At 72.1% G+C, this 115343-nt stretch carries 104 protein-coding genes (1 of these 104 running past the window's edge); 50 read left to right on the top strand and 54 right to left on the bottom strand.

Annotated features, from left to right (window positions below; genetic code table 11):
- Positions 1-35: 35 nt before the first annotated feature.
- Positions 36-1367 (bottom strand): aspartate aminotransferase family protein, encoded by a 1332-nt coding sequence (locus Pen02_RS38810; RefSeq protein ID WP_203871204.1) that lies wholly within the window; start codon positions 1365-1367, stop codon positions 36-38.
- 138 nt (positions 1368-1505) lie between these two features.
- Here Pen02_RS38810 and Pen02_RS38815 point away from each other — a divergent pair, with 138 nt between their 5' ends.
- Entirely contained in the window at positions 1506-2855 is a 1350-nt protein-coding gene (locus Pen02_RS38815; RefSeq protein WP_203871299.1) for a MurL-like N-terminal domain-containing, read from the top strand.
- A gap of 16 nt (positions 2856-2871) precedes the next feature.
- On the opposite strand, the gene Pen02_RS38820 is transcribed toward Pen02_RS38815, so the two are convergent.
- From Pen02_RS38820 to Pen02_RS38845, 6 genes are all read right to left on the bottom strand, one after another.
- A complete protein-coding gene (locus Pen02_RS38820) occupies positions 2872-4563 on the bottom strand; it encodes a PucR family transcriptional regulator (protein ID WP_203871205.1) in 1692 nt (563 codons plus the stop codon).
- Between the two features lie 44 nt (positions 4564-4607).
- Positions 4608-6059, bottom strand: a complete 1452-nt coding sequence (gene argG, locus Pen02_RS38825) for an argininosuccinate synthase (RefSeq protein WP_203871206.1) — start codon at positions 6057-6059, stop codon at positions 4608-4610.
- Positions 6060-6121: 62 nt separating this feature from the next.
- The gene (locus Pen02_RS38830; RefSeq protein ID WP_372445762.1) at positions 6122-6973 is read right to left on the bottom strand and encodes a TrmH family RNA methyltransferase; all 852 of its coding nucleotides are present in this window, start codon (positions 6971-6973) and stop codon (positions 6122-6124) included.
- Positions 6974-7052: 79 nt separating this feature from the next.
- Positions 7053-7952 (bottom strand): hypothetical protein, encoded by a 900-nt coding sequence (locus tag Pen02_RS38835; RefSeq protein WP_203871208.1) that lies wholly within the window; start codon positions 7950-7952, stop codon positions 7053-7055.
- A gap of 176 nt (positions 7953-8128) precedes the next feature.
- A complete protein-coding gene (locus tag Pen02_RS38840) occupies positions 8129-9241 on the bottom strand; it encodes an SPFH domain-containing protein (protein WP_203871209.1) in 1113 nt (370 codons plus the stop codon).
- A 7-nt stretch (positions 9242-9248) separates the two neighbouring features.
- Positions 9249-9719, bottom strand: a complete 471-nt coding sequence (locus Pen02_RS38845) for an NfeD family protein (RefSeq protein WP_203871210.1) — start codon at positions 9717-9719, stop codon at positions 9249-9251.
- Between the two features lie 187 nt (positions 9720-9906).
- Between Pen02_RS38845 and Pen02_RS38850 the strand changes: the two genes are divergently transcribed.
- Positions 9907-11271: a serine hydrolase domain-containing protein gene (locus Pen02_RS38850; protein ID WP_203871300.1), complete on the top strand. Its 1365-nt coding sequence runs from the start codon at positions 9907-9909 to the stop codon at positions 11269-11271.
- 23 nt (positions 11272-11294) lie between these two features.
- Here the strand turns inward: Pen02_RS38850 and Pen02_RS38855 are convergent, their stop codons facing one another.
- Positions 11295-12116, bottom strand: coding sequence for a DUF3097 domain-containing protein (locus Pen02_RS38855; protein ID WP_203871211.1), 822 nt, complete (start codon positions 12114-12116; stop codon positions 11295-11297).
- 100 nt (positions 12117-12216) lie between these two features.
- Between Pen02_RS38855 and Pen02_RS38860 the strand changes: the two genes are divergently transcribed.
- Positions 12217-13008: an Rv1486c family protein gene (locus Pen02_RS38860; protein WP_203871212.1), complete on the top strand. Its 792-nt coding sequence runs from the start codon at positions 12217-12219 to the stop codon at positions 13006-13008.
- 161 nt (positions 13009-13169) lie between these two features.
- Positions 13170-14681 (top strand): ArnT family glycosyltransferase, encoded by a 1512-nt coding sequence (locus Pen02_RS38865; protein ID WP_203871213.1) that lies wholly within the window; start codon positions 13170-13172, stop codon positions 14679-14681.
- A gap of 68 nt (positions 14682-14749) precedes the next feature.
- On the opposite strand, the gene Pen02_RS38870 is transcribed toward Pen02_RS38865, so the two are convergent.
- From Pen02_RS38870 to fabG, 4 genes are all read right to left on the bottom strand, one after another.
- Positions 14750-15529 carry an HAD-IIA family hydrolase gene (locus Pen02_RS38870; protein WP_203871214.1) on the bottom strand — a complete coding sequence of 260 codons (780 nt, stop codon included), beginning with the start codon at positions 15527-15529 and terminating at the stop codon, positions 14750-14752.
- 59 nt (positions 15530-15588) lie between these two features.
- Entirely contained in the window at positions 15589-16617 is a 1029-nt protein-coding gene (locus Pen02_RS38875; RefSeq protein ID WP_203871215.1) for a ferrochelatase, read from the bottom strand.
- Between the two features lie 101 nt (positions 16618-16718).
- A complete protein-coding gene (gene fabI / locus Pen02_RS38880; RefSeq protein ID WP_203871216.1) occupies positions 16719-17492 on the bottom strand; it encodes an enoyl-ACP reductase FabI in 774 nt (257 codons plus the stop codon).
- A 115-nt stretch (positions 17493-17607) separates the two neighbouring features.
- The gene (fabG, locus tag Pen02_RS38885) at positions 17608-18312 is read right to left on the bottom strand and encodes a 3-oxoacyl-ACP reductase FabG (RefSeq protein WP_203871217.1); all 705 of its coding nucleotides are present in this window, start codon (positions 18310-18312) and stop codon (positions 17608-17610) included.
- Positions 18313-18470: 158 nt separating this feature from the next.
- Here fabG and Pen02_RS38890 point away from each other — a divergent pair, with 158 nt between their 5' ends.
- The 4 genes from Pen02_RS38890 to Pen02_RS38905 all read left to right on the top strand — a co-directional run bounded on the left by Pen02_RS38890 (position 18471) and on the right by Pen02_RS38905 (position 22922).
- Positions 18471-19796 (top strand): sensor histidine kinase, encoded by a 1326-nt coding sequence (locus Pen02_RS38890; RefSeq protein ID WP_203871218.1) that lies wholly within the window; start codon positions 18471-18473, stop codon positions 19794-19796.
- On the top strand, positions 19793-20458 hold the full coding sequence (locus Pen02_RS38895; protein WP_203871219.1) for a response regulator: 666 nt from the start codon (positions 19793-19795) through the stop codon (positions 20456-20458). The genes Pen02_RS38890 and Pen02_RS38895 overlap by 4 nt, the downstream gene beginning before the upstream one ends.
- A gap of 179 nt (positions 20459-20637) precedes the next feature.
- Complete coding sequence (locus Pen02_RS38900) at positions 20638-21672, top strand: alpha/beta hydrolase (protein WP_203871220.1); 1035 nt, start codon at positions 20638-20640, stop codon at positions 21670-21672.
- Positions 21669-22922, top strand: coding sequence for an acyltransferase family protein (locus Pen02_RS38905; RefSeq protein WP_203871221.1), 1254 nt, complete (start codon positions 21669-21671; stop codon positions 22920-22922). Before Pen02_RS38900 ends, Pen02_RS38905 begins: the two co-directional genes overlap by 4 nt.
- Before the next feature lie 653 nt (positions 22923-23575).
- On the opposite strand, the gene Pen02_RS38910 is transcribed toward Pen02_RS38905, so the two are convergent.
- From Pen02_RS38910 to Pen02_RS38920, 3 genes are read right to left on the bottom strand one after another with little or no spacing between them, the layout of a single operon-like run.
- The gene (locus Pen02_RS38910; protein ID WP_203871222.1) at positions 23576-24526 is read right to left on the bottom strand and encodes a VWA domain-containing protein; all 951 of its coding nucleotides are present in this window, start codon (positions 24524-24526) and stop codon (positions 23576-23578) included.
- Positions 24523-25479: a DUF58 domain-containing protein gene (locus Pen02_RS38915; protein WP_203871223.1), complete on the bottom strand. Its 957-nt coding sequence runs from the start codon at positions 25477-25479 to the stop codon at positions 24523-24525. Before Pen02_RS38915 ends, Pen02_RS38910 begins: the two co-directional genes overlap by 4 nt.
- On the bottom strand, positions 25476-26627 hold the full coding sequence (locus tag Pen02_RS38920) for an AAA family ATPase (RefSeq protein WP_203871224.1): 1152 nt from the start codon (positions 26625-26627) through the stop codon (positions 25476-25478). Before Pen02_RS38920 ends, Pen02_RS38915 begins: the two co-directional genes overlap by 4 nt.
- Before the next feature lie 326 nt (positions 26628-26953).
- Here Pen02_RS38920 and Pen02_RS38925 point away from each other — a divergent pair, with 326 nt between their 5' ends.
- Genes Pen02_RS38925 through Pen02_RS38935 form a run of 3 tightly spaced genes read left to right on the top strand, consistent with a single transcriptional unit; the run spans position 26954 to position 29165 of the window.
- On the top strand, positions 26954-27208 hold the full coding sequence (locus Pen02_RS38925) for a hypothetical protein (RefSeq protein WP_239141977.1): 255 nt from the start codon (positions 26954-26956) through the stop codon (positions 27206-27208).
- Positions 27205-27774: a PH domain-containing protein gene (locus Pen02_RS38930; RefSeq protein ID WP_203871225.1), complete on the top strand. Its 570-nt coding sequence runs from the start codon at positions 27205-27207 to the stop codon at positions 27772-27774. Before Pen02_RS38925 ends, Pen02_RS38930 begins: the two co-directional genes overlap by 4 nt.
- Complete coding sequence (locus Pen02_RS38935; RefSeq protein ID WP_203871226.1) at positions 27771-29165, top strand: PH domain-containing protein; 1395 nt, start codon at positions 27771-27773, stop codon at positions 29163-29165. Before Pen02_RS38930 ends, Pen02_RS38935 begins: the two co-directional genes overlap by 4 nt.
- On the opposite strand, the gene Pen02_RS38940 is transcribed toward Pen02_RS38935, so the two are convergent.
- Entirely contained in the window at positions 29149-30231 is a 1083-nt protein-coding gene (locus Pen02_RS38940; RefSeq protein ID WP_203871227.1) for a phosphatase PAP2 family protein, read from the bottom strand. The two genes, Pen02_RS38935 and Pen02_RS38940, sit on opposite strands and share 17 nt — an antisense overlap.
- Positions 30232-30366: 135 nt before the next feature.
- Between Pen02_RS38940 and Pen02_RS38945 the strand changes: the two genes are divergently transcribed.
- The 3 genes from Pen02_RS38945 to Pen02_RS38955 are packed head-to-tail and all read left to right on the top strand — an operon-like array spanning position 30367 to position 33927.
- Positions 30367-30921: a PadR family transcriptional regulator gene (locus Pen02_RS38945; protein WP_203871228.1), complete on the top strand. Its 555-nt coding sequence runs from the start codon at positions 30367-30369 to the stop codon at positions 30919-30921.
- Positions 30918-31595, top strand: a complete 678-nt coding sequence (locus Pen02_RS38950; protein WP_203871229.1) for an ABC transporter ATP-binding protein — start codon at positions 30918-30920, stop codon at positions 31593-31595. The genes Pen02_RS38945 and Pen02_RS38950 overlap by 4 nt, the downstream gene beginning before the upstream one ends.
- 40 nt (positions 31596-31635) lie before the next feature.
- The gene (locus Pen02_RS38955; RefSeq protein WP_203871230.1) at positions 31636-33927 is read left to right on the top strand and encodes an FtsX-like permease family protein; all 2292 of its coding nucleotides are present in this window, start codon (positions 31636-31638) and stop codon (positions 33925-33927) included.
- 284 nt (positions 33928-34211) lie between these two features.
- Here Pen02_RS38955 and Pen02_RS38960 read toward each other — a convergent pair whose 3' ends face one another.
- The gene (locus tag Pen02_RS38960; protein WP_203871231.1) at positions 34212-34619 is read right to left on the bottom strand and encodes a hypothetical protein; all 408 of its coding nucleotides are present in this window, start codon (positions 34617-34619) and stop codon (positions 34212-34214) included.
- A gap of 103 nt (positions 34620-34722) precedes the next feature.
- Here Pen02_RS38960 and Pen02_RS38965 point away from each other — a divergent pair, with 103 nt between their 5' ends.
- The 4 genes from Pen02_RS38965 to Pen02_RS38980 all read left to right on the top strand — a co-directional run bounded on the left by Pen02_RS38965 (position 34723) and on the right by Pen02_RS38980 (position 37019).
- Positions 34723-34968 carry a GntR family transcriptional regulator gene (locus tag Pen02_RS38965; RefSeq protein ID WP_203871232.1) on the top strand — a complete coding sequence of 82 codons (246 nt, stop codon included), beginning with the start codon at positions 34723-34725 and terminating at the stop codon, positions 34966-34968.
- Between the two features lie 283 nt (positions 34969-35251).
- Positions 35252-35623, top strand: a complete 372-nt coding sequence (locus tag Pen02_RS38970) for a thioesterase family protein (RefSeq protein WP_203871302.1) — start codon at positions 35252-35254, stop codon at positions 35621-35623.
- 8 nt (positions 35624-35631) lie between these two features.
- Entirely contained in the window at positions 35632-36462 is an 831-nt protein-coding gene (locus Pen02_RS38975; RefSeq protein WP_203871303.1) for an MBL fold metallo-hydrolase, read from the top strand.
- Positions 36463-36515: 53 nt separating this feature from the next.
- Positions 36516-37019, top strand: a complete 504-nt coding sequence (locus tag Pen02_RS38980) for an ATP-binding protein (RefSeq protein WP_239141978.1) — start codon at positions 36516-36518, stop codon at positions 37017-37019.
- A 57-nt stretch (positions 37020-37076) separates the two neighbouring features.
- Here Pen02_RS38980 and Pen02_RS38985 read toward each other — a convergent pair whose 3' ends face one another.
- Positions 37077-38015: a carbohydrate kinase family protein gene (locus Pen02_RS38985; RefSeq protein ID WP_203871233.1), complete on the bottom strand. Its 939-nt coding sequence runs from the start codon at positions 38013-38015 to the stop codon at positions 37077-37079.
- 117 nt (positions 38016-38132) lie between these two features.
- Between Pen02_RS38985 and Pen02_RS38990 the strand changes: the two genes are divergently transcribed.
- Both Pen02_RS38990 and Pen02_RS38995 read left to right on the top strand, forming a co-directional pair.
- Positions 38133-38507, top strand: coding sequence for a nuclear transport factor 2 family protein (locus tag Pen02_RS38990; protein ID WP_203871234.1), 375 nt, complete (start codon positions 38133-38135; stop codon positions 38505-38507).
- 403 nt (positions 38508-38910) lie between these two features.
- Complete coding sequence (locus Pen02_RS38995) at positions 38911-40008, top strand: lytic polysaccharide monooxygenase (protein WP_372445758.1); 1098 nt, start codon at positions 38911-38913, stop codon at positions 40006-40008.
- A 76-nt stretch (positions 40009-40084) separates the two neighbouring features.
- Here the strand turns inward: Pen02_RS38995 and asnB are convergent, their stop codons facing one another.
- Positions 40085-42043, bottom strand: coding sequence for an asparagine synthase (glutamine-hydrolyzing) (asnB, locus tag Pen02_RS39000; protein ID WP_203871235.1), 1959 nt, complete (start codon positions 42041-42043; stop codon positions 40085-40087).
- Between the two features lie 217 nt (positions 42044-42260).
- On the opposite strand from asnB, the gene Pen02_RS39005 reads away from it, so the two are divergent.
- The 3 genes from Pen02_RS39005 to Pen02_RS39015 all read left to right on the top strand — a co-directional run bounded on the left by Pen02_RS39005 (position 42261) and on the right by Pen02_RS39015 (position 46168).
- Complete coding sequence (locus Pen02_RS39005) at positions 42261-43778, top strand: aminopeptidase P family protein (RefSeq protein ID WP_203871236.1); 1518 nt, start codon at positions 42261-42263, stop codon at positions 43776-43778.
- A gap of 153 nt (positions 43779-43931) precedes the next feature.
- Positions 43932-45665, top strand: coding sequence for a RyR domain-containing protein (locus Pen02_RS39010; RefSeq protein WP_203871237.1), 1734 nt, complete (start codon positions 43932-43934; stop codon positions 45663-45665).
- A 20-nt stretch (positions 45666-45685) separates the two neighbouring features.
- Complete coding sequence (locus Pen02_RS39015) at positions 45686-46168, top strand: hypothetical protein (protein WP_203871238.1); 483 nt, start codon at positions 45686-45688, stop codon at positions 46166-46168.
- Between the two features lie 138 nt (positions 46169-46306).
- Here Pen02_RS39015 and Pen02_RS39020 read toward each other — a convergent pair whose 3' ends face one another.
- Positions 46307-47347 carry an ArsR/SmtB family transcription factor gene (locus tag Pen02_RS39020; protein ID WP_203871239.1) on the bottom strand — a complete coding sequence of 347 codons (1041 nt, stop codon included), beginning with the start codon at positions 47345-47347 and terminating at the stop codon, positions 46307-46309.
- A 287-nt stretch (positions 47348-47634) separates the two neighbouring features.
- Between Pen02_RS39020 and Pen02_RS39025 the strand changes: the two genes are divergently transcribed.
- The gene (locus Pen02_RS39025; RefSeq protein WP_203871240.1) at positions 47635-49269 is read left to right on the top strand and encodes a peptide ABC transporter substrate-binding protein; all 1635 of its coding nucleotides are present in this window, start codon (positions 47635-47637) and stop codon (positions 49267-49269) included.
- Positions 49270-49376: 107 nt separating this feature from the next.
- Here the strand turns inward: Pen02_RS39025 and Pen02_RS39030 are convergent, their stop codons facing one another.
- The 3 genes from Pen02_RS39030 to Pen02_RS39040 all read right to left on the bottom strand — a co-directional run bounded on the left by Pen02_RS39030 (position 49377) and on the right by Pen02_RS39040 (position 52209).
- Entirely contained in the window at positions 49377-50699 is a 1323-nt protein-coding gene (locus Pen02_RS39030; protein WP_203871241.1) for a hypothetical protein, read from the bottom strand.
- 11 nt (positions 50700-50710) lie between these two features.
- A complete protein-coding gene (locus tag Pen02_RS39035; protein WP_203871242.1) occupies positions 50711-51244 on the bottom strand; it encodes a SigE family RNA polymerase sigma factor in 534 nt (177 codons plus the stop codon).
- 128 nt (positions 51245-51372) lie between these two features.
- The gene (locus Pen02_RS39040) at positions 51373-52209 is read right to left on the bottom strand and encodes a hypothetical protein (protein ID WP_203871243.1); all 837 of its coding nucleotides are present in this window, start codon (positions 52207-52209) and stop codon (positions 51373-51375) included.
- Between the two features lie 141 nt (positions 52210-52350).
- On the opposite strand from Pen02_RS39040, the gene Pen02_RS39045 reads away from it, so the two are divergent.
- The 3 genes from Pen02_RS39045 (at position 52351) to Pen02_RS39055 (ending at position 54460) form a co-directional block, all read left to right on the top strand.
- Positions 52351-52815 carry a hypothetical protein gene (locus tag Pen02_RS39045; protein ID WP_239141979.1) on the top strand — a complete coding sequence of 155 codons (465 nt, stop codon included), beginning with the start codon at positions 52351-52353 and terminating at the stop codon, positions 52813-52815.
- 91 nt (positions 52816-52906) lie between these two features.
- On the top strand, positions 52907-53917 hold the full coding sequence (locus Pen02_RS39050; protein ID WP_203871244.1) for a phosphotransferase: 1011 nt from the start codon (positions 52907-52909) through the stop codon (positions 53915-53917).
- A 24-nt stretch (positions 53918-53941) separates the two neighbouring features.
- Entirely contained in the window at positions 53942-54460 is a 519-nt protein-coding gene (locus Pen02_RS39055; RefSeq protein ID WP_203871245.1) for a nucleoside deaminase, read from the top strand.
- A 21-nt stretch (positions 54461-54481) separates the two neighbouring features.
- Here Pen02_RS39055 and Pen02_RS39060 read toward each other — a convergent pair whose 3' ends face one another.
- Positions 54482-54787, bottom strand: coding sequence for a hypothetical protein (locus Pen02_RS39060; RefSeq protein ID WP_239141980.1), 306 nt, complete (start codon positions 54785-54787; stop codon positions 54482-54484).
- A gap of 385 nt (positions 54788-55172) precedes the next feature.
- Here Pen02_RS39060 and Pen02_RS39065 point away from each other — a divergent pair, with 385 nt between their 5' ends.
- Complete coding sequence (locus Pen02_RS39065) at positions 55173-56594, top strand: helix-turn-helix domain-containing protein (protein ID WP_203871246.1); 1422 nt, start codon at positions 55173-55175, stop codon at positions 56592-56594.
- A 4-nt stretch (positions 56595-56598) separates the two neighbouring features.
- On the opposite strand, the gene Pen02_RS39070 is transcribed toward Pen02_RS39065, so the two are convergent.
- The gene (locus tag Pen02_RS39070) at positions 56599-57165 is read right to left on the bottom strand and encodes an NUDIX hydrolase (RefSeq protein WP_203871308.1); all 567 of its coding nucleotides are present in this window, start codon (positions 57163-57165) and stop codon (positions 56599-56601) included.
- 108 nt (positions 57166-57273) lie between these two features.
- Between Pen02_RS39070 and Pen02_RS39075 the strand changes: the two genes are divergently transcribed.
- Positions 57274-57744 (top strand): SgcJ/EcaC family oxidoreductase, encoded by a 471-nt coding sequence (locus tag Pen02_RS39075; RefSeq protein ID WP_203871247.1) that lies wholly within the window; start codon positions 57274-57276, stop codon positions 57742-57744.
- A 96-nt stretch (positions 57745-57840) separates the two neighbouring features.
- On the opposite strand, the gene pulA is transcribed toward Pen02_RS39075, so the two are convergent.
- Complete coding sequence (gene pulA, locus Pen02_RS39080) at positions 57841-63417, bottom strand: pullulanase-type alpha-1,6-glucosidase (RefSeq protein ID WP_203871248.1); 5577 nt, start codon at positions 63415-63417, stop codon at positions 57841-57843.
- Between the two features lie 55 nt (positions 63418-63472).
- Complete coding sequence (locus tag Pen02_RS39085; protein ID WP_203871249.1) at positions 63473-64369, bottom strand: dihydrodipicolinate synthase family protein; 897 nt, start codon at positions 64367-64369, stop codon at positions 63473-63475.
- A 71-nt stretch (positions 64370-64440) separates the two neighbouring features.
- Between Pen02_RS39085 and Pen02_RS39090 the strand changes: the two genes are divergently transcribed.
- Both Pen02_RS39090 and Pen02_RS39095 read left to right on the top strand, forming a co-directional pair.
- Positions 64441-65364, top strand: coding sequence for a LysR family transcriptional regulator (locus tag Pen02_RS39090; protein ID WP_203871250.1), 924 nt, complete (start codon positions 64441-64443; stop codon positions 65362-65364).
- Positions 65365-65595: 231 nt separating this feature from the next.
- A complete protein-coding gene (locus Pen02_RS39095; RefSeq protein ID WP_239141981.1) occupies positions 65596-66069 on the top strand; it encodes an ankyrin repeat domain-containing protein in 474 nt (157 codons plus the stop codon).
- Here the strand turns inward: Pen02_RS39095 and Pen02_RS39100 are convergent.
- Both Pen02_RS39100 and Pen02_RS39105 read right to left on the bottom strand, forming a co-directional pair.
- Positions 66066-66761, bottom strand: coding sequence for a cellulose-binding protein (locus Pen02_RS39100; protein WP_203871251.1), 696 nt, complete (start codon positions 66759-66761; stop codon positions 66066-66068). The genes Pen02_RS39095 and Pen02_RS39100 overlap by 4 nt on opposite strands.
- Complete coding sequence (locus Pen02_RS39105; RefSeq protein ID WP_239141982.1) at positions 66758-67438, bottom strand: hypothetical protein; 681 nt, start codon at positions 67436-67438, stop codon at positions 66758-66760. The genes Pen02_RS39100 and Pen02_RS39105 overlap by 4 nt, the downstream gene beginning before the upstream one ends.
- Positions 67439-67456: 18 nt before the next feature.
- On the opposite strand from Pen02_RS39105, the gene Pen02_RS39110 reads away from it, so the two are divergent.
- The 5 genes from Pen02_RS39110 (at position 67457) to Pen02_RS39130 (ending at position 74887) form a co-directional block, all read left to right on the top strand.
- Positions 67457-67669 (top strand): hypothetical protein, encoded by a 213-nt coding sequence (locus Pen02_RS39110; protein WP_203871320.1) that lies wholly within the window; start codon positions 67457-67459, stop codon positions 67667-67669.
- 56 nt (positions 67670-67725) lie between these two features.
- Positions 67726-69339, top strand: coding sequence for a PfkB family carbohydrate kinase (locus tag Pen02_RS39115; protein ID WP_203871252.1), 1614 nt, complete (start codon positions 67726-67728; stop codon positions 69337-69339).
- A 70-nt stretch (positions 69340-69409) separates the two neighbouring features.
- A complete protein-coding gene (locus Pen02_RS39120) occupies positions 69410-70933 on the top strand; it encodes a PfkB family carbohydrate kinase (protein ID WP_203871253.1) in 1524 nt (507 codons plus the stop codon).
- Between the two features lie 216 nt (positions 70934-71149).
- On the top strand, positions 71150-73954 hold the full coding sequence (locus Pen02_RS39125; RefSeq protein ID WP_203871254.1) for an aconitate hydratase: 2805 nt from the start codon (positions 71150-71152) through the stop codon (positions 73952-73954).
- 72 nt (positions 73955-74026) lie between these two features.
- The gene (locus Pen02_RS39130; RefSeq protein WP_239141983.1) at positions 74027-74887 is read left to right on the top strand and encodes a TIGR03089 family protein; all 861 of its coding nucleotides are present in this window, start codon (positions 74027-74029) and stop codon (positions 74885-74887) included.
- A gap of 72 nt (positions 74888-74959) precedes the next feature.
- Here Pen02_RS39130 and Pen02_RS39135 read toward each other — a convergent pair whose 3' ends face one another.
- The 4 genes from Pen02_RS39135 to Pen02_RS39150 all read right to left on the bottom strand — a co-directional run bounded on the left by Pen02_RS39135 (position 74960) and on the right by Pen02_RS39150 (position 79535).
- Positions 74960-75916 (bottom strand): nucleoside-diphosphate kinase, encoded by a 957-nt coding sequence (locus Pen02_RS39135; RefSeq protein WP_203871255.1) that lies wholly within the window; start codon positions 75914-75916, stop codon positions 74960-74962.
- A 6-nt stretch (positions 75917-75922) separates the two neighbouring features.
- On the bottom strand, positions 75923-76552 hold the full coding sequence (locus Pen02_RS39140) for a hypothetical protein (protein ID WP_203871256.1): 630 nt from the start codon (positions 76550-76552) through the stop codon (positions 75923-75925).
- Positions 76553-76876: 324 nt separating this feature from the next.
- Positions 76877-77911 (bottom strand): pectate lyase family protein, encoded by a 1035-nt coding sequence (locus tag Pen02_RS39145; RefSeq protein ID WP_203871257.1) that lies wholly within the window; start codon positions 77909-77911, stop codon positions 76877-76879.
- Positions 77912-77915: 4 nt separating this feature from the next.
- Entirely contained in the window at positions 77916-79535 is a 1620-nt protein-coding gene (locus Pen02_RS39150; protein ID WP_203871258.1) for a pectate lyase family protein, read from the bottom strand.
- Between the two features lie 572 nt (positions 79536-80107).
- Between Pen02_RS39150 and Pen02_RS39155 the strand changes: the two genes are divergently transcribed.
- Positions 80108-80353: a DUF2630 family protein gene (locus Pen02_RS39155; RefSeq protein WP_203871259.1), complete on the top strand. Its 246-nt coding sequence runs from the start codon at positions 80108-80110 to the stop codon at positions 80351-80353.
- A 40-nt stretch (positions 80354-80393) separates the two neighbouring features.
- Here Pen02_RS39155 and Pen02_RS39160 read toward each other — a convergent pair whose 3' ends face one another.
- The 3 genes from Pen02_RS39160 to Pen02_RS39170 all read right to left on the bottom strand — a co-directional run bounded on the left by Pen02_RS39160 (position 80394) and on the right by Pen02_RS39170 (position 83283).
- Complete coding sequence (locus Pen02_RS39160; protein ID WP_372445760.1) at positions 80394-81347, bottom strand: serine protein kinase RIO; 954 nt, start codon at positions 81345-81347, stop codon at positions 80394-80396.
- A 335-nt stretch (positions 81348-81682) separates the two neighbouring features.
- Entirely contained in the window at positions 81683-82327 is a 645-nt protein-coding gene (locus Pen02_RS39165) for an HAD family hydrolase (protein WP_203871260.1), read from the bottom strand.
- An 83-nt stretch (positions 82328-82410) separates the two neighbouring features.
- Positions 82411-83283, bottom strand: a complete 873-nt coding sequence (locus Pen02_RS39170) for a carbon-nitrogen hydrolase family protein (protein ID WP_203871261.1) — start codon at positions 83281-83283, stop codon at positions 82411-82413.
- Between the two features lie 72 nt (positions 83284-83355).
- On the opposite strand from Pen02_RS39170, the gene Pen02_RS39175 reads away from it, so the two are divergent.
- The 7 genes from Pen02_RS39175 (at position 83356) to mug (ending at position 89236) form a co-directional block, all read left to right on the top strand.
- The gene (locus tag Pen02_RS39175) at positions 83356-84153 is read left to right on the top strand and encodes a thioesterase family protein (RefSeq protein WP_203871262.1); all 798 of its coding nucleotides are present in this window, start codon (positions 83356-83358) and stop codon (positions 84151-84153) included.
- 221 nt (positions 84154-84374) lie between these two features.
- Positions 84375-84953, top strand: a complete 579-nt coding sequence (locus Pen02_RS39180; RefSeq protein ID WP_203871263.1) for a TetR/AcrR family transcriptional regulator — start codon at positions 84375-84377, stop codon at positions 84951-84953.
- 223 nt (positions 84954-85176) lie between these two features.
- Positions 85177-86118 (top strand): TIGR04222 domain-containing membrane protein, encoded by a 942-nt coding sequence (locus Pen02_RS39185; protein ID WP_203871264.1) that lies wholly within the window; start codon positions 85177-85179, stop codon positions 86116-86118.
- Positions 86119-86162: 44 nt separating this feature from the next.
- Complete coding sequence (locus Pen02_RS39190) at positions 86163-86978, top strand: MbnB/TglH/ChrH family RiPP precursor modification enzyme (protein WP_203871265.1); 816 nt, start codon at positions 86163-86165, stop codon at positions 86976-86978.
- A 1-nt stretch (position 86979) separates the two neighbouring features.
- The gene (locus Pen02_RS39195) at positions 86980-87522 is read left to right on the top strand and encodes an SCO6045 C-terminal-like domain-containing protein (protein ID WP_239141984.1); all 543 of its coding nucleotides are present in this window, start codon (positions 86980-86982) and stop codon (positions 87520-87522) included.
- A gap of 10 nt (positions 87523-87532) precedes the next feature.
- Positions 87533-88294, top strand: coding sequence for an SDR family oxidoreductase (locus Pen02_RS39200; protein WP_203871266.1), 762 nt, complete (start codon positions 87533-87535; stop codon positions 88292-88294).
- A gap of 273 nt (positions 88295-88567) precedes the next feature.
- On the top strand, positions 88568-89236 hold the full coding sequence (gene mug / locus Pen02_RS39205) for a G/U mismatch-specific DNA glycosylase (RefSeq protein WP_203871267.1): 669 nt from the start codon (positions 88568-88570) through the stop codon (positions 89234-89236).
- Here the strand turns inward: mug and Pen02_RS39210 are convergent.
- The 4 genes from Pen02_RS39210 to Pen02_RS39225 all read right to left on the bottom strand — a co-directional run bounded on the left by Pen02_RS39210 (position 89221) and on the right by Pen02_RS39225 (position 94655).
- Positions 89221-91176, bottom strand: a complete 1956-nt coding sequence (locus Pen02_RS39210; RefSeq protein WP_203871268.1) for an ABC transporter ATP-binding protein — start codon at positions 91174-91176, stop codon at positions 89221-89223. The two genes, mug and Pen02_RS39210, sit on opposite strands and share 16 nt — an antisense overlap.
- 175 nt (positions 91177-91351) lie before the next feature.
- Positions 91352-92116 carry an enoyl-CoA hydratase/isomerase family protein gene (locus Pen02_RS39215; RefSeq protein ID WP_203871269.1) on the bottom strand — a complete coding sequence of 255 codons (765 nt, stop codon included), beginning with the start codon at positions 92114-92116 and terminating at the stop codon, positions 91352-91354.
- Positions 92117-92162: 46 nt separating this feature from the next.
- Complete coding sequence (locus tag Pen02_RS39220; protein ID WP_007462679.1) at positions 92163-92390, bottom strand: helix-turn-helix domain-containing protein; 228 nt, start codon at positions 92388-92390, stop codon at positions 92163-92165.
- A gap of 657 nt (positions 92391-93047) precedes the next feature.
- Complete coding sequence (locus tag Pen02_RS39225) at positions 93048-94655, bottom strand: ABC-F family ATP-binding cassette domain-containing protein (RefSeq protein ID WP_203871270.1); 1608 nt, start codon at positions 94653-94655, stop codon at positions 93048-93050.
- 225 nt (positions 94656-94880) lie between these two features.
- Between Pen02_RS39225 and ypfJ the strand changes: the two genes are divergently transcribed.
- The gene (ypfJ, locus tag Pen02_RS39230; protein ID WP_203871271.1) at positions 94881-95795 is read left to right on the top strand and encodes a KPN_02809 family neutral zinc metallopeptidase; all 915 of its coding nucleotides are present in this window, start codon (positions 94881-94883) and stop codon (positions 95793-95795) included.
- Positions 95796-95816: 21 nt separating this feature from the next.
- Here the strand turns inward: ypfJ and Pen02_RS39235 are convergent, their stop codons facing one another.
- Together Pen02_RS39235 and Pen02_RS39240 are read right to left on the bottom strand one after the other, a co-directional pair.
- Positions 95817-96476: an acVLRF1 family peptidyl-tRNA hydrolase gene (locus Pen02_RS39235; RefSeq protein WP_275413664.1), complete on the bottom strand. Its 660-nt coding sequence runs from the start codon at positions 96474-96476 to the stop codon at positions 95817-95819.
- Between the two features lie 65 nt (positions 96477-96541).
- The gene (locus Pen02_RS39240) at positions 96542-97168 is read right to left on the bottom strand and encodes a LysE family transporter (protein WP_203871272.1); all 627 of its coding nucleotides are present in this window, start codon (positions 97166-97168) and stop codon (positions 96542-96544) included.
- A gap of 261 nt (positions 97169-97429) precedes the next feature.
- Between Pen02_RS39240 and Pen02_RS39245 the strand changes: the two genes are divergently transcribed.
- Positions 97430-100684: a penicillin acylase family protein gene (locus Pen02_RS39245; protein WP_203871273.1), complete on the top strand. Its 3255-nt coding sequence runs from the start codon at positions 97430-97432 to the stop codon at positions 100682-100684.
- 1 nt (position 100685) lies between these two features.
- Here Pen02_RS39245 and Pen02_RS39250 read toward each other — a convergent pair whose 3' ends face one another.
- From Pen02_RS39250 to Pen02_RS39290, 9 genes are all read right to left on the bottom strand, one after another.
- Positions 100686-101222 carry an alpha/beta fold hydrolase gene (locus Pen02_RS39250; protein WP_203871274.1) on the bottom strand — a complete coding sequence of 179 codons (537 nt, stop codon included), beginning with the start codon at positions 101220-101222 and terminating at the stop codon, positions 100686-100688.
- Between the two features lie 103 nt (positions 101223-101325).
- On the bottom strand, positions 101326-101721 hold the full coding sequence (locus Pen02_RS39255; RefSeq protein WP_203871275.1) for a metal-sulfur cluster assembly factor: 396 nt from the start codon (positions 101719-101721) through the stop codon (positions 101326-101328).
- Positions 101718-102206: a Fe-S cluster assembly sulfur transfer protein SufU gene (gene sufU / locus Pen02_RS39260; RefSeq protein WP_203871276.1), complete on the bottom strand. Its 489-nt coding sequence runs from the start codon at positions 102204-102206 to the stop codon at positions 101718-101720. The genes Pen02_RS39255 and sufU overlap by 4 nt, the downstream gene beginning before the upstream one ends.
- Entirely contained in the window at positions 102206-103510 is a 1305-nt protein-coding gene (locus Pen02_RS39265; protein ID WP_203871277.1) for a cysteine desulfurase, read from the bottom strand. The genes sufU and Pen02_RS39265 overlap by 1 nt, the downstream gene beginning before the upstream one ends.
- A 23-nt stretch (positions 103511-103533) precedes the next feature.
- Positions 103534-104307: a Fe-S cluster assembly ATPase SufC gene (gene sufC / locus Pen02_RS39270; protein WP_203871278.1), complete on the bottom strand. Its 774-nt coding sequence runs from the start codon at positions 104305-104307 to the stop codon at positions 103534-103536.
- Entirely contained in the window at positions 104304-104633 is a 330-nt protein-coding gene (locus tag Pen02_RS39275; protein ID WP_203871279.1) for a non-heme iron oxygenase ferredoxin subunit, read from the bottom strand. Before Pen02_RS39275 ends, sufC begins: the two co-directional genes overlap by 4 nt.
- Positions 104633-105817, bottom strand: a complete 1185-nt coding sequence (gene sufD / locus Pen02_RS39280) for a Fe-S cluster assembly protein SufD (RefSeq protein WP_203871280.1) — start codon at positions 105815-105817, stop codon at positions 104633-104635. The genes Pen02_RS39275 and sufD overlap by 1 nt, the downstream gene beginning before the upstream one ends.
- Before the next feature lie 54 nt (positions 105818-105871).
- Complete coding sequence (gene sufB, locus Pen02_RS39285) at positions 105872-107302, bottom strand: Fe-S cluster assembly protein SufB (RefSeq protein ID WP_203871281.1); 1431 nt, start codon at positions 107300-107302, stop codon at positions 105872-105874.
- Positions 107299-108063 (bottom strand): helix-turn-helix transcriptional regulator, encoded by a 765-nt coding sequence (locus Pen02_RS39290; protein ID WP_372445761.1) that lies wholly within the window; start codon positions 108061-108063, stop codon positions 107299-107301. Before Pen02_RS39290 ends, sufB begins: the two co-directional genes overlap by 4 nt.
- A 107-nt stretch (positions 108064-108170) precedes the next feature.
- Between Pen02_RS39290 and Pen02_RS39295 the strand changes: the two genes are divergently transcribed.
- Entirely contained in the window at positions 108171-109121 is a 951-nt protein-coding gene (locus Pen02_RS39295) for a COX15/CtaA family protein (RefSeq protein ID WP_203871282.1), read from the top strand.
- A 33-nt stretch (positions 109122-109154) separates the two neighbouring features.
- On the opposite strand, the gene Pen02_RS39300 is transcribed toward Pen02_RS39295, so the two are convergent.
- From Pen02_RS39300 to Pen02_RS39310, 3 genes are all read right to left on the bottom strand, one after another.
- Complete coding sequence (locus Pen02_RS39300; protein ID WP_203871283.1) at positions 109155-110066, bottom strand: ATP-grasp domain-containing protein; 912 nt, start codon at positions 110064-110066, stop codon at positions 109155-109157.
- A gap of 5 nt (positions 110067-110071) precedes the next feature.
- On the bottom strand, positions 110072-110407 hold the full coding sequence (locus tag Pen02_RS39305; protein ID WP_203871284.1) for a hypothetical protein: 336 nt from the start codon (positions 110405-110407) through the stop codon (positions 110072-110074).
- A 195-nt stretch (positions 110408-110602) separates the two neighbouring features.
- Positions 110603-111550 (bottom strand): heme o synthase, encoded by a 948-nt coding sequence (locus Pen02_RS39310; protein WP_203871285.1) that lies wholly within the window; start codon positions 111548-111550, stop codon positions 110603-110605.
- A gap of 264 nt (positions 111551-111814) precedes the next feature.
- Here Pen02_RS39310 and tkt point away from each other — a divergent pair, with 264 nt between their 5' ends.
- The 3 genes in view from tkt to Pen02_RS39325 are tightly spaced (at most 15 nt apart) and all read left to right on the top strand, a layout consistent with a single transcriptional unit that may run on beyond the window.
- Complete coding sequence (gene tkt, locus Pen02_RS39315) at positions 111815-113953, top strand: transketolase (protein WP_203871286.1); 2139 nt, start codon at positions 111815-111817, stop codon at positions 113951-113953.
- Between the two features lie 15 nt (positions 113954-113968).
- The gene (gene tal / locus Pen02_RS39320; RefSeq protein ID WP_203871287.1) at positions 113969-115159 is read left to right on the top strand and encodes a transaldolase; all 1191 of its coding nucleotides are present in this window, start codon (positions 113969-113971) and stop codon (positions 115157-115159) included.
- On the top strand, positions 115156-115343 hold the beginning of the coding sequence (locus Pen02_RS39325; protein ID WP_239141986.1) for a phosphoglucose isomerase-related protein. Its footprint extends 1486 nt past the window's final position; 188 of the gene's 1674 nt are visible here — the first part of the coding sequence; it begins with the start codon at positions 115156-115158; its stop codon lies beyond the right edge, outside the window. The genes tal and Pen02_RS39325 overlap by 4 nt, the downstream gene beginning before the upstream one ends.

Raw genomic sequence — 115343 nt, forward strand, 5'->3', positions numbered from 1 at the left:
GCAGCGACTCGGGCTGACCGGCCAGCCCGGCCGGCTCAGCGCGTCGGTTCACCGGCGTTGGCAACCGTGACCGCGTCGGCGTCGGCGACCGCGACGGCCTCGGCGAGGATGCCGAGCGCCTCCCGGGCCTCCTCCTCGGTCAACGTCAGCGGCGGACCCATCCGCAGCACGTTGCCGTAGAGGCCGCCCTTGCCGACCAGCAGTCCGCCCCGCTTGCACTCCTCGAAGACCCGGGCGGTGGCCGCCGGATCGGGCTCGGTGCCGCCCGGCCGGACGAACTCGACACCGAGCATCAGCCCCTTGCCGCGTACCGCGCCGACGACGGGGTGCCGGTCGGCCAGTTCGTTCAGCCCGGCGAGCAGTACCGCGCCGACCCGGGCCGCGTTGGCCTGGAGGTCGTGCGCGAGCAGGTAGTCCAGTACGGCGTTGCCGGCCGCCGTGGCGAGCGGGTTGCCGCCGAAGGTGGAGAACGAGACCGCGTGCACCTCGTTCAGCACCTCGGCCCGGCCGACCACCCCGGCCAGTGCGAAGCCGTTGCCGATGCCCTTGGCGAAGGTCAGCAGGTCCGGGGTGACGCCGTGCGCCTGGTAGCCCCAGAAATGCTCCCCGGTACGCCCCCAGCCGGTCTGCACCTCGTCCGAGATGAGCAGGATGCCGGACTCGTCGAGTACCTTCTTGAACGCTCCGAAGAGTCCGTCCGGCGGGGCCACGAAGCCGCCCACCCCCTGGATCGGCTCGGCGATCAGGCAGGCCACGTCGCCGCTGGTCTGGGTGGCCAGCACCTCGCGCAGGTCGTCGACGGCCGCGTCGACGTACTCGTCCGGGCCGAGCCGGGCCAGCAGGCCGCGCAGCCGGTCGGCGGAGTGCAGCCAGCTCACCTGGAGCGGGTTGAGGCTGCTCGCCGACCAGCTCCGGTGCCCGGTGATCCCCATCGCCGCGTACGACCGGCCGTGGTAGCTGTTCCGCACCGCCAGGATCTGGTTCGACCGGCGGTGGTTGGTGGCGACCAGCAGCGCCAGCTCGTTCGCCTCGGTGCCGGAGTTGGTGAAGAAGACCCGGGCGTCCGGAATGCCGGAGAGTGCGGCGATCTTCTCGGCCAGCTCGACCTGCTGCCGGATCAGGTAGAGGGTTGAGGTGTGCACCACGCCGGTACCGAGCTGGCGCTGCACCGCCTCGCGTACCTCGGCGACGTCGTAGCCGAGCATGTTAGTCAGCACCCCGCCGAAGAAGTCCAGGTAGCTGCGCCCCTCGGCGTCGGTGACCCGGCGGCCGGAGCCGCTGACGATCTCGATCGGCTCGGCGTAGTAGAGCGGCATCCAGGAGGGCATCACGGCCCGGTGCCGGGCCAGCAGCTCGTCGGTGGTCATGGTTCTCACACCCCTCACCGGTGGGAACGCGGACTCCTGCACGCTCCCACCGCGCGGGCCACCGGGCAACTGCCACCCTGTCGGGCAGCGGGGTCCGGACATTGACACCCCGTCAACCCGGCCGGACTACTATTGCCTGTGCTCAACGGACAGCTCCGGCGGATGGACGCCTTCACCTTTCCGGCCCACTCCTTCGACCCGGCCACCGGGGAGGCCGCGCTCGGATACGCGCTGACCGGCCCGGACGGCGAGCTGCGGTTCACCGAGCGGATCACCTTCCCGGCGCCGGAGACCGCGCCGTCGGCGGAGACCCTGGCCACCTTCGGCCGGGTGCTGGAGCTGCTGCACCTGGTCGCCGGGGTGAGCTACTACAAGGCCGCCGCGCCGCCCCGGCTGGTCCTGCCGGCGCCGCTGGGCGAGGCCGCCGTCGCGCTGGTCACCGCCGTCTACACCAAGGGCCTCGCCGAGTACGCCTACCGCAACGACCTGCCGTACGTGCTGGAGCTGGCCCCCGAGGTGCCGCCGGGCCGGGTCGACGCGCCGAGCGAATCGGACAACTCGGACCGCCGGCCGCTCTCCACGGTCGGCGGTGGCAAGGACTCCATCGTCAGCCTGGAGGCGCTGCGCCGGGCCGGCTTCGACCCGGTGCCGTTCTCGGTCAACCCCAACCACATCATCGTCTCGGTGAACGAGGCGTCCGGGCTGACTCCGCTGGCCGCCCGGCGCCGGCTCGACCCGGCGCTGATCGAGCTGAACGCGGCCGGGGCGCGCAACGGGCACATCCCGGTCACCGCGATCAACTCGCTGATCGCGGTCGGCACCGCCGTGCTGCACGGGCTCGGCCCGGTGGTGATGTCGAACGAGCGCTCCGCCTCCGACCCGAACCTGCTCTGGCACGGCGTCGAGGTGAACCACCAGTGGTCCAAGGGGGTCGAGGCGGAGGGGCTGCTCCGGGCGGCGCTGGCCGGGCACGCCGGGCTGGTCGAGCCGTACTTCTCGCTGCTGCGGTCGCTCTCCGAGTTGCACATCGCCCGGCTCTTCGCCCAGTTCACCCGCTACGACGACGTGGTGACGAGCTGCAACGCGGCGTTCAAGTTGAGTGATCCGAGCGACCGGTGGTGCGGGAACTGCCCGAAGTGCCGGTTCATCTTCCTGGCCCTGGCCCCGTTCATGCCCCGGGCCCGGCTGGTGCAGATCTTCGGCGCCGACCTGCTGGCCGACCCGGCCCAGGCCCCCGGCTACCTGGAACTGCTCGGCATCGAGGCGCACAAGCCGTTCGAGTGCGTCGGCGAGGTCGAGGAGTCGGTGGTGGCGCTCGGCCTGGTCGCCGAGCACCCGGACTGGCGGGACGCGGCAGTGGTCCGGACCCTGCGCGAGGCGGTTCCGGCCGAGGGCTGGGCCGCCGCCGCTGCCACCGACGTCTTCACCCCGGCCGGCCCGAACTTCGTCCCGCCGCCGTACGCCAAGGCGCTGACCGCGATCTCCTGAGCACCCGACCGGCGGCTCAGCCGTCCCGTACGGCGTCCAGGGCCAGCAGGGCGACGTGCAGCGACAGGCAGTCGTCGACCGAGTCGAGGTCGACCCGGAGGATCCGGCCGATCCGGGCCAGCCGCTCGTAGTACGCCGGACGGGACAGGTGTGCCGCCGCGGCGGCAGCCGACTTGTTCCGGCCGCTGTCCAGGTAACCGCGCAGGGTACCGAGCAACTGCTCCCGGGGATGCTCGGCGTCGTGGGTCAGCAGCGGCCCGAGTTCGCGTTCGACGAAGGTCTGCAACCTCGGCTCGTCCCGCAGCAGGTGCAGCAGCCCGGCCAGTCCGACCTGGGGCAGCCGGAACACCGGCAGGTCCCGTCGACCCCGCCGGGCGGCGTCGGCGACCTGCCGGGCCTCGATCAGCGAGCGCCGCGCCTCCCGTACGGTGCCGACGCCCGAGCCGGCTGCCACGATCACCCCGCCCGGGGCGCCGTAGGGGCGCACGGTGGTCGGGGCGGCGTCGAGGCGTACCCGATCCAAAGCGGTGGCGAAGGCGGTCAGGGCGCGGTCCTCGTCCCCGGCGTCGCGCAGCGCCAGCACCGCCCCGACCGCCTGGTCGTCCAGGCTGCTGGCCAGGCCGCTCAGCTCGGCGTCCCGGAGTGCCTGGCTGACCGCCTCGGCCAGGTCCCGCAGCCGGGCCTGCCCCGCCGGGCCGCCTCCGGCCGGACCGGCCGCCCCCGCCTCGTCGGCGCGGTACCGGACCACCACCCCGACCAGGTGCCGCCGGTCGAGCGGCACGCCGAGCGCCCGGGCCCGCAGCGCCACCTCGTCCACCGGCCGGGTGTGGTCGAGCAGCGCGGTGAGCAGGGTTCGGTGGATCTGCCGCTCCAGCCCCTCGGCGTCGCGCCTGATCAGCCGGCCCAGCGCCAGGGTGGAGGCGGCCCGCTCGATCAGGATGGTCAACCGGGTCGGCGGCCCGCCGGTCGCGGCGGCCGGCAGTTCGCCGGTCGGCCAGCGCAGCAGCAGCCGCCCCCAGTCCTGCCCCCGGGCGCCGACCGTGGTGTAGAGCCAGCCGGCGTCCGGGTCGTAACCGGTCCGGCCGGTCGGACGGATCCGCCGGGAGTGCTGCTCCCAGCCCCGGAGCAGCAACTCGGCGCTCTCCCCCGCCGGGTCGTACGCCAGCACCTGTCGGGAGAGGTTCTCCAGCACCACCGGGCAGCCGGCCAGTTCGGCGGCCTGCCGGACCACCTCGGCCGGCTCGGCGCCCTCGACGGAGAGTTCGGTGAACCGCTGGTGGATCTCCTCGGTCGCCCGCAACTCGGTGAGCTGGGCGTCGACGATCAACCCGTGTACCGCTTCGGTGATCCGGACGAACGGCGTCACCCGGCACAGTTCGACCAGCGGCAGGTTCCGGTGCTCGGCCGCCGCGACCATCGCCCGGGGTACCGCCGCCGGATAGCGCCGGCCCAGCTCGACCAGCAGCCCGGAGACCCCGACGTCGGCCAGTTCGCCGATGAAGGCGCGTAGCCCGGCGTCGTCGCCCGGCAGGCCGATCCCGGTGGTCAGGACCAGCTCGCCCCCGCTGAGCAGGGCCGCGATGTCGGGTACCTCGGCGGCGTGCACCCAGCGTACGAGCCGGTCCAGTCCGGCCGTGCCGGCGACCACCCGGGGGCCGCCGTGCCGGACCGGGTCGAGGGCCAGCACCTCACGCACGGTAGGAAACACGGGCTCGACGGTACCGCCCGACGCGGTACCGCCCGCCGCGTCGGTCAGTCGACGCCGAACTCCATCGCGGCGCGGTCGAGTGCCTCGTCGTCGGCGGAGGAGACGCCCCGGGAGGCGATGGCTTCCGCGCCGCCCTCGGGCATCGCACCGATCAGCCCGGTCGAGGCTGCCTGGGCGGCGCCGACCATCCGCTGCGGGGTCCCGCCGCCGACCATGCCGAGGGTGGCGTACTGCTCCAGCTTGGCGCGGGAGTCGGCGATGTCCAGGTTGCGCATGGTGAGCTGGCCGATCCGGTCCTGCGGGCCGAATGCCGAGTCCTCGGTACGCTCCATCGACAGCTTGTCCGGGTGGTAGCTGAACGCCGGGCCGGTGGTGTCCAGGATCGAGTAGTCCTCGCCCCGCCGCAGCCGCAACGTCACCTCGCCGGTGACCGCCGTACCGACCCAGCGCTGCAACGACTCGCGCAGCATCAGCGCCTGCGGGTCCAGCCAGCGGCCCTCGTACATCAGCCGGCCGAGGCGGCGGCCCTCGTTGTGGTAGTTCGCCAGGGTGTCCTCGTTGTGGATGGCGTTGACCAGCCGCTCGTACGCGATGTGCAGCAGCGCCATGCCGGGCGCCTCGTAGATGCCCCGGCTCTTGGCCTCGATGATCCGGTTCTCGACCTGGTCCGACATGCCCAGCCCGTGCCGGCCGCCGACGGCGTTGGCCTCCAGCACCAGGTCGACGGGGCTGCCGAACTCCTTGCCGTTGATCGTCACCGGGCGACCCTGGTCGAAGCCGATCGTGACGTCCTCGGTCGGGATCTCCACCGACGGGTCCCAGAACCGGACGCCCATGATCGGGCTGACCGTCTCGATGCCGGTGTCGAGGTGTTCGAGGGTCTTCGCCTCGTGCGTCGCGCCCCAGATGTTGGCGTCGGTGGAGTACGCCTTCTCGGTGCTGTCCCGGTAGGGCAGGCCGCGTTCGAGCAGCCACTCCGACATCTCCTTACGCCCACCCAGCTCGGTGACAAAGTCGGTGTCGAGCCACGGCTTGTAGATCCGGAGCTGCGGGTTGGCCAGCAGCCCGTACCGGTAGAACCGCTCGATGTCGTTGCCCTTGAAGGTCGAGCCGTCGCCCCAGATCTGGACGTCGTCGGAGATCATCGCCCGGACCAGCAGGGTACCGGTCACGGCCCGGCCCAGCGGGGTGGTGTTGAAGTACGCCCGCCCGCCCGAACGGATGTGGAAGGCGCCGCAGGTCAGCGCCGCCAGGCCCTCCTCGACCAGGGCGGCGCGACAGTCGACCAGTCGGGCGAGCTCGGCGCCGTAGCTGAGTGCGCGACTGGGCACCGAGGCGATGTCGGGCTCGTCGTACTGGCCGATGTCGGCGGTGTAGGCGCAGGGGACGGCGCCCTTGTCGCGCATCCACGCGACCGCGACCGAGGTGTCGAGGCCGCCGGAGAAGGCGATGCCGACACGTTCGCCGATGGGCAGGGAGGTGAGGACCTTGGACACGGGGATGATTATTCATCAGATCGCATGGACATGCAAACGCACCGCATATCCATCCGCAGCGGCTACCCGCTCCCGGACGGCGGGTCGTCCCGACCCAGTTCCCAGAACGCCACCGCCGAGGCGGCGGCGACGTTCAACGAGTCCACCCCGCGCCGCATCGGGATGACCACCCGTACGTCGCTGGCGGCCTGGGCGGCCGGGGTGAGCCCGGGGCCCTCGGCACCGAGCAGCAGCGCCGCCCGGTGCCGCTGTGCCGGGGTGAGCCGCTGGATCGGCACGGCGTCCGGGGCGGGTGTCATGGCGAGCACGGCGAAACCGGCCGCCCGCACCTCGGCCAGCCCGGCCGGCCAGGTCTCGAACTTCGCGTACGGGACCGCGAAGACCTCGCCCATGCTGACCCGTACGCTGCGCCGGTAGAGCGGGTCGGCGCAGGTGGGCGAGAGCAGTACGGCGTCGATGCCGAGCGCGGCGGCGCCCCGGAAGATCGCCCCGAGGTTGGTGTGGTTGTTCACGTCCTCCAGCACCACCACCCGGCGGGCGGCGTCGAGTACCGCCGACACGCTCGGCAACTCCCGGCGGTGGAACGAGCCGAGTACGCCCCGGTGCACGTGGAAGCCGGTGGCCCGCTCCAGCACGGCCGGGCTGGCGGCGTAGACGGGTGCGTCCCCGGTGTCCAGGTCGCCGAGCTGGTCCACCCGTTTCGCGTCGACCAGGAACGAACGCGGCCGGTAGCCGGCCCGAAGCGCCCGGCGCAGCACGAGTTCGCCCTCGGCGATGAACAACCCGTTCGGCGGCTCCCACCGGGTACGCAGCTCGACGTCGGTGAGCGCCCGGTAGTCGGCGATCCGGGGGTCCTCCGGGTCGGTGATCTGCACGGCGGAGGTGGTGGTCGGTGCGTCGGACACCCCGCCGATTCTTCCCGGTCCCCACCGGTACGCCCATCCGGGCCCCGGGGGGTGCGGAGTGGAAGCCAAGACGAACCGGACAGGCCGATCAGGACGGGGCGGGTCCGGTCGTCGCGGGGCCGAGTCCACCGGCGGCCGGCGCGATGGTGCGTCCGCCCGCGCCGGAGACGCTCGCCGCGACCGCACCGGCACTGGTCGGGCGGGTCAGCCCGGCCCGGCCGACCGCCGGCACCAGCCGTCGGGCCCGCCAGCCGATCCCGATTCCGGCGGCGAGTACCAGCATCGCGCCGAGGGCGTGCAGCGCCGAGGCGAGCATCCCGCCGACGCCGAGCAGCGGCGCCGCGATCATCAGCAGTACGCCGTCGGACTGACTGAACACTCCGGACCGGTACAGCGCGAGGCCGGTCAGCCACCAGCCGAGCGAGTAGAGCGCGCCGCCGACCACCGCGATGACCTGCCCCGCCCGGCCGAACGCCGAGTGCGCGTCCGGCAGCCCGCCGAACGGCAGCACCAGCATGGTTCCGGCGACCGCGACCAGCAGGCCGGCCGTACCGGCGCAGCGGGTCCGGGTGGTGACCAGCAGGCTGGCCAGCGCCATCAGCCCGAGCAGGCCGAGCCAGAGCGCGCCGATCCAGCCGAGCAGGTGCGCCGGGCGCTGCTGGGTCAGGAACGGCGCGTTGCCGGCACCGACCAGCGTCACCGAACCGTACACAATGGCATATCCGGGGATCGACCAGACGGCGAGCCGGGCCAGCCGGCGCAGCGACCAGGCCCAGCTCGCGTCGCTGGCCGGTTCGCTGGTGCCGCGTTCGACCACGAACGGCAGGAAACCGAAGCCGCCGTACGGCCAGCGCCCGGAGACCGGGTCGGGGCGGTCGGCGACCGGTCCGACGTCGAGTGTCCGCTTCGGTGCCGTCGGTCGGTTTGGTGGCGCGGGGTCGCGCTTGGGGTTCGAGGGGTGGTTTTCCGGTTTCGAGGGGTGGATCACGCGCCGTCACCTCGCTCTGCGTGCTGCGCGGGTGGGCGCGGGTGCGATCCGTCGCGACGCCCCGCTCCTGGTCACCGACCCGTCGCTAAGCCGATCGTGTCAGGTGCCGGGGCGCCGCGCGGACGCTTTGCGCGAATAGCCCGTGCGCCGCCGGACGGATGGCCGGCGGCGGCCGGTCAGCCCTGCTCGGGCCGCTTCTCCACAGTGGAGTCGTCGACCAGGCTGGCCGGCGGGACCGGCTCGGGCGCGGGCAACCCCTGTGGGCCGGCGGGGCGCGCGGTTACCTGCGCCTCGGCGGCGCGTACCTCGGCGTCGACCTCCTGGGCCGCCTCGGCGGCGGCCCGAGCCGCCTCGGCCGCCTCCCGCTCGACGGCGGCGGCGTCGACCGTCGCGTGCGGTTCGTCCCCGGCTGCCCGACTCAGCCCGCCGAGCGCGCCGCCGAGCCCTTCGAGCGCCTTGGTCAGTTCGGCCGGCACGATCCAGACCTTGTTGGCCTGCCCGTTGGCGATCTGCGGCAGCGCCTGGAGGTATTGGTACGCCAGCACCTTCTGGCTCGGGTTGGCGGTGTGGATGGCGTCGAAGACGGTACGGATCGCCTTCGCCTGCCCCTCGGCCTGGAGAATCCGGGCCTGCCGGTCACCGTCGGCGCGGAGCACCGCGGCCTGCTTCTCACCCTCGGCGGAGAGGATCTGCGCCTGCTTGTGCCCCTCGGCGTTCAGGATCGCCGCCCGGCGGTCCCGCTCGGCCCGCATCTGCTTCTCCATCGAGTCCCGGATGCTGGCCGGCGGCTCGATCGCCTTGATCTCCACCCGGGTCACCTTGACGCCCCACCGCCCGGTCGTCTCGTCCAGTTTCCCGGAGAGGTGCCGGTTGATCTCCTCGCGGCTGGTCAGTGCCCGCTCCAGGTCGAGCGAGCCGATCACGTTCCGCAGGGTGGTGACGGTCAACTGCTCGATGGCCTGGAGGAAGTTCGAGATCTCGTAGGTCGCCTTCACCGAGTCGACGACCTTGAAGTAGAGCACCGTGTCGATCGAGACGACCAGGTTGTCCGAGGTGATCACCGGCTGGGGCGGGAAGCTGACCACCTGCTCCCGCATGTCGACCTTGGTGCGTACCGCGTCGATGAACGGCACCAGCAGCTTGAGGCCCGGCCCGAGGGTGCGGCTGTACCGGCCGAGCCGCTCGACCACGTCCTCCCGCTGCTGCGGCACGATCCGTACCGCCCGGACCAGGGTGACCACCGTGATCAGAGCCACGGCGGCCAACAGCACGCCGATCACTGGATCCACGTCGCGTTCACCTCTTCGTATCTGGTTGCTCGTCAATTGTGAACTCGTCCTGCCAGACCAGGGCGGTCACGCCTTTGATCTCGATCACACGCACCCGCTCGCCGGCCGGGATCACCTGGGTGGCGTCGTAGGAGCGGGCCGTCCAGATCTCCCCGTCGATCTTGATGACCCCGCTGTTCGCGTCCACCTGCTCCAGCACCAGGGCGCTGCTCCCGGTTATCGCGCGTACCCCGAAGGGCTGCTCGTCGTCGGCCGAGTCCGCCGTGCGGTGCCGCCTGATGACCGGGCGGGCCACCGCCACCGTCAGCGCCGAGACCGCCGCGAAGACCACCGCCTGGAGGGCCAGCGGTGCACCGAGGGCGGCGGCACCGGCGGCGGCGAACGCCCCGACCCCGAACATGACGAGGAAGAGCGTCGTCGTGAAGATCTCCGCGACGACCAGCACGACGCCCAATACGATCCACAGGAGCGGCTCCACACGTCGATCCTGGCACGGTCGTGCACCTACCGGCGACCCGTGATCGACGTACCCAAGATCTCGCGGCGGCCCTCGGCGATCGGGGCCGTTCCGTAACCTGGTCCGGTTCCGCCCCGGCCGGTCCGGTTCGGATAATTCAGTCCGGTTCCCGTACCCCCCAGTCCGAGGAGGCAGCCCCGTGGCTCCCCTGCCGCCGGAGTCCGGCCTACTGCCGGAGACCACCCGCCGGATCGACGCCCTCGTCGCCCAGGCCCAGGCCGCCGGCCGGGCCCCCTCGCTGGTCCTCGGGGTGCTGCGGACCCCGACCGGCGCCGCCCGGGCCACGACCGGCGGGCTGGTGCACGTCGCCGCCGCCGGCGAGACCCCGACACCGGACCCGGACGTCCAGTACCGGATCGGCTCGATCACCAAGACGATGACCGCGGTACTGCTGCTCCGGCAGCGCGACGACGGGCTGCTCGAACTCGACGACCCGCTGGACCGGCACCTGCCCGGCACCCCGCTCGGCGCCGTCCGGCTGCGGGAACTCCTCGGCCACGCCGCCGGCCTGCAACGGGAGCCGGACGGCGAGTGGTGGGAACGTTCCGCCGGAGCCGACCTGGACACCCTGCTGGCCGGGCTGAGCCGGGAGAAGGTCGCCTTCCCCGCACACCGCACCTTCCACTACTCCAACCTGGCGTACGGGCTGCTCGGCGCGGTGCTGGAACGGGTCACCGGGGAGTCGTGGTGGAAACTCGTCCGGTCCCGGCTGCTCGATCCACTGGGGATGGTCCGCACCTCCTACCAGCCGACCGAGCCGTACGCCCGGGGCTACGTCGTCCATCCCTGGCACGACACGCTGCGAGAGGAGCCGCGTACCGACACCGGGGCGATGGCGCCGGCCGGGCAGCTCTGGGCCAGCCTCGCCGACCTGGCCCGCTGGGCCGGGTTCCTCGCCGACCCCGATCCGGAGATCCTCGCCCCGGAGACGGTGACGGAGATGTGCGTACCGGTCGCGATGGCCGACCTGAACTCGTGGACCGCCGGCTACGGCCTCGGCGTGGAACTGCACCGGGTCGGCGAACGGGTCTACGTCGGACACGGCGGCTCGATGCCCGGCTACGTGGCGACGCTCTCGGTGCACCGGCCGTCCGGTACCGGCGTGGTCGGCTTCGCCAACGCGTACGGGCTGCGGACCGGGTCGCTGCCGGTGCTCGGCCGGCAGGTGCTCACTGCGGTGCTCGACGCCGAACCCGCGCCGGTCCGGCCCTGGCGACCGGCGACCGCACCGCCTGCCGGGGAGGTCGCCGAGTTGACCGGTCGCTGGTGGTGGATGGGCCGGGAGTTCGAGCTGACCTGGGATCCGGCCGCCGAGGAACTGACGATCGTCCAGCAGCCGTCCGGTGCCGTTCCGGGCTGGCGGTTCGGCCGGGACGCCGCCGGCCGCTGGCGGGGCCGCTCCGGCATGAACGACGGGGAGATCCTCACCGTCCGCCGCGACGGGGCCGGCGCCGCCACCGCGCTGGACATCGCCACCTTCGTCTTCACCCGACACCCGGACCGCCTCGCCTGAGGGCGGGGCGGCTGCGCAGAGGGTCAGGGCGTGGACGGCACGGTGACGAAGTCGATGAGGCGTTCCATCGCGTTGATCAGCGGTGTCTCCACGTCGTGGAAGCTGTCGACCCGGGCGAGGATCCGCCGCCACATCTCGGCCGGCTCGGCGACCCCGAGGGCCGCGCAGACGCCCTCCTTCCACGGCCGTCCCGGCGGCACCACCGGCCACGCCCGGATGCCGAGCGCCGACGGCTTCACGGCCTGCCACACGTCGACGTACGGGTGGCCGGTGACCAGTACGTCCGGCGAGGTGACCGCCGCGACGATCCGGGTCTCCTTCGAGCCGGGCACCAGGTGGTCGACGAGTACACCCAACCGGCGCCCGGGACCGGGGCCGAACTCGCGGACCCGTTCGGCGAGTTCGTCGATGCCGTCCAGCGGCTCCACCACGACACCCTCGATCCGCAGGTCGTCGCCCCAGATCCGTTCGACGAGCGCGGCGTCGTGCACGCCCTCCACCCAGATCCGGCTGGCCTTGGCGACCTGGGCGCGTACCCCGGCCACGGCGACCGAACCGGAGGCGGTCCGCCGACGTGGTGCCGGTGCCGTCGACGGTGCCGCCGGACGTCGCAGCGTCACCGGCTTCCCGTCCAGCAGGAACGCGGCCGGCAGCAACGGAAAGTTGCGCCGTCGTCCGTGCCGGTCCTCCAGCACCACCGCACCGGACTCGAAACCCACCACCGCGCCGCAGAACCCCGAATCGGCGTCCTCGACCACCAGGTCCGGCTCGGCCGGCACCTCGGGTACGACCTTGCGCCGCCGCCAGTTCCCGGCGAGCACGTCGTCGCCGTACATCCTCCCCATGGCAGGGGACGCTAGCCGCTCGTGGCCGCGCGGTCGGCGTTGACGCGCCGCCGGGCCGGCACCCGAGACAGCCGACACGGGAAGCACGTACCCTAGCCGCATGTCCCCCGCAACGGGCGCGGCGACTCTCGTGGCGCGCCGGTCCAGCCGCTTTGTGGCCTGGGTACGCGCTTGGCGTGCCGGGCTGGTGCCGTACGACGAGATCGCCGACGAGATCGCCGCCGGCGAGGAGCACCTCGTCGCCGACGCCCCGGGCGCCTGGACCGACATCCCACTGCGCGACGCGCTGTCCGCCTTCTCCAAGCTCTCGCCCGACGAGATCCGGCTGGTGCTGCCCGCCCCCGGCGATCCGCGCGGGCTGCCCGGTCCCGGCCCGTTCGCCTCGGCGGCGCTGCTGGCCGGCGAGGCGGTGGTGGCCCGCGGCCTGGGCGTGATTCCGGAGGTACGCACGCACACCAGCGGGTCCGGCGTGACCTTCGAGACGGTGCTGTGGCGGGTCCACCCGCTGCCGGAGACCGCACCGGCCGCCTCGCTGGGCAATCCCGGTGCGGCCGAGGCCGAGGCCGAGCTGGCGGTGAGCCTCGCCGAGGCGACCGCCGCGCTGACCCGGCTCGACGTGGCGCAGTGGCGCCCGGAGCTGGCCGGGGCGCTCGCCGCACTGCGTCGCCCGGACAGCGGGATGGACCTGCCGCCGGGCTTCGATCCGCGCGCCCGTCGGCTGTTCGCCCGGGCCAGCGTGCTGGACCAGGTGCTCGCGCTGGCCGAGCACGCCGCACCGGGCGGCTCGGTCAACGGCTACGAGGCCCAGCAGCGCGACGCCGCGCTGCGCCCGCTCACCGCCGCCTGCCGCCGGGCGGTCGTCGCGGCCTGCAACGCCCCGTTGTCGGCCTGACCCCGCCGCCCACCCGGCAGAAAAAAGATCAACTACTCGGAGTACGCCAATACGGCGTGAATACCGAACGGGTGCCGACCGTTGTCGGACTTCGGCCGGACCGTTGTCCGGAACCTGGCTGAAAGATGCGTGTTGCATAGGTGGGGTAGGGTGCTCGTTCCATGGGCGGCACCCCGAATACGACCAATCCCGCGCACCACTTCCCCGCGAGTCCTCCGACGTCCCGGCGCCGGTGGTTCAAGCGTCGTCCCCTGGTCGAACTGACCTGGTTGTTGCTGGTGGTGGCCATTGCCGGCGGGCTCACCATGGCGCGTTTCGAGGACCCCCGGCGGTTCGCCTCGTCCGGCGACAGTTACTGGTACATGCGGCAGGCGCAGATTTTCGCCGGCACCGATCCGGCAACCGCGTCCAAGCGCTCATCCTTTCAGGTGTGCCGCGACATCAACCGTTCGGCCAAAGACCAGAATATGCGCCCGCTCTGCCGCAACGGATATCCGCAGCAGGGCATTTCTCCCCGCTACATCGCGATTTTCGACAGCCGGCCCGGCTATCCACTGTTCGCGGCACCCTTCGTGAAGGTGTTCGGCGTCTGGCCGGGGATGGTGCTGGCGACGCTGATCATCGCCGTCGGGGTCGGCCTGCTCACCTACCTGGCCGTCTGGCTGGCCTTCGGCATCCGCCTGGTCGGTGTCGCCGCGGCGGCCATGGTCTACCTGCTGCCCACCGGGTACTGGATGACCCGGATGCTGGCCGACGGTGCGATGCTGGCCGGCTGTCTCACCGTGCTGATCGGCGCGATGCTGCTCTGGCGACATCGGTTCAGCGGGCTGCCGATCGCAGTGGCCGGCTTCGTCTGGACCTTCCTCAGCAAGTCGGCCAACGGGGTGGCGATGGCCCTGGTGCTGGTGGCCGCTAGCATCGCCGCGCTGGCGACCCGGTTCCCGAACCGGCGCGGTGCGGTGCTCACCGGCGGGCTCGGCCTGGTCACCCTGGTCGGCTGGTCGGCGGTCAGCAAGGCACTCGCACTGCCGTCGCTGACCGAGGCCATCCAGGACTACGCGACCAACCACTTCACCAATCCGGACCACCCGGAGCCGCTCGTCTGGCTCTGGGAGAAGAACCTCGACTGGTGGCCGGGCACCCTCGCACACATGGTGCTGTCCCCGTTGCCCCTGATCGCGGTGCTGATCACCACGCTGATCTTCGCCACCCGGACCCGGCACCTCACCTTCCTGTGGGTGGGCGCCGGGCTGACCGGGCTCACCCTGCTGGCGGCGAAACCGGTGGACGAGGAGTACGACCGGCTGATGGCCCCGGTCTGGCTCGCCGTCGCCGCCGCCCTCGGGTACGCCATCGTGGCGGCACTGCCGGCACACTGGTCCGGCCGGCCGACGACGGACGGGACGCTGCCCTGGAACGGGCCGTCGCCGGCACCACTCCGACCTGGGTACGCCGGTCAACCCGCCGGTCGGGCGAGCGGCGGCCCAGCCGGCGCGACGAACGGTTCCGCCGAACCCACCGCTCCCGCCGGTACCGCCGACTCCACCGACTCCACCGAACCGACCGGACCAGCCGGGTCGACGCCCGATGACGGAGGCGGCGGGACAGCCGGGGAGCGGCGGGACGGCGACGCGGTCGCGGCCGGTGGTTCAGGGGTGGGCCGGACCGGCTGACGAGGTCGGCACCGGCACCGACCGCAGCAGGTGGCCGCAGGGTCTCGCGGCTGCGGTCGGTGCTGGATTCAGATCTCGTCGATCAGGTCGGCGACCGAGGAGACGATCCGGGACGGCAGATAGGGATAGCGTTCCGCCTCGGCCCGGGTGCTGATCCCGGTCAGCACCAGCACGGTCTGCAACCCCGCCTCCAGCCCGCAGAGGATGTCGGTGTCCATCCGGTCACCGATCATCGCGGTCGTCTCGGAGTGCGCGTCGATGGTGTTCAGCGCCGAGCGCATCATCATCGGGTTGGGCTTGCCGACGAAGTACGGCTCCACCCCGGTCGCCTTCGAGATCATCGCCGCGACCGAACCGGCGGCCGGCAGCGCGCCCTCGGTGGACGGGCCGGTCGGGTCCGGGTTGGTGCAGATGAACCGGGCCCCGCCGTCGATCAGCCGGACCGCCTTGGTGATCGCCTCGAAGCTGTACGTCCGGGTCTCGCCCAGCACCACGTAGTCCGGCGCGAAGTCGGTGAGTACGTACCCGACGGCGTGCATCGCGGTGGTGAGCCCGGCCTCGCCGATCACGTACGCCGTGCCGCCGGGGCGCTGGTCGGCCAGGAACTGCGCGGTGGCCAGGGCGGCGGTCCAGATCGCGTGCTCGGGGACGTCGAAGCCCATCCGGTTCAGCCGGGCCTGGAGATCCCTGGCGGTGTAGATCGAGTTGTTGGTGAGGATCAGGAACGGCTTGCCCGAGGCGCGCAGCGCCCGGACGAACTCGGGCGCGCCGGGCACCGGCTGCCCCTCGTGCACCAGCACCCCGTCCATGTCGGTGAGCCAGCTCTCCACCGGCTTCCGGTCGCTCATGCCACCACTCCGCCGCGCGGCCTGGTCTCGTTCATCGCTCTCCTACCGGGGTGGTCGGTTCAGGGGCGCCGGGCCGGCTGGCAGCAGCCGGTCGGACAGGTGTCCCAGGCGGGCAGCGTACCCAGCCGGCGTCGCGCGGCAGTGTCCGCCGGGTTAAGCCGCTCGGTCACCAACTCCCGGACCATCGCCACGAACCTCGGGTCGGTGCCCGGGGTACCGGCCCGGACGTAGTCGAGGCCGAGTTGCTTGGCGGTCGCCGCCGCCTCGGTGTCCAGGTCCCAGACCACCTCCAGATGGTCGGAGACGAAGCCGATCGGGCTGACCACCACCGAGGTGACGCCGTCGGCCGCCAGCGCCCGCAGGTGGTCGTTGACGTCCGGCTCCAGCCACGGCACCTGGGGCGGGCCGGACCGGCTCTGCCAGACCAGGTCGTACGGGAGCCCGGGAGCCGCCCGCTCGGCCACCAGCGCGGCGGTCTCCCGCAACTGGGCCTCGTACCGGCCGCCCTGCGGCCCGGCGGAGGCGGCCATCGAGACCGGGATCGAGTGGGCGGTGAAGACCAGTCGGGTGCTGTCCCGTCGGCCCGGGTCGAGGGTGGCCAGCGCGTTGGCCACCGCGTCGGCGTGCGGCTCGACGAATCCGGGATGGTCCCAGTACTGCCGCAGCTTCTCGATCCTCGGCGCGTCCGGGCCCACCGCCGCCCGGGCGGTCGAGATGTCCTCCAGATACTGCCGGCAGGACGAGTAACCGCCGTACGCGCTGGTCACGAAGCCGAGGGCGGACCGGATCCCGTCGTCGCGCAACTGGGCCACGGTGTCGGCCAGCATCGGATGCCAGTTCCGGTTGCCCCAGTAGACCGGCAGGTCGAGCCCGTTCGCGGCGAAGTCGGCCCGGATCGCGGCGAGCAGGTCCCGGCACTGCTGGTTGATCGGCGACACGCCGCCGAAGTGCTGGTAGTGCTCGGCGACCTCGGCCAGCCGGTCCGGCGGCACGTTCCGCCCCCGGGTGACGTTGGCCAGGAACGGCAGGACGTCCTCCGGCCGTTCCGGGCCACCGAACGAGATCAGCACAACGGCGTCGTACGACATGTCCTCTATTCTTCCCGGCTCCGCCGCGCTGCCGGGCACGGCCCCGGGCCGGGGCCGGCGGAAGGGACGTCCCTCACACCGGGACGCTCACACCGGGGCGTTCACATCGCGGCGCCGAGCGCGTGGTAGCCGCCGTCGACGTGCACGATCTCGCCGGTGGTGGCCGGGAACCAGTCGGAGAGCAGGGCCAGGCAGGCCCGCGCCGCCGGCTCCTGGTCGGTCAACGACCAGCCCAGCGGCGACCGCTCGGTCCAGGCGTCCTCGAACTGCTGGAAGCCCGGGATCGACTTCGCCGCCATGGTGCGCAGCGGGCCGGCCGACACCAGGTTGCTGCGGATCCCCTTCTGGCCCAGGTGCAGCGCCAGGTAGCGGGAGGCGGACTCCAGCCCGGCCTTGGCGACGCCCATCCAGTCGTACACCGGCCACGCCTTGGTGGCGTCGAAGGTGAGCCCGACGACCGCGCCGCCCGGGCTCATCAGCGGCAGCGCGGCCACCGCGAGCGACTTGTAGGAGTACGTCGACACGTGCACCGCGGTCGCCACGTCCTCCCACGGCGCGTCGAGGAAGCCGCCGCCGAGGCAGCTCTGCGGCGCGAAGCCGATCGAGTGCACCACCCCGTCCAGCCCGTCGACGTGCTCCCGGACCCGGTCCGCCAGGCTGGCCAACTGCTCGGTGTTGGTGACGTCCAGCTCGATCACGGGCGCGGGCTCGGGCAGCCGCTTCGCGATCCGCTCGACCAGGGACATCCGACCGAAGCCGGTGAGTACCACGGTCGCGCCGTTCTCCTGGGCGAGCTTCGCCACCGAGAAGGCGATCGACTGATCGGTGATCACACCGGTGACGAGCAGCCGCTTGCCGGCCAGCAGTCCAGACACGTGAAGATCCTCCATACGCTCGTGGTCCCCCGCGTCCCGTGGCCGGTCCGGGTCCGTCCCGGCCGATCACGGCGCCTGGGCGATTGTGCCAGTCAAAGCCCCGGATCCGGGCCGGTCAGTGCCCCATGCCGAGGCCGCCGTCGACCGGGATGACCGCCCCGGAGACGTACCCGGCGGCGTCGGAGGCGAGCCAGGTCACCACCCCGGCCACCTCCTCCGGGCTGGCCATCCGGCCGGCCGGGATGGACTTGCGGATCTCCGCCTTGCGCTCCTCGGAAAGCACCGCCGTCATGTCGGTGTCGATGAACCCGGGCGCGACGACGTTGGCGGTGATGTTCCGGGCACCCAGCTCCCGGGTGATCGACCGGGCCACCCCGACCAGGCCGGCCTTGCTCGCCGCGTAGTTGACCTGGCCTGCGCCGCCGGCCAGGGCGACCACCGAGGAGACGAAGATCATGCGGCCCCAGCGGGCCCGGAGCATCTTGCCGGAGGCCCGCTTCGCGCACCGGAACGCGCCGGTCAGGTTGGCGTCGACGACCCGGGTGAACTGCTCCTCGGACATCCGCAGCAACAGCGTGTCGTCGGTGACGCCGGCGTTGGAGACCAGTACCTCGACCGGGCCCAGCTCCGCCTCGACGGCCGAGAACGCCTCGTCGACCTGGGCGCTGTCGGTGACGTCACACCGGACGCCGAAGAGGTCGGCCGGCGGGTTGCTGCCCCGGTGGGTGACCGCCACCCGGTCGCCCTGCTTGGCGAAGGCCTGCGCGACGGCGAGGCCGATCCCCCGGTTGCCTCCGGTCACCAGCACGGTTCGGGCCACGGGTGTCCTCCTTCTCCGACGGTACGGACGTGCGGGTTGGAGACTAGGCGCTACCGGCAGGTAATCCGTAACCCGGGTGGGGTGCTACCCAGGTACTACGGGCGGATCGTGCCACGGGGGCACGACGGGCGCCGGCCGACACCCGTACCCTGCCCTTGATGGAGAGCGGCACCGCTGGCGTACTGCGCATCGGACGGGACGACCTGCGCCGGCTGCTGGTCGGGGCGGACTTCCCGCCGTCCCCGCCGCCCGGTCCGCCCGGCAGGTGGCGGCGGCGCTGGCAGTACGCCCGGCCGTTCCTCGCGCCGCTGCTGATCTTCGCCCTGGTCGGCATCACCATCGCCGGCATCCAGTACCTGAGCGACACCCGGGGGCTGCCGGAGTGGGTGGCGATCCCGCTCGCCGTCGGCGGGACCCTGCCGGCGGTGCTGGCCCCGTTCCGTCCGCTGTTCGCCTGGCGGTTCGGCTACCCGCTGCTCTACCTCGGCACGATCGACGCGCTGCCGACCGAGTCCTGGCCGTGGAACCCCGTCCAGATCATCGCCTTCCTCTTCGTCCTGCTGGTGCTGGCCGCCCGGACCAGCGTCGGGATCGCCACCTGGGCCGGGCTGCTCAGCGTGCTGCCGGCGTACGTGTTCGTGCCGACGAAGGCGAACTCGCACGGCGTGGCAATCCTCTTCCTGGCCATCCTGATCGTCGGCGACCAGGTACGGCGGCGCCGGCAGAGCCAGCGGGCCCTGGCCGAGCAGGCCGAACGCAGCGAGCTGGAGCAGGCCCGCCGGGCGGTGCTGGAGGAACGCACCCGGATCGCCCGGGAGATGCACGACGTGGTGGCGCACCACATGTCGATGATCGCGGTGCAGGCGGAGACCGCGCCGTACCGGCTGACCGGGCTGCCCGAGCCGGCCCGCGACGAGTTCACCGCGATCGCCGGGTCGGCCCGGGAGGCGCTGGCCGACATGCGTCGGCTGCTCGGGGTGCTGCGCAGCGAGTCGGCCGCGCCGGAGACCGCGCCGCAGCCGGGGCTGGCCGACGTACCGGAGCTGGTCGAGGCGGCCCGCCGGGCCGGCATGGCGGTGACGGTCGCCACCGGACCGGAGCCGGCGGAGAGCCAGCCGGTGCCCGAGGCGGTCGGGCTGGCCGCGTACCGGATCATCCAGGAGGCCCTGGCCAACGCGGCCCGGCACGCGCCCGGCACGGCTGTCCGGGTGTCGTTGGACGCGGACGAGCGGGCGCTGATCATCGGCGTCTGGAACGACCCGGCGGCGGCCGGGTCCGGCGCCGGCCGGCCCGACGCCACCGCCGGGCCGGCCGGGCACGGGCTGACCGGGATGCGGGAACGGGCCCGGCTGCTCGGCGGGCGGCTGCGCGCCGGCCCGACCGACAACCAGGGGTACGCGGTCACCGCGCACCTGCCCTACGAGCCGGAGCCGACGCCCCCGGTGCCGCCGGACGGCGAGCCGAACGGAGGCACGTCCCGATGATCCGGGTGCTGATCGCCGACGACCAGGCGATGGTCCGGCAGGGCTTCGGTGCGCTGCTGGCCGCCCAGCCCGACCTGCTGGTGGTCGGCGACGCGGCGAACGGCGCCGAGGCGGTCACCGCCGCCCGCCGGCTCGACCCGGACGTGGTACTGATGGACATCCGGATGCCGGTACTCGACGGGCTGGCCGCGACCCGGCAACTCGTCGGCGACCGGCCGGAGTCGGACCGGCCCCGGGTGCTCATCCTGACCACCTTCGACCTCGACGACTACGTCTACGAGGCACTCCGGGCTGGCGCCAGCGGCTTCCTGCTCAAGGACGCCCCGGCGGCCGACCTGGTGCACGCGGTCCGGGTGGTCGCGGCCGGCGACGCGCTGCTGGCCCCGGCGGTGACCCGCCGGCTGATCGCCGAGTTCGCCGCCCGGCCCGGCCGGGACCGGCCCCGGCCGACCAGCCTGGCCGGACTCACCCCCCGGGAGACCGAGGTGCTGCGGCTGATCGCGCGGGGCCGTTCCAACGGCGAGATCGCCGCCGAGCTGGTGGTCGCCGAGCAGACCGTGAAGACCCACGTGGGGCGGATCCTCAGCAAGCTCGACCTGCGTGACCGGGCCCAGGCGGTCGTGGTCGCGTACGAGTCGGGGCTGGTCACCGCCGGGGACTAGGGAGTGTCCATCCGATCCCCGGGGCGGCAGCCGGCGGGTGGTGTCGGGCCGGTCGGCTGGTTCCCGGGTACCCCCGCGTAGTCCCCGGGTAGTCCGGGGGAAGCCGTTCCGTGGTGTGACGCGCCCACCCCCGCCGAGCACGCATCCTCTGCTCCGAAGGCGATCGGAGGGAGATCGGGATGGGCTGGCGGGGGACGGTACGGGGAGCGGTGGCGGGACTGCTCGCGCTGGGGCTGATGGTGCCGCCACCGGCCGGGGCGGCTCCGGTCACGGTCGGGGCGGCGGCGTTCGTCGAGGCGTACCCGACGGTGGCGGCGGCGATGCGCGCGGCCGGCGCGCCGTACGCCGACTGGGTCGCCGCCGGCCGGACCTTCCTGGCGTTCGACCCGTACGGCGACGGGCTGGCCGTGGAGGTGCTGGGCGACCTCGGCACCGCCGACCGGATCGCCGTGCTGGTGCCGGGGGTGGACAGCACACTGCGGAACTTCGACCGGGGACTGGGCGGCGTACGCCGACGTGCCCCGGCCGCCCAGGCCCGGGCGCTGTACGACGAACTGCACGCCGCCCGCCCCGACGCCCGGGTGGCGGTGCTGGCCTGGCTCGGCTACGACCCGCCGAACGGGATCGGCCGGGCGGCGGCCCGCTCGGAGACCGCCCGGAGCGGGGCGGACGCGCTTGTCGAACTGACCCGGACGCTGGCCCGGCACCGCCCCGACGCGACGGTGACGCTGATCGGGCACAGCTACGGCGCGCTGGTGGTCGGGCTGGCCGCACCCGGGCTGCCGCCGCAGGTCACCGACCTGGTGACGGTGGCCGGGATCGGGATGGGCGTCGACCGGGCCGCCGACCTCGGCTCCGCCGCCCGGGTCTGGGCCGCCGAGTCGCCGGACGACTGGATCCGCCGGCTGCCGCCGGTCCGGCTGCTCGGCTTCGGCCACGGCGTCCGGCCGGCGAGCCCGGAGTTCGGCGCCCGGCCGCTGCCGGTGACCGGGGTCGCCGGCCACGACGGCTACCTGGTGCCGGGCAGCACGACACTGCGGGCGACGGCCTCGGTAGTGCTCGGCATCCCGGAGCGAACCAACGACCGGAGCGTCCTCGGCAGCCCGGGGCCGGCCGACGACCAAAGCGTCCTCGGCAGCCCCGAGTCGGCCGGCGAGCGGACCGCGCCCGGCGTTCCCGGGTCGGCCGGCGAGCGGGTGGAGGCGGCCCGATGAGCGTCCTCGACCGGCGGCGGACCGACAGCGCAGCACCGGATACCTCCGCCCCGGCCGGCGGCGGTAGCCGGGACCGGGGCGTCGACGGGCTGCGGGCGTACGCGATCGGCGGGGTGGTGTTCGGGCACTGGCTGGTCACCGCCCTGGTACTCGGCCCGGACGGCGCACTGCGTACGGCGAGCCCACTGGCCGCGATGCCGGCGTTGGTACCGGTGACCTGGCTGCTCCAGACGCTCGGGCTGTTCTTCTTCGTCAGCGGGTACGCCTCGGCGCGGTCCTTCGGCACCGCCGCCGCCCGGGGGCTCGGAACGGCCGGATGGCTACGACGGCGGCTCGGCCGGCTGGGCGGGCCGGTGCTGTTCCTGGTCGGCGGCTGGCTGCTGGTGCTGGCCGTGGCAGCCCTGCTCGGCACCCCGGCCGGAACCCTGCGTACCGCCGCCACGCTGGTGGTCAGTCCACTGTGGTTCCTGCTGCCGCTGGTGGTGCTGATCGCGTGCACCGGTCCACTGCGCCGGGCCCTGCACCGGTACGGGCCGGTGCGGCTGGCCGTACCCGCCGTGGCGTTGGTCACGTTGAGCGACCTGGCCGGCCGGGTCGGCGACCCGTCAGGCTGGCCGGTGCCGCTGCCCGGTGACGGCGCGTGGCGGGTACCGGTGGCGGTGCTGGCCGGCTGGCTGCTGCCGTACCTGCTCGGGATGGCGCTCGCCGACGGTCGGCTCGGCGGTCGGCGTACCGCCGTCGGGCTGCTGCTCGGCGGTGCGGCCGGAATGGCGGTGCTGGGCTGGGCCGGCTATCCGCTGAGCGCGGTCGGGGTACCCGGGGACGGCATGTCCAACCTGGACCCGCCGTCGCTGTTCGCGGTCTGCCTGGCCCTTGCCCAGATCAGCGTGGCGCTGCTGGTCCGGCCGACGCTGGGCCGGGTGCTGGCCCGGCCGGCCCGGTGGGCACCGGTCCAGCGGCTCAACGCGGTGGCGGTCAGCGTCTACCTGTGGCACCAGAGCACCCTGCTCGGAGTGACCGCGCTGGCCGCGCTCGCGGCCCGGCTGGCCGACACCGGCGCCGTACCCGGGCTGCACACGGCGCCGGACGGGCCCGGCTGGGTGCTCGCCCGACTGGCCTGGCTGCCACTGCTGGCCCTGGTCCTGAGCGTGCTGGTCGGGCGGCGGCGACGCCCGCCGACGGTACCCGGACAGCGCCCGCCGGCCGGTCCGGACGGCGCCCCGAACGCCATGCACCGGTACGGACAGTGACGCTCGGAGACCTTCCGGAGCGTGCGTGGGGTCGGGGAGCCGACAGGTCGGGCCCGGATGGCCGACTGCGGCTCCCCGGCCCCACGGGTGTACGATGACTCGCGTTCGAGGTCCGGTCGACAGATGGAGGTGATCGCTGTGCGAAATAGCGATCCTCCTAGTCGTGGCCGGGTCCTTGGTCAGTCCGCCTGAGCCGTGACCTGCTCCGCCGACTGACCCAGTTCCGCTCCACACCGCGTCCCGGGCCGCTCCGGCACTCTGCCGGCGTGCCTGCCCGGCTGTGCGTTCCGACGGCTGTCGCCGAGCCGAGTGTGTGGAGCTTCCGGCCACGACTTCGTGTGCGCGTCCACTGATCCCCAGCCGCCCCGCCCGGCCCTGCGCCGGCCCGGGACGGCTCAGTCGCCACCCGGAGAGCAGAATCATGCAGCGTTACGTCGCCCCCGTGGGCTTCACCCTCGCCGCGGCCTGGGTCGTGGTGGTCTTCATCCTGGTCCGCGCCACCCCGTGACGACCGCCGACCCCGCCGAACCGGCGTATCCGCACGGTCGTCGCACCGCAGGTACCCGGTCGGGCCGGTAGCCACCGGCACCGACCGGGTAGATCCGCACGCCTTCTCTCCCGGCCCGCCGACCGAAGCAGGCGCGGGCCGGTCGTCAGACCAGGCGGGACGTCCAGAGCAGGCTCATCCCGGCCGCGCAGAGCGCGAAGAGCAGCGCGATCCCGGCGTACCACTGGGTGATCTCCCGGGCCTCGGTGCGGAACCCGATCGAACTGCCCATGTCCTGGTAGACCTGCTTCAACTCGCTGACCGAGGCCGCCTCGTAGAAGAAGCCCTGCGTCGTCTCGGCGAGTTCGGCCAGGGCCAGCCGGTCGACCGGTACCCGTTGCACCTGGCCGCCGATGTCGACCTGGCCGGAGTCGGTGCCGAACGCGATGGTCGAGACCGGCACGTTCGCCGCCTGCGCCGCCGCACCCGCCTCCTCGATCGAGCGCCCCGCCGTGCGGTAGCCGTCCGACAGCAGCACGATCCGGGCCGGCGGGATGCCCTGTGCGCCGTCCGCCGGCACCGACCGGATCGCCTCCAGACAGGTGAAGACCGCCTCGCCGGTCGCGGTCGCCTCGGCCAGCACCAGCCCGTCGATGGCCTGGGTCACCGCCGGGCGGTCCTTGCCCGGCGGCACCAGCACGTTGGCGGACTTGGCGAAGGCGACCAGCCCGAGGTTGTAGGTCGGCGGCAGTTCCGCGACGAACTGCTTCGCCGCCTCCTGGGCCGCCTCCAGCCGGTTCGGCGCCACGTCGTCGGCCTCCATCGACAGCGACACGTCGATCGCCAGCATGATGGTGGCCCGCTCCAGCGGCTCCTTGATGTCGACCGCCGGCCGGGCCATCCCGGTCGCCAGCACCAGCAGGCTGAGCAGCATCACCCCGGCCGCCGCGTGCCGGCGCCAGCCGATCCCCTTCGGCGCGAGGGTACGCAGCAGCTCGACGTTGGTGAACCGCATCGCGTACGTGCGGCGGTGCAGTTGCCGCCAGACGTACGCCCCGGCGAGCAGCAGCACCGGCAGCACCGCCAGCAGCCACCACGGTTGCAGAAAACGGATCATCGTGTCGTCCCCCGGGTACGGGCGTGTCGCTGCGCGGCGACGAAGCGCACCATGTCCAGCAGCCAGTCGGAGTCGGTACGCAGTCGCAGGTGTGCCGCACCGGCGGCACGCAGCTCGTGGGCTATCGCGGCGCGCTGGGCCGCCGCCGCTTCGGCGTAACGGCGCCGCAGCCGTGGATCGGCGGTCTGCACCTCGTGCAGCTCGCCGGTCTCGGGGTCGACGACGGGCAGCACCCCGACGTCCGGCAACTCCAGCTCACGCGGGTCGACCACCTCGACCGCGAGCACCTCGTGCCGAACCCCGAGCTTGCGGACCGGGCGTCCCCACTGGGCCGGCGGAGCCAGGAAGTCGGAGATCACCACCGCCATCCCGCGTCGCCGGGGCGGCCGGTTCAGCGCGTCCACCAGCAGACCCAGGTCGGTACGCCCGGGCCGGGTCGGCGTACCTGCGATGGTCCGGAGCAGCCCCTGCGCCTCCTTCCGCCCCGGCCGGGCCGGCAGCCGCAGCACGCCCGGCGGCGTGGCCGGCGACGCGGTCCTACCGTCCCGGTGCGGGCCGGTACCGATCACCGCACCGATCCGGTTGCCGCCGCGCACGGTCAGGTGGGCGATCGCCGCCGCCGCCGCGATCACGAGTTCCCGCTTGAGCCAGCGGCCGGTGCCGAAGTCGAGGCTGGCCGAGAGGTCCACCGCCAGCCAGGTCTCCAGTTCCCGGTCGGCGACCGTACGCCGGACGTGCGGCACGGTGGTCCGTGCGGTGACCGGCCAGTCCATCCGGCGTACGTCGTCGCCGGGGCGGTACTCCCGGGACTCCCCCGCCTCGGTGCCGGGCCCCGGCAGCAGCCCGAGGTAGTCGCCCTGGAGCAGCCCGTCGAGTTTGCGGGTGACGAGCAACTGCAACCGGGAGAGTACGGCGTCCGCCCGGGCCGGGCTGGTGTCGGGCACCGACATCATGCGGGCGGGCGCCCGGGCCACGCCGGGCCGGCCGCCGGCACCCCGGACGCCGGACCGAGCACGGTTCCCGGGGCGGCGCCGTTCGGTGGCACCGGGCTGGCGTTCTGCCGGGGGGCGACCGAGGGCAGCGGGATGGTGGACATCACCCGGTCGACGACGTGGTCGGCGGGGATGTTGTCGGCGAGTGCGTCGTAGCTGAGTACCAGCCGGTGCCGCAGGATGTCCGGGGCGATGTCCTGCACGTCCTGCGGCAGCGCGTAGTCACGACCACGCATCAGCGCGAGTGCCCGGGTGGCCCGGACGATGCCGAGCGAGGCGCGCGGGCTGGCGCCGTACTGGATGAGCTGGGCGACGTCCGGCATGCCGTGCTCGGCCGGCGCCCGGGTGGCCAGCACCAGGCGTACGGCGTAGTCGACCAGGGCGTTGTGCACGAAGACCTTGTCGGCCTTCTGTTGCAGCCCGACGAGTTCGAGCGGGGTGAAGACCGAGGACGGCTCGGGGGCGCTGACCCCCATCCGGTAGACGATCTCGCGCTCCTCGGCGTCGGTGGGATAGCCGACGATGATCTTCATCAGGAAGCGGTCCCGCTGCGCCTCGGGCAGCGGGTAGACGCCCTCCTGCTCGATCGGGTTCTGGGTGGCCATCACCAGGAACGGGTTCGGCACCCGGTGGGTCTGGCCGCCGATCGACACCTGCTGCTCGGACATCACTTCCAGCAGCGCCGACTGCACCTTGGCCGGGGCCCGGTTGATCTCGTCGGCGAGCAGGAAGTTCACGAAGACCGGGCCGAGTTCGACGTCGAACTTCTCGCTCGACTGCCGGTAGATCCGGGTGCCGACGATGTCCGCGGGTACGAGGTCCGGAGTGAACTGGACCCGGGCGAAGGTGCCGCCGACCACCCGGGCCAGGGTCTCCACCGCGAGCGTCTTGGCCACCCCCGGCACCCCTTCGAGCAGGCAGTGCCCCCGGGCCAGCAGGGCGACGAACATCCGCTCGACCATCCGGTCCTGCCCGACGATCACCCGCTTGACCTCGAAGAGGGCGCGTTCCAGCAGGGTGGCGTCCTCGGCCGGGGTGCTGCCCACGGTGGGGACGGCACCGCCGACGTCGGGCGGGGTCGGAGTGTCGGGCGTCGTCGGCTGGGCCACCGGTCCTCCACAGCAGGGTCACGGGATCAACGGGGTCGGCGCGGAGCCGACGCCCCCAAGCGTCGCACGTCCGGCTGAGAGACCGCGAAGGGAGAACCGGATTTGCCGTTCCATGCCGTGCATTTGCGGCTCGCGGAGACGCGCAATCCGCGAAACGGTCGAGGGTGGGTAGACATAGAGGGGTTTTCTCTGTGTAATATGCAGCGAATCGCCGGGCGGCTCCCCCCGTGGCCGCCCGGCGATCTTCTCCCCCGGCTCCGGTCGCGGGCGGCAGGCTCCGATCCTGCGCGCCCTGGTCCAACCGCCGCCGACGTAGACTCGCCGCCGTGAGCAACGGGTCCCCAGTCGCAGACACCGCACCGCTGGCCGCCGACCCACCGCTGATCTGCTCGGCCCGGGGCTGCCGGGCGTCGGCCGTCTGGGCCCTGCACTGGAACAACCCCCGGCTGCACACCCCGGAGCGGCGCAAGACCTGGCTCGCCTGTGCCGAGCACCGGCAGTCGCTCGGCGACTTCCTCGGCGCGCGCGGGTTCCTTCGCGAGGTAACACCCGCCGGGGGATCGCCTACGCTCGACACGTGAGCGAGCGAGGCGGCGACAGCGAGCACCGCGAAGAGCCGACCGGCGAACCGGCGGCCGGACAACCCACCGTCGAGCCGACGGATCCGCTGGAGCCGTGGCCGGAAACCGTACGCTGGCAGCCGGTCTCCCCGGACCTGGTCAAGGTGGAGGCCGTCCGGCTCGGCATCGGGGTGCTGGTCCTCGTCGTCGGTCTCGGGCTCGGCCTCGCGTTCACCGGCCACTGGTTCTTCGGTGTCGTGCTCGGCGCGGTGGTGCTGCTGACCGCCTGGCGGCTCACGGTGATCGTCCGGGCCGTCCGCGCCTGGGGGTACGCCGAACGCGACCACGACCTGCTCGTCCGGCACGGCCTGCTGGTCCGCCGGCTGTCGATCGTGCCGTACGCCCGGATGCAGTTCGTGGACGTCACCGCCGGTCCGCTGGAACGCGCCTTCGACCTGGCCACCGTGCAACTGCACACCGCTGCGGCGGCCAGCGACGCCCGGGTACCCGGGCTGCGTCCGGCCGAGGCGTCCCGGCTGCGCGACCGGCTCACCGCGCTCGGCGAGGACCGGGCGGAGGGTCTGTGACTCCCGAGGACGTCGCCGAGCCACGCCAGCGGCTGCACCCGTTGAGCCCGCTGCTGCACGGGGCGAAGTCGCTGGTGGTGATCGTCGCCGCGCTCTCCTGGTCCACCCTGTCCCGGGTCGGCCTCGGCTTCTTCACCCTGCTGGTGGCGGTACTGCTGGTCGGGGCGCTGGCGCTCTCGGTGGTCAGTTGGTACAACACCGGCTACCACGTGGTGGGGCGGGAGCTGCGGATCCACGAGGGGCTGCTGTGGCGGCGTACCCGGGCGATCCCGTTGGAGCGGTTGCAGTCGGTGGAGGTGGTCCGGCCACTGCTGGCCCAGCTCAGCGGGCTCGCGGAACTGCGCCTCGAGGTGGTCGGCGGCGGCAAGACGGAGGCGCCGCTGGCGTACGTGACGGTGGCCGACGCGGTGGCGCTGCGGGAACGCCTGCTGACACTGGCCGGCCGGGCACCCGCCGCCGCGCCGGAGACCCTCGGTGCGGCGCCGGCCACCGGTCCGGTACCGCCGGGGCAGGTCGGCGGGCCGGTGCCGGGGCAGCCGGGCGTTCCCGGGCTACCCGGGCTCGCCGCACCGCCGGCCGGCCGGGACCTGCACGCGGTGTCCAACCGCGACCTGCTGGTCAGTCAGCTCCTCACGCCGCAGGCGTTCCTGTTGCCGTTCGGCGTCGCGTTCGTGCTGGTGCAGTTCTTCACCGAGGGCTCCTGGTCGTTCATCGCGGTCGCCAGCACGCTGACCGCGATGGCCGGGGTGGTGTTGCAGCCGATCCGGCGGGTGCTGGACGACTGGAGTTTCCGGCTGGCCCGCGACGAGTCCGCGCTCCGGGTCCGGCACGGGCTGCTGGAGACCCGCGCGCAGACGGTGCCGCTGGACCGGCTACAGGCGATCGGGGTCACCTGGCCGCTGCTGTGGCGGATGAAGGGCTGGCTGCGGATGCGGCTGTCGGTCGCCGGGCTCGCCAGCGGCGAGTTGGACGACCGCAGCCACCCGGACCGGCTGCTGCCGGTCGGCGACCTGGCCACCGCGCAGATGATCATGTCGGAGGTACTCCCCGGGGTGGCGATCACCGGCACCCTCACCCCGCCGCCGGCCCGGGCCCGCTGGGTGCACCCGCTGGCCCGTACGGCCCTCGGGGCGGGACTCTCCGCGCGGGTCTTCGCGGTCCGCTCGGGGCTGCTGACCCGGGAACTCCTCGTCGTGCCGTACGCCCGGATCCAGAGCGTACGGGTGGTGCAGGGCCCGTTGCAGCGGCGGCTGCGGCTGGCCACCGTCTACGCGGACACGGCCGGCGGCCCGGGCGCGGCGGCCCGGGACCGCGACCTGCACGAGGCGTGGGCGCTGGCGGCGGAGTTGACCGCCCGCGCCCGGGCCGCCCGGGTCAGCGGCCCGCGCTGACGCTCCGCGCCGCACCCTCGGGCCCGGCGGCACCGTCGGTCCCGGCGGCGGTGCCGGACTCGGTGGCACTCTCGGATTCGGCGGCGGTGTCGGGCTCGGTCGGGCGGCGGCGGGCCTTGCGCGCCGCCCACCAGCGCTCGGCGAGGCCGACGACCAGGAAGGTCAGCCCGACGTACGCCCAGCCGACCAGTACGTCGATCACGTAGTGCTCGCCCGCGTAGACCAGGGTGAAGGTCATCGCCAGCGGATAGCAGAGCAGCAGCGGCCACCAGCGACGCCGGGTCGCGCCGAGGAAGAAGACCACCACGAAGAGTGCCCAGGCGGTGTGCAGCGAAGGCATCGCGGCGACCGGGTTGGAGGCGATCTGACCGGCGTTGAGCAGGTTGCCGGCGCCGTGCATGCCGAACTCCCGCCAGCCCCGGGTGGAGATCCGGGCGACGTCCTCCAACATCCCGTACTGGGCGGCCCACCACGGCGGCGCGGCCGGGTAGATGAAGTAGGTGACCAGGCCACTGGCGCAGAGGAAGCCCCAGCGGCGCATGAACGCGCCCCACTGGGACCGGGAGCGCAGCCAGAGCACCACCGCGGCGGTCAGGGTAACCACGAAGTGTGAAAAGTAGACCCAGCTCACCCCGACGTCCCACCAGTGGATGCCGTCCGGGTCGTAGAGGTGCTGCTGGAGCCAGATGGTCGGCACCTGGCCGTCCATCGCCCAGCCGAACATCCACTTGTCGGCGGCGATCAGCTCCATGGCGTGCGGGGTCGCCCCGTTGTCCGCGAACCCCCGGGAGAGGTTGTACGCGGCCAGCAGCAGTACCACCGGCAGCCAGTCGCGGGCGAAGCCGAGGTGGGTCCGCCAGGGCCGGTCACTGCGCCAGGCGATGGTGGCGGCCCAGAGCCAGGCGAAGGCGTACAGCGGGTCGGTGGGTAGGCCGATCAGCAGCCAGGCGGCGACGAAGGCCACCGCCCAGATCGACATGGCGACGAACCGGCGGCGGCGCTGGCCGTCCGGGGCGGCCGGACCGGGCGGCGGCGCGGGCGGGGTGTCGGTGACGGTAACGAGCATCGCCGTCCAGGTTAACGGCGGCCGTACGGCGCACTCCGGGAGGGACGACGGCTCGCCGGCCCGGGAGGCATGGTGATCGGACGCAACTAGCAACTCGCTTGCTAGCGTAGCAATCGAGTTGCTAGTGTCCCGGCCATGTCGGTCTCCCGGATCCTGCTCGGTTTGCTCGAACCGCACTCCCAGCACGGCTACGTGCTGCGCCGCCGCTACGACGAGTGGTTCGGCAACAGCCGCCCGCTCAAGTCGGCCCAGGTCTACGCCACCCTCGGCCGGCTCGACCGGGACGGGCTGATCGACCTGACCGGGGTGGCGAGCGGGGTCGGCCCGGACCGCCGGGTCTACGCCATCACCGAGGCGGGCGTCGGCGAACTCGACCGCTGGCTCGACGAGCCGGAGGTGCCCGAGGTGACGAGCAGCCGCCGGGTGCTCTTCGCCAAGGTGCTGATCGCACTCTCCAGCGGCCGGCCCGCCGAGCCGATGCTCGACCGGCAGCGGCACGCGCACCTGGACCGGATGCGTGAGCTGCGCGCCCAGCGGCAGGCCGGCGACCTGCTGACGCAGCTCGACGCCGACTTCGAGATGTACCACCTCGACGCCGACCTCAAGTGGATCGACGGCGCCGCCGCCCGGCTCGCCCGGCTGGCCGCGCTGGTGTCCCGCGTCGACGACGCGGAGAAGGAGTCCCGATGACCACCCAGGGCAGCAAGATGACCCTCCAGGGCAGCGACCTGGCCGTCCGGTTCGGCCGGACCGTCGCACTGGACGGCGCCGACGTGACCATCTCCCCCGGCGAGATCGTCGCGATCATGGGACCGTCCGGCTCAGGCAAGTCGACCCTGCTGCATGTGCTCGCCGGCATCCTCCGCCCCGCGCACGGCGAGGTACGCCTCGACGCGCAGCGCATCGACAACCTCTCCGACAGCCGGCGCAGCAGCCTGCGGCTCCGCTCGTTCGGCTTCGTGCTCCAGTTCGGCGACCTGGTGCCGGAGCTGTCCCTGCGGGAGAACGTGGAGCTGCCGTTGCGGCTGCTCGGCCGGCCCCGGGCCGAGGCTCGGCGCCGAGGCGCCGAACTCCTCGGGCACCTGGCCGTCGCCGAGCTGGCCGACCGGCGCCCGGGGCAGGTCTCCGGCGGCGAGGCACAGCGCGCCGCCGTCGCCCGGGCACTGGCGCACAAGCCGTCGGTGATCTTCGCCGACGAGCCGACCGGGGCGCTGGACAGCGTGGCCGGCGAGGTGGTGCTGGACGCGCTCACCGGACTGGCCCGCAAGGAGGGCAGCTCGGTCGTGATGGTCACCCACGAGGCGCGGGTCGCGGCGTACGCGGACCGGACCGTCTTCCTCCGCGACGGGCGGGTGGCCGCGTGAACGCACAGCACGGGCCGAGCCGGACGGAGGGGGTGCAGTCATGAGGCGGTGGATCTGGCTCGGGCTGCGGCTGTCGATCGGCTCCGGGCGTGGCGGGGTACTGCGTACCGCGTTGATGTCGTCGGGGGCGGCGCTCGGGGTGTTGCTGGTGCTGGCGTCGCTGGCCGTGGTCTCGGTCGCCGGGGCGCAGCACGAGCGGGCCGAGGCGCGTACCCCGGTACGGCAGGAACAGCCGGCCGACCCGTCGGCACTGCGGGTGTACGACATCGAGGACGTGGTCGGCGGTCGGGTGCTCCGGCGTACCGCCGTGACGGGCGGCGACGCGACCAGCCCGCGCCCGCCCGGGGTGGCCGTGTTGCCCGCGCCCGGGGAGATGGTGGTGTCACCGGCCCTACGCGACCTGCTCGCCACCGACCCCCGCGCGGCGGGCCGACTCCCGCAGCGGGTGATCGGCACGGTCGACCCGGCCGGCCTGCTCGCCCCGGACGAACTGCTGGCCTACGTCGGCGCGCCGAGCGCACCGGTGGCGCCGGAGGACCGGATGCTCGACGAGCACTGGCCGGTCACCGGCTTCGGCCATCCGCTGGGCTACGCGCTCGGGCTGGGGGCCGGACCGGACGTCTTCACCCCGGCCCGGATCCTGGCCGGCGCCTTCGGGCTCTTCGTGCTGGTGCCGTTCGGCGTCTTCCTGGCCACCTGCGCCCGGCTCTCCGCCTCCACCCGGGACCGCCGGATCGCCGCGCTGCGACTGCTCGGCGTCTCGGCCCGGCAGGCGACCCTGGTCAACGCGGTCGAGACCGGGGTGGTCACGCTCGGCGGCGCGCTGCTCGGCCTGGCCCTCTTCGCCGTCCTCGCCCCGCTGTCGGAGGGCTGGCGGATCGGCCGGCTGCACTGGTACGCCGCCGACCTCGGCGTACCGGTGCCGCTGGTCGTCGGCATGGTCGCGGTGACCGTGGCGTACGCGGTCGTCATCGGCGTACTCGCCACCCGCCCGGCCCGGGTCAACCCGCTGGCCGTACGCCGGGACGCGCCCAGCAGCCGCCCCGGCGTCTGGCGACTGCTGCCACTGCTGGCCGGACTCGGCGGGGCGGTGCTGGCCGGCTGGTCCGGTCGACACGAACCCAGCCAGCGGGACGCCCTGGTCTTCGCCCTCTCGATGCTGCTCACCGGGCTGGCCCTGCCACTCGCCCTACCCACCCTCGGGTACGCCGCCGCCGCGCTGGTCGCCCGACTACCGGGTACCCCGGTCTGGCTGGAACTGGCCACCGCCCGGCTGCGGCACGCGCCCGGGGTGGCGCCCCGGCTGGTCGCCGCCTTCACCGTGATGATCTACGTCGCCGGGATGGGCTCGCTCGGCGTCAGCCTGATCGCCGACGACCGTGGCCTCAGCCCCACCAACGACCCGGGCGCACGCCGGATGTACCAGGTCCTCGGCCCGGGGCCGGTCCCCGCCGCCGAACTGCGGCAGGTCCCCGGCGTGCAGGTGGTCGACCTGGTCAGCGTGCCGGCGACCGTCTCCGGCGAACGGGACTATCTGATCGTCGGCGACTGCGCGGACTTCACCGGCATGTTCACGCTCGATCCCGGAGAATCCTGCGTGGACGGCCGGACCTACCGGCTGGTGCACCAGTTTTCGTTCGGCGGGGCACCACTGCCGGAGCCGGGCGCCGAGGTGGTCGCGCAGTCTGGCACCCGGATCCCGGTGCCGGAGCAGATCCTGCACCTGGGCATACGTTTCGACGTGAGCATGAGTGGCCGGCTGCTGGTCACCCGGCAGGCGCCGGTCACCGCCGCGCTGGATGTCCCACCGTCCTCGTCGGTGCATCTGGTGACGAACGACCGGGCCACCGCCGACCGGGCCGCCCAGGTGGTGGCCGCCCAGGTGCCGACCCGCTACCTCCAGGGCGACCTCGGCGCCCGGCGCGGGTTCGACGCGGAACTGCTGGTGACGCTGCTGGTCGCCGGGCTCACCCTGAGCTTCGTGCTCGGCATCGGGGCGTTCGCCGCCGCCGCGATCGACCGCACGGTCGAACGGCGCCGCGACAACGCCACGCTGGCCGTGGTGGGCACCAGCCCGCGCACCATCACCGCCGGGGAGGTCGGATTCGGCATCCTGCCGCTGGTGATCGGGCTCGGCCTGGCCAGCCTGGCCACGATCACCATCGCGGCCGTGCTGGCCGGCCTGTTCGACGTCGACCGAGCGCAGGTGTTCGGCCGGATCGCGCCGACGCTGTGGCTGGCCGGCGGGGCGCTCGCGGTCGGGCTGGTGCTGATCGCCGTACCGGCCTGGCTGACCCAGCGGATCACCGCCGAACAGCTCCGCCGGCCCTGACCCGGGCGAGGCGATCGGGGGCAGCCGGTATCCGGGAGCGATTCAGCCCCGGATACCGGCTGGGTCGCTGCTACCGGCGGGCCGCCGGCACCGGCTCGGCCGGCGACGGGTGTCCGGCTCGGAGACTGTCGAGCTGCCCCGCTTGTGCACCCACAACGGCCGCCGGTCCGGCCGCACTCACCTGGACACCGAAGGCGTAACCGATCGGTCGTAGCGCATCTGGTGTCCAGGTGACCGGACATGGGCGGCCCCGCTGTGCACCATCCTGATGCAGGGTGGTCGGTTCAGAGCACCGGCAGGTCGGTTCCGATCTTGGCCAGGCTCTCCCGGCCGCAATAGAGGACGGCCCGAACAGCCGCCCACGAGACGGTTGGGGCACGACGACAGCGCTCGTTGTCCCGGGCGATCTTCGAGATCAGCACCAGCCGTTGCTGGGCCTCCTCCAGCCGGCTCTGCCGCTCCAACAGGGTCTGCTGTGCCGCCGCCAACTCCTCCTTCAGCCGCTCGATCTGCTGAGCCGTGGTCGGCGGCGGGTCCGGTTCGGGATCGCTGGCGAACGAGCGGATCAGCAACAGATTCCCCTCCTCGGTCGACTGGCCGGGGGCTGCCACCGGGACGCCGGAGGACTTGAGGCAAGACCGGCAGCAGCCCTCGACTTCGATGGCGTCCCGCCCGACCGCCTGGCTGGCCACCCGGGTAGGAGCCCTGCCCGAACCTTACCTCGACTGGTCTACCTACGTCTAGGTACGTAGATGGACGGCAAGCATCGTATGGGAACGGCTTAGCGTCCGAAGCATGGGGCCAGACGACGAGATCGACCACGCGGGGCCGGTGCCGCCGTACCGGCAGCTCGCCGCGATCCTGGCCGCGCGAATCAAGCGTGGCGACTGGCACCCGGACCGCGCGATCCCGTCGGAAGCTCAGCTCGTTGGCACCTACGGACTGGCCCGTGCGACGGTCCGCAGGGCGATCGCCCTGCTGGTCGAACAGGACGTCGTCTACGTCGTGCCACAGCGCGGCACCTTCGTCCGGGGCCGGTAGCCGGGAAACACCTGGTCACGTACCGTCTCGACGGGGCCTTGGAGCGGGCCGGCCGTGGACTGTCCGATAGCCGTCCGGCGTGTCGTCGCGTGTCGGCGATAGCGGTCGGCCGAACATCTACGCTTTGCTGATGGATCAGGAACACCCGGCCGAACAGGCGCCGGAGTCAGCGTCGGACGAATCGACGCAACCGCAGGTCAGCGCTGCGGCACCCGAGTCACGCGCAGCCGCAGCCGAGTCACGCGCGGCTGCGCCCGAGCCGCAGAGCGTCTTCCCGCCGGGTCTGACCGCCCGGGTCGAGCTGACCGTCACCGACGTCGACACCGCGCAGGCGGTCGGCTCCGGCGACGTGCCGGTACTGGGTACGCCCAGGGTGCTGGCGCTGGCCGAGGCGGCCACCGTCGCCGCCACCGCGAGCCGGCTGCCGGCCGGGATGACCACGGTCGGAATGCGGGTCGAACTCGACCACCGGGTGCCGACGCCGGTCGGCCGGACCGCCGTGGCGCAGGCCCGGCTCGCCAAGGTCGACGGGCGGCGGCTGCTCTTCGAGGTGGCCGTCACCGAGGGCGCGACGACGGTGGCCGAGGGCCGGGTCGAACGGGTACTGGTGGACCGGCACCGCTTCGTCGAGCGGGCGCAGCAGGGCCCGGCATGACCGCCACCGTGGGCGTCGCCTTCACCGAGATCGCCGACCGGGTGTACGTGCTGCGCCAGCCGCTGCTCGACGTCAACGTGACCCTGGTGGTCGGCGACGGCGGTGCACTGGTGGTGGACACCCTCTCCACCGCCGGCCAGGCCGCCGAACTGCTCGCCGCCGTCCGGGGGCTCACCACCGACCCGCTGGTCGTGGTCAACACGCACCACCATTTCGACCACTGCTTCGGCAACGCGGCACTGGCCGCCGCCGGCCCGGTCGCGATCTACGCGCACGAGGAGACCGCCCGGCTGCTCCGTGAACAGCCCGCACTGGTGCGCCGGCAGGCGTACGACGAGGTGTTGCCGGCCGATCCCGGGCTCGCCGCCGAGCTGGCCCGGACCACGGTCCTCGCCCCCACCCATCCGGTACGCCAGGAGGCCAGCCTCGACGTCGGCGGCCGGGCGGTACTGCTGCGCCACCTCGGCCGGGGGCACACCGAGGGCGACCTGGTGGTGCAGGTGCCGGACGCCGACGTACTGGTCGCCGGTGACCTGATCGAGCAGAGCGGCCCGCCGGCCTTCGAGGACGCGTTCCCGCTGGAGTGGGTGGAGACGGTCGCCGAACTGCTGCGCTGCCTCACCCCGGGCACGGTGGTCGTCCCCGGCCACGGCACGGTGGTCGACACCGAGTTCGTCCGGGTCCAGCACGACGACCTGGCCACGATGAGCTGGCTGATCCGCAACGGGGACGCCGACCGGGCCCCCGCCGAGCGGGTCGCCCAGCGCACCCCGTTCGGCCCGGAGGCCGGCCTCGCCGCCGTCCAGCGCGGGTACGCCGAACTGCGCGGCGACGCCTAGCGACCAGGACGACCCGACGGGGTGGGGTGTGGTCGGGTCGGTAGCGTTGTCCCATGTCGAAGATCCTGGTGACCGGCATGTCGGGAACGGGCAAGTCGTCGGCGCTCACCGAACTCGGCCGACTCGGTTATCGCGTCGTGGACACCGACGATCCGGGCTGGCGCGAGTATCGCGAGTACGTCGAGCCCGTTGACGAGGTGCACCGCGGGGAGTGGCTCTGGGTCGAGGAGAGGATCACCGGGCTGCTGGACTCCGATGACGGTCGCTCACTCTTCGTCCAGGGGTGCGTGCGGAACCAGTCGGGGTTCTACGGCCGTTTCGACGCGGTCGTCCTGCTCAGCGCCCCTGCTGACGTAATCCTCGACCGGGTCGACCGCAGAACGACGAACGACTACGGGAAGACGCCGTTGGAACGGCAGATGATCTTGGCTGACCTGGCCGAGGTCGAACCCTTGCTCAGAGCGGGTTGCACGCACGAGTTGGATGCCAGCCGACCACTCGACGAGGTCGTCGCCGATTTGGTCGCGATCGCGTCGCACCCGGTGACGACGTCCTAGCGGACACTCCGTCCGGGGTTCGCTCGTCGTCCTGCCCACGTACCCGAATCGCCTCTCTCAGTCGGGAAAGCGGGCGGCGACCTCCGCCCGGGTCGGCATCGAGACCGCGCCGCCGGGCGACTCGCAGACCAGCCCGGCGACCCGGAGCGCGTAGCCGACCCGGTCGGACCAGCCGGCCAGATCGGCCGGCAGCCCGTCGGCGAGCAGGTCGGCGATCAGGGCCGCCATCACCGAGTCGCCGGCTCCGGTGGCGTCGACGGCCCGCACGACCGGCGCCGGCAGGCGTACCGGAGCGGGGTCGGCGGCGGTCGAGACCAGCGCGCCGCGCGAGCCGAGGGTGACCACGACGGTGCTGGCGCCGAGGTCGTGCAGGCGGCCGGCGGCGGCCTCGGGGTCGTTGTCGCCGTAGAGCACCTCCGCGTCGACCAGGCTCAGCTTGACCAGGTCGGCGGTGGCGACGAACTCGGCCACCACCTCCCGTAGCCCGGCCACCGCAGCCAGGTCCGGCAGCAGCCGGGGCCGGACGTTCGGGTCGAAGACCCGCAGGCCGGTGGCGAGCGTCCAGGCCCGACGGGCGGCGGCCAGCACCGGCGGGCAGAGCAGCACGATCGAGCCGGCGTAGAGCACCGAGGCGCCCTCGACCAGGGGTACGTCGAGATCGTCCGGCCCGAGCAGCCCATAGGAGAGCGGCTCGCCGTAGAACCGGAAGTCCGGTTCCGCCCCGGCGAAGGTGGCCACCGCCAGCGCGGTCGGTACGGGCCGGACCACCGTGCCCCGCCGGCCCACCCCGGCGCCGGTCAGGAAGTCGGCGATCCGGTCGGCGAGTACGTCGTCGCCGAGCGAGCCGGCGAACTCCACCTCGGCGCCGAGCCGGGCCGCTCCGACGGCCACGTTCAGCGGCGCGCCGCCGATCGCCTGCCGGTAGACGGGCTGCCCGTCGTACTTGCCGTCGAGCAGGTCGACGAGAGCCTCGCCGAGCACCACCGCATATCCCATTCGGTCCCTCCCGACCCGCACCGCCGCCCGTACCGGCCGAGCCGGTCGGTTCTCCGTAACCCCTGAACCCTGGCACACCGCCGGTTCCGTCGTACCCACCGGGCAGACTGCGGTGCCATGACGAACAGGCACGAGACCGTTTCGGAGTACTGGGCCGCCTGCGAGGCACGGGACTGGAAGCGCGTCGGCCGACTGCTCGCCGACGACGTGGTCTACGACCTGCCGCAGACCCGGGAGCGGATCCTCGGCCGCGACGCGTTCCTCCGGTTCAACATCGAATATCCGGGCGACTGGCACGTGACGGTCGAGCGGGTGGTGGCCGAGGGCGCGCACGCGGCGTCCTGGATCCGGGTCGGCTACGAGGGCAAGGAGTTGCCGGCGCTCTCCTTCTTCGAGTTCGGCGACACCGGGCCGGTCGTCCGGATCACCGAGTTCTGGCCGGAGCCGTACGACCCGCCGACCGGCCGGGAGCACCTGACCGAGCGGTACTGAGCACGCTCGGCAAGCCTCACCGAACAGCCGGTCGAGTCGGGGTCGGCCGGACGTCCGACCCCGACACCCGTCGATCCGACCGGAAACATTTCATCGAGGGTTTCCTATTGCCTCACGGGCAGGTTCCGTGATGCGATTGCCCGTACCGAGCCAGTGCGGGGGCTGACGCGCTGTGCCGGGTGCCGGCAAGGGGCCACGCGAAGGGCACACATCCGTGATCGGACTGTGCGCCGTGCCGCCCGTCTGCCGTCCGGCAGGACACCAGCCCACCACCTCTGGCGGGGCAGACCGGCGATACCGCAACCAGTGTCGGAAGCGGGCGCCCGCCGTGTCGCGGGTCCCCCGCAGATCGTCCGCAGCGTCGGTTACCAGCTGCGACACTGCCCCCAGAAGGAGAAACTCGGTGAAACGTCTACGCAGGATCGCGGTGCTCGGCGCCGTGGCCGCGCTCACCGCCGGTGTGATCACGGTGGTCAATCCCACTCCGGTCGTCGCGCACGGTGCCGCCATGGCGCCGGGCAGCCGTACCTTCCTCTGCTGGAAGGACGGGCTCAGCCCGCAGGGCGACATCAGGCCGAACAACCCGGCCTGCGCGGCCGCGGTCGCGCAGAGCGGAGCCAACTCGCTCTACAACTGGTTCAGCGTGCTGCGCTCCGACGCGGCCGGCCGGACCACCGGCTTCGTCCCGGACGGGCAGTTGTGCAGCGGCGGCAACAGCAGCTTCAGCGGCTACAACCTGGCCCGCAACGACTGGCCGCTGACCCACCTGACCGCCGGCGGCAACTTCAACTTCAAGTACAGCAACTGGGCCCACCACCCCGGCACGTTCTACTTCTACGTGACCCGGGACGGGTTCAGCCCGACCAGCGCGCTGACCTGGAGCAACCTGGAGTCGACGCCGTTCCTGACGGTGACCAACCCGCCCCAGCAGGGCTCGGTGGGCAGCAACGAGGGCCACTACTACTTCAGCGGGCGACTGCCGACCGGCAAGAGCGGCCGGCACATCATCTACTCCCGCTGGGTCCGCTCGGACAGTGCCGAGAACTTCTTCGGCTGCTCCGACGTGGTCTTCGACGGCGGCAACGGCGAGGTGACCGGGGTCGGCTCGGGCAGTGGCAACCCGACCAACCCGCCCACCAACAACCCCACCAACCCGCCCACGAGCAACCCGACCAACCCGCCGACCAGCAACCCGGGTACCGGCGCCTGCACCGCGGCGTACCGGTCGACCGGTAGCTGGAGCGGCGGCTTCCAGGCCGAGGTGACGGTCCGGAACAGCGGTACCGCCGCGATCAGCGGCTGGACCGCCCGCTGGACCTGGGCGAACGGCGAGACCATCGGCAGCCTGTGGAACGGCACGCACAGCCAGAGCGGGAGTACGGTGACCGTCCGGAACGTCTCGCACAACGGCAGTCTCGCCCCGGGTGCGTCTGCCACCTTCGGTTTCGTCGGCAGCGGCAACACCAGCGGCACACCGACGCTGACCTGCACCAGCCCGTAGGCACCACCGCAAAACGCGACGGGCCCGGTGCCGGCGGCACCGGGCCCGTTCGCTGCGTGCAGGAGGTTTCCCGAGGTCAGCGCACCATCGAGCCGACCACCGGCTTGGTCAGCAGCGCCGACTGGTTGCGCTGGATGCCGGGGTCGAGGGTGCGGGCAACGAAGATCGCGTGCCAGACGCAGAAGATCAGCACGGTCCAGATCTTGCGGGAGTGGTCGGCCTCGCCCCGCCGGTGCTCGTCGAGCAGCCGCATCGCGTACGACAGGTCGAGCAGCTCACCGGCGCCGGAGATGGAGAAGATGTGCCGGGCCCAGTCGTACATCTCGCCGGCCAGCCAGACCCGGGTCGGGGTCGGGAAGCCCAGCTTGCGCCGGTTGACGATGGCCGGCGGCACCACGCCCTGCAACGCCTGCCGCATCGCGTACTTCGTCGCGTCGGAGCGGGGCGGCAGTTTCAGCTCCACCGGGATGCCGGCCGCGACGTCGAAGACCTCCCGGTCGAGGAACGGCACCCGCACCTCCAGCGAGTGCGCCATCGAGATCCGGTCCGCCTTGACCAGGATGTCGCCGCGCAGCCAGGTGTAGAGGTCGACGTACTGCATCTTGGTCACGTCGTCCAGCTCGGTGCACTCGGCGTAGATCGGCGCGGTGACGTCGGTGTAGCGCACCGCCGGGTCGTACCGGCGCAGCAGGTGCTGCTTCTCCTCCTCGGTGAACATCCGGGCGTTGCCGTAGTAGCGCTGCTCGATCGGGGTGGTGCCGCGCTCCAGGAAGCTCTTGCCCTTGACCCCCTGCGGGATCGCCTTGGAGACCGCGCGTAGGCCCTTCTGCACCCCGCCGGGCAGCCCGTTCACCGAGCCGAGCGAGAGCGGCTCCCGGTAAATCGTGTACCCGCCGAAGAACTCGTCCGCGCCCTCGCCGGAGAGCACCACCGTGACGTGCTCGGCGGCCTTCTTGGCGACGAAGTAGAGCGGCACCAGGGCCGGGTCGGCGACCGGGTCGTCGAGATGCCAGACGATCTTCGGCAGCGCCTCCATCATGTCCCGGGGACCGATCTTGGTCGGGATGGTGGTCACCCCGAGGTGCCGGGCCGAGTCCTGGGCCACCTCGATCTCGGAGTAGCCGGGCACGTCGTACCCGACGGTGAAGGTGAGGATGTTCGGGTTGAACTCCCGGGCCAGCGCCACCACGGCGGTCGAGTCGATGCCGCTGGACAGGAAGCAGCCCACCGGCACGTCGGCCCGCATGTGCATCCGTACGCTCTCCCGCAGCGTCTCCCGGATTCGGTCGTAGAGCTTCTGCGGCTCCTGCACCGGGGCGGGCCGGAACACCGGCCTATACCAGCGGCGCACCTCGATCTGCCGCCCCGGGCTCCAGGTGAAGTACTCCCCGGAGCCGATCCGGTTGATCCCCTGGTGCAGGGTGCCGGGCTCCGGCACGTACTGCAACGTCAGGTAGTGCGAGAGGTTGGCGGTGTCCACCCCGGCGTCACCGGCGTGCGCCGACGGCGCGAACGGCAGCAGCGCCTTCTTCTCCGAGGCCAGGTAGACCCCGTCCCGGGTCTGGAGGTAGTGCAGCGGCTTGATCCCGAAGTAGTCCCGGGCGCCGAAGGCCCGCCGCTGCTGCCGGTCCCAGATCACGAACGCGAACATCCCGCGCAGCCGGGTCAGCACCTGCTCGCCCCAGTAGTGGAAGCCGGCGACGATCACCTCGCCGTCGCCCGCGGTGGCGAACTGGGCGCCGTAGTCCCGGGCCAGTTCCTCGCGCAGCTCGATGTAGTTGTAGATCTCGCCGTTGAAGGTCAGCAGGTAGCGCCCGTTCGCGTACGGCAGCGGCTCGTGGCTGAGCGCCACGTCGATGATCGACAGCCGCTTGTGTGCGAAAACGGCGTCGGTGTACCCGTCCGGGGTCGAAATCACCTCTACGCCGGTCTCGTCCGGTCCCCGGTGGTGCAGGCATTCCAGGGCACCGGCCAGGGCGTCGCGGTGTGCGCCGGCGTTGCCGTGCGCGCTGAAGAAGGCCAGGAGTCCGCACATGGCGGTCATCTTTCCACGCGGACCGGCCCGCTGTGCCGGCACCGCCACCGAGACCGACCGGTTCCGGCACGGTACCGTCGTGGCACGCCAGAAGCGCAGATCAGGTCAGCCGGACGAGGGACCGGATCGCCAGCCGGCCGGGACGATCGGATCGATCTCCCGCCCGCGTCGGAGATCGAACCTCGCGAGGACCGGGCCGGACGAGGGAGGAGCGGCGATGTCAGACGAACGCACCGACATCACGGCGGAGCCGGCCGAGGTGGGCGGACCCCGGACCGAGTCACACGACCCGGACTTTCCGGAGAGGTTCCTCGAGTTCATGCGGCAGGGCTGGCGGGACAGCACCCTGCCGGTCGGCCCCCGGCCGGAGGTACCCAACCACGCCAAGCGCCGGGCCGCGCTCTCCGCCGCCCTGCCCGGCGAGACCCTGGTGGTCCCGACCGGCCCGGAGCGGGTACGCGCCAACGACACCGCCTACCGGTTCCGTCCCGGCAGCGACTTCGTCTACCTGACCGGTGACCACGATCCGGACAGCGTGCTGGTGATGCGCCCGAACGGCTCCGGCCACGACGCGGTGCTCTACATGCGGCCCCGGTCGTCCCGGGAGACCGACGAGTTCTTCCGCAGCCGGGACGGCGAGCTGTGGGTCGGTCGCCGGCACACCCTCTCCGAGAAGTCCGTCGAGCTGGGCATCGAGACCGCTCCGCTGGAGGATCTGCCGGCGGCGCTGGCCGACTGCGCCCCGGGGCGGACCCGGGTGCTGCGCGGGCTGGACCCGTCGGTCGACGGCGCGGTGCGGGCGTACGAGCCGACGAAGGCTCCGAACGCGGAGGGCTCGGCGCCCCGGCTCGGCCGGGACCGGGAGCTGGCCGCACTGCTGTCCGAGCAGAAGCTGGTCAAGGACGAGTGGGAGATCGCCCAGCTCCAGGACGCGATCGACGCCACCGTACGCGGCTTCGAGGACGTCGCCCGGGTGCTGCCGGCCGACCGGCCGGTGAGCGAACGGCTGCTGGAGGGGGTCTTCGGGCTGCGGGCCCGGCACGACGGCTACGACGTGGGCTACAACTCGATCGTCGGCTCCGGCGAGCACGCCACGATCCTGCACTGGATCCACAACAACGGCATCACCCGCCCGGGTGAGCTGCTGCTGATGGACATGGGCGTGGAGGGGCGCAACCTCTACACCGCCGACGTGACCCGGGTGTTGCCGGTCGCCGGCACCTTCAGCCCGCTGCAACGCCAGGTCTACGACATCGTGTACGCCTCGCAGCAGGCCGGCATCGACTTCATCCGCCCCGGGGTGTCGTTCAAGGACGTGCACCGCACCTGCATGCGGGTACTCGCCGAGGGCCTCGCCGACCTGGGACTGCTGCCGGTGAGCGTGGACGAGGCGATGGACGAGAAGTCGATGGTCTACCGCCGGTGGACGCTGCACGGCTTCGGCCACATGCTCGGGCTCGACGTGCACGACTGCGCCAACGCCCGCAAGGAGAGCTACCGGGAGGGCACTCTCGGCGAGGGCTACGTGCTCACCGTCGAGCCGGGGCTCTACTTCCAGCCGGAGGACGAGCTGGTGCCGGAGGAGCTGCGCGGAATCGGCGTACGCATCGAGGACGACGTACTGGTGACGGCGGACGGCGCGGTCAACCTGTCGGCCGGGCTGCCCCGGCGCTCCGACGAGGTGGAGGCGTGGCTGGACGCCCAGCGCGCCGCCGGGTTCCGGCTGCCGGGCTGAGCTGACCGAGCCGGCGTCGCCGTCAGTCCGGGCACCGTCCCGACCGGCGGCGACGCCCGGCGTGCAAGGCCGTCGATCGTTCACGTTCGCTGTCGGCAGATCGCGACGGTACGATGGCGCTGCGTCGTCGCACCGGACAGCAGGAGAGGTGTGGTGCCCGGAAACTTCCTCGGCGAGCCGCCTCGCGCACCGACCAAGAGTGTGCTCAGGCTGGTCTTCGCGCTCGCCGGGGTGGTCGCCTTCGTCTGCGGCTACATCGGGCTCTCCCAGCACATCGGTCGGATCGGCGGCTACGGCAACAACCCGTTCGACCTGATCTACTACGACCTTCAGCTCTTCGTGCTCGGCGCGCCGCCGCTGGACGACGGCGGGCCGTTTCCTCCGCTGCTGGACTTCGCCCGGTTCGCCGCACCGGCCGTCACCGCGTACGCCGTGGTGGAGGCGTGCCGGCTGCTCTTCGCCACCGAGCTGCGCCGGCTGCGGGACCGCAACGCCCGGGGGCACGTCATCGTCTGCGGCGACGGCCTGGTCGCGGACACCCTGACCCGCCGGCTCCAGTCGGCCGGGCACCGGGTGGTGGCGGTCCGCTCCGACCTCATGACCCCGTCCGGCTCCGGCCAGGTGGCTCGGGCCGCCCGGGATCCGAGCGTGCTGCGAGGCGCCGGCATCGGCCGGGCCAGGGCCGTCTACGCCTGCACCGACGACAGCGCGACCAACGCCGCGATCGGGCTGGCGGCGGCCCGGCACGGCCGGTCCCCGCTGGCCGTCTACGCCCAGGTCGCCGACCCCGAGCTGTGCCTGGCGCTCCAGGCCCGGCACCTGGGACTGGCCCGGAACCCCGGCGCCCGGCTGGACTTCTTCAACATCGACGACCTGGCCGCCCGGAAGCTGTTCGCCGAGGACCCGCTGATCGCGGTGGACGGCCGGCCGCCCCGGGTGGTGGTGCTCGGCGCCACCGCGTTCGGCCGGGCCGTGCTGGTCGAGCTGGCCCGGCGGTGGCGGGTCCGCGATCCGCACGGCGCCCGGCTGGTACCGCTGGTCCTGGTCGACGAGGCGGCGACCGAGGCGGCGGCGCAGCTCACCCACCGGTACCCGTTCCTGTCCCGGGTCTGCCGGATCATCCCGCTCGACGGCGGGCTCGGCGACATGCTGGGCCACCTGCCCCGGGCCGGGTTTCCGCTGCCCCCGGACCGGGTCTTCATCTGCTACGACGACGAGGAGCGGGCGCTGAAGACCGCGCTCACCGCCGAGCAGCTCTGGCACGGCGGCCCCGGCTCGATGGTGGTCCGGCTGGACCGGCTGGCGAACCTGCGGGAGGCGTTCGGCAGCGGGTACGGCCTCGGCGTCCTCGACGACCTCTCCGGCGCGCTCCGCCTCTACGGCGTGGTGCACGCCGCCTGCGACCCGGCGCTGATCGGGGACGACCTGGTGGAACGGCTGGCCCGGGTGATCCACGAGAGCTACGTGGTGGCCCGGCGCCGGCACGGTGACCGGCCCGGCAGCAACGCCGCGCTGGTGCCCTGGGAGGAGTTGCCGGAGTCGCTGCGCCGGGCCAACCGGGCGCAGGCCAAGGACATCGGCCGGAAGCTGCGTGAGCTGGGCTGTGCCCTGTCGCCCCGGGTCGGGCCCGGCGACGAGCACGCCCTGGAGGAGCCGGAGTTCGAACGGCTGGCCATCCTGGAACACCAGCGCTGGCTGGCGGAGCAGGAGGCGAGCGGGTGGCGGTACGCGCCACACCGCGACGACGAGCGCCGACTTCATCCGGCGTTGAGCCCCTGGGAGGATCTACGGGAAGATCTCCGGGTGCGTAACCACGAGGCGGTCCGGGAACTGCCGGTCATCCTGGCCGACGCGGGCTTTCGGATCGTCCGCGTCGGGCACGCGTAACCACGAACGGACGGTGCTGGATGGCCCGCATCGGTGTCACCGGGCACGTAGTGCTCGCCGACGGCACGGCGGAACTGGTCTACGCCCGGCTCACCGAGGAGCTGCGCCCGTACGCCGGGCCGGAGCTGCACGGGATCACCTGTCTGGCCGACGGCGCCGACCAGCTCTTCGCCCGGGCGGTACTGGCCAACGGTGGGAGCTACGAGGCGGTGATCCCGGCCCGGGACTACCGGCAGCGGGCGGTACGGGTGCACAACCTGCCGGACTTCGACGAGTTGCTGCGCCGGGCCACCTCGGTGTCGTACATGCCGTTCCCTCGCGCGGGGCGGGAGGCGTACCTGGCGGCGAGCCTGGAGATGCTGCGCCGGTGCGAGCAGCTCTTCGCGGTCTGGGACGGCAACCCGTCGGCCGACATCGGTGACACCGCCGACGTGGTCCGGCTGGCGCACGCCCGGGACCTGCCGGTGACCGTGCTCTGGCCGGCCGGCGCCCGCCGCCGCTGACCCACGCCGTGTCCCGCTCCGCCCGACTTCCGCCCGCCCACCATCCCTGGCTGCGACGTCGACTGGACACGACCGAGGCGTCGAGCGGAGACGGCCGGAGCGTCGAGCGGACCCGGGCGAGGCGGGGCCAGGCCCCGGTCAGCGGCGGCTGACTGCGTCGTTGCCGGTGAGCAGGGCGCGGGCCAGCGGGGTGAGCGTGTGGTGGGCGGCCTTGCCGTGCCGGGTGGTACGCAGCAGGCCGGCGTCGCGAAGCACGCTGGCGTGCTGGGACGCCGACGGGGTGCTGATGCCGGCCCGGCGGGCCAGGTCGGTGGTGTTCGCCCCGACCAGGGCGGCCCGGAGCACCGCCGCCCGGGAGCGGCCGAGCAGCGCGGTCAGCGGGTCGCCGGTCGCCGCGCCGGCACCGAGGGCGTACGCCGGCACCGGCCGGTGGCCGGGCGCCCGACCGCCGAGGGTGCGTGGCCGGCGTACCGGATAGGCCAGCACCACCGAGTCCGGTGAGTTGCCGACCCAGAGCTGGCGGGCCGAGACCGACGGCACCAGCAGCAGGCCCGCGCCGTTCGGCCGCAGGTCGAGGTCGACGGTGGAGGTGACCGAGAGCACCGGGTTCCGCCAGGTCGCCCACGGGTCGAACATCGTCAGCAGGGCCTCCACGCCACCGGTGGCCAGCGCCCGGCTGCGCTCGTTGACGTCGAGCCGGACCACCGACTCCCAGGCGGACAGTTGCGCGGCGATCCGCTGGTCGTAGTAGCCGCGTACGGCCGCCGCCAGGCTTCGGGCCCGGCGTACCGAGGTGGTGAGCAGCCAGGCGAGTGCGCCCTGCATGGTCCGGTCCTCGGAGAGCGGGGGAAGCAGGTTCGCCGCGCCGGCTCCGGCCACCCCGGGCGGGACGCCGTCCGACGCCGCCCGCCGTCCGCCTGGCCCGGCACCGACCAGCTCGCCCGTCTCGCGCAGCCAGCGGGCGAGTTCCGCAGTGGACGCCTGATCGGGTACGCCGTCGGCCGGCACGCCGGGGGTTGCTGCTCCGTCGGCCGGTGTTCCCTCGGTCGAGCCTCCGTCGGTTGCCGCTCCGGGGGCCGGTGCTCCGGCCAGGCTGACGAAGACCTCGTGCAGCGGTAGCGGCGCGGGCGCGATCCGGGTCCGGGCGATGTCCTCGGGGCCCAGCCAGATCCGGATCATCACCACCTCCACGCCTCGTCCGCACCGTCCGCACGGCTGTCGTCTGCTCACGAGACGCGGTCGCCCCGCCGCCCAGTTGTCGCCTCTCCGGATGGTTTGGACCCAGTCAAAAGCATTGCCCGGACGGCCCGGTCGGCTCGTAACTGATGGCAGGAGCCGGCCGGTCCCGGCCCGGCCCGGCCGGACCGACGACCGTCGCGTCCGGCCTGCTCACCCCGCCGCGCCACGGCCACAACGGCACCGGCCGCCCGGTGCCCGCGGCGCGGCGCCGATGCGAAGGAGGCTTCATGCCGGTGTCCAGACGGATGACCTGGAGCGCGGCGGCCCTGGCCGTCGTACTCGCCGCGACGGGGTGCACTGGCGGCGGCGAGGACCCGAGCACCTCGGACGCCGACGCCGTGATCAGGATCGGCATCGCCGAACCGCAGCACATGATCCCGTCGAACGCCACCGAGAGCGCCGGGGCGCAGGTGCTGGCCGCCCTCTACACCCCGCTGGTCAGGTTCGACGAGAACAAGAAGCCGTTCGAGGTGGCGGCCGAGTCGATCGAGTCGGCCGACAACATCCTGTGGACGGTGAAGCTGAAGGGCGGCTACACCTTCCACAACGGCGAGGCGGTCACCGCCGACAGTTACATCAACGCCTGGAACCACGCGGCGTACGGGCCGAACGGCAACGGCGGGGCGTACTTCTTCGGCCAGATCGAGGGGTACGACGACCTCCAGTCGACGGACCCGGACGGCGAGGGTCCGCAGAAGGGCCCCGATCCGAAGACCCGGAAGCTGACCGGTCTGAAGAAGGTCGACGACCTGACCTTCACCATCGCCCTCTCCGGATCGTTCGCGGAGTTCGAGTCGGTACTCGGCTACCACGTCTTCGCCCCGCTGCCGAACGCCGCCTGGGCGTCGGACGGGGTGTTGAAGGAGGGCTTCGAGGACGCCCCGATCGGCAACGGCCCGTTCAAGATGAAGGGCAGTTGGCAGCACGACAGCCGGATCGAGGTCGAGCGGTACGACGCGCATCCCGGCCCGAAGCCGAAGGTCGGCGGCGTCGTCTTCCAGATCTACCAGCAGTTGACGGCCGACTACGCCGACCTGACCGCCGGAAACAACGACGTGACCCGGCAGGTGCCGACCGAGGCGCTGAGCAGCGCGGCGGCGGACCTCGGTGACCGGTTCAAGAAGAGCCCGCTGTCGTCGTTCCAGTTCCTCGCCTTCCCGACCTTCCAGCCCGAGTTCGCCAAGGCGGAGGTACGCAAGGCGATCTCGATGGCGATCGACCGGGACGAGTTGGTGAAGACGGTCTTCAAGGACTCGCAGACCTCGGCCCGCTCCTTCGTCTCCCCGCTGCTGGCGGGTGCCCGGCCGGACACCTGCGGCGAGGCGTGTCAGTTCGATCCGGCGAAGGCGAAGGCGGCGTACCAGGCGGCCGGCGGGCCGGCCAGGTTGCAGATCTCGTACAACGGCGACGGCGGCCACAAGGAGTGGATCGAGGCCACCTGCAACCAGATCTCCAACAACCTCGGGGTGGACTGCACCAGTACCCCGGAGACCAGGTTCGCCGACCTGTTGACCAAGGTGGGGGCGAAGACCCCGGTCGGGATGTTCCGGATGGCCTGGTCGATGGACTACCCGTCGATGCAGAACTACCTCGGGCCGCTCTACACCACCGAGGGGTCGTCGAACTACTACGGCTTCAGCAACGCCGAGTTCGACCGACTGGTCAAGGAGGGCGAGCGGGCGCCGAACCAGGAGGAGGCGATCAAGAAGTACCAGGAGGCGGAGCAGATCCTGGCCCGGGAGATGCCGGTGATCCCGCTCCGGTTCGGCCAGAACAACTTCGGCCACTCGACCCGGGTCAGCAACGTCGAGATGGACCCGTTCGGCCAGGTCGACCTGTTGAAGATCGAGGTGACCGGCTGACCGGTACCGGCGCCGGCTGAGTACCGGCGGACCCGTCGTACGACCCGTGCCGCAGCACTGCGCCGAAGCGGTGGTGCGGCACGGGTCGTACGGCGACTACCGGAGCCTCATCCCCCGCACTGCCAGGTGTAGTCGCCGGTGCCCTCGGAAGCGCTCGGCCCCAGATAGGCGCTGCCGACCAGCAGCCCGTTGTCGCTGATCACGTTGGCGTCGACCTTCCGTGGCCAGTCCTCCGCGCCCGGCGGGGTCGGCAACCGGCCGACGCTGCCGTCCGGCTCCACCAGCAGGAATCCGTCCTCCGGGGTCGAGACGATCGTCCGGCCTGTGCTGGTGACCGCCATGCCGAGGTTGCCCTGCGAGTCGATGTTCGGATAGACGTACATCGTGCCGGTGTGGATGTTCCAGCGCATCAGCGGAGTCGGCGACTGCGCGTCGCTGGCCGCGACGTAGCCGGCGACCCAGTCGCCACTGACGTGCCAGCCGGCCGTCCGGACAATGCCGGGCGGCATTTGCAGGTCGGCCGTAGTACCGTCCGGCCGCCAGATCCTGATCTTGTCGAACCCGTGCCGACCGACCACGGTGCCGTCCCGGGTCACCCCCACTGGGCTTCCCCCGTTCTCGGGGGTGCTCAGCGGCCAGGGTCCGCCGCTGCCGTCCGCCCGCCAGCGCACCGGCACGGCGCCGCCGCCGCCCCTCATCTCACCCTCCGGCGGCAACCGGTACGCGTGCCCGACGACGTCACCCTGCTCGGTGATCGCCGCGACGTGCGCCGCGTCGTAGCCGGGCAGCATCGGCAGGCGCTGGACCTGGCCGTTCCGGTACACCCAGCCGAATTCCCGGACCATCCCGTTGCCCGGGTTGTCGTTCCCGGTGCCCGCCACCACGCCCTCGGCGTTCACCACCGCCGCACCGAGCCGCGCGGGATTCGGCACCTTGAACAGCGTCGGCGTCTTCCGGTCCCACAGCACGTACCACCCGTCGGCGCTTCGCGGCCGCCGATCGGCCATGATCGCAGCGGCGCCGACGACAAACCGTCCGGTGGGGTCGATGCCCCTGACGTGCACCTGGAGGGTCTCGGCGGGCAGGGTCAGTGGACTGATCTTGCACTCCAGCGTGCGGTCGGTAACGGTGACCGGCACCGTCTCCACCTCCGCCGTGACGGTGCCGACCGGGCCGGGCGAGACGACCGGGGTGGGGCGGGCCGGCTCCGGCCGGGCCTCTCCGCTGCGCCCCAACACCGCCGTGGTCGCACCGACCACCCCGAGCACCGCCAACACCGCCGCCGTGGCCGCCGCCCCGCGACGGCGTCGCTCGGCCCGGCGCCCCTGCCGGACCGCCTCGCCGATGTCGGCCCGGCTCGGCGGCACCGTCGTTTCGTGCAGCAACGCGTGCAACGCCCGCGCCGTCCCCTGGTCCTCTTCGATAGACACGCTCGCCTCCTTCAGCGCTCTGCCGAGCGGATGCCGGACTGTGCCGGGCCGATGCCGGACTGTTGGACGTCGAGATGGCGACGCACCGCCGCCAATCCCCGAGCGGTGTGGCTCTTGACGTTTCCGGTGGAGGTGTTCAGCACCGCCGCCACCTCCTGCACCGACAGGTCGCAGGCGAAACGCAGCACCAGGACGGCCCGCTGTGCCCCGGTCAGCCCGCCCAGCAGCCGGTGCACTGTGTCCCGGTCCTCGACGCTGGCCTCCGGGCTCGCCGGCCGGTCGGGCGTCTCGAACATCAGCCGTACCCGGGCCCACGGTCCGCGCACTTCGTCGAGGTGCTTGCGGACCAGAATCCGGTGCACGTACCCGTCGAGGTTCTCGACCGACCTGGCCCGGCGCCAGTGCCGGTACAGCGCGGTGATGGTGGCCTGCACGATGTCGTCCGCACGATGCGCGTCACCGCAGAGCAGGTACGCGGTTCGGTGCAGCGCGGGCAGCCGTGCGGTGACGTACTCCACGTACTCGGTTTCGCCGTCGGCGCGCATGCCGCTCCCTTCTGGAGGCTCCGCCCCGGAAACGGCTGGCACCGGATCGGACGTTGCAGTCGGGAGGAGTCGGACTTGTCCCGGCGCGACTCGGACGCGTCGTGCCGGCGGGCGGGCCGGGGCGACGTTCAGGAGCGGCGCGGACGCCACTCGCCGTGGTACGGGCCACCGCGTTCGACCGGCAGTTGGGCGGACTCCGCCGCCGCGAGCAGGCGCTCGCCGAACGGGTCGGGCTGCTGGTGCGGGCGGGCCTCGATCCGCAGCCAGGCACCGTCGGTGGTCCGGAGGTGGTAGCCGAGCACCCTGCCGCCGAACAGCTTGCCCTCGGCGGCGACCCAGAGCACGATCCGGTCGATCTGGTGCCAGTACAGCGCCCGGGGTCGGCGGCGGGGTCCGTGCACCAAGCCGTGGCTGAACAGGTCGGTCCGGACCGTCTTCGTGGGCAGCACCAGCAGCGCCACCGGGACCAGCACGACCGCCACCACCACGAGCAGCAGCGCGACGAACGCCAGCCGCCGCACGGCGAACGCGTCGAGCAGCCAGTTGACCCCGACGGCGATGCCGACCAGGCCGGCGGCGCAGACCAGCACCAGGCCGAAGGTGCCGAGCGGGCTCTGCCCGGTCCGGGACACCAGGTGCTCGCCGAGCTGGTACCGCTCGGCCAGGCTGGCCACCCGGCGCGGTGGCACCTCGGGTCGCGCGGCCCGGTTGGTCCACTCCCTGCCCTTGGCCTTGACCAGTGCGAAGCTGCCGACCGCGAGGACGAGCCCGCCGCCGGTCAGCCCGAGCGCGGCGGGACCGACGCCGTCGCCGAACCAGGCCGTGCCGATTCCGCCGCAGCAGGCGAGCAGACCGACGCCGAGCGCCAGCAGGGCCAGGTAGCTGATCGCGGGCAGTGCCGTGGCCCGGGCGTCGCCGGACGCCGCGTCGTCGCCCGGCGGTGGGGTGATCGGCTTCTCGGACACCGCCGAATCCTACGCCGGGTGGGCTGGATGGACGTTCCACTGTGCTGGATGCCGCCGCTGCCGACCCGGTCCGTGCCCGACCTGCTGCCCGGCGAGTACGAAGACTCCGCCGGGACGGCGCCCGGTCGATAGGCTCCGGCCATGAGACCGGTCCGGTTGGCCGTCGCCGCCTGCCTCGCCCTGTCGATGTCGACGGCCTGCCAGACCGGTCCGTCCGTGACGGCCGGCCGCCAGTACACCTGCTGCCAGGGGCACGATCCGGAGGTTCCGTACCGGAGCGGTGATACCGTGACGTTGCGCTGGACCGTCCGGACGTTCGGCACCCCGAGCGGCCCACCGGAGACGGAACTCACCGCCCGGCTGACCGGCCCGTACCAGGACACGGCCGCGTTGAAGGCGACCGCCGACGCCCGGACGATCACCGGCGACGTCACGGTCACGGCGGAGCCGGTCAGGCCGACCGGGGCGCCCGGCGAGGAGCCGACCAGTGTCCTCCGGATCGGCACCGACGTTCCAGCCGGCCACTACAACCTGGTCTGGAGCGCGCGCGACAGCCGGGGCGGGCTGAGCGGCGCCAGCGTGGTCGAGGTGGTCGCGGCGCCCTGAACCAGCCGGTACCCGGCGCTGCGCGGGCCGGCGCCGTAGCCGCGGGCGAAATTCGGTTGCCCGGGTGTCGGTCGGGCGACACGGTGAACGGATGCTGACGCCGCCGGCCGATCTTCCCGATGCCCTGCTCCGGGCGACGCTTGTCGACGGGTGGGGATTCGAGGTCACCGCGTTGGAATACCGGGCGGTGGGCCGGGGCAGCCACCACTGGGAGGTCACCGACGGCGAAGGCGTCCGTCGGTTCGTCTCGGTGGACGAGCTGACCACCAAACGGCTCGCCCTGGACGACCCGCTCGACGCGGCGTACCACCGGCTGCGGGCCGCCCTTGGCACGGCGACGCGGCTGCGGGAGCACGGTCACGGCTTCGTGGTGGCCCCGATTCCCGGCCGGGACGGCGAGCCACTGGTCCGCACGGGTGACCGGTTCGGCGTGGCGGTCTACCCGTACGTCGCCGGGGAGAGCTTCCGGTGGGGCGAGTGGGAGTCGCCGGCACACCGTCGGGACGTACTCGATCTGGTTGTCGAACTGCACACGGCGTCGGCGGCGGCCCGGGGCCCGGCCCTGGTCGACGACTTCGCCGTCCCGCACCGGGACGAGCTGGAACTCGGCCTTCCCGGCACCGACGAGGTCCCCGACACCGGCCCGTACGCCCACCCCGCCGCCGCCCTGCTGACCGAGTACGCGGCACCGGTCCGCCGGCTGCTCGCCCGCTACGACGACCTCGTGCTGGCGGCGCGGGCCGAGCCGGCCCGGATGGTGCTCACCCACGGCGAGCCGCATCCCGGCAACACCATGCGGACCGGCGACGGCTGGCGGCTGATCGACTGGGACACCGTGCTGGTGGCACCGCCGGAACGCGACCTCTGGCTGATGGAGCCCGGTGACGGGTCGGTGCTGGCCGGCTACGTGGAGGCGACCGGGGTGACGCCGCGCCCGGAGATGCTGGAGCTGTACCGGAGCTGGTGGCACCTGTCGGACATCGCGATCGAGGCGAGTCGGTTCCGCGCGCCGCACACCGGCACCGAGGACGACGACGAGTCGTTCGGTATCCTCCGCGGAGTCCTCGACCACATCAGCACCCTGCCGGTCGGCCGGGCCTGAGCGGCGGATGGTGAGGGTGCGGGGATGGGGCGGCTGATGGAGCCTGCGGAGCTGATGGGCGCCGCGCTGGAGGTCGCCGAGGAAGGACTGGCGGCCGGGGAACAGCCGATCGGCGCCGTGGTGGCGTTCGGCGACGAGATCGTCGGCCGGGCGTACACCCAGGAGCGTGCCCTCCGGCGGCGGCTGGTGCACGCCGACCTGCTGGCGATGATCGAGGCCGACGAGCGGCTGGGCCGGCGGAAACGGGACCTGCCGCTGCGGCTGGCAGTAAACCTCGAACCCTGCGTGATGTGCCTCGGTACGGCGATGGCCCTCGGCGTGAACGAGGTCTACTTCGGACTGGAGTCGCCGAGCGACGGCGGAGCGGCGGTCGCGGCGGCGTGGCGCCCGGAGCCGCCGGTGCCGTGGTTCGCGGCCCCATCGGTGCTGGTCGGCGGAATCCGGCGGGAGGAGAGCCGGGAGCTGTTCCGCCGCTGGTGCGCGACCACGCCCGACTCCCCCGCCCGGCGCTGGGCAGAGACCCTGGTAACCGGGCCAGGCTGAGCGATCGCCTCGCCCACTCAGTCAACGCACCGAACCTCCCGGCTCACCGTCGCCGACCAGCCGCTGGTAGTGCACCCGAATTCCCGTCCAGTAGCTGCGATCGTCACAAGGATGTAGACGGCCGCAACGGCATAGGTTCAACCCCGCCTCGCGATGGATCATGAGGAAGGTATCGGCCAAGTCGATCTGGCGGTACGCGTACTCGCGCAGCGCCTCCGAAGTGTAAAGCGCCGCCGTCGACTTTCGAGGCTGCTCGTCGTCGCGGCACACCTGCTGACTCGGGTTCGCCGGCTGGCCCGGAGTCGCCCCGAGCTTCCGGCGTGCCACGGAGATCCACAGAATCGAGTCGGTGGACCTCCTCCCGCAAGCCGCGTTCATTCCCCGGATCGCCAAATGAGCGGGCCGGCAGGGAAAGGACTGCTGGTGGCTCCGACACTCGGCGTTGAGGCAGCGACCGTTGTCGTCTGGGCGATGCGTCTGCCAGAGCTTCCGGGCGAGCCGCCATACGATAGGTGATTCGCATTCTGGTGGTGGGTCGACAGGAGGGTTGACCACATCGAAAGGCATGCCCGGACCCTTCCGCCCAGAAGACCCGGCGACCATGGCAGCCAGCCATGTCACCTTGCCATGAGGCCACTCGACCCGCGCTGGTGAGCGCCCTACGATCCAGGGCAGACACCATGAGTAGTCACGCCACGACACGGGAGCCGCCGTGCTGCTCGATCCGCTTCGGATACCCGAAGAGGTGTGGTCCCGTCATGACGTCCGGGTCATGCTGGCGAACAGGGACATGGGTGCGCTGTTCCGCGTGCTCACCCGACTGGCCGGAGCCAGCCAGACCCGCATCGGGGCCGCAGTCGGCCTTGAACAGGGTTACGTCAGCCGGATCATGAGCGGCCGGAAGGTCACTTCGATCGAGGTGTTGGAACGAATCGCCGACGGCTGCAACATGCCTGATGAAGCCCGGATGACCATGGGCCTGGCACCCAAAGGAAATTCATGTCTTCCTGCCACGTCCTCTGATCCTGAAGAGAAGCAGGCTGAGCACGGCCCGGGTCAGTCGTGGCAGGCCAGCGTACGAAACTGTCTCGAACTGTGGCGAGGTGACGTGAACCGTCGAGATCTGCTGCGACGAACGGCATTCAGCTCCGCCGGGTACACCCTGCCGGCACTGCGCTGGTTCACGGCGCCAGATCCGCCCCCTCTCGCCAGGGACGGAAGCCGTAGCGTGGGCCAACCCGAGGTCGAGACGGTCAGGGAGTTGACAGCGACATATCGTCGGCTGGACAACCAGTACGGAGGCGGCCACGCCAGGAATACCGTGGCTCGCTATCTCAACCTGGAAGTCGCTCCACTGCTGACGGACGGTCGATTTGACCAGGCCACCGGTCGAGAGCTACTCAGCGCGACGGCGGAGCTGAGTCAGCTCGCGGGCTGGCAGGCGTACGACATGGCCGAACACGGCATCGCGCAACGCTATCTGACCCTTGCGCTCGACCTGGCACGGCATGCCGATGACGGCGGTCTCGGTGCAGAAGTCATCGCCGCGATGAGCCATCAGGCTACCTACCTCGGTCACGCCGCCACCGGCATCGACCTTGCCCGTGCCGCCCGCGAAGCCGCCCAACGCGCCGGCATGCCGGTTCTGGTCGCCGAAGCCCTCGTGCTGGAGGCGCACGCGTATGCCATCGGCCACGACGAACGCGCCTGCGCCCGTACTCTTCATCAAGCGGAGCAGGCACTCGACCGGGCCGATCGGGGCAGTGACCCGCAGTGGATCAGCTACTTCGACGAGGCGTACCTGTCCGCCAAGTTCGGACACTGCTTCCACACGTTGGGCCGGTACAGCCATGCCGAACGTTTCGCCGTCCGGTCACTGCGGATGAACCCCAGCTACGTGCGTGGCTACGGCTTCAACCTGTCGCTGCTGGCAAGCATCTACGCAAGGCAGGGCGAGGTCGATCGGGCATGCGTCGTCGGCAAGGAGGCCCTGACAAAGGCGAAAGATCTCCGGTCGGCGCGAGCGGTGCGCTACCTACGCGATCTCCAGGCGCTTCTCGCGGCGCATCGTCGCCGGCCCGGCGTACGACACTTCACCGATCAGGTCGACGCGGTCTTGGGCAGGCGGCGCTGACCCCCTACAACTCGCCTCTCGCGCTACGGGCCACTAGTTCGAGCACGGCAATGACGGTACCGGCGCCGACGATCTCGCCCCGCGACACGAGGTCTCGTGCCTCGTCGAGCGGGATCCACTCCACCTGCTCGGCCTCGTTGGCGTCCACTGGTGTACCGGTGAGTTCTGCCCGCCGAGCCAGGAAGAGCAGATTCTCCGCGTCGGCCATACCGACCCAGGGCTGAAACGACAGCAACGGCTCGACAGCCTCCGGCCGCCAGCCGGTCTCCTCCTCGACCTCTCGTACGGCGCACTCCGCCGGCTGTTCGCCGTCATCGACGTAGCCACCGGGAAGCTCCCATACCCACCGATCGAAAACGAAGCGGTGCCGACGCATCAGCAGCAGTCGCTGCTGTGCGTCCAGTACGGCGACCATCGCCGCGCTGGGTGCTCGGATCACGTACTGCTCGAACCGTACGCCGTCCGGAAGCTCGATATCCGCAATGCTCAGCCGCGCGCGCCGGCCGTCATCCACCAGCCGCTCTGCGTGCAACCGCCACTCGGTCGCCCCCGCCGCTCGTTCGTAGACCATGCCGTCAGTATCGACCAGCCCGACGTTCTCGACCGGCATGAGGCGACTGTCGTCCGCGACGCGCGCTCTCTTGACCTCAAGCGCGATTGACGTCCTACGTTGATCTTCATGAACACGCCGTACGTCAACGAGGCGACCCGCGAGGCCGAGATCGAGGCGATCAAGCAGGTGGTTGCCACGGTCGAGCACGCACAGAACAACGAGCTACCCGACGAATTCCTCGCCCTGTTCCGGGCCGACGCGATCTGGACGACGGGTGGCGGCAAGCGGCTCTTCGGCCTCGACGCGATCTCGTCGTTCACGCACCAGGTGCTCCCCGGTGCCATGCAGGGCCAGACGGTCACGTTCGAGCTGGAACACGTACTGTTCATCCGCCCCGATGTCGCGGCGGTCAAGCTTCGGCAGGTGTACCACACGCCCGACGGGCCGGACGTGGGTTCTCCACTGTGGATCCTGGCAAAGGAGGACGGCCAGTGGCGCCTGACCGCCAGCCAGAACATCGGCGTACCCGACGAGGAGTTGGCCTCCGTTGCCGGCTCGACGGCGACCGGTCGTCCCGTCTTCAACCCCGGCAGGTGAGCCCGGAGCCGCACGACCCATAAGCGGGTCCGGGACGTGTGGTGGTGCAGATCTGGGACGACCGGCGGCTCATTCTGCCGAGCTCGGGCGGAGATCTCAGTTATCCGCCCCCTGGCGCGGCTCGACGTACACGGCGACGCTGCGGGGCGGGACGGTGAAGGTGCCGGTGGCGGCGTCGAAGGAGGCGGTCCGGAGTACCGGGTCGGCCGAGGAGCGCAGCACCGGATGCAGCGCCACGTCCGCACCCCGCAGCCCGGCGAGCGTCTGGGTGGCCGTCGCCGGGGTCGCGTTGAAGACCACCGTGACCGACCGCCAGTGTGGATCGAGCCCCGTCCCGTCCAGCTTCATCGTCAACACCCCGGGGGTCTCGGCTGCCCCGGACAGCGGGAACGAGACCCGACGTTGCACCTGGGCCGCGTCCGTCAGCCCGAAGACCGGCGACGACGCCCGTACCCGGAGCAGTTCGCGGTAGCGCTCCTCGGCCAGCCCGATCGCCGCACAGTCCGGTACCAGCCCCGGATCGGCGAGCAGCGGCCGGGCGTACGGCCACTTGTCCTGGTTGTCGGCGGCCGGTGGCAGCCCCGCACCGAACCCGTTGCCCTCCGCGCAGTTCCAGCGGATCTGGTTGAACCAGTCCCCGCTGTTGTACGAGTTCCGGTCCAGCGACTTCGACCGCAGCCGCTCGCTGCCGGCGGTCACGAAACCGGTCCCCTGACCCAGCACCGCCGTACCCAGCGAGAGCACCTGCATCCGGGCCCGGTCCACCGCGCTCGTCCCGACCGGCAGCTTGTACGCGAGCGCGTCGTACAGGATCTCGTTGTCGTGCGCGTCGACGTAGTTGACCGCCTCGCCGGGCGCGGCGGTGTAGCCGGCCGGTGCGCCGTTGTAGTCGACGTCGGCCCCGGTCACCGGCTCCCCTGACGACGCCACGAACCGGTAGCCGGCCAGGTTGCCGGTCAGCCCGACCTTGATCTGGTCCTGCTGGTGCAGCAGCCGGGCCCGCTGCTCCGGGAGGCTGCCGTTCACCGGGTCGCCGTTCGGGTCGGTGAACAGCCCCGAGCCGAAGCCCTGCACCCGGGGATTGGCGTCGAACGGCCCGCCGCCGCGTACCGCGTCGCGCAGTCGGTCGTTGAAGGTGCCGATCCCGGTACCGGCCATGTTGGCCTGGGTCGCCTGGGTGAACCGGGCGCCGCCGGCCACCTCGCCGAAGTCCCAGCCCTCGCCGTAGAGCAGGATCGACCGCCCGTCCACGCCGTCCCGGGTCACCGTCAGCTCGTCCAGCGCGGCCCGTACCGCCAGGATGTTCGCCTTCGGGTGGTGTCCCATCAGGTCGAACCGGAACCCGTCGACCTTGTACGCCTTCGCCCAGGTGACGACGGAGTCGACCACCAGTTTGCCCATCATGGCGTGTTCCGGGGCGGTGTTGGCGCAGCAGGTGGAGTTCGCCACCGTGCCGTCGTCGAGCAGCCGGTGGTAGTAGCCGGGCACGATCTGGTCCAGCACCGAGCGCGGGTCGGCGCCGGCCGCCGAGGTGTGGTTGTAGACCACGTCCAGCACCACCCGCAGCCCGGCCGCGTTCACCCCGGCCACCAGCTGCCGGAACTCCACGCTCCGCCGGTCCGGGTCGACCGCGTACCCACCCTCCGGGACGGTGTAGTGCAGCGGGTCGTACCCCCAGTTGTAGCCGTCGGTGTCCCGGACCGTGCCGACGCACTCCTGCTGTTGCGCCGAGTCCGCCGGCAGCGCGGCCAGGTCGCACGGCGGCGCGGCCTGGTCGGACCGGCGTTCCGGGATGGTGGCGAAGTCGAAGGTCGGCAGCAGGTGCAGGTGACTGACCCCGGCGTCGGCCAGCGACCGCAGGTGCCGCATCCCGGTGGTCGCCGGGTCGGTGAAGGCCAGGTACGTCCCCCGGCGCTCCGCCGGCACCGACGTGTCGGCGATCGAGAAGTCCCGGACCGACACCTCCTGGATCTGGGTACGCGTCGCCGGCACCGCCGCCGGCTTGCGCAGCCCCGCCCAGCCGGCCGGGGCCGACGCCGGATCGGTCAGGTCGACGATCCGGCTGTGCGTCGAGTTCGCGGTCAACGCCACCGAATAGGGATCGGTGACCGAGGCGGTGACCAGGCGCTGCGTCGCCGGCTGCCACGCCTGCACCCGGTACCGGTAGTAGCGGCCGAGCCAGTTCCGCTCACCGCGTACCGACCACACGCCGGTCCGGTCGTCGCGGCGCATCGGCACGACCCGTGGCGTCTCGGCCGGCGAGTCGAAGAGTTCCAGCGCCACGGTCCGGGCGGTCGGCGCCCAGACCGTCAGCGTGGGCCGCCCCCGCTCGACGGTCGGGCCGAGCCGGGCGGCGGTGGCCGGGGCGTAGAGGTCGTCGAGTACGCCGGGCACCTGCACGCCGGTCGCGCCGAGCAGCGTGCCGGCGGCGTCCCGTTCGGTCAGCACGAGCTGGCCGCGCAGCGCCGCCGCCAGTTTCGGCCGGTCGGCGGGGTCCAGGCCGAGGGCGTCGTACTGCCAGAGGTGCGGGAACTTCGCGCGCTGGGCCTCCGTCGGCCCGTTGCGCCGCGCCCGCAACGGCAGTTCGGTGTACGTCCCGTGCAGCTCGCCGGCCACGATGGCGAGGCCGCCGAGCGGGGCGCTGACCAGGTCGTACCGCCGGCCGTCGGTGGACTGGCCCGGTGGCCGGAGCACGGTGGACCGGTCGATCCAGTGCGCCCGTCGCTTGGTGATGTCCAGGTCGGGCGCGGCGCTGCCGGTGGCCGGCAGCAGTCGACCGGGGGTGCCGGCGAGCAGCCACGCCTCCCGCCCGGCGGTGCCGAAGTCGAGCCGCTGGTCGTCGGGCAGGTCCTTGGTGTCTCCGGAGTGGATGATGTAGCTGAGCCCGGTCGCCCCGGCGGCCAGCGGTACCCGGAAGGTGATCCCGAACTCGTCCCGGCCGGCCGGCGGCAGCGGGCTGGCCCAGTCGGTCGGGTTAGCCGCACCGTCCCAGACGTGCAGCCCCCAGCCGGCGTAGTCGTTGTCGGCCCGGCGGTAGTGCAGCACCGCCGTACCCTCGTCGACCGGCGGGTCCGGTTCCCCGGTGGCCGCCTGGCGGCTGGGATGGACCGTCGGGTCGCCCTGCTTGAGCCAGACCTCGCCGGTCCGGGTCACGTCCACGGTCCGGTCCGCCGGCACGTCCTTGTTGCCCTGCGCGTCCACCACCAGGAAACCGACCGTGGCGGCACCGGGCTTCAGCTTCACCCAGGCGAACCGGCCGTACGAATCCTCCCCGGCGAACGGCTGCCCGCTCGGCCACGGCGTCTGGTACGCCGGATCGATGTCGCCCCAGGCGTGCAGTTGCCAGTCCGGATAGCCGCCGGCCGGCCGCTGGTAGTGCACCACCAGCCAGTCCCGGGCATCGGCCCGGGGCGGCGTACCCACCGTCGCCGTCGACCTGGTCGTGGCGGTACGCCCCGCCGTGTCCCGCACCACCGCCTTGTACTCGATCCGGGCGCCCGCCGGCAACCCGGCCAGGTCGTGGTACACCCGGTACGGCACCGGCCCGCCCTGGTTGCGGGCCTGGCCGAGCAGGGTCCAGGCGCCGCCGTCGACCCGGGCCGCCACCGTGACGGTGGCCAGCGGGTCCCCGGTGACCTGGGCGACCAGCCCGACCCGGGTCGGCACGGCGGCATCCGGTGCCGGATCGGTGATCCGGACCGTCGGCGCGGCACCGGTACGGGCAATCGGTGCGTCCGCCCGCAGCACGATCGCGCCCAGCGCCGGCACGGTCAGGGTGAGCCTGCCGTCCGCACCGGCCCGGGTGGCGCCGGTACCGCCGTAGATGCCGGTGAACCGGGCGCCGGGCGACCAGGTGTCGACGGTGACGGTCTGCGGGGTCGGGGCGTTGTTGACGGCGGCGACGTACTCGACCCGGTCGGCCGGGGCGATCCGGGAGAAGGCGAAGACGCCGGGGCCGTCGGCGGCGTACCGGGGAAGCTGGATGCCGTCCCGCAGTGCCGGGTGCGCCTTGCGCAGTGCGCCGAGTCCGGCGATCGTCCGGTAGAGCGGGTGCGTCGGGTCGTACTGGTCGACGGCGTGGCTCCGGTCGGTGCCGAGCAGGTCGTCGTCGAGGTAGTCGGCGGTACGCGAACCGAACATGTCCTGCCGGGCGTCCTTGTCACCGCCCGGCCCGGTGAAGCCCTGCTCGTCGCCGGAGTAGACGATCGGCTGACCCCGGCTGAGGAACATCAACTCGTGCGCGAGCTGGTCCCGGCGCAGGTGGCTGGCCGGGTCGGTGCCGCCGTTCACGACGAACGACCCGATCCGGCCCATGTCGTGGTTGCCGAGGAAGGTCGGCAGCCGGCCGGCGTCGGTGTCGCGGGCGGTGTAGAGGTCGTCCCGGGCGAAGCCGTCGGCCAACGCCTTCGCCGAACCGCCGTTCGCCACGTAGCTCCGGGCGGCGTCGGAGAAGGTGAAGTCGAGGGTGGCCGGCAGCCCGCCCCGGCGGACGTACGTCGAGGCGACCTCGGGGTTGGCGTCGTAGACCTCGCCGAACATGAAGAAGTCCGGCTTGCCGGCCCGCTGGGCGGCCTGTTCGACGCCGGCCCGGAACTGCGGCCAGAAGTCCAGGTTGACGTGCTTCGCGGTGTCCAGCCGGAAGCCGTCGACGCCGAGGTCGGTGACCCAGTCGGCGAAGATCTTCGTCATTCCCCGGACCACCTCGGGGCGCTCGGTCCACAGGTCGTCCAGGCCGAAGAAGTCGCCGTACTCGCTGTTCTCGCCGACGAAGGTCGAGTCGCCCCGGTTGTGGTACATGGTCGGGTCGTTCAGCCAGGCCGGCACCTTGACCTGCCGGTCCGCCGCGCTGGCGAAGGTCGGCCGGTACGGGAAGGACTCCTCGTCCACCGCCGGGAACGCGCGGCTACCGTCGGCGTAGTTGCGGTCCTCGAACGGCCGGCCCTGCGCGTCCCGGTACGGCCGGGTCGCCTTGTCCTGGTAGCCGGTCTGCCCGCCGTCGTACCGGAGAACGTCGGCGGTGTGGTTGACGATGACGTCCAGATAGATCCTGATGCCCCGCCGGTGTGCCTCCCGGACCAGCTTGCGCAGGTCGTCGTTGCTGCCGAAGTGCGGGTCGACCTGGGTGAAGTCGGTGATCCAGTAGCCGTGGTAGCCGGCGGAGGCGTCCGCCCCGCTGCCCTGCACCGGCCGGTTCTTGAAGACCGGGGCCAGCCAGATGGCGGTGGTGCCGAGCCCCTGGACGTAGTCGAGCCGGTCGAGCAGCCCGCGCAGGTCACCACCGTGGTAGAACCCCTTGTCGGTCGGGTCGTGTCCGTGGCGCAGCCGGTCGCCGGTCAGCCCGCCCCGGTCGTTGCGCGGGTCGCCGTTGGCGAACCGGTCCGGCAGGACGAAGTAGAACTGCTCGGCCCGGCCCTGGTCGGCGGTGGCGGCGTCGAGCAGCGCGTCGGCCGACGGTTCCGCCGTCCACTGTGCCGCGAGGCCGGCACCGGCCGAGTCCGGCCCGCCCGCCGAGTCCGGCCCACCTGTCGCACCCGCCGTGCCCGCGCGATTGGTCGGGTCGAGCCCCGGGCCGGCGACCGCGCCGGCGCCGGCCAGCGACAGGGTGAGCGTGGCGGCGAGGAACAGCAGGACGGTACGCGGCAGCACGGTGGACGGTAGCGGCAGCGGCTTCATCGACGGCCTTCCTTCGGTCGCTGATTCGCCCGCACGCTAGTCCCTTGCGGAAAGTCTATGCAAGACCTTGCAACGAAAGCGTCCGCCATCCATCATCTTGCGCAAGCCGCAGTGCCGCCCGTACCGCGTCCGGCCGGGCCGGCACCAGCGGCAGCCGTACCGAGGCGGTCGGGATGCGGCCCTGCGCGTGCAGCACCGCCTTGATGACCGTGGGATTCGGCTCGGCGAAGAGCGCGGTCGAGAGCGCGGCGAGGCGGTGCCCGAGTGCCCTGGCCCGAGCCGATCCGCCGACCCGCCACGCCTCGACCAGCTCCACGAAGGCCGCCGTGCCGACGTGTGCCGAGGCCAGGATGCCGCCGTGCGCGCCGAGCGCCAGCAACGGCGAGATCAGCGCGTCGTCGCCGCCCAGTACCGCGAAGTCGGGCGGCAGCTCCGCCAGCAACCCGACCGTGTCGGCGTCGATGCCGCCGACCGAGTACTTGATCCCGGCCACCCCGGGCAGCTCGGCCAGCCGGCGGATCGCGTCGGTGGACAGGTGCTGACCGGTCCGGTACGGCACGTGGTAGACCACCACCGGCACCGGACTGGCGGCGGCGAGCGCGGCGAAGTGCGCGAGTACGCCCGCCTCGCCGGGGCGCAGGAACGGCGGTACCACGCTGAGCGCCGCCACCACCTCGGCCCGGCCGGGCAGCGCCGCCACCGCCTCGACCGCGTTCGCTCCGACGATCAGCGGAGCCGTCCGTTCCCGGCACACCCGGGCCAGCAGGTCGACGACGGCCTGCCGCTCGCGTACGTTCAGCGACGCCGGCTCCGCCGTGGTGCCGAGGGCCACCAGTCCGGACGCACCGGCGTCGAGTACCTGGTGGGCCAGGGCTTCGAGCGCGCCGAGCGCCACCGCGCCGGTGCCGTCGAACGGGGTGATCAGTGGTACGTACACACCGGTAAACGTCATGATCACAGCGTCGGACAGACAGACCCGTAAGGTCTAGTAAACCTTTCTGAACAGAAGCGTAAGCTCTACTGATGCTCGACGTACGCCGACTCCGGCTGCTGTGCGACCTCGCCCGGCTCGGCACGATCGCGGCGGTGGCACAGGCGCACACGTACACCCCGTCGGCGGTCTCCCAGCAGCTCTCCAGATTGGAGCGCGAGGTGGGGATGCCACTGCTGGAGCGCACCGGACGACGGGTCACCCTCACCACCGCCGGCCGGGTGCTGGTCGGGCACGCCGAGACGGTGCTCACCGCCCTGGAACAGACCACCGCCGCGCTCGCCGCAGTCGCCACCGGCCTGACCGGCCCGCTGCGCATCGGCGCCTTCCCCACCGCCGTCCGTACGCTGCTGCCGGCAACCCTGGTCACACTCGGTCAGCAGCATCCCGGGCTCGAACTGCGGGTCACCGAACTGGACCCGGTCGCGGTGCCGGCCGCACTGCACGAGCGGCGCCTCGACGTCGGGCTGCTCAACGACTACGACGTCGTACCGGTCGAGCCCGATCCCGAGCTGGAAACCGTGCCGCTGCTGGACGAGACGGTCTTCCTCGCCCTGCCCGACGGCGCCCCGCCCGACCCGGCACAGCGCGGCGGCGGTCCCGGGGCCGCAGATCCGCTCGGGGACACCCGGGATGCCGCCTGGGTCATGGCCACCCCGGGCACGCTGTGCCACACGGCGACCCTGCACGTCTGCCGGGCCGCCGGTTTCACGCCCCGGCCCCGGCACCACGCCGACGACTTCGTCACCGTGCTGGCGCTGGTCGCCGCCGGCCAGGGCGTCTCGCTGATCCCGCAGCTCGCCGCCGCGCACCCGCCGGCCGGTGTCCGGCTGGTTCCACTGACCACCCGACGGCGGACCCGGATCGCCTACCGGCGCGGCGCCGCCGAGCATCCGGCGACCGCCGCCTTCGTCACCGCGATCCAGGCCGCGACCAGCACCTTCCTCGGGCGCTGAACCAGGCCGCCGAACCGAGCGACTGAACGGCCGCTAACCCGGGCCGCTGAACCGAGCGACTGAACCGGCCACTGAACCGGGCCGCTGAACCGAGCGGCGGCGACGCATCCGACCCGAGCGCGCTGCGCCGGGCAAGTCCCGCTCGTCGGGCCGGACGTGCGGCCGGGTCGCCGCGCACCCCTGAGCGGATATCCGGAGGCGGCCGGCGCCCCTGACTCCTACCCTCGGCGGGTGCGGACGCGACGGCAGGCAAGGCTCGGGATGCGGCGGCGGACGAAGCTCGGGGCGCGACGGCGGAAGAAGCTCGGCAAGCGGCTGGCGAACGCGCTGCTCCGGGCCGATCTTCCGGAGGTGGTCGCCCTGCTGGCCGCCGGTGTCGACCCGAACGCGGCGACCCCGGACGGCAGCACTCCGCTGTACCGGGCGTCGGTGCAGGGCCTGGCGCCGGCCGTACTGCTGCTGTTGGCCGCCGGGGCGGCCCCGGACACGGAGAGCGGACACGGCGACGAGGGCACCCCGTTGACCGGCGCGGCGGCCTGGGGCCACACCGAGGTGGTACGCCACCTGCTGGCGTACGGCGCCGACCCGGACCACCGGGAGGACTCCGGCACCGGCGCGTCCCCACTCGACTGGGCGGTACGCGGCGACCACCGGGAAACGGCCGAGCTGCTCCGGGCGGCTGACCGGACTACTTCGGAGAGTTAACCGAGGTCGCAGGCCCGTCCGTTGACCGTGCAACTGATCGGCCGTTCGCTGTCGCCCCAGCGTTCGAGGTGGAACCGCAGCGGATCGGAGCGGTTGCCGGACAGCGGCACACCACTGCGGAAGACGTACCGTCCGTCGTCACGGTCCGCCGACGGCCGGGGCGCACCCTCGATCCAGTAGTTGCGCAGGCCGTGCACCTCGTTGCGGAACCGCAGCTCCACCGTCCAGGACTGCGCCGCGCCGCCGGTGTTCCGGACCAGCACCTCGGCGATGAACGAGTCACGGTAGTCGGCGAGTACCCGGTAACGGCCGGTCAGTGCGGGCTCCGCCGGCTTCGGTGCGGCGGTGGTCGGCCGGAACGACGGCGGCGGTGTCGTGCCCCGGGACGGCGTGGTCCGGGACGGTGCCGGGTTGCGGGCGCCGGCCGGCCGCGCCGTGGTGGGTGTCGGCAGCGCGGGCTCGACGGTCGGCACCCCGTCCGTCGGGCTGGCCGGCCCGGCCGCCGAGGACGGGGTCCCGCCCTGGGCGAACGGCCAGGCCGGATCGGGTACGCCCGAGGTGCGCCGCAGGTCGCTGGAGAAGTAGCCGGTGGCGAGTACGAAAAGGATGATCATGACCAGGACGCCGGCCAGTACGACCAGCCACGGCGCCGCCGCGAGGAACCGCGGCCGGGTCGGTTCGGGTGCGCTCACCGAGCCGGGACCCGCACCGAGATCTCGTCGCCGAGCCGCCGCCCGGCGGAGAGTTCCAGGTCGTCGCCGCTCCAGAACCTGCCGGGGTCGTACCAGTTCGGCCGGCGCCCGGCCGGCAGCAGTCCCATCGCCTGGTAGGTCGCCGCGACGACCTCGGCGCAGTACGCCGTCTCCAGGGTGCTGTCGTCCGGGCGGCGACGCACGGCGGGTGCCCGGCCACGCAGCCACCGCCAGGCGAGCTGGGCGGTGGACGGGAACGGTGTTCCGTCCAGGCGGGCGATGGTACGCAGCACCCCGTTCTCCATCTCGTCGTCGGCCGGCGGTTCAAGTTGCCGCAGCCAGGCGCGCTGCCCGTAGCGGATTCCCCAGACCCGGACCGCGTCGCGCAGGTCGTGCAACTGCACGCCCCGGTGGTTGTTGCCCGACCACATGTCAGGCAACGACCGGCCGAGTTCGGCGTGCCACATTAACGGCGGCAGGTCCTCGATAACCACGGACATTCCGACATGGTTCACCGGACTGTTCGTGGTGATCTGGATCGCCCGATCCGGCACACTCCGGCCCCGGAAGACCCACACGTCGCCGGTACGGGTCAGCTCGACGGCCTCGTCGAGGCTGAGTTCGCTGCGCTCTTCGGCCATCGCCCCCACCTCGGTCCGCCCGTCCGCCCCGGGCATCCCGACTACCCTAGGCGGATGCGCTGGTGGAAGGTAATCGGTGTGGCAAGCGTCGTCGGGGTCGCGGCGACCGGAGTGGTGCTGGCCCGGGCGGAGCGGCGTCGCCGGGCGTACACCCCGGAGCAGATCCGCGACCGGTTGCGGGAGCGACACGCGGACGCGGTGGGCGGCGGGATTTCCCCGACGGGTCCGGAGTCCGCCGGGCCGAACAAAACCCAAACCTCGCAGTAAGTACGCTCGCCGCAGGATCGGTTGCGGGCCGGATAACGAGTCAACATTATCGATAGATGGCGGTGCCGCAACCGGGGGCGGGGCGGACAGGCGTCGGCGGGGACGCTTCCGCCGCACCCGAGATCGTGGGGTTCGGCGCGCTGAACGTCGACTACATCGCGAGCGCGTCCCGACTGTCGCAACGGATGGCGGAGCGGGTCACCGAGTCCGTCGCGCGCTTCGAGTGGAACCGCGAGGGCCCGGTCGCGCAGGAGGTCATCGACGAGGCGATCCGGCATCTCGGGGTGGCCTCCCTCGGGTACTCGCTGGGCGGGTCGGCCTGGCTCACCATCTTCGCGCTGGCCCAGATGGGGGTGAGTCTGCGGCTCGGCTACGTGGGCGTGGTCGGCCGGGTGGAGGCGCCGGGGCTCTCCTTCGTCAGCCAGATGGAGGAGCTGCGCATCGACCACACCTGGGTGGAGCGCCGGCCGGACCTGCTCAGCGGGGTGTGTCTGTCCTACATCGACGACACCGACCGGGTGATGCTCACCCATCCGGGCGCGAACTTCGAGATGTGCGCGTACATCCGGGAGAACGTGGACGAACTCGCCGCCTATCTGGCCACCGCCCGGTACGTGCACGTCACCTCGTTCCTGGACGAGGAGACCCCGGGGCAGGTGCTGGCGGTACTGACCCTGGCGAAGCGGCTGAACCCGAGGCTCTGCCTGAGCTTCGATCCCGGCTTCGACTGGGCGGAGCATCCGAGTGCGGCGATCGAGGGGATCCTGCGCCTCACCGACCTGCTGTTCGTGAACTACCGGGAGTTCAAGGCCCTCGGCCGGTACGTCTACGGCGAGCCGGACGACCTGATCGCCCGTAAGACGCTGGCCCGGTGCAGCCCTGGCTGTACCGCCTTCGTCACGAAGCGGTACGACGTCATCGAGGTCTTCCGCGCCGTGCCGGCGGGCGTGCTCGCCTCCCGGTTCCAGTTGCAGCGCCCGCCGAGGGAGACGGAGTTGGAGGACGCCACCGGGGCCGGTGACGTCTTCGCGGCCGGTGTCCTCTCCGCGCTGGCGTCCCGGCGGCTACAGGTCGAACTCGGCGCGTTCGTCGGGCTCAGCCTGGCCCGGCACAAGCTGCGGCACCGGGGACCGGGTGCCGACCATCCGGGGCTGCCCGACCTGAGCAAGGGATTCCTCCAGAAGACCGAACGGCTGGGCGGGACCGGCCCGGGGCCGCCGGGGGTGTTCATCGCCCACGACGAGCATCCGCAGTGGCGGGTCGTACGCCGATTCGTCGAGGAGAATTGCGGGCTGCCGACGTACGAATTGAAGTCCTCGGACGTGGACGAGCACAACCTCGCGGATCTCATGCGCCAGACTCTGGCCCGGTGCAGCTTCGCGGTCTGTCTGCTCAGCGCCAAGGACACCGGCCCGGGCAGGCGGAGCCCGGCCGACCAGAACATTGTTCACCAGGCTGGCATCTTTCAGGGTCGCTACGGGTTCGGGCGAGTCGCGATACTGGCCGAAGAGGGCTGCGATACGTTTTCGAACATCGCGGGCCTGATCCGGATGGACTTCCCTCCCGGCCGGATCACCAGCACGTTCCTCGAACTGGAGCGCATGCTGCGGCGCGAGGGCCTGATGCGGCGATGGGGTGGCAGACGTGACGGATTTTCCCATTCACATTGACGACCGTGCCGATCTAGCCGGTTTCGCCCTTGATGTGGTCGGCGTCGGTGCACTGAATCTCGACTATCTCGTGAGCGCACCGTCGGTCGGCGCATCCGATTCACCCCGGTCACTGACCGAACGGATCTCCCGACTCGTCGAACGGACCGGGCCGCCGTTGGAACCGGGTACGGAACGGGCGGTCGACGCGGGGACGATCCACGCCGCGATCGAGGCCGCCGGCTTCGCCCGCCCGGAGACGCTGCTCGGCGGAACGTCGTTCAGTCTCGGCGGATCCGCCTTCAACGCGATCTTCGCGATCGCGCAGACCCAGGTCGGGCTCCGGCTCGGCTACGTCGGGGTGGCGGGGCGGGTGCCGGTGATCGGGCTCTCCACCGTGGCGCAACTCGAAGCGCTCGGCATCGACCACCGGTACGTCTTCTCGGACGACGAGCACCTCTGCGGGATCTGCCTCTCGCTGGCCGAGGACGGCGACCGCACCCTGCTCACCCACTCCGGCGCCAACGAGTACCTGGCCGACCATCTGGACCGGGAGTTCGACCAGGTGGTCGGTTATCTGGCCGGGGCCCGGGTGGTGCACGTGACGTCGTTCCTGGACGACCGGACGCCGGGCCGGCTGCTCCGGGTGCTGCGGGCGGTGAAGCAGGCGGCCAGCGGTACGGCGATCTGTTTCGACCCGGGCCACGTGTGGAGCGCGGCGGCCACCCCGGAGATCGAGGCGCTGCTGGGGCTGAGCGACTACCTGCTGGTCAACTACCGCGAGTTCCGGGAGTTGGGCCGGCACGTCGAGGGCGAGTCGGACGAGACGGTGGCGGGCCGGCTGGTGGCCCGGACGGCCGGCGGGCGGGGCGTGGTGGTGGTCAAGCTGCCCACCGGGATCTGGTCCTACCAGCGGGAGGACGGCAAGCTGGTCAGCGACTTCTACGCCCAGGCGCAGGTCGCTCCGGCCGACGTGAAGGACGCCACCGGCGCCGGGGACGTCTTCGCCGCCGGTCTGCTCACCGTGCTGACCAGCGACCGGTTGCAGGTCGAACTCGGCTCGTTGCTCGGCATGCGGCTGGCCCGGCACAAGCTGCGGCACGTGGGCAGCGGCGGTCACGCCCAGTTCGCCGAGGTCACCCGCGAGTTTCTCCGGTCGCTGGCCATGCAGCGCCGCGCCGACGGGCTGCCGAACGGCGTCTTCATCGCGCACGGCGCCCGCCCGGAGTGGCTCGCGGTGCAGCGGTTCATCGAGGAGCGCTTCGAGCTGCCGGTGTACTCGTTCGAGAGCGGGTCCTGGGGCGGGCGTCAGGTGACCGAGGCGCTGGCTGACTACCTCGACCGGTGCGGGTTCGCGATCTGCGTGTTGACCGCCGAGGACTTCACCGGGGACGGCCGGCGGCTGGCCCGGCAGAACGTGGTGCACGAGGTCGGGCTCTTCCAGGGCCGGCACGGCTTCGACCGGGTGATGGTGCTGGCTGAGGAGGGCTGCGACTTCGTGCCGCAGGCTGCCGGGCCGTACACCATCTCTTTTCCGCGTAACGGCATCAGCCGGACGTTCTACCAGCTCGACGAGATGATCCGGGCCCAGGGTTTCGGGCCCGTCGAGCACTGACCACCGGACCACCGTCCCGGTATCCGGGCAGGCTTGCGTTAATAGCAAGACGGACGTACGGTTTTGTTGAGTACGAACGTCGGTAAGGGTTACCTCAGCCCGGTGGCCAGGTAACGGGTAGGAAAGACTGCTCGGTACTACGCCCGGTCGCCCGCCGGTCGAGGGCCGGTCGGACCCGCCCCGGAGACCGACGACCTGGGCCGGGACGAAGACAGCGTGAAGGAGTACGACGTGGCGAGCCTCGACACCTTCGGTGCGAAGAGCCAGCTGCGCGTCGCAGACGCGAGCTACGAGATTTTCAAGATCAACACGGTACCCGGGCACGAGCGGCTGCCGTACAGCCTGAAGATCCTGCTGGAGAACCTGCTCCGCACCGAGGACGGCGCGAACATCACCGCCGAGCACATCCGGCAGCTCGGCGACTGGGACCCGACCGCCGAACCCAGCGTGGAGATCCAGTTCACCCCGGCCCGGGTGCTGATGCAGGACTTCACCGGCGTGCCCTGCGTGGTCGACCTGGCCACCATGCGCGAGGCGGTCCGCGAGCTGGGCGGCGACCCGACCAAGGTCAACCCGCTCGCCCCGGCCGAGCTGGTGATCGACCACTCGGTGATCGCCGACCTCTTCGGCCGGCAGGACGCCTTCGTCCGCAACGTCGAGCTGGAGTACGGCCGCAACAAGGAGCGCTACCAGTTCCTCCGCTGGGGCCAGAACGCCTTCAACGAGTTCAAGGTCGTCCCGCCCGGCACCGGCATCGTGCACCAGGTCAACATCGAATACCTGGCCCGGACGATCATGGAGCGCAACGGCCAGGCGTACCCGGACACCGTGGTCGGCACCGACTCGCACACCACCATGGTCAACGGGCTCGGTGTGCTCGGCTGGGGCGTCGGCGGCATCGAGGCCGAGGCCGCGATGCTCGGCCAGCCGGTCAGCATGCTCATCCCCCGGGTCGTCGGCTTCAAGCTGCACGGCGAGGCGCCGGCCGGCACCACCGCCACCGACCTGGTGCTGACCATCACCGAGATGCTCCGCAAGCACGGCGTGGTCGGCAAGTTCGTCGAGTTCTACGGCCCCGGCGTCAGCGCGGTGCCACTTGCCAACCGGGCCACCATCGGCAACATGTCCCCGGAGTACGGCTCCACCGTCGCGATCTTCCCGATCGACGAGGAGACGGTCCGCTACCTGAAGCTGACCGGGCGCTCGGAGCAGCAGGTCGCGCTCGTCGAGGCGTACGCCAAGGAGCAGGGCCTGTGGCACGACCCGGCCGCCGAGCCCGACTACAGCGAGCGGCTCGAACTCGATCTTTCGACCATCGAACCGTCGCTGGCCGGCCCCAAGCGCCCGCAGGACCGGGTGCCGCTGGGCAACGCCAAGACGCTGTTCCGGGGTGCGCTGATCGACTACGTCGGTGACGGCGGCACCGGCGTGCACGGCCCGGCCGACGAGGCCAGCGAGGAGTCCTTCCCGGCCAGCGACCCGCCGGCCAACGACGTCAACGACCCGGCCGACGCACCCCGCGAGCTGGTCTCCGCCGCCACCGGGGCGAAGGGCCGGGCCAGCAACCCGGTACGGGTCACCGGCGACGACGGCGTCGAATACGAACTCGACCACGGCGCCGTGGTGATCGCGGCGATCACCTCCTGCACCAACACCTCCAACCCGCAGGTGATGATCGGCGCGGCCCTGCTGGCCCGCAACGCCGTCGACCGGGGGCTGTCCCGCAAGCCGTGGGTGAAGACCACCCTGGCCCCGGGCTCCAAGGTGGTGATGGACTACTACGAGCGCGCCGGCCTCACCCCCTACCTGGAGAAGCTCGGCTTCCACCTGGTCGGGTACGGCTGCACCACCTGCATCGGCAACTCCGGCCCGCTGCCCGAGGAGGTCTCGGCGGCGGTCAACTCGCACGACCTGTCGGTGGTCTCGGTGCTGAGCGGCAACCGGAACTTCGAGGGCCGGATCAACCCGGACGTCAAGATGAACTACCTGGCGTCCCCGCCGCTGGTGGTGGCGTACGCGCTGGCCGGCACGATGGACATCGACCTGGCCAACGAGCCGATCGACACCGGCGCCGACGGTCAGCCGGTCTACCTGCGGGACATCTGGCCCAGCTCGGCCGAGATCGACGACGTGATCGCGAACGCGCTGCGCAGCGAGATGTTCACCAAGGACTACGCCGACGTCTTCGCCGGGGACGAGCAGTGGCGTTCGCTGCCCACCCCGGAGGGCGACACCTTCGCCTGGGACGGCGAGTCGACCTACGTCCGCAAGCCCCCGTACTTCGAGGGGATGGACCGGGAACCGACCGCGGTGCAGGACATCTCCGGCGCCCGGGTGCTCGCCAAGCTCGGCGACTCGGTCACCACCGACCACATCTCGCCGGCCGGCTCGATCAAGGCCGACTCCCCCGCCGGGAAATACCTGGCGGACCACGGTGTGCCCCGGCACGAGTTCAACTCGTACGGGTCGCGGCGCGGCAACCACGAGGTGATGATCCGGGGCACCTTCGCCAACATCCGGCTGCGCAACCAGCTCGTGCCCGGTGTCGAGGGCGGGTTCACGGTCAACCACCTGACCGGCGAGCAGACCTCGATCTACGACGCCTCGGTGGCGTACCAGGACGCCGGTGTGCCGCTGGTGATCCTGGCCGGCACCGAGTACGGCTCCGGTTCGTCCCGGGACTGGGCGGCCAAGGGCACCATGCTGCTCGGGGTACGGGCGGTGATCGCCCAGTCGTACGAGCGGATCCACCGGTCGAACCTGATCGGGATGGGCGTGCTGCCGTTGCAGTACCCGGCCGGCACCGACGCGGCCTCGCTCGGGCTGACCGGCACCGAGACGTTCTCGATCAGCGGGGTGACCGCGCTGAACGAGGGCCAGATCCCGCGTACCGTCTGCGTCACCACGGACACCGGGGTCGAGTTCGACGCGGTGGTCCGGATCGACACCCCCGGCGAGGCCGACTACTACCGGCACGGCGGCATCCTGCGGTACGTGCTGCGCAAGATGCTGGCCGCCTGACCGCCAGCTCGACGGGACCGGGCCGGTCACCCGATCGGGGTGGCCGGCCCGGTGGGCAACACGATGCCGGCGATGCTGATCGCGTCGACCTGGATCGGTCACCCGATCGGGGTGGCCGGCCCGGTGGGCAACGGGACGAGGGGAGCCGGCATGCGGCAGGGTTCGGCGCAGGCGGGCGGGGTGCCGGCACTGTTCGCGTCGGCGCTGGCCACGGATCCGGTCCGGCCGCTGCTCACCTACTACGACGACGCGACCGGCGAACGCACCGAACTCTCCGCCGAGGCGCTGGCGCAGTGGGTCGCCCGGACGGCGAACCTGCTGGTCCGGGGCTGCGGACTCGGCATCGGTGCCCGGGCCGCCGTGCTGCTGCCGCCGCACTGGCAGACCGCCGCCGTACTGCTCGGCACCTGGTCGGCCGGGGTCTCGGTGAGCTTCCACGGCACCGCCACCGCCGGGCTGCCCCAGCTCGGCCCCGGCGTCGAGGAGCCGTTCGACGTCACGTACGCCGCGCTGGGCCGGATCGACGACTGGCTCGACCACGTACCCGAGGCGGAGCACCGGTTCGTGCTCGGCTTCGCCCCGGACGCCGCCCCGCTGGCCGAGCCGCCCGCCGGCTACCGGGACTACCTCACCGAGGTACGCGACCACGACGCCAACCTGCGGCCGTACGTGCCGCTGCATCCCGACGACGCGGCCAGTGTCGACGGCACCAGCTACGCCGAGTGGGGTCGGCTGGCCCGGTTGATGGCGACGGAGGTGTTCGACCTGCGCCCCGGCGACCGGGTACTCGTCGACGCCGCCGAACACGAGCACCCGGTGAAGTGGCTGCTGGCGCCGCTGGCGGCCGGTGCCTCGGTGGTGCTCTGCGCCAACCTCGATCCCGGCACGGTGCAGCGGCGCACCCGGGACGAGCGGGTGACCCGGGTGCTGTGACGCCGGCCGCCGGTACGACACCGTGCCTCGCGGCGCGGTGGCGACGCCCGACCGGGCAACCGGCGTACCGGGTCAGCGTGCGGTGGAGGTGTCCGGCAGCAGGCTTGTCGCCCCGGGCACGTACGGGTCGAGCAGGTGGGTGGCGAGCACGATCCGTTGCCAGCGGCTGACCGGTACCCCGGTCGACTCGGCCAACCGCAGCACCGTCCGCCAGTCCGTGGAGCAGCGGGCCCGGATCCGGGCGATCAGCGACACGAGTTCACCGGTTGCCCGGCCCGAAGCGTCCGGCCGGCGCGTCCGGGCCACCTCCTCCAGCTCACCGAGGGTCCGGTCCAGTTCGAGGTCCACCTCCGGGGTGGCCGCCTCCAGCCGGTCGGCCAGGGCGAACGCCTCCGACCGACCGTCCGGGGCGGGACCCGCCGAGCCGCCCAGCCGCCGGAAGAGGCCGGCCCGGGTCTCGTGGGTGCAGAGCACGGCCAGCTCCCGCAGCAGGTCGGCCGGCTCGTCGGCGGCGTGCACCAGGTTGAGTTGGTAGTTGAAGCTGCCGACGTCGTAGCGGAGCTGTCCGGGTCGACATCGGACCGGGTCGGCCGGCCCCTTGGCCGCGCTGAGCACCAGCGAGGCCGGTTCGGGGCGGCCGGGCAGGGCGAGCAGCAGGAGCAGGCACTCGCACGCGGTCACGTAGAGGTCGGCGGCATCCCGCCTGTCCCGGCTGGCGGCGTTCAGGCCGTACTGCCACAGTGCCCGTACGCCGTGCCGGTCGATGGTCACGGTCGCCGCCCAGACGATGCTGAAGCCGTACGCCAGCACCCAGCGCAGCACCGGACCGAGCCGGCGGCTGACCACGGCGTCCGGCTTCAGCAGCAGCAGTGCGTGGTCGTGGCAGAACTCCTCGATCCGGCCACCACCGACGGCGACCAGGTCCTCGAAGCTCTCCCGGAAATACGTGTCGACCGCGTAGAGGGACCGCTTCCGGGGAAGCGTCGACAGGAAGGCGGGGATTTCCTGGGCGCCGGGGGTGGTGGCCATCGCGGGTCACTCACGCAGTTCCGTGGCTCGGCGGCCGACCTCTCCCGGGCTGAGCAACTCGCCGTCGAGCACCACACCGACGAAGCCGTCCAGCGGGATGTGCTCGAACACCGGCGCACCGAGGCGGGCGAAGACCGGCGCCGGGACCAGCTTCAGCGCGGTGGTGACGATCAGGGTGGGCAGTTGCTCCGCCAACTCCCGGGTGCCCCGGATGTTCAGCACCGTGTCCGGGCCGATCGCGTCGGCGCCGGCCAGCGCGATCGTCGGCTCGCCGACCCGCAGCGACTCCGGCAGTTGGGCCAGGATCTGCTTGACGATCGAACTGCTCGGCGCGTAGGTGACCACGCCACCCTGTTCGCCGACCCAGGTGACCGCCGTCTTCACGGTGTTCTCCACCGCGTGGTCCAACTCGGCCCGGATCCGGCGCAGCGCCTCGGCCGGCTCGGCGGAGCGTACCGCGTTGGCGATGTGCCACATCGGCGCGTAGCCGGGCAGCTTGGCGGTCAGGAACTCGGTCGCGTCGGCCGCCGCGCCGGGGTCGTCGATCAGCTCCAGCAGACCCTGGATAACCAGCCGGGCCACTCCGGTGGCCCCGGCCGTGGTGACCGTGACGGCCTCGCGAAGCGATGTCGGCAACGAAGCTTGGTCCATTATGCGGGCTCTTTCCGTTCCGGGTCTGGTCCCCTGAGGACAGGACTACCTTCCCGGCATCGAGAATGCCCGATCTGCGGGCTTCTCGGCACCGGGTTTGGTAGTTCATATCAAACGGACACTCCCGCCGGAGCGAAATGACCAAATGGCAGCGGCGGTCACCGGACGGCGACGCGCGGTGCCCCCGCGCCGTGCGGGGGCACCGCGAGTGGCCACGGTGGACGGCCGGGACCCACCTCCCGGCCGTCCACCCCGGCTGGCCAATGGCCGACCGGTCGGGCAACCGACCTGGTCAGCCAGGGGATCGGGTCAGCCGGAGATCCTTCCGGTACCGGCGCCGGCCCGGACCGAGGCCGGCACCCCGGCCGCCGGGTCGAGCTGGTACGCGTAGTACGTACGCGGCTCGACCACCGAACCGGCCGTCTCCGGTACGCCGGAGTTCACGAAGATGTTGTTCCGCTGTACCGCCCGGCCGGGTCCACTGTCGGCATAGCCGCTGGCGGAGATGAGCGGGTACGGCACGTTCTCGAAGTAGTTCCCCTCGACCACCACCCCGGCGTTCTCGGTCGAGGCGACGCCGTACAGCTCGTTGCCGAGGAAGTAGTTGTTGTAGACGTGCACCGGCTCGCCGAACCGGATCCGGGGGTGCCGCTGCCGGCTGTTGTCGAAAAAGTTGTGGTGGATGCTGACCTTCAGGTGCCCGACGTCGGTCCCGGCAGCCCCGTCCGAGTGGCTGATCAGCATGCTCTTGTCGGCCCGGTCGAAGTGGTTCCAGGAGACCGTGACGTAGTCGGCGCCCCGGACGATGTCCACCGATCCGTCGACCGCGCCGGTGAAGCGGTTGTGGTCGATCCAGATGTGGTGCGACTGCTGCCCCACGTTTACCGCGTCGTCCTCGGCGTTGGTGAAGTTCAGGTTCTGCACGATCACGTTGTACGACCGGTAGAAGTCCAGCCCGCCGCCGTTGATCGTGGCGTTCGGCCCGACGCCGATGATCGTCTTGTTCGGCCGTACCCCCTGCTTGCTGCTGATCTGGATGGTCCCCTGCACCCGGATCACCAGCGGCCCGACGGTGTCGATGTAGTCCAGGAAGTCGTTCGAGTTGGTGGCGGTGACGACCGGTCCACCGGCCCCGCCGGTGGTGCCGTTCTGGCCGAGCGCGTTGACGCTGGCGAAGCCGACCGGCTGCCCGACCAGCGGAACCGCGCCGGTGGGCGGTACGGCGGCGCCGGCCGGGTTGGTGCCGACCAGTGCGGCGGCCACCGTCACGGCCAGCGTTCCGGCGAGGGCGGCGGCGAGCAGGCGCCGACGGGGCGCATGGCGTACGAGGAGATCGGTGTTCATCGGGTCAGCCCAGCTTTCCCACCCCGGCACCGGCCGGGACGATTGTCGGGACGTCGGCGGCGTTGTGCGCCGTGTAGCGGTAGAAGCCGCTCGGCTCGGGTACGCTGCCCCGGGTTTCGATCGGGTGGTTGCAGTCGACGAGGATGTTGCCCCGCTCGAGGATCCTGCCCAGGTCACCGCTGAACTCGACCCGTCCGGGGTTGTTCACGCTGTAGAAGTAGTTGTTCTCGACCAGCACGGCGGCGTCGTACGTGGAGGCCACGCCGTAGCTGTTCTCGTAGTAGTAGTTGTTGTAGACGTGCGTCATCGCCGAGAAGCGCACCCGGGGATGCCGCTGGTCCGAGGCGTTGAACCAGTTGTGGTGGTATGTCACCCGCAGCCGCCCGATGTCCTGCGCCCCGGCGTCCTCGTCGTGGGAGAGCAGCAGCGTCTTGTCGTGGTCGTGGAAGTGGTTCCACGAGACGGTGACGTAGTCGGAGCCGCGCTTGATGTCGACCGCGCCGTCGTCGCCGTTGGAGAACTCGTTGTGGTCGATCCAGATGTGGTGCGAGAACATCTGCACGTTGAGCAGGTCGTCGGTGGCCCCGGTGAGGTGCAGGTTGCGGATGATCACGTTGTGTACGGCGTCGGCCGGCGGCGAGGTGGTGGCGTCGTTCACCGGCAGCCCGATGTTGAGGCCACCACCGGAGAGGGTGGCGTTCGACCCGATGCCGACGATCGTCTTGTCCGAGCTGACGTTGTGCATGCCGTCGCTGGTGCCGGTCGGCAGGGTGATGGTGCCGGCGACCTGGATGACGTACGGGCCGGGTCGGGCGATGTAGTCGAGGAACGCCGCCGAGCTGTTCACCGTCACCACGGGTCCGCCGGCACCGCCGGTGGTGCCGTTCTGGCCGAGCGCGTTGACGCTGGCGAAGCCGTCCGCCTGGCCGGCCGGCACCGGCACGCTCGGGCCGGGGGTGCTGGGCGTCGGGGTGGGCGGGGTCGGCGTGGGCGACGCCGGGGTGGTCGGGGCCGGCGTGGTCGGCGGCGGGGTCGGGCCGGGCGGGGCGGTCTCGACCGCGACGTCGTCGAAGTGCGCCGAGGCGTACCGGCCGAGCAGGGCGATCTGACCACTGCCGAACTGGGCGTCGCTGGCGGTGAGCGCGGTGCCGCCGTTCACCTGTCCGGTCAGGCTGGTGCCGGACGCCTGGAGGCGCAGCGCGTACCAGGTGCCGGTGCTGACGGTCAGTGCGGCGCTGGCCAGGGTGCTGGCGACGCCGCCGGAAACCTTGCCGAGCACCGCGACGTTGTCGTTGCGTACCGCGAGGAAGTAGTAGCTGCTGCTGCCCTGCGCCCGGGCGGCGACCCCGGCGAACCGGCCGGCGCCGCCCCAACCGGTCGGCTTGACCCGGGCGGTGACGGTGTAGTCGGTCCAGCCGCTCTGGCCGGCCCGGACCCGCGCGTCCGCGCTGGTGCTGGCCTGGCGCAGCACCTGGCTGCCGTCGGCGGTGACGCTCCACGAGCCGCCGGAGCTGCTCCAGCCGTTGGAGTTGCCGTCCTCGAAGGTGTCGGTGAACAGGGTGGCGGCCTGTGCGGTGCCGGCGCCGTGGACGAGGGCGGCGACGACCACGGCGACCAGCCCCACGGCGGCTGATCGGCGCCAGCGTCGAGCGGCCGGTCCGCTCGGGCCTCCCGAGCCGCTGGGGCCGCTGGGGCCGCTGGGGCCGCCCGGTCCGCTCGGGCTGCCCGGGCCTCCCAGGCCGCTGCGGCCTCCCGGTTCGCTCGGAACGGCCGTTCCGGCTCTGATGTTCGGTGGGATCACGATGCGTCTGCCTTTCCGGTGGTGGCGGGGGCGCGCGGGCGGTTGCCGGCCGGCCGGGCCCAGACCGACCGGATGGTGCGGCGGGCTCGACGGAGCAGGCGCCACCGGCGCGGCGGGGTGCGGCGGTGTGTGGGCAGGAGGCAGCGCCAACCGGGGGCGGTTGAATCGGGTACGCCGGCCGGACGGGAAGTCTCCGCACTTCAGGTGTCGAGCGGTCCTTCGGGTGGGAAGGTCCGTGGATCGACTGGAAAGCGCTTTCCTATCGCCACCATAGGAACCGGAGGGAACTATGTCAATGAATGCGTTCCGCCCCGGCCGGGCACCGCCACCGCACGTGCCGCCCATCACCCGCAGATGGTGGGCGGCACCTTCGGCGCTGTGCCAGGATCTTGGACATGGACGACAGGACGATTCTCAGCCGGATCTCCGACCTGGTCGACGAGGAACACCGGCTCCGCAACCACGCCCAGCAGGTCGAGAACTCCACCGACGAGGACCGGACCCGGCTGCGGGAGCTGGAGGAGTCGCTCGACCAGTGCTGGGACCTGCTCCGCCGACGCCGGGCCGCCCGCCAGGCCGGCAGCGACCCGGACACCGCCGGCACGCGCAGCGTGAACGAGGTCGAGAAGTACCTCCAGTAGCGGTTGGACGAGCGGTTGGCGGTGCGGCTTCGGTGACCGGTTAACGCAGCCCCGCCTCGCGGAGCAGTTGCCCGGTCAGCGCGGCCGGATCGACCAGGTCACCGGCGAGCCCTCGGGCGGCGAACCAACCGGCCACCACCCGTACGTCCCGGGCCAGGAACTCCCGCCCGGTCGGGTTGGCGACCACGTCCACCACCTGCGGCAGGTCGATCAGCACCAGCCGCTCCCCCTGCACCAGCAGGTTGTACGGCGACAGGTCGCCGTGCGCCAACCCGGTCCGGGCCAGTACCACCAGCGCGTCCACGAGCTGGTCCCAGAGCCGGCGCAGCAGCACCGGATCGGGCCGGAGCTGGGCCAGTCGCGGGGCCGCCCGACCCTCGTCGGCCGGGTCGGCGACGAACTCCAGCATCAGCTCCGTCCCGATCAACTGCACCGGGTACGGCACCGCGATGCTGCCCAGTTCGCGCCCCACCTGCCAGAGCCGGGTCAGCGCGGCGAACTCGGCGGCGGCCCACTGACCGGCGATCATCTGCCGGCCGAACGCCGTACGCCCCTCCATCGCCCGGTTCTCCCGGGACCGGCGTACCCGCCGCCCCTCCAGATAGCCGGCGTCCCGGTGGAAGAGCCGGTGCTCCGGATCGCGGTAGCGCTTGGCGGCGAGCAGGCAGCTCCGGTCACCGTCCGGCACGGCCCGGCGCACCAGGTGTACGTCCGCCTCCTTGCCGGTCTTCAGCACACCCAGCTCGGTGTCGGTGGCGGCCAGCTCGGTGACCAGCCAGTCGGGGTACGGTTCCGGGCCGCGCACCGCCTGGTCCCAGGTCGACCAGCGGTCGCCGGTCTCCGGCAGGTCGGTGTCGGCGTTGGTGTCGAACGCGGTCGGGCCGGCGTGCCGGGCCCGTTTCAGGAAGCGCGGTTCGTCGTCGTCGAACCGGCGGGTGGCACGGCCGCCACGGGAGCGGGCCGAGCCGGAAATGTCGTCAAAATCGCGTGGCACTGGAGGAATCCCTTGGTCGAGTGGAAAGAAGACAGGTGAGGGCGCAGCACAACGACAGCCACGGTCACTCCTCCTTCCACTCGGCCGGGCGAGGCCCGGGATGCGATTCGACCTGGAGAGACCAGGCAGAGTCGCTCCGACGCGCAATCTTCGTGGCCACTCCGGCGGCCGTCAACAGAATTACCGCCCGACCGGCGCTCCCGGCCCGCTCGCGGGACGCGTCCGGTCCCGGGCGTACGTCAGATCCGGGGACGGGACGCGTTCGGTCCCGGGCGTACGTCAGCTCCCGGGAACTGCCGGACGTCAGCTCCCGGGAACCGCCGGACGGTCCCGGGTCAGGCGGCGAGCACCGTGGCGACGGCAGCGATCAGCCCGTCCACGGTCTTGGTCGGGGCGTACCGGCGCTCCATCCAGCGGCGGCCCCGGTGCAACCAGACGCTGGGCAGCCCGACCGCGGCGGCACCGCCGATGTCCGCCTCCGGGCTGTCCCCGACCATCCAGGCACCACGCAACCGCATCCGGGCCCGTTCGGCGGCGAGCGCGAAAATCCGGGGATTCGGCTTGCTGACGCCGACCTCCTCGGAGATGACCCAGTCCGCCAGATAACGGTCCAGCCCGGTACGCCGGATCTTCATCTCCTGAAGCCGTTCGGTGCCGTTGGTCACCGCCACCGGCACCCAGCCGGCGTCGTCGGCGATCCGCAGCGCGCAGGCGATCAACGGATCGAGGCGGGTGTATTCCACCACTCCCTCGTGCAGGGCCTCGACCAGGTCGATGGAGGGGATCCGGAGACGGTACCGGTCGCGGATCGCGTCGGCCACGTCCCAGCGGTTGGTGAGGCCGTCGGCGTCCACGGAAAGCAGCCAGTCGATGTCGCTCTCCGGTGCGCCGATCTCGTCCAGGAACCCCTGTGCCCAGGTCCGGAACGGGCCCGCCCGGTCGAGCAGAGTGTTGTCCAGATCGAGGAGCAACAGCGGCACTTGCGCACAGTACGGGACGCACCCGGTCGGAGAACAGTCCCAGCATGTAAACAACCCGGGTTGTCCGGAGGGACAACCGGCGGTCAACCGGTCAACAGCGTCCGTACCCCGCCCTGGTCGGGCAGCCGGTCGGCGAGCATCCGGTGCGCGTCGCGTACCCGGTGCAGCTCGGCCGGGTCGAACCGGCCGACCACGACCGCCTCGCCGGAGTCCGGCGCCCGGTGCAGGACCCGGCCCTCCGGGTCGTAGACCGCCGCGCCACCGTTGAACCGCCACGGCTGCGCACCGCCGACCGCGTTGGCGAAGACCACGTACATGGTGTTGTCCAGGGCCCGGGCGCGGTAGTAGAGGTCACGGCGGTGTTCGGAGCCGACCAGGTAACCGCTCGGGCAGAGGTAGCCGTGCGCCCCGTCGACCGCGGCGGCCCGCCCGTGCTCCGGGAAACAGCCGTCGTAGCAGATCCCGAGACCGAGCCGCCAACCGTCGACCAGCAGGGTCGCCCCGCACCGGCCCGGAGTGAACAGCGCGTTCTCGTCCGGGCCCCAGAGCTGCTGCTTGGCGTACCCGGAGTGCACCCGGCCCGCGCCGTCCAGCACCAGTGCCGAGCAGGTACGCCGACCGTCGGGATGCCGGACCGACGCGCCGACCACCACCACCGTCCGGCGGTCCCGGGCGACCGTGCGCAGCGGGTCGAGCCGGGGATCGACCACCTCGCCGTCGTCGGCGGCGGCCACGTCGGTGCCGTCGGGGTCGGCGGCCAGGGTCGGCGGATGGTAGGCCGGCAGGAACAACTCCGGAAGGACGACCACCCGGGCTCCGTCGTCGGCGGCCCGCCCGACCAGCCGGGCCGCCGTACCGGCGTTGCCGGCCACGTCGCCGGGCACGGGTTCGGCCTGGACTGCGGCGACGTGCAGCGGTGCGGCCGGCAGCGGCCCGGCGGTGGTGGGGTACGTCACGGCGGCGATGATAACCGCCCGCGAACCGAGGGCCGATCTTGCGAACCGGCCACCGGTGAGGAAAATCGGGCCGTGCCCGACGCCTTCTACCTGCCCACCGACGACCCCGAGCGGTACGTCGCCACCCCGTCGACCGAGGGGCCGTGGAACGCGGACCTGCAACACGCGGGGCCGCCGTGCGCGCTGCTGACCCGGGCGGTGGAACAGGTACCCAGTTCGCTGGACGGGCCGGCCCAGGTGACCCGGCTGACGGTGGAGATCCTCGGCGGGGTACCGGTGGCCGAGGTCGCCGTCCGGGCCACCCTGGTCCGGCCCGGCCGCTCGGTCGAACTCGTCGAGGCCGAACTGCACGCCGCCGGGCGCCCGGTGCTGCGGGCCCGGGCCTGGCGGATCCGCCGTACCCCGGTCGGGCTGCCCGCCGAGGCGGTCGACGCCCCGACGCCGCCACCGCCCCGACCGGCGACACCGTCGGAGTTCACCGAGCCTCGCTGGCAGATCGGCTACCTGCGGGCCGTCGACTGGCGGTTCGTCGATGGCCACTTCGAGCGGCCCGGCCCGTCCTCGGTCTGGGCCCGGCAACGGATCCCGCTGGTCGCCGGAGAGGAACCCAGCCCGCTGCAACGGGTCGCCCTGATCGCCGACTCCGGCAACGGCCTGAGCCGGCTGCTGGACATGGAACAGTGGTGGTTCATCAACACCGAACTGACCCTGCACCTGCACCGCCAGCCGGTCGACGAGTGGGTGCACGTGCGGGCCGGCACGATCCTGGACGAGCAGGGGTTCGGGCTGGCCGAGACGGTGCTCTCCGACGCCGCCGGCCGACTGGGCCGGGGCGCCCAGTCCCTGATGGTCGGCCGCCGACCCGGCTGAGCCGACCGGCTGGTCCCGTGGCCGGTTCCGCAGGCGGTCCCGTGGCTTGAACCGGTGGCTGGTCCCGCTGGCGGTTCCGTGGCTGGTCCCGCAGGCGGTTCCGTGGCTGGTCCCGCCGCCGGTCGGACCGGGCCGGAGGGCCGGCGACCTGGCGCGAGGGGCGACAACCCAAGACGTACGTACGGATTGCATACCCGGTGCTCGCCTGGCACCATCGGGTGGTGCCCAGGGTAAGTCAGGACCAGCTCGACGCCCGCCGTCAGGAGATCCTCGGCGCGGCACGGGCCTGCTTCGCCCGACACGGCTACGAGGGCGCCACCGTGCGGCGGCTCGAAGAGGCGACCGGCCTCTCCCGGGGCGCGATCTTCCACCACTTCCGGGACAAGGACTCACTCTTCCTCGCCGTCGCCGAGGACGACGCCGCCGCGATGGTCGCCACGGTGGCCCGCAACGGCCTGGTGCAGGTCATGCGCGACCTGCTGGCCGGCGCCACCTCACCGGACACCACCGGCTGGCTGGGCAGCCAACTCGAGGTGTCCCGGCGACTGCGCACCGATCCGGCCTTCGCCAGGCGCTGGGCCGAACGCTCGGCGAGTCTCGCCGAGGCCACCCGGGAACGGCTGGCCCGGCAGCGGGACGCCGGGGTGCTGCGCGACGACGTACCGATCGAGACGCTGGCCCGGTTCCTGGAGCTGGCGTACGACGGGCTGGTGCTGCAACTGGCGATGGCCCGCCCGGCCGGCGACCTCGGCCCCGTACTCGACCTCGTCGAGGAGGCGGTCCGCCGGCCGGGTCACTGACGGTCGGCCGCGCTCGGGCGCCGGCCGCCCCTGATTGTCGGCCAGCCCTGATTGTCGGCCAGCCCTGACGGGCGGTCGCGCTTGAGCGCTGGCCGCCCCCGAGCGCCGTTGCCGGCGGAGTCGGGGCGGCGACGCCGAGGTTTGCCGAACCGCGACTCGGAACCCTGGCGTGACCGATCCACAATGAAGGCGGTCCCACCTCGAACGGCTGGAGGTCCCCCCGATGGACGTGCGTGCCGGAGTGCTCCCGACGGACGTGCTGGCGGTGCAGGCCGAGACCTGGGGTGTTCCCGGACCGGCCTTCCTGACCGGCTACCTGACGGTCGCCGGGCTGGTCCTGCTCGGCACCCTGGCCCACCGGCTGGTCGGGTTCGCCGGGCACCGCCCGCACGGGACCGACCTGCTCCATCCCGTGCAACTCGCCTGGCTGGCCGGCGGGGACCGGCTCGCCGTACACGCCACGCTCGGCGGATTGCGGGCCGCAGGGGCGGTCGGCACGACACCGCAACGGCGGCTGGCCGCGACCGGGCCGCTGCCGGTCGGGGCCACACCGCTCGACATCGCCGTGCACCAGGCCGCCGGGCGGGGCGTACGCGGCGGGAAGCTGGTTACTGACGCCGGGGTACGCGCCGCGCTCGCCGACCTCCGCGCCGGCCTCGCCCACACCGGGCTGGCGCTGCCCCGATCGGCCCGGCCGGTCGCCCGGATCGGGCCGGTACTGCTGCTCGGGCTGCTGGCGATCGGTCTGGCCCGGCTGGTCACCGGCCTGCTCGGCGACCAGCCGGTCGGCTACCTCGTGCTCGGCCTGCTCGTGCTGGCTCCCGTCGCACTGGTGCTGCTCTTCGCCGTTCCCCGGCGGACCCGGGCGGCGAACCGGCTGCTGCGCGACCTCCGGCGCCGGCACCATCACCTCGCCCCCCGGCACTCGCCCGCCTACGCCACCTACGGCGCGGCCGGCGCGGCGCTGGGCGTCGCCCTGTTCGGCACGGCGGCGCTGGTCGGATTCGACCCGGCGTTCGCGGCCGAGGCGGAGGTACAGCGCGCGATGAGCGGTACGGCGGCCGGCGGCAGCTCGGGCGGCGGTGACAGTTCCGGTGGCGGCGACGGTTCGGGCAGCGGCTGCGGCGGTGGCGGCTGTGGTGGCTGCGGTGGGTGCGGCGGATGACGACCGTGCACGGAGCAACGGCGGCCGGGGACGGAGGAATAGCCATGGAATCCGGTTACGGCGTGGGGATCGGGTGGCGGCCGGAGATCGCCGGCTTCGTCGCGGACCTGCCCGGCCTGCGGTTCGTCGAGGTGATCGCCGAGTCGGTGCCGGCAACCGGGCCCGCACCGGGGCTGGCCGAGTTGCGGGACCGGGGCGTGGCGGTGGTGCCACACGGGGTACGGCTCTCGCTCGGTGGCGCCGAGCCGGTCGAGCCGGCCCGGGTACGGCAGTTCGCCCGGGCCGCCGAACTGCTGGACGCGCCACTGGCCAGTGAACACATCGCGTTCGTCCGGGCCGGCGGGGTCGAGGCGGGGCACCTGCTGCCGTTGCCGCGTACCCGGGAGGCGGTCGACGCGGTGGTCGGCAACGTCGCCCGGGTGCAGGCCGAGCTGAGCGTTCCACTCGCCCTGGAGCCGATCGCCGCCATCTTCGACTGGCCGGACGACGAGTTGGACGAGGCGGAATTCCTCACCGAGATCCTCGACCGTACCGGCGCGCTGCTGCTGCTCGACATCGCCAACGTCTACGCCAACGCCCGCAACCGGGGCACCGATCCGCTCGACCTGCTGGACCGGCTGCCGTTGGAGCGGATCGGCTACGTACACGTGGCGGGCGGGTCGGCCAGCGACGGGATCTACCACGACACGCACACCGACCCGGTGCCGCAGGAGGTGTTGGACCTGGTCGCCGAACTCTCCGCCCGGCACCGGCCGCCGGCCCTGCTGCTGGAACGCGATGGGCACTATCCGCCGGCCGCCGCCCTGCGCGCCGAACTCGACGCGATCGCCGCCGCCTCCGGCTACCCCACGGTCACCTGAGATGACTGGCGGAACGCGACCGGAAGCCGAGCCCCTCGACCCGTACGTCGATCGGCCGGGGTCGGCGGGCACGCTGGGCGAGCGGCAGGCCGCACTGGTGGCCGCCCTGGTGGCCGGGGCGCCGCTGCCGCCGGGCTTCGACGCCCGGCTGGTCGGGGTGGCCCGCTCGGCGCTGCTGCACAAGCGGTCCGGTGAGGTCGCCCGACACTGGCCGCTGCTCGCCGCCGGTCACGGCCGGCACTGGACGGCCGTCTTCGCGGCCTGGGCCGCCGGTCGGCCGACGTCGGGCTCGATCCGGGACGGCTGGGACCTGGCCCGCCAACTTGCCGCCGAGGGCAGGCTGCCGGCATCCGGCGCCGAGGAGCTGGCCGTCCGGGAGGCCGGCTGGCGGTACGACGGCCGGACCGCGCCCCGCCGTCGACGGCTGCCGACGCTGCGCCGCACCGGAAACGCGGTGGTGGTACAGGTCGCCGGCCGGGTACGGATGTGGATCGTCCCCGGGCTACCCGGGGCGAAGATCGACTCGGCGCCGCCCGGGCCATAGGATCTCCTCCATGGATCTCGGACTCGCGGACCGGGTGTACGTGTTGACCGGCGCCTCGAAGGGACTCGGCTTCGCCACCGCGCGTGCCCTGGTGGCCGACGGTGCCCGGGTGGTGATCTCGGCCCGGGGCGCCGACCAGGTGGCCACGGCGGCACAGCGGCTCGGCCCGCCGGACCGAGTGGTCGGGCTCACCGCCGACCTGACCGACCCGGAGACCGCGCCCCGACTGGTCGACACCGCCCTGGAGCGGTTCGGCCGGCTCGACGGCGCGCTGGTCTCGGTCGGCGGACCACCCCGGGGCACCGCCGCGCAGACCAGTGACGAGCAGTGGCGGATCTCCTTCGAGACGATCTTCCTCGGCACGGTCCGTACCGCCCGTACCGTCGGGGCGGCGCTCTCCACCGGCGGGGCGCTCGGCCTGGTGCTGTCCAACTCCGCCCGCTCGCCGATCACGGGACTCGGCATCTCGAACGGGCTGCGGCCGGGGCTGGCCGGGGTGGCAAAGGACATGGCCGACGAGTACGGTCCGCGCGGCGTACGCGTGGTCAGCCTGCTGCCGGGCCGGATCCTCACCGACCGCAACCGGGAGCTCTTCGCCGCCACCGGTGACCCGGAGCGGGCCCGGGCCGAGGCGGAGGCGGACATCCCGCTGCGTCGGATCGCCGACCCGGACGAGTTCGGCCGGGTGGCCGCGTTCGTGCTCTCCCCCGCCGCCAGTTACCTGACCGGGATCACCCTGCCGGTCGACGGCGGGGCGCTGCGCGGGCTCTGACCCGCCCGGTCCCGCGCACCGCCGACGGGGGCCGACCCGCGTCCGGGCCGGTGCCGACTGCCTCACCCGACTGCTCCGGCCAACGGGCGACGGCACCGACCCGGTTCCGGCGAGGTCGACCAGCCACGCCACCGGCTACAGTTGCCAGCCGGCGTTCCGGAAAGCAGCGTTCTGGAAAGAAGTCTCGATCAAGATGGCGTCCCTGACAGTTTTCAGCATCGCGGCGGCACTCTGCTGCCTGTTCGTGGTGACAGCGGTGGTCGTGGCGGTGGTGTGGGCGGTCAGGCAGAACGGACGGCGCTGACGCCGGCCCGGCGGCGCGGGTTCCGGCCGACTCCGGCCGAGGTGGCGGCGGCAGGCGACCGGCTGCTGCCCGACCTAATCGCCCCGGACCTGGACGTGCTCTTTTGCGGCATCAACCCGGGCCTCTACTCGGCGGCGACCGGGTGGCACTTCGCCCGACCGGGGAACCGGTTCTGGCCGGCGCTGCACCGGGGCGGCTTCACGCCGCACCAGGTCGACCCGGCCGACCAGGCGGAGCTGCTCGACCACGGGCTCGGCATCACCAACCTGGCGGCCCGGGCCAGCGCGCGGGCCGACGAACTGACCCGGGACGAACTCGCCGAGGGTGGCCGGCTGCTGGTCCGCAAGGTCCGGCGGTACCGGCCGCGCTGGGTGGCGATCCTCGGGGTCACCGCGTACCGGACGGCGTTCGAGCGGCGTACGGCGGTGATCGGGCGGCAGCCGGAGACGCTCGGTGGCGCGCAGCTCTGGGTACTGCCGAACCCGAGCGGGCTGAACGCGCACTTCACGGTGCCCGGGTTGGCCGCCGAGTTCGCGGCGCTGCGGGCGGCGGTCTCGGCCGACTCGGTGACCGGTGCCCGGGCGGTCCCGAACAGTGGCGGTCAGGAACAGCGGCAGGTCGGTCAGACCGGGTCGTAGTCGGGGCGCGGCATCATGATCAACGGCTCGGGGCCGACCGCGTCGGTGTGCGGTGCCGGGGAGTCGGCGACCGCGAACTGCGTCCGGTACAGCTCGGCGTAGAGGCCGCCGACGGCGACCAGTTCGTCGTGCCGGCCGCGTTCGACGATCCGTCCGCCGTCCAGCACCAGGATCTGGTCCGCCTCCCGTACGGTCGACAGCCGGTGCGCGATGACCAACGCCGTACGCCCACTCAACGCCACCGACAGCGCCCGCTGCACCGCCGCCTCCGACTCGGAGTCGAGGTGTGCGGTCGCCTCGTCGAGGATCACGATCGACGGGGACTTGAGCAGCAGCCGGGCGATGGCGATGCGCTGCTTCTCCCCGCCGGAGAACCGGTAGCCCCGCTCGCCGACCATGGTGTCGAGCCCGTCCGGCAGCGCCCGGACCAGCTCCTCCACCTGGGCGCCGCGCAGCGCCGCCCAGAGTTCGTCGTCGCTCGCGTCGGGCTTGGCGTAGCGCAGGTTCTCGGCGATCGTCTCGTGGAACAGGTGCGAGTCCTGGGTCACCACCCCGATGGTGTCCCGCAGCGAGTCCAGGGTGGCGTCCCGGACGTCGACGCCGCCGACCCGGACCGCGCCGTCGGTCACGTCGTAGATCCGGGAGACCAGCATCGAGGTGGTGGACTTGCCGGCGCCGGAGGGGCCGACCAGGGCCACCATCTGGCCCGGCTCGACGGTGAACGAGACGCCGCGCAGCACCGGCTCCTGCACCGTACGGTCGAGCGTGGCGACGTCCTCCAGCGAGGCGAGCGACACCTCGGCGGCGGCTGGATAGCGGAACCGCACGTCGGAGAACTCCAGTCGTCCGGCGCCGCGCGGGATGGCCACGGCGTCCGGCTTCTCGGCGATGGACGGGCGCAGGTCGAGCACCTCGAAGACCCGGTCGAACGAGACCAGGGCGCTCATCACGTCCACCCGGACGTTCGACAGCGCGGTCAGCGGGCCGTAGAGGCGGGTGAGCAGCAGGGCGAGCGTCACCACCGTACCGGCGCTGACGTTGCCGCGGACGGCCAGCCAGCCGCCGAGGCCGTAGGTCAGGGCCTGGGCCAGCGAGGCCACCAGCAGCATCGCGACGAAGAAGGTGCGGGAGTACATCGCCGACTGGATGCCGATGTCGCGGACCCGTTCGGCCCGGTCGCCGAACCGCCGCGCCTCGACGTCGGGCCGGCCGAAGAGCTTGACCAGCAGCGCACCGGCCACCCCGAACCGCTCGGTCATGGTGGCGTTCATCTTGGCGTCGAGGTCGTACGACTCCCGGGTGATCTCGGCCAGCCGACGGCCGACCCGGCGGGCCGGAATGATGAAGATCGGCAGCAGCACCAGGGAGAGCGCGGTGATCTGCCAGGAGAGCGTGAACATGACGGCGGCGGTGAGCACGAGCTGGATGATGTTGCTGACCACCCCGGAGAGGGTGCTGGTGAAGGCCCGCTGCGCGCCCGTCACGTCGTTGTTGAGCCGGCTCACCAGCGCCCCGGTCTGGGTACGCGTGAAGAACTGCAACGGCATCCGCTGGACGTGGTCGTAGACCCGGGTCCGCAGGTTGAGGATGATCCCCTCGCCGATCCGGGCCGAGTACCAGCGCTGGACCAGCGAGAGCAGCGCGTCCAGCACCGCGAGACCGGCGATCACCAGGGCGAGCCGGACGACCAGGCCGCCCGCGTCGGTGCCGCCCCGCGAGATGGCGTTGATCACGTCACCGGCGAGGACCGGGGTGGCCACCCCGATGATCGCGGCGAGGACGACGGTGACCAGGAACACCGTGATGTCGCGGCGGTAGGGGCGGGCGAACTCGACGACCCGCCGTACGCTGCGCCGGCTGACCCGGTGCGCGGTCACCTCGTCGCGGTTGCGCAACGCACGCAGCATGTTCCAACCGCCCATGCTGCTACCGGCGCCCATCGGGTTCACCACACGCGACCTCCCAGTCGTGCTCGACGACTACGACAACCGGCGCGGCGGCCCGATTCTTCCCGAATGGTCCTCCTGATCACGCACCACGTCGGGTGATCACGAATCGGCTGATCATGAACTCGGCTGACCGCGACGTCGACTGCGCTCGCCGTCGGCGTACAGCCTATTCGCCGGCTCCGACAAGATCACGCATACGGCGGGTCTGCGCCTCCCGCTCGGCCCGCTGCTGCTCCGCCGGGGAGCGCCCGGCCGCGCCGGCCAGCAGTGCCTTGATCTCCACCACCGCGTCCCGGCTGCCGCTCAGGATCGCCGCGGTCAGGTCCTGGACCGCCGCGTCGAGGTCGTCCGGCGGTACCACCACCGTGGCCAGGCCGAGCCGCTCGGCCTCGGCGGCGTCGATCCGCCGGCCGGTCACGCAGATCTCCAGGGCCCGGGCATAACCGACCAGGTCCACCAGCCGCTTGGTGCCGGCGAGGTCGGGCACCAGACCGAGGGTCACCTCGGCCATCGTGAAGGTGGCGTCCCGGGTCAGCACCCGGAGGTCACAGGCCAGCGCGAGCTGGAAGCCGGCCCCGATGGCGTGCCCCTGGACCGCCGCGACCGAGATCAGGTCGGGGCGGTGCAGCCAGGTGAAGCCGGCCTGGAAGCCGGCGATCCGCTCGGCGCACTCCTCGGGCGGCAACGCGGCCAGCTCGGCCAGCGAGTCGCCCGCCCCGGAGCGCCCGGTGGCCACCGAGAGGTCGAGCCCGGCAGAGAAGGCTCGACCCTCGCCCCGTACCACCACGACGCGTACGCCGCCCGGGAGGTCCCGGGAGAAGTCGTGCATCGCCCGCCACATCTGCGGCGTCTGTGCGTTGAGTACGTCGGGCCGGCACAACGTCACTGTCGCGACCGGCCCGTCGCAATTCAGTCGTACGCCGACGGTCACGAATGGAGCCGTGGGCGTACGGCTCCGGACCAGGCTGCTGAACGGGTCACGCCTTCTTACGACGACGCGCGCCGCCACGCTGACGAAGCTGTACACCAGACTCGGTGAGCACCCGGTGGATGAACCCGTAGGAACGGCCGGTCGAGGCCGCCAGGGCGCGGATGCTTTCGCCGGAGGTATACCGCTTGACCAGGTCCTTGGCGAGCGTCTGGCGCTCGGCTCCGACGATCCGGCGACCCTTCTCAGTGCTGGTGGCTGTGCCAGTGGCTGCCATGTTGATTCCTCACGTCCCAGACTGTGCGGTTCGATACGGTCCCACCTATTAGACCGCCTCGAACGATCATGCGCTAGATATCAACTCTTCGCCAACCGACACGCACAGCAGTGTCGGTTTCCCGATTGAGTGATTGCGCCGCCGAAGCCGTCCACCCCGGCGACCAGGGTTTGCACCCCGTCTCAGCAGGGGTTTCAGGTTTCGGCGGCCGCTGCGCCGGCTCGGGCGGTGCGGTTTTCCCGCCCGCAGGTTGAGTTTCCTTCCACGTCACCCGACTTTCGCCTCATCATCCGGCGAGTTTCGTTCCTCCAACGTCAGGTTTCGGCTCACGGCGTGCGGAGTTTCGTTCCCGGCTCGGATTCCGTCGGGCCGGATTCCACATAATGGTGTTCCACCCGGGAGTGTCGTCTGTGCTCACCGCCGGCAACCCCGAGACATTGTCGTACTGACCGTCCTCATCGTCACCCCGGGGACGGCGGGACGCCCCGCGTCCTGGCAGATCGTCGTCGGTCAGTACGCGGGAATCGCTCCGCCGCTCGGCACCCGGAGCGGCCCCGGCCAGCCCGAGCGGTGCGGGCCAGCCCGAGCGGTGCGGAGCGGCCCGAGCGAGTCGGGCCAGTCCGAGCGATGCGGGCCGGCCCGGCCAGCCGGTGCGGCCTAGGCCAGCTCGACAAGCTCCAGCAGGTCGTCGCTCCAGGCGTCCTCGTCGCCGTCGGGCAGCAGGATCGCCCGGTCGGGCTTGAGCGCGAGCACCGCCCCCGGATCGTGGGTGACCAGCACGATCGCCCCGGGATAGCGGGCGATCGCGTCGAGCACCTGCTCCCGGCTGACCGGGTCGAGGTTGTTCGTCGGCTCGTCCAGCAGCAGCACGTTCGCGCCCGAGCAGACCAGGGTGGCCAGGGCCAGCCGGGTCTTCTCGCCGCCGGAGAGCACCCCGGCCGGCTTGTCCACGTCGTCGCCGGAGAAGAGGAAGGCGCCGAGAATCTTTCGCAGGTCGGTGTCGGTCTGCTCGCTCGCGGCGCTGCGCATGTGGTCCAGCACGCTGCGGTCCACGTCGAGCGTCTCGTGCTCCTGCGCGTAGTAGCCGAGCCGCAGCCCGTGGCCCGGCCGGACCTCGCCGGTGTCGGATTCCAGCAGCCCGCCGAGGATCCGCAGCAGGGTGGTCTTGCCGGCGCCGTTGAGGCCGAGGATCGCCACCCGGGAACCCCGGTCGACGGCCACGTTGACGTCGGTGAAGATCTCCAACGAGCCGTACGACTTGGAGAGGCCGGCCGCGGTCAGCGGCGTCTTGCCGCACGGCGCCGGGCTGGGGAACCGCACCTTGGCCACCCGGTCGGCGACCCGGGCCTCCTCCAGCCCGGAGAGCAGCTTCTCGGCCCGCCGGGCCATGTTCTGCGCGGCCACCGTCTTGGTCGCCTTGGCCCGCATCTTGTCGGCCTGGGCCATCAGCGCGCCGGCCTTCTTCTCGGCGTTGGCCCGCTCCCGGCGGCGGCGCCGCTCGTCGGTCTCCCGCTGCTCCAGGTATTTCTGCCAGCCGACGTTGTAGACGTCCACCACCGAGCGGGTGGCGTCCAGGAACCAGACCTTGTTGACCACGGCCTCCAGCAGCGAGGCGTCGTGGCTGATCACGATCAGGCCGCCCTTGTGCCCGGCGAGGAAGCCGCGCAGCCAGGTGATCGAGTCGGCGTCCAGGTGGTTGGTCGGCTCGTCGAGCAGCAGGATCCCGCCGCCGTTCTCGGCCGCGTCCCGGAACAGGATCCGGGCCAGCTCGACCCGGCGGCGCTGGCCGCCGGAGAGGGTGCCGATGGTCTGTGCGAGGACCCGGTCCGGCAGGCCGAGGTTGGCGCAGATCCGGGCCGCCTCGGCCTCGGCGGCGTACCCGCCGAGGGAGGCGAACTGGTCCTCCAGCGCGCCGTACCGGCGGACCAGCCGGTCGTCGCCGGTGCCGTCGGCGAGCTGCTCCTCGATCTCCTTCATCTGTGCCATCAGCACGTCCAGTCCCCGGGCGGAGAGCACCCGGTCCCGGGCGGTGACGCCCAGGTCGCCGGTGCGCGGGTCCTGTGGCAGGTAGCCGACCTGGCTGCGCCGGTCGAGCTGGCCGGCGTAGGGCTGGCCCTCACCGGCCAGCACCTTGAGGGTGGTGGTCTTGCCGGCACCGTTGCGGCCGACCAGGCCGATCCGGTCGCCGGGCTGGACCCGCAGCGTGGTGTCGGACAGCAGGATCCGGGCGCCGGCACGGAGTTCCAGGCCGCTCGCAGTGATCATGTCGGAGAACTCGCTCTCGGGGTCGAAGGCTGACTCAGGGCACACGAACGAGCCGGCGGACCACGGATCCGTCGGCTCGGGGCGTTCAGCCTTCGCAGAGCAGCACGGTCCGATTGTACCGGGCGCCCGCCGGGAACCGGCGCCGGATTACCGATCAAGATCATCGGGTATCGACATCGGCGACATCCGGCAAGGCATCGGCGGTCAGGGCGATCGGGGTACGGAATGGAACTCAACGAGGACGCACGGATCGATACCAGTCAGGTGGAGGACCGACGCGGCTCCGGCGGCGGCGGGCTGGCCGGGATCCCCATCCCGATCGGCGGTGGCCGGGGCGGACTGGTCGGCCTGGTCGTCGCCGTCCTGGTCGCCCTGGCCGGCGGCGGCTTCGGCCTCAGCCAGCTCACCGGCGGAGGTGGCGAGGAGCAGGGCGACAACACCGTACTGGAGCAGCGGTGCGCCGCCGACGACGCGCTTCGGCAGCTCGACTGCCGCAACACCCTCTTCGTCAACTCGATCCAGGCGTACTGGCAGCGGGCGATGCCGGAGCACTTCGACCGGCCGTACCAGGCGTCCGAGACCGTCTTCTTCGAGCAGGCGGTGAGCACCGGCTGCGGGCAGGCCGACTCCGGGGTCGGGCCGTTCTACTGCCCGCTCGACGACCAGGTCTACATCGACCTGAGCTTCTACCGGGTACTCGCCGAGCAGCTCGGCGCCCCCGGCGAGTTCGCCCAGCCGTACGTGCTGGCGCACGAGTACGGCCACCACGTGCAGGACCTGCTCGGCACCGAGGGCAAGGTACGCGACCAGCGGCAGGCCGATCCCGACGGGGCGAACCGGCTCTCGGTGCTGCTCGAACTCCAGGCCGACTGCTATGCCGGCGCCTGGGCCCGCAACGCCACCGGCACCGCCGACGAGCGGGGCGTGAAGATCTTCACCAGCCTCACCGACCAGGACATCCAGCAGGGCCTGGACACGGCGGCGGCGATCGGCGACGACGCGATCCAACGGAAGTCCGGCGGCCGGATCGACGAGTCGCAGTTCACCCACGGCAGCTCGGCGGACCGGCAGAAGTGGTTCGGCACCGGCTACTCCAGCGGCGACCCGACCGCCTGCGACACCTTCGGCACCGCCCGATAGCAGTCGTAGCGGCAGCGCTTGCTACGGGTCGCGGAGCAGTACCCGTACCGCCCGGGCGGCGGAGATCGCGTCGACCAGTACGGCGTGCCGGGGCTCGGGCACGTCGAGCAGCCGCTCGACCCGCAGGGCCGCCACCGGGGCCAGCCGCCGGTCGGCCAGGATGGTGTCCACCGCCCGCCGATCGCCACCGGCCACCACCGAGTCGAGCCGGCCCACCTCGGGCAGCAGCAGCCGGACGGCCAACTCCGCCCCGTCGGCGGCGGCGGCCTTCGCCTGGTTGTCCCGCCGCCGGGCGAACCGCTGCTGGGACCAGCCGCCGGCCGCGGTGCGGCCCTGCACGTACCGACTGTCCACCTTGGAGACGACCAGCCGGTCGCCGTCGGCGACCCCGACCGCCACGGCGCCCTTGCGGGCCAGCAGCAGACCCAGCCGGCGGGGCGCCTCGGCAGCGGCCAGGAAGGTCGGCAGGTCGGCGGGCAGATCGTCCGGGCCGGGCACGCCCGGCGGCGGGTGGAGGACCGCCACGGTGCCGTCCGGGGCGGCGAGCCGGAGCCCGTCCGGCCCGGCGGTGACCTCGGGCGACCCGCCGTGCCGCTCGGCGAAGCCGTCGAGCCAGCGGGCGAGCCGGGCAGGTGGCACGTCCACCCACCGGCCGCCGCCGGCAGCGGGTCGGCTGTTCATCACCGAACGGTACGACGTCCCGCACCCACACCCACCCGCCGGGGCCCGTTCGGCAGGCCGGGTCGTCAGCTCAGCAGGACGTGGACGGCGAGTACCGCGATCAGGGTGCTGGAGGCGAGGGCGGTGCCGAGCCGGCCCCGGCGACCGGAGAGCACCCGGCCGACCAGCGAACCGCCGGAGGCGACCAGCAACTGCCAGCTCGCCGAGGCGGCGAAGGCGGCGGCCACGAAGACCACCTCCCCGCTGGCCGGCCAGTCAGCGGCGGCCCGCCGACCGAGTACCAGGGCGGCGAAGTAGAGGATCGTCATCGGGTTCAGCAGGGTCAACGCCAGCAGGCCGGCGTACGCCCGGATCGGCGTACCGAGGCTGCGGTCGGTACTGGCCGCCCGGCCGGGATCGGCCCGGTGCCGGACGGCACCCCAGGCACCCGTACCGGCGAGCAGCAGGAGTATGCCGACCGCGATCCAGCGCAGCGGCTCGGCGACCGGCTCGATCAGGCCGGCCAGCGCGGCACCGCCGAGCACGGCGACGGCGGCGTACAGCCCGTCGGCGGTGGCCACCCCGAGGGCGGCGGCTGCGCCGACCCGGATCGAGGTACGCGCGGTCAGCCCGAGTACGAGGATGGCGATGGCGCCGACCGGGACGGCGACGCCGTATCCGGCGAGCAGGCCGGCAACGAGCGCGTCGGTCATGACGGTGTCGGGGTGATCGAGGCCGGCCAGGTGCGCTTCCACTGTCGCCGGTCGGCCCGGACGGCCACGACGACAGAGCCGGAGGTGCACGAGGAAGTCCTGATCACGCGACGATTCTGGCCCAGCCGGCGGGCAGCCGCGACGGATTATCCGTACCGTCGGAACCGCTGATCCAGGGCTATCTATCGAGCCGGGGAACTGACTACCATCCAGTAGGCGAATGATGCTCACATTCGGCCGTACCCGGCGGAAGGATCTTCGATGGCCCACCGTCCCCGACGCCGCGCCGTCGCCGGGATCGCGCTGCTCAGCGCGGCCCTGCTCGCGGTGACCGCCGCCCCTGCCCCGGCCGCCCCGGCGACCGCGCCCGCCGGCCCGCTCGGCACGACCGCCGCGCCCGCCGCCGCACCGGCAGTTTCCGCCTTCGCGGCGAACGACCACTGCCTCGGCGAGTGCGCCGACATCCTGCCGCCGGGCCAGAACGGCAACGCCACCCTGGTCGAGGTGCTCGCCAACCAGGCGCTCGGAGTGCTGCCCCGGCACGCGGGCGACCAGCTCGACCGGTACGCCAGTCTGGTCTACGGCTACGCCGGTCTGCGCGAGGACCAGCTCGGCGCGTTCTTCAACGACGCGTCCTTCGGAGTGCCGCCCGGCCAGGTCGAACGCAGCTACTCGCCGCGCGCCGACGTCACCGTGCTGCGGGACCGGGCGACCGGCGTCCCGCACGTCACCGGTACGACCCGGGGCGGCACCATGTTCGGCGCCGGGTACGTCGGCGCGGAGGACCGGCTCTTCACCATGGACCTGCTCCGGCACGTCGGCCGGGGCACGCTCACCCCGTTCGCGGGCGGTGCACCGGGCAACCGGGCACTGGAGCAGAGCGTCTGGCGGAACTCGCCGTACACCGAGGCGGACCTGGCCGCCCAGGTCGCGGCGCTGCGCCAGCGCGGTCCCCGGGGCGAGCAGCTCTACACCGACGTGCAGGAGTACATCGCCGGGATCAACGCGTACATCCGGCACTGCATGGCGAACCGGAACTGCCCCGGCGAGTACGTCCTCACCGGACACCTGGACGCGATCACCAACGCGGGCGGGCCGGAGCCGTTCCAGATGACCGACCTGATCGCGATCTCCGGCGTGGTCGGCGGGCTGTTCGGCGGCGGTGGCGGGCACGAGATGGAGTCGGCGCTGGTCCGGATCGCCGCCCGGGCGAAGTACGGGCCGGTCGAGGGCGACCGGGTGTGGACGGCGTTCCGACAGCAGAACAACCCGGAGACGGTCCTCACCCTGCACGACGGGCAGAGCTTCCCGTACGGCGCCGCCGACCCGGACGCGCCCAGCGTGGTGCTGCCGGACGCCGGCTCCGCCCGGCCGGAGGCGGTCACCGCCAACCCCACCGGCTCGGCCCGACAGGCCACCGGCGGACCGTCCGAACTGGCCGCCGCGCTCTCCGGGCTGACCGTCACCCCGCGCGGGATGTCGAACGCCGCCGTGATCTCCGGCGCGCACTCCACCAGCGGGCATCCGATCGCCGTCTTCGGACCGCAGACCGGCTACTTCGCGCCGCAACTGCTGATGGTGCAGGAGTTGCAGGGCCCGGGGATCAGCGCCCGGGGCGCCGCGTTCGCCGGGGTCAACCTCTACGTGCTGCTCGGCCGGGGCCAGGACTACGCCTGGAGCGCCACCTCCGCCACCCAGGACATCACCGACACCTACGCCGTGCCGCTGTGCACCACCGACGGCAGCGCCCCGACGCTGGCCAGCAACTCCTACCGCTATCGGGGACAGTGCCTGGCGATGGAGGAGATCTCGCACGTCAACTCGTGGCAGCCGACGGTCGCGGACGGCACGGCGGCCGGCTCGTACACGATGGTCGCCCGGCGGACCAGGCTGGGGCTGGTGGGCTGGCGGGGCACGGTCGGCGGGGTGCCGCACGCGTTCACCCAGCTCCGGTCGACGTACCGGCACGAGGCCGACTCGGCGATCGGGTTCCAGATGTTCAACGACCCCGCCGCGATGGGCACCGCCGCCCAGTTCACCAGCGCCGCCGCCGAGATCGGGTACGCCTTCAACTGGTTCTACGTCAACTCGCGCCAGTCGGCGTACTACAACTCGGGGCTGAACCCGGTCCGGGCCGCCGGCAGCAACCCGAACCTGCCGATGCGGGCCGAGCCGGCGTACGAGTGGCAGGGTTTCGACGCAGGCACCAACACCGCCGCCTACCACCCCGCGTCGGCGCACCCGAACTCCGTCGACCAGGACTACTACGTGAGCTGGAACAACAAGCCGGCCGCCGACTACGGCGCCGCGGACGGCAACTTCAGCTTCGGCCCAGTGCACCGGGGCGACCTGCTGGACAAGCCGATCCGGGCCGCGCTCGACGCCGGGCAGAAGTTCGACCGCGCCTCGCTGACCGCGCTGGTGCAGCGGGCCGGGCTGACCGACCTGCGCGGGATCGAGGTGCTCGACGAGCTGGTCCGGGTGCTGGAGAGCCAGCCGGTCACCGACGCCGGGTTGACCGCGACGATCGGCCGGCTCAAGGCGTGGCGGCAGGCCGGGGCGCTCCGGGTGGAGACCTCGGCCGGGTCGAAGACCTACCAGCACGCCGAGGCGATCCGGGTCTTCGACGCCTGGTGGCCGCTGCTGGTCCGGGGGCAGTTCGCCGGGCCGCTCGGCAGCGGGCTCTACCAGGCGCTGGTGAACGCGATGCAGATCAACGAGTCACCCTCCGGGCACCAGCAGGGCGACACCTCGGACCTGCCCGGTTCGGCCGCCGCCGCGCAGACGCACAAGGGCTCGTCCTTCCAGTACGGCTGGTGGGGCTATGTCGACGCCGACCTGCGGGCGGTGCTCGGCGAGCCGGTCTCCGGCGGGCTCGGCCGGACGTACTGCGGGGACGGCGCTCTGGCCGCCTGTCGGCAGATGCTGCTGGACACGCTGCGCACCGCCGCCGCCCAGCCGGCCGGTGCGGTCTATCCCGGTGACGAGCACTGCGCCGCCGGGGACCAGTGGTGCGCCGACGCCATCGTGCAGTCCCCGCTGGGCGGGATCCGGCACCCCGCCATCGCCTGGCAGAACCGGCCGACGTACCAGCAGGTGGTGTCGTTCCCGGCCGGGCGCGGCGACGACCTGGGCAACCTCGCCGTCGGGCGGCCGGTCTCCGCGTCCAGCAACCAGCTCGGCAACGGCGCCGCCCGCGCGGTGGACGGCGATCCGGGTACCCGTTGGGCCAGCTCCTGGTCCGACAACCAGTCGATCACCGTCGACCTCGGCTCGGCCCGTACCGTCGGCCGGGTGGTGCTGCACTGGGAGGCGGCGTACGCGCGGTCGTACCGGATCGAGGTCTCCACCGACGGCACCACCTGGCGTCCGGTCTGGTCGACCACGGCCGGCGACGGCGGCACCGACAACAACGCCTTCCCCGCCACGACGGCCCGCTACCTGCGGATGCAGGGCCTCACCCGGGCCACCGGCTACGGCCTCTCCCTCTGGGAGTTCCAGGCGTACCCGCACTGAGTCAGGGGATCAGCCTGTCGAGCAGCTCGAAGGTCTCGTACGGCTGGTCGATGTCGCCGAAGTGCCCGTCGTCGCGGACGATCTGCGTGCCGCCGAGCCGCTCGAACATGGCGCGTCCCTGCCGCTCGTCGCACCCGTAGGGATCGCGCCGGGAGTTGACGAAGTAGATGTCGCGGACGCTCGCCCTGATCGCGGCCCAGTCGTAGGCCGGTTGCAGCACGGGTTCGTCGTCGGTGTTCGGCTGGGTCGAGTAGCCGGCCACCAGAATCGCCTGGGAGACCGTGGTGTCGAGGTGCTCCAGCAGCGCCAGCAGCAGCGCCGCGCCCCCGGAGTGCCCCACCAGCACCGTCTGCTCGTCGAACTCGTGGTCGGCCAGCACCTTCGGCAGGAACGTGGCGATCGGTTCCACGTTCAGGCCGGGATAGTGCGGGATCTCCACGGCATATCCCCGCTCGGCCAGTCGCCGACCCAGCCACGGGTACCAGACGACGCCGGGGTTCGCCCCCGTGCCGTGGAAGATGATCGCCTTCCGTGCCACCGGATCGTCCTCTCGCCGTACTCCGGGAAAGCCCACCGGAAAAGTCTCGACGGCCCGTGGCCGCACAGGCGACCGCAGGCCGTCGAGGAGCCGCCGGATCGGCTCAGACGTTGAAGCCGAGGGCGCGGAGCTGGTCGCGGCCCTCGTCGGTGATCTTGTCCGGGCCCCACGGGGGAAGCCAGACCCAGTTGATCCGGATGTCGTTGACGAGACCGCCGCCGGGGCCGGTGGTCAGCGCCGACCGGGCCTGGTCCTCGATCACGTCGGTCAGCGGGCAGGCCGCCGAGGTGAGCGTCATGTCCAGGGTCGCCACGTTCTCGTCGTCGACGTGCACGCCGTAGACCAGACCCAGGTCGACCACGTTGATGCCCAGCTCGGGGTCGACGACGTCCTTCATCGCCTCTTCGATGTCCGCGACCGCCGCCTTGCCAGCCGCACCGGTCGCACCGTCCACACCGGTCGACTCGGCCGACGGGGCCTTCGTGTCCTGATCAGTCATGCCGTCTTCACCTCGCTCCGCTCGTTACTGTCCTCGTCGCCGGCCTCGACGTCCACGCCCGCCCGGGCCGCCGCGTCCTTGAACGCCATCCACGGCAGCAGCGCACACTTCACCCGGGCCGGATAGCGGGCCACCCCGGCGAACGCCACCGCGTCGCCGAGCAGCTCCTCGTCCGGAGTCACCTGACCCCGCCCCGACATCAGCTCGACGAACGCGGCGTGCACCTCGAACGCCTGCCCGGTGTCCCGGCCGGTGAGCAGTTCGTGCAGCACGCTCGCCGATGCCTGGCTGATCGAGCAACCCATTCCGTCGTACGACACGTCACTGAGCGTGTCGTCGTCCAGGGCCACCCGGATGGTCACCTCGTCCCCGCAGGTGGGGTTCACGTGGTGCGCCTCGGCGGCGTACGGCTCGCGCAGCCCCCGGCCGTGCGGATGCTTGTAGTGATCCAGGATGATCTCCTGGTAAAGCTGGTCGACCTGCATTACCCGAACACCTTCCGTACCTGTTCCAGCCCGCGCACCAAGGCATCGACCTCACCGGTCGTGGTGTACAGGTAGAACGAGGCGCGGGTCGTCGCCGGTACGCCGAACCGGACGCAGACCGGTCGCGCACAGTGATGGCCCACCCGCACCTCGACGCCCTCCGCGTCCAGCACCTGACCGACGTCGTGCGGGTGGATGCCGTCCAGTGCGAACGAGATCGTCCCGCCCCGGCCCACCGGTACGGTCGGACCGAAGATCCGCAGCCCGGGGACCGTCGCCAGCGCGTCCAGCGCGTACGCGGTCAGCTCCTTCTCGTGCCACTGGATCGCCCGCATGCCGATCCCGGTCAGGTAGTCCACCGCCGCGCCCAGCGCCACCGCCTCGGCGATCGGCGGGGTACCCGCCTCGAACCGGGCCGGCGGCGGGGCGTACGTCGAGCCGGACATGCTGACCGTCTCGATCATCGAACCGCCGCCGAAGACCGGTGGCATCGCGGCCAGCAGCTCCGCCCGGCCCCAGAGCACCCCGATGCCGCTCGGCGCGCACATCTTGTGCCCGGTGAAGGCGATGAAGTCGGCGTCCAGGTCGACCACGTCGACCGGCAGGTGCGGCACCGACTGCGAGCAGTCGAGCAGCAGCAGCGCACCGACCTGCCGGACCCGCTCGGTGATCCGGGCGGTGGCGTTGACCGTGCCGAGGATGTTGGACATGTGCACGAACGAGACCAGCTTGGTCCGCTCGTTGACCAGCTCCTCCAGCCCGGACTCGTCCAGCCGGCCGCCGTCGGTGACCGGGAACCAGCGCAGCGTGGCGCCGGTACGCTCGCAGAGGAGCTGCCACGGCACGATGTTCGAGTGGTGCTCCATCTCGGAGATCACGATCTCGTCGCCGGGGCCGAGCCGGAACCGCGGGTCGCCGCCCGCGCCGACCGAGGCGTTGGAGAAGGCGTACGCGACCAGGTTGATCGCCTCGGTGGAGTTCTTGGTGAACACCACCTCGTCCGGGCTCGGCGCGTTGATGAAGGCCGCGACCTTCGCCCGGGCCCCCTCGTACGCCTCGGTCGCCTCGGTGCCGACGGTGTGCACCGAGCGGGAGACGTTGCCGTTGTGCCGCTCGTAGTGCGCGCGCAGCACGTCCAGCACCTGGAGGGGCTTCTGCGAGGTGTTCGCGCTGTCGAGGTAGACCATCGGGTGGCCGTTGACCTCGCGTCCCAGGATCGGGAAGTCCGCGCGTACCGCCTCGACGTCGTAGCGCGGCACGTCGTCGTACTGTGGCATCCCCGGCGGGATCGCGATCGTGGTCATCTCGACGGTGCCCTTCCGGTCTCTCAGGCCCGGGCCGTGCCGGCGCCGGCGACGTACCGCTCGTAGCCCTCGGCCTCGAGCTTCTCGGCCAGCTCCGGCCCGCCCTCCTCGACGATCCGGCCGGCGACGAAGACGTGCACGAAGTCCGGCCTGATGTAGCGGAGGATCCGGGTGTAGTGCGTGATCAGCAGCAGGCCGGTCTCGCCGGTCTCGCGGACCCGGTTGACGCCCTCGCTGACCACCCGCAGGGCGTCGATGTCGAGGCCGGAGTCGGTCTCGTCGAGGATCGCCACCTTCGGCTTGAGCAGTTCGAGCTGCACGATCTCGTGCCGCTTCTTCTCGCCGCCGGAGAAGCCCTCGTTGACGTTGCGCTGGGCGAACGCCGGGTCCATCTGGAGCCGCTCCATCGCGCCGCGCAGCTCGCCGGCCCAGGTGCGCAGCTTCGGCGCCTCGCCGTCCACCGCCGTCTTCGCGGTGCGAAGGAAGTTCGCCACCGAGACGCCGGGCACCTCGACCGGGTACTGCATGGCCAGGAAGAGGCCGGCCCGGGCCCGCTCGTCGACGGCCATCGAGAGTACGTCCTGACCGTCCAGCAGCACCTCGCCGCCGGTGATCTCGTACTTCGGGTGCCCGGCGATCGAGTAGGCCAGGGTCGACTTGCCGGACCCGTTCGGGCCCATGATCGCGTGGGTCTCCCCCGCCCGCACGGTGAGGTCGACCCCGGCCAGGATCGGCTTCAGCTCGCCCTCGGGCAGCCTGACCGACACCTGCAGGTCACGGATCTCAAGAACGCTCATGGTGCGGTAACTCCATTACTCGGCGTGAGACTCAGGTAGATGTCGCCGTCGCGGATCTCGACGGGGTAGACGGGTACGGGTTCGGTCGCGGGCAGCCCGGTCGGCTCGCCGGTACGCAGGTCGAAGCGGGAACCGTGCAGCCAGCACTCCAGGGTGCAGCCGTCGACCTCGCCCTCGGAGAGCGCCACGGCGGCGTGCGAGCACTCGTCGCGTACGGCGTAGAAGTTGCCGTCCTCGGCGTGCACGACGGCGACCTCGGTGCCGTCCACGTCGGCGGAGATGGCGGTGCCCTTCGGCACGTCCTCGGTCGAGCAGATCCGGATCATCAAACGGCCGCCTTGGCAAGCCGCAGTTCGATCTGCTCGCCGAGGCGGTCGCGCAGGGCCTCGGCCGGGATCTTGTTGAGCAGTTCGGCAAAGAAGCCCCGGACGACCAGCTTGCGGGCCTCGTCCTCGGGGATGCCCCGGGCCATCAGGTAGAAGAGTTGCTCGTCGTCGAAGCGCCCGGTCGCGCTGGCGTGCCCGGCACCGGCCACCTCGCCGGTCTCGATCTCCAGGTTGGGTACCGAGTCGGCCCGGGCGCCGTCGGTCAGCACCAGGTTGCGGTTGATCTCGTACGTGTCGGTGCCGGTCGCGGCGGCCCGGATCAGCACGTCACCGACCCAGACGGTGTGCGCGCTGGCGCCCTGCAACGCGCCCCGGTAGCCGACGTAGCTGCGGCAGTCCGGCACGCTGTGGTCGACCATCTGCCGGTGCTCCAGGTGCTGCCCGGCGTCGGCGAAGTAGAGGCCGTACAGCTCGGCCTCGCCGCCCCGACCGGTGTATTCCACGCTGGTGTACTGCCGGACCAGTTCCCCGCCCAGGCTCACCTGCACGTGCGTCACCTTGGCGTCCCGGCCCAGCCGCACCTTCAGATGCTGCGCCTGCACCGCGTCCGGCGCCCAGTCGGCGACGGTGACCAGGGTCAGCCTCGCGCCCTCGTCCACCGCGACCTCGACGTTGTCGGCCAGGGTCACCGAGCCGGTCTGCTCCAGCACCAGCGTCACCTCGGCGAACCGGCCGACGTCGACGAAGGTGTGCCCGAACGAGGCGCCGTCGGCGCCCTGCCCGACCAGCCGGACGGTCACCGGCTCGGCCGGTCGGGTCTCCGGGGCCACCGCGACGACGACCGCCTCGCCGACCCGGCCGTACGCCAGCGCGCTGACCCGGTCGAACGGGGTGAGCACGCTGCCGACCCGGGCGTCACCCTCGTGTACGCCGCCGAAGGTCACCCCGTCCGGCAGCGCGGCGACCTCGTAGCGCAGCCGGCCGTCGGTGGGGGTGAACCCGTCGTCGGCGAGGCCGCGCAGCCGCTTGAGCGGGGTGAACCGCCACTCCTCCTCCAGGCCGGTCAGGGCCGGGAAGTCGCGGACGTCGTACGAGCGGAGCGTCTGCGCCTTGGTCTGCGCGACCTGCGCGGCGGGCGCTTGCTGCGCATCGGGCGCTTCGGGCGCGAATGCTTCGGTAGTCATCTCTTCCTTGGTCTTGTCTCGCGAGGTCCGAGGCGGGGTCGGGGTGGGCCGGCGTCAGCCGACCGCGCCCTCCATCTGCAGCTCGATCAGCCGGTTGAGCTCCAGCGCGTACTCCATCGGGAGTTCCTTGGCGATCGGCTCGATGAAGCCGCGCACGATCATCGCCATCGCCTCGTCCTCGGTCAGGCCCCGGCTCATCAGGTAGAAGAGCTGGTCCTCGCTGACCTTGGAGACGGTCGCCTCGTGCCCCATCGCCACGTCGTCCTCGCGGATGTCGACGTACGGGTAGGTGTCCGACCGGGAGATGGTGTCGACCAGCAGCGCGTCGCACTTGACGGTGCTCTTGCTGTGGTGCGAGCCCTCCAGCACCTGCACCAGGCCGCGGTAGGACGTACGTCCACCGGCCCGGGCGATCGACTTGGAGACGATCGTGCTGGAGGTGTGCGGCGCGGCGTGCACCATCTTGGCGCCGGCGTCCTGGTGCTGGCCCTCGCCGGCCATCGCGACCGAGAGCACCTCGCCCTTGGCGTGCTCGCCGGTCATCCAGACCGCCGGGTATTTCATGGTCACCTTGGAGCCGATGTTGCCGTCGATCCACTCCATGGTCGCGCCCTCGTGGCAGACCGCCCGCTTGGTGACCAGGTTGTAGACGTTGTTCGACCAGTTCTGGATGGTGGTGTAGCGGCAGCGCGCGTTCTTCTTGACGATGATCTCGACGACCGCGCTGTGCAGCGAGTCGGAGGAGTAGATCGGCGCGGTGCAGCCCTCGACGTAGTGCACGTACGCGCCCTCGTCGACGATGATCAGCGTCCGCTCGAACTGGCCCATGTTCTCGGTGTTGATCCGGAAGTACGCCTGCAGCGGGATCTCCACGTGCACGCCCTTCGGCACGTAGATGAACGAGCCGCCGGACCAGACCGAGGTGTTCAGCGCGGCGAACTTGTTGTCGCCGACCGGGATCACCGTGCCGAAGTACTCCTTGAAGATGTCCTCGTGCTCCTTGAGCGCGGTGTCGGTGTCCAGGAAGAGGACACCCTGCTCCTCCAGGTCCTCACGGATCTTGTGGTAGACCACCTCGGACTCGTACTGGGCGGCGACACCGGCAACCAGGCGCTGCTTCTCGGCCTCCGGGATGCCCAGCCGGTCGTAGGTGCTCTTGATGTCCTCGGGCAGGTCCTCCCAGCTGGTGGCCTGCTTCTCGGTGGACCGTACGAAGTACTTGATGTTGTCGAAGTTGATCCCGCCGAGGTCGGCGCCCCAGTTCGGCATCGGCTTGCGGCCGAACAGCCGCAGCCCCTTGAGGCGCAGGTCGAGCATCCAGGCCGGTTCGTTCTTCTTGGCCGAGATGTCCCGGACCACCGCCTCGTTCAGGCCACGCTGGGCAGCGGCGCCGGCGACGTCGGAGTCGGCCCAGCCGTACTCGTAGCGTCCCAGGGCGGCGAGCTGCTCCTCCTGCGTCATGGGCTGGACGATCTGCTCGGTCATCTATCTGTCCTCACACTGCTGACGGAAGGTTTCGGCTGGGTCGGGATGTGCGTGGTGCACACACCGTCACCGTGGGCGATGGTGGCCAGGCGCTGCACGTGGGTGCCAACCAGGCGGGAGATGACCGCCGTCTCGGCCTCGCACAGCTGGGGAAACTCCACGGCCACGTGGGCCACCGGGCAGTGGTGCTGGCACAACTGGCCGCCGGTCGCGATCGCGGACGCGTTGGCAGCGTAGCCCTCCGCGGTCAGCGCCTCGGCAAGTGCCTCGGCCCTGGCCAGCGGGTCGTCCCCGGCGTCCTCCAGTGCCGCCCGGCACCGGGCCTCCAGCGCCGCGACCTGCTCGGCGGCGAAGGCGTCGACCGCGTCGGGCCCACCGTGCCGGAAGATCCAGCGCAGCGCGGCGGTGGCCATCCCGTCGTAGGTGTGGGTGCCGCAGCGCCGTCGACCGGAGTCGGTGAGTCGGAAGATCCTGGCCGGCCGGCCACGGCCACGCTGGCCGCGGACGACCTGGTCACGGGCGATCACGTCGCCGTCGGCGAGCATCGCGTCCAGGTGTCGACGGATCGCCGCCGGACTGAGACCCAGCTCCGCGCCGAGCTGCGCGGCGGTGGCCGCGCCGTGCTCCAGCAGCAGGTGGGTCACCCTGTCCCGGGTGGGTCGGCCCTCCGGCCCGGCGACCCCGGCAGCGGCGGTCACGGCGGAACCGGCGACCGGATCGGTCACCCGCTCCCGCCCCGAGAACGCCGCCAGGTTTTTCACTACGCCAACGTTACGTATTTCATCCAAGGTCCGCAAACCCGGGGTCCGGTGATCCGGACCACCGGACGGCGGACGCGCCGCCCAGCATGATCACATTTGCACGTACCATGGCCGGCGTGAGCCGATTCGGCGAATTTTCTGGCAAACCCACCCTATCGCGACTGGCCCTCGCCTCCGTGGTGGGGAACGTGCTGATCGTCGGCACCGGCGGTGCGGTCCGGCTGACCAAGTCCGGGCTCGGCTGCCCGACCTGGCCCCGGTGCACCGACGAGTCGTACGTGGCGACCGCCGAGATGGGCGTGCACGGGGTGATCGAGTTCGGCAACCGGCTGCTCACCTTCGTACTCGCCGCCGTGGTGATCGCCGGGGTGGTGGCCGCCTGGCGGCAGCGTCCGGCCCGCCGGGGGCTCCGCTGGCTCAGCGTCGGCGCCGCGTTCGGCATCCCCGCCCAGGCGGTGATCGGCGGGATCACCGTGCTCACCGACCTGAACCCGTGGGTGGTCGGGCTGCACTTCCTCGCCTCGATGGCGGTGATCGCCGCCGCGTACGCGTTCTGGCGCCGGACCCTGGAGTCGGACGAGCCGGCCCGGCCGACCGTACCGGCCCCGCTGCGTACCCTCGGCTGGGTCGTCGCCGGGGTGACCGCCGCCGTACTGGTGGTCGGCACCTGGGTCACCGGCAGCGGCCCGCACTCCGGCGACTCCGGGGCGGCCCGCAACGGGCTCGACCCGGAGACCATCTCCCAGGTACACGCGGACACGGTCTTCCTGCTGCTGGGGCTCTCGATCGCGGTCTGGTTCGCGTTCCGCGCGGTCGGCGCACCGGCCGGCGCGGTCCGGGCGGCCGGGCTGCTCCTGCTGGCCGAACTCGGCCAGGGCCTGATCGGGTTCGTGCAGTACTTCACCGGCCTGCCGGTCGCACTGGTCGGCGCGCACATGATCGGCTCCTGCCTGGTCTGGCTCGCCGCCCTCGCGGTGCTCTGGTCGACCCGGGAACGCGGCGCCCCGACCGCCCCGCCGGCACCGGCCGACGCCGCCCGCCAACTCGAAACGGTGTGACGGGCCGGCGCCGCGAAGCATCGTGCCGGGCGGTCAGTCCAGCCGGGCGGCGATGGCGTCGGCCAACCGGTCGGCCGCGTCCGGGGCGTGGCCCAGGAACAGGGACGGCTCGGTCAGTTCCACCTCGACCAGCACCGGTGCGCCGTCCGGCCCCGGGATGAGGTCCACCCGGGCGTAGAGCGGGCGGTCCGGCCCGGAGGGCAGCGCCGCCAGTACCCGCTCGGCGACCGCGAGTTCGGCCGCCGCCGGGGTACGCGGAGTGATCTGCTCCGGCCGGAACAGCCCGTCGACGCCGTAGTCCGGACCGACCAGCATCGGCCCCTTCCGGACGGCGTGGCTGAACCGCAGCCCGTCCGGGCCGGCGAAGAAGAGCAGCCCGGTCTCCCCGGCGGTGTCCACGGCGCTCAGGTACGGCTGCACCATGACCCACCGGCCGGCCGCCCGGAGCCGCTTCACATGTGTACCGGCAAGTTCCCGCTGTGCGGCGTCGGCCAGGTCGTACCGGCCGGCGTCCAGGCTGCCGGCCCCGACCACGGGTTTGACCACGTACTCGCCGGGCTCGGCGGGGAGGGTCCAGTCGTCGTCCGGGCCGAGCCAGGTCGTCGGCACGGTGGGTACCCCGGCCGAGGCGAGTTCCCGCAGGTAGCGCTTGTCGGTGTTCCACCGCACCAGGTCGGCCGGGTTGGCCAGCCGGGGCACCGTACGGGTCCAGGCGACGAACTCGGCGCGCCGGGTCGGGTAGTCCCAGGGCGAGCGGAGCACGGCCAGGGCGTAGCCGGCCCAGTCCACGTCCGGGTCGTCCCAGATCGCCGCCTCGGCCCGGATTCCGCGTTGCGCGAGCGGGGGCAGCAGCAGCCGGTCGTCGGGGTCGAGCCCGGGCATTTCGGCGCAGGTAATAAGAGCGACCCGGGGCTCGCCCCGGGTCGCGCGGATGTTGTCGGACAAAGTTATCAACGAGCCAGGACACGCCGAGACATCGACTGCCACAGATCATTACTCGGACGCATCTGGTCCATCAGTTCCCGCTCCCATTCGTTCTCCACGGCCACCCCCGCCTTGGCGCAGGCCAGTCGCGCGACATCCGTGCTCTCCGCGAACTGGTCAGCCCACACGCCGTCCTCCCCCACCAGGACAATGCGTGCGCCCCGCTTGCCGACGTACTCGATGACCGCCTTCGCGCCGCCGTGGCCGGCGGCAAACGACTGGATGCCGGCGACCAGACCGTTGGGGGTCTGGCCCGCGACGGTCTGCTCGGCCGTCGGCGTCGTATCGGAACCATCTGCCATAACGCGAAGCCTAAGCAGAGTTCGACCGCCACGAGGGGCAGCTACCGATAATTTGTGACTCCGATTACGCTGACGTTTACCGGAACTAACCACCATGTTTGGCCGATTTTTCGGTGTATATGTGATTAATTCAAAACCATCATTCACCTTCAAGCCCGTCAAACAGGACGAACGGGCACGAAAGCCCCAGGTTCGTCAGAGCAGGGCGTCGACCGCGACCGCGGCGAAGACGATCGTCAGGTAGGTGATGGACCAGTGGAAGAGCCGCATCGGCTTCACCGGCTCGCCCCGACCGGCCCGCTGGCTCAACCGGTGCGCCTCGACGATGAACATCCCGCCCGCCGCCAGCACCGTGAGGCCGTAGATCGGGCCCATGCCCAGCGGCCAGACCAGCACCGACGCCGCCACGGTCAGCCAGGTGTAGACCACGATCTCGGTCGCCACCCGACGCATCGACCTCACCACCGGCAGCATCGGGATGCCGGCCCGGGCGTAGTCGTCCTTGAACTTGATAGCCAGGGCGTAGAAGTGCGGCAACTGCCAGAAGAAGACCACCGCGAACAGCCCCCAGGCGCGCGGCGCCAGCGAGCCGGTCACCGCCGCCCAGCCGATCAGCACCGGCGCGGAGCCGCAGATGCCGCCCCAGAAGGTGTTCTGCCAGGTGGTCCGCTTCAACCACATGGTGTAGACGAGGTCGTAGTAGAGGATGGCGCCCAGCGTCAGGCCGGTGGCCAGCCAGTTGGTGAAGACCGCCATCAGGGTCACCGAGACCACCGCCAGCACCAGCCCGAAGACCAGCGCGTTACGGGGCGCCACGGTGTGCGTCGGCAGCGGCCGGCGCTTGGTCCGCTTCATCACCTGGTCGATGTCGCGGTCGATGTAGCAGTTCAGCGCGTTCGCCGCGCCGGCCGCCAGCGATCCGCCGACCAGCACCACCGCGACCAGCCAGAGCGACGGGATCCCGCCGGCCGCCAGCATCATCGTCGGCACCGTGGAGATCAGCAGCAGCTCGACGATCCGCGGCTTGGTCAACGCGACGTACGCCCGGATCAGGGCGGCGACGTCGCGACGCCGGGTCACCTCGTCCGGAGTGCCCGCAGCCGGGGCACCGCCGGTCACGGGGCGCTCGGTGATCATGCTCACGGATTGCCACCTTCCGGCGTCGGGCACACGGGTGAGGTCCGCTGTGGGAACAGCGGAGGGTGGCGGGCGGCCGGGGGCCAGCACGCCGACCGACAGCCTACGCGTCGTCGTTTTCGCTGCCCGGGCGACCCTTCTTCGGTGCGAACGATCACACTTCCGGCGAACCGCACCCCGGGTGGTGAGATCCGGGGGTTGGCGCGCGGAAGCGGTCGCTAGGGTCGTGAGGGAGGGTTCCGCCCATCACGCCGAGGAGCACACACGATCGTGGCTGACAACCGACCCGAGCACACCTCGCTGAACTGGTCCGATCTCGACCAGCGAGCCGTCGACACCGCCCGCGTGCTGGCCATCGACGCCGTGGAGAAATCCGGCAACGGCCATCCGGGTACGGCGATGAGCCTGGCACCGGCCGCGTACCTGCTGTTCAACCGGGTGATGCGGCACGACCCGACGCACCCCGACTGGACCGGCCGGGACCGGTTCGTGCTGTCGGCCGGGCACAGCAGCCTCACCCTCTACGTCCAGCTCTACCTCAGCGGTTACGGCCTCGGCCTGACCGACCTCAAGGCACTGCGGCAGTGGGGTTCGCTGACCCCCGGCCACCCCGAGCACGGCCACACCCGGGGCGTCGAGACCACCACCGGCCCGCTCGGCCAGGGCCTCGGCAACGCGGTTGGGATGGCGATGGCCGCCCGCCGCGAGCGGGGCCTGCTGGACCCCGACGCCGCCCCCGGCACCTCCCCGTTCGACCACCACATCTGGTGCATCGCCTCGGACGGCGACATCGAGGAGGGGATCAGCCACGAGGCCAGCGCGCTCGCCGGCCACCAGCAGCTCGGCAACCTGATCCTGATCTACGACGACAACGAGATCTCGATCGAGGACGACACCCGGATCGCCAAGAGCGAGGACGTGGCCGCCCGCTACCAGGCGTACGGGTGGCACGTGCAGACGGTGGACTGGCGCAGCGGTGACGCCGACCAGGGCCACTACCACGAGGACGTCGAGGCGCTGCATGCCGCGCTGCTCGCCGCGAAGGCGGAGACCGGCCGGCCGTCGTTCATCGCGCTGCGTACCATCATCGGCTGGCCGGCGCCGACCAAGCAGAACACCGGCAAGATCCACGGCTCGGCGCTCGGTGCCGACGAGGTCGCCGAGACCAAGAAGCTGCTCGGCTTCGACCCGGCCCAGCACTTCGAGGTCTCCGACGAGGTGCTGACGCACGCCCGCCAGGTGCTGGAGCGGGGCCGGGCCGCGCACGCCGAGTGGGACACCGCGTACCAGGCGTGGGCCGACGCCAACCCGGACGGCAAGGCGCTGCACGACCGGCTGGCCACCCGTACGCTCCCGGTCGGCTGGACCGACGCGCTGCCGGAGTTTCCGGCGGACGCCAAGGGGATCGCCACCCGGGCCGCCTCCGGCAAGGTGCTCCAGGCCCTCGCCCCGGTGCTGCCGGAACTCTGGGGCGGCTCGGCCGACCTGGCCGAGAGCAACAACACCACCATGGAGGGCGAGCCGTCCTTCATCCCGAGCGAGTACGCCACCAAGGCGTTCCCGGGCAACGAGTACGGCCGGACCCTGCACTTCGGCATCCGCGAACACGCGATGGGCGCGATCCTGAACGGCATCGCGCTGCACGGCGGCACCCGCCCCTACGGCGGCACCTTCCTGGTCTTCAGCGACTACATGCGCCCGTCGGTCCGGCTCGCCGCGCTGATGAAGCTGCCGGTGGTCTACGTCTGGACGCACGACTCGATCGGTCTCGGCGAGGACGGCCCCACCCACCAGCCGGTCGAGCACCTGACCGCGCTGCGGGCCATCCCCGGCCTGGACGTGATCCGGCCGGGCGACGCCAACGAGACCACCTGGGCCTGGCGGCACGCGCTGGAGCACACCGACCGGCCGTCCGCGCTGGCGCTGAGCCGGCAGCCGCTGCCGACGCTGGACCGCGCCGAACTCGCCGGCGCCGACCAGACCGTCCGGGGCGGCTACGTACTGGCCGAGGCGTCGAACGCGCAGCCGGCGGTGATCCTGATCGGCACCGGCTCCGAGGTGCAGCTCTGCCTGACCGCCCGGGAGCGGCTGGAGGCCGAGGGCACCCCGACCCGGGTGGTCTCGATGCCCTGCCAGGAGTGGTTCCGGGCGCAGGACATCGCATACCAGGACTCGGTGCTGCCCCGCGACGTCAAGGCCCGGGTCAGCGTCGAGGCCGGCATCGCGATGTCCTGGCGGGACCTGATCGGCGACACCGGCGAGGCGGTCAGCCTGGAACACTACGGCGCGAGCGCACCGCACAGCGTGCTCTTCGAACAGTTCGGATTCACCCCTGACCGGATCGTCGCGGCGGCACACGCGTCGCTGACCCGGGTGGGCCAGATCACCGGTGAGACCACCGGCAACTGAGGGAGCGTTGCAGACATGACTGACCGGTTGGGTGAGCTCACCGCTGCGGGAGTGGCGGTCTGGCTCGACGATCTTTCGAGGGTACGGCTGAGTTCCGGCAACCTGGACCAGCTACGCAGGGAGAAGCACCTGGTCGGGGTGACCACCAACCCGACCATCTTCGCCAAGGCGCTCAGCGACGCGGACGAGTACAACTGGCAGCTGCGGGACCTGGCGGTGCGCGGGGTCAGCGTGGAGGAGGCGGTACGCGCGCTCACCACGTACGACGTGCGGTGGGCCTGCGACGTGATGCGCCCGGCGTACGACAGCAGTGCCGGAGTGGACGGTCGGGTCTCGATCGAGGTGGACCCGCGGCTGGCGTACCAGACCGAGCCGACGGTGGCCGAGGCGAAGGCGCTGTGGTGGCTGATCGACCGGCCGAACCTGTTCATCAAGATCCCGGCGACCGAGGCCGGGCTGCCGGCCATCACCGCGACCCTGGCCGCCGGGATCAGCGTCAACGTCACGCTGATCTTCGGGCTGGAGCGCTACTCGCAGGTGATGGAGGCGTTCCTGGCCGGCCTGGAGCAGGCGAAGGCGAACGGGCACGACCTGACGAAGATCGCCTCGGTCGCCTCGTTCTTCGTCTCCCGGGTCGACACCGAGGTCGACAAGCGGCTGGACAAGCTCGGCGGCGGCGCCGGCCGTCCTGACCTGGCCGCGCTGAAGGGCCGGGCGGCGGTCGCCAACGCGCAGCTCGCCTACGAGCGGTACTCCGAGGTCTTCTCCTCGGACCGGTGGCAGGCGCTGGCCGACGCCGGTGCCCACCCGCAGCGCCCGCTCTGGGCCTCCACCTCAACGAAGAACCCGGAGTACCGCGACGTGATCTACGTCGAGGAGCTGATCGCCCCCGGCACCGTGAACACCATGCCGGAGCCGGTGATCGACGCGTTCGCCGAGCACGGCGAGACCCGCCCGGACACCGTCACCGGCGCCTACACGTCTGCCCGGGAGGTCTTCACCGGGCTGGCCGCCGCCGGCGTCGACTTCGACGACGTGATCGCCACCCTGGAGCGGGAGGGCGTGGAGAAGTTCGAGGCGAGCTGGCTCGAACTGCTGGACGGGGTCCGCAAGTCGCTGGAGGCCGCGGCCAGCGGTGCCGGCGAGCCGAACCGGGCCGCCGGGGACAACGCCGACGCCGCCCTCCGGGCGGGAGGCAACGCGTGAGCGAGGACCTCTTGGCCGGGGGCTGCGAGGGCGCGGCCGGACTCGCCGTCTACGGGGCGGAGGCGGTCGACGCCGCCGCCCCGGCGTCGGCCCGGGCCGCGCTGCTCGCCGAGGACGTACCGGCCCGGCTGGTCGCCAAGGACCCGACGCTGTGGGGGCCGGACGCCCAGGACGAGGCGGCGAT

Origin of the sequence: Plantactinospora endophytica (assembly GCF_016862915.1) — a bacterium.
GTDB lineage: Bacteria > Actinomycetota > Actinomycetes > Mycobacteriales > Micromonosporaceae > Plantactinospora > Plantactinospora endophytica.

Excerpts from the sequence above, each read along its gene's own strand:
- Pen02_RS39050 (WP_203871244.1), top strand. The coding sequence starts at position 52,907 with ATGCTGACGCCGCCGGCCGATCTTCCCGATGCCCTGCTCCGGGCGACG.
- Pen02_RS39305 (WP_203871284.1), bottom strand. The coding sequence starts at position 110,407 with ATGGCAGATGGTTCCGATACGACGCCGACGGCCGAGCAGACCGTCGCG.
- sufB (WP_203871281.1), bottom strand. The coding sequence starts at position 107,302 with ATGACCGAGCAGATCGTCCAGCCCATGACGCAGGAGGAGCAGCTCGCC.
- Pen02_RS38900 (WP_203871220.1), top strand. The coding sequence starts at position 20,638 with ATGGGCTGGCGGGGGACGGTACGGGGAGCGGTGGCGGGACTGCTCGCG.
- tal (WP_203871287.1), top strand. The coding sequence starts at position 113,969 with ATGACTGACCGGTTGGGTGAGCTCACCGCTGCGGGAGTGGCGGTCTGG.
- Pen02_RS38950 (WP_203871229.1), top strand. The coding sequence starts at position 30,918 with ATGACCACCCAGGGCAGCAAGATGACCCTCCAGGGCAGCGACCTGGCC.
- Pen02_RS39145 (WP_203871257.1), bottom strand. The coding sequence starts at position 77,911 with ATGAACACCGATCTCCTCGTACGCCATGCGCCCCGTCGGCGCCTGCTC.
- Pen02_RS39075 (WP_203871247.1), top strand. The coding sequence starts at position 57,274 with ATGAACACGCCGTACGTCAACGAGGCGACCCGCGAGGCCGAGATCGAG.
- sufU (WP_203871276.1), bottom strand. The coding sequence starts at position 102,206 with ATGCAGGTCGACCAGCTTTACCAGGAGATCATCCTGGATCACTACAAG.
- Pen02_RS39020 (WP_203871239.1), bottom strand. The coding sequence starts at position 47,347 with ATGATCCGGATCTGGCTGGGCCCCGAGGACATCGCCCGGACCCGGATC.
- ypfJ (WP_203871271.1), top strand. The coding sequence starts at position 94,881 with ATGGAACTCAACGAGGACGCACGGATCGATACCAGTCAGGTGGAGGAC.
- Pen02_RS39110 (WP_203871320.1), top strand. The coding sequence starts at position 67,457 with ATGCGCTGGTGGAAGGTAATCGGTGTGGCAAGCGTCGTCGGGGTCGCG.
- Pen02_RS39200 (WP_203871266.1), top strand. The coding sequence starts at position 87,533 with ATGGATCTCGGACTCGCGGACCGGGTGTACGTGTTGACCGGCGCCTCG.
- sufD (WP_203871280.1), bottom strand. The coding sequence starts at position 105,817 with ATGACTACCGAAGCATTCGCGCCCGAAGCGCCCGATGCGCAGCAAGCG.
- Pen02_RS38985 (WP_203871233.1), bottom strand. The coding sequence starts at position 38,015 with ATGGGATATGCGGTGGTGCTCGGCGAGGCTCTCGTCGACCTGCTCGAC.
- Pen02_RS38980 (WP_239141978.1), top strand. The coding sequence starts at position 36,516 with ATGTCGAAGATCCTGGTGACCGGCATGTCGGGAACGGGCAAGTCGTCG.
- Pen02_RS39130 (WP_239141983.1), top strand. The coding sequence starts at position 74,027 with ATGCTGATCGCGTCGACCTGGATCGGTCACCCGATCGGGGTGGCCGGC.
- Pen02_RS39185 (WP_203871264.1), top strand. The coding sequence starts at position 85,177 with ATGGACGTGCGTGCCGGAGTGCTCCCGACGGACGTGCTGGCGGTGCAG.
- Pen02_RS38955 (WP_203871230.1), top strand. The coding sequence starts at position 31,636 with ATGAGGCGGTGGATCTGGCTCGGGCTGCGGCTGTCGATCGGCTCCGGG.
- Pen02_RS38910 (WP_203871222.1), bottom strand. The coding sequence starts at position 24,526 with ATGATCCGTTTTCTGCAACCGTGGTGGCTGCTGGCGGTGCTGCCGGTG.
- Pen02_RS39070 (WP_203871308.1), bottom strand. The coding sequence starts at position 57,165 with ATGGTCTACGAACGAGCGGCGGGGGCGACCGAGTGGCGGTTGCACGCA.
- Pen02_RS39220 (WP_007462679.1), bottom strand. The coding sequence starts at position 92,390 with ATGGCAGCCACTGGCACAGCCACCAGCACTGAGAAGGGTCGCCGGATC.
- Pen02_RS38870 (WP_203871214.1), bottom strand. The coding sequence starts at position 15,529 with ATGAGCGACCGGAAGCCGGTGGAGAGCTGGCTCACCGACATGGACGGG.
- Pen02_RS38865 (WP_203871213.1), top strand. The coding sequence starts at position 13,170 with ATGGGCGGCACCCCGAATACGACCAATCCCGCGCACCACTTCCCCGCG.
- Pen02_RS38965 (WP_203871232.1), top strand. The coding sequence starts at position 34,723 with ATGGGGCCAGACGACGAGATCGACCACGCGGGGCCGGTGCCGCCGTAC.
- Pen02_RS39225 (WP_203871270.1), bottom strand. The coding sequence starts at position 94,655 with ATGATCACTGCGAGCGGCCTGGAACTCCGTGCCGGCGCCCGGATCCTG.
- Pen02_RS38890 (WP_203871218.1), top strand. The coding sequence starts at position 18,471 with ATGGAGAGCGGCACCGCTGGCGTACTGCGCATCGGACGGGACGACCTG.
- Pen02_RS39275 (WP_203871279.1), bottom strand. The coding sequence starts at position 104,633 with ATGATCCGGATCTGCTCGACCGAGGACGTGCCGAAGGGCACCGCCATC.
- Pen02_RS38905 (WP_203871221.1), top strand. The coding sequence starts at position 21,669 with ATGAGCGTCCTCGACCGGCGGCGGACCGACAGCGCAGCACCGGATACC.
- Pen02_RS38810 (WP_203871204.1), bottom strand. The coding sequence starts at position 1,367 with ATGACCACCGACGAGCTGCTGGCCCGGCACCGGGCCGTGATGCCCTCC.
- Pen02_RS39190 (WP_203871265.1), top strand. The coding sequence starts at position 86,163 with ATGGAATCCGGTTACGGCGTGGGGATCGGGTGGCGGCCGGAGATCGCC.
- Pen02_RS39085 (WP_203871249.1), bottom strand. The coding sequence starts at position 64,369 with ATGACGTTTACCGGTGTGTACGTACCACTGATCACCCCGTTCGACGGC.
- Pen02_RS39090 (WP_203871250.1), top strand. The coding sequence starts at position 64,441 with ATGCTCGACGTACGCCGACTCCGGCTGCTGTGCGACCTCGCCCGGCTC.
- Pen02_RS38990 (WP_203871234.1), top strand. The coding sequence starts at position 38,133 with ATGACGAACAGGCACGAGACCGTTTCGGAGTACTGGGCCGCCTGCGAG.
- asnB (WP_203871235.1), bottom strand. The coding sequence starts at position 42,043 with ATGTGCGGACTCCTGGCCTTCTTCAGCGCGCACGGCAACGCCGGCGCA.
- pulA (WP_203871248.1), bottom strand. The coding sequence starts at position 63,417 with ATGAAGCCGCTGCCGCTACCGTCCACCGTGCTGCCGCGTACCGTCCTG.
- Pen02_RS39135 (WP_203871255.1), bottom strand. The coding sequence starts at position 75,916 with ATGGCCACCACCCCCGGCGCCCAGGAAATCCCCGCCTTCCTGTCGACG.
- Pen02_RS38875 (WP_203871215.1), bottom strand. The coding sequence starts at position 16,617 with ATGTCGTACGACGCCGTTGTGCTGATCTCGTTCGGTGGCCCGGAACGG.
- Pen02_RS38860 (WP_203871212.1), top strand. The coding sequence starts at position 12,217 with ATGTCCCCCGCAACGGGCGCGGCGACTCTCGTGGCGCGCCGGTCCAGC.
- Pen02_RS38895 (WP_203871219.1), top strand. The coding sequence starts at position 19,793 with ATGATCCGGGTGCTGATCGCCGACGACCAGGCGATGGTCCGGCAGGGC.
- Pen02_RS39245 (WP_203871273.1), top strand. The coding sequence starts at position 97,430 with ATGGCCCACCGTCCCCGACGCCGCGCCGTCGCCGGGATCGCGCTGCTC.
- Pen02_RS38945 (WP_203871228.1), top strand. The coding sequence starts at position 30,367 with ATGTCGGTCTCCCGGATCCTGCTCGGTTTGCTCGAACCGCACTCCCAG.
- Pen02_RS39195 (WP_239141984.1), top strand. The coding sequence starts at position 86,980 with ATGACTGGCGGAACGCGACCGGAAGCCGAGCCCCTCGACCCGTACGTC.
- Pen02_RS39265 (WP_203871277.1), bottom strand. The coding sequence starts at position 103,510 with ATGACCACGATCGCGATCCCGCCGGGGATGCCACAGTACGACGACGTG.
- Pen02_RS39235 (WP_275413664.1), bottom strand. The coding sequence starts at position 96,476 with ATGAACAGCCGACCCGCTGCCGGCGGCGGCCGGTGGGTGGACGTGCCA.
- Pen02_RS39025 (WP_203871240.1), top strand. The coding sequence starts at position 47,635 with ATGCCGGTGTCCAGACGGATGACCTGGAGCGCGGCGGCCCTGGCCGTC.
- Pen02_RS39045 (WP_239141979.1), top strand. The coding sequence starts at position 52,351 with ATGAGACCGGTCCGGTTGGCCGTCGCCGCCTGCCTCGCCCTGTCGATG.
- Pen02_RS39005 (WP_203871236.1), top strand. The coding sequence starts at position 42,261 with ATGTCAGACGAACGCACCGACATCACGGCGGAGCCGGCCGAGGTGGGC.
- Pen02_RS38855 (WP_203871211.1), bottom strand. The coding sequence starts at position 12,116 with ATGGGGAGGATGTACGGCGACGACGTGCTCGCCGGGAACTGGCGGCGG.
- Pen02_RS39210 (WP_203871268.1), bottom strand. The coding sequence starts at position 91,176 with ATGGGCGCCGGTAGCAGCATGGGCGGTTGGAACATGCTGCGTGCGTTG.
- Pen02_RS39115 (WP_203871252.1), top strand. The coding sequence starts at position 67,726 with ATGGCGGTGCCGCAACCGGGGGCGGGGCGGACAGGCGTCGGCGGGGAC.
- Pen02_RS39255 (WP_203871275.1), bottom strand. The coding sequence starts at position 101,721 with ATGACTGATCAGGACACGAAGGCCCCGTCGGCCGAGTCGACCGGTGTG.
- Pen02_RS38940 (WP_203871227.1), bottom strand. The coding sequence starts at position 30,231 with ATGCTCGTTACCGTCACCGACACCCCGCCCGCGCCGCCGCCCGGTCCG.
- Pen02_RS39155 (WP_203871259.1), top strand. The coding sequence starts at position 80,108 with ATGGACGACAGGACGATTCTCAGCCGGATCTCCGACCTGGTCGACGAG.
- Pen02_RS39295 (WP_203871282.1), top strand. The coding sequence starts at position 108,171 with ATGGCCGGCGTGAGCCGATTCGGCGAATTTTCTGGCAAACCCACCCTA.
- Pen02_RS39105 (WP_239141982.1), bottom strand. The coding sequence starts at position 67,438 with ATGCCCGGGGCGGACGGGCGGACCGAGGTGGGGGCGATGGCCGAAGAG.
- Pen02_RS39015 (WP_203871238.1), top strand. The coding sequence starts at position 45,686 with ATGGCCCGCATCGGTGTCACCGGGCACGTAGTGCTCGCCGACGGCACG.
- Pen02_RS39035 (WP_203871242.1), bottom strand. The coding sequence starts at position 51,244 with ATGCGCGCCGACGGCGAAACCGAGTACGTGGAGTACGTCACCGCACGG.
- Pen02_RS39055 (WP_203871245.1), top strand. The coding sequence starts at position 53,942 with ATGGGGCGGCTGATGGAGCCTGCGGAGCTGATGGGCGCCGCGCTGGAG.
- Pen02_RS38915 (WP_203871223.1), bottom strand. The coding sequence starts at position 25,479 with ATGATGTCGGTGCCCGACACCAGCCCGGCCCGGGCGGACGCCGTACTC.
- Pen02_RS39240 (WP_203871272.1), bottom strand. The coding sequence starts at position 97,168 with ATGACCGACGCGCTCGTTGCCGGCCTGCTCGCCGGATACGGCGTCGCC.
- sufC (WP_203871278.1), bottom strand. The coding sequence starts at position 104,307 with ATGAGCGTTCTTGAGATCCGTGACCTGCAGGTGTCGGTCAGGCTGCCC.